At 33.9% G+C, this 115,343-nt stretch carries 104 protein-coding genes and 4 tRNA genes (1 of these 108 running past the window's edge); 81 read left to right on the forward strand and 27 right to left on the reverse strand.

From position 1 onward, the window contains the following. On the forward strand, nucleotides 1-297 hold a 297-nt coding region (locus tag BM289_RS05590; protein WP_244165329.1), incomplete at its 5' end, for a transposase. Nucleotides 298-463: 166 nt separating this feature from the next. Here the strand turns inward: BM289_RS05590 and BM289_RS05595 are convergent. The 3 genes from BM289_RS05595 to BM289_RS05605 all read right to left on the reverse strand — a co-directional run bounded on the left by BM289_RS05595 (nucleotide 464) and on the right by BM289_RS05605 (nucleotide 726). Beyond that, nucleotides 464-537: transfer RNA gene (locus BM289_RS05595), tRNA-Arg, on the reverse strand. A 16-nt stretch (nucleotides 538-553) separates the two neighbouring features. Further along, nucleotides 554-628: transfer RNA gene (locus tag BM289_RS05600), tRNA-Pro, on the reverse strand. Nucleotides 629-642: 14 nt separating this feature from the next. Further along, nucleotides 643-726 (reverse strand) — tRNA-Ser (locus BM289_RS05605). A gap of 238 nt (nucleotides 727-964) precedes the next feature. Here BM289_RS05605 and BM289_RS05610 point away from each other — a divergent pair. Together BM289_RS05610 and BM289_RS05615 are read left to right on the forward strand one after the other, a co-directional pair. Beyond that, complete coding sequence (locus tag BM289_RS05610; protein WP_091491578.1) at nucleotides 965-2,143, forward strand: acetyl-CoA C-acyltransferase; 1,179 nt, start codon at nucleotides 965-967, stop codon at nucleotides 2,141-2,143. A 67-nt stretch (nucleotides 2,144-2,210) separates the two neighbouring features. Next, entirely contained in the window at nucleotides 2,211-2,972 is a 762-nt protein-coding gene (locus tag BM289_RS05615) for a C40 family peptidase (protein WP_091491580.1), read from the forward strand. Between the two features lie 397 nt (nucleotides 2,973-3,369). Here BM289_RS05615 and BM289_RS05620 read toward each other — a convergent pair whose 3' ends face one another. Next, nucleotides 3,370-4,215: an AraC family transcriptional regulator gene (locus tag BM289_RS05620; protein WP_091491581.1), complete on the reverse strand. Its 846-nt coding sequence runs from the start codon at nucleotides 4,213-4,215 to the stop codon at nucleotides 3,370-3,372. A gap of 116 nt (nucleotides 4,216-4,331) precedes the next feature. Here BM289_RS05620 and BM289_RS05625 point away from each other — a divergent pair, with 116 nt between their 5' ends. The 4 genes from BM289_RS05625 (at nucleotide 4,332) to BM289_RS05640 (ending at nucleotide 7,183) form a co-directional block, all read left to right on the forward strand. Further along, on the forward strand, nucleotides 4,332-5,318 hold the full coding sequence (locus tag BM289_RS05625) for an aldo/keto reductase (RefSeq protein ID WP_091491583.1): 987 nt from the start codon (nucleotides 4,332-4,334) through the stop codon (nucleotides 5,316-5,318). A gap of 360 nt (nucleotides 5,319-5,678) precedes the next feature. Next, on the forward strand, nucleotides 5,679-6,284 hold the full coding sequence (locus BM289_RS05630; RefSeq protein ID WP_091491584.1) for an NAD(P)H-dependent oxidoreductase: 606 nt from the start codon (nucleotides 5,679-5,681) through the stop codon (nucleotides 6,282-6,284). 2 nt (nucleotides 6,285-6,286) lie between these two features. Continuing rightward, entirely contained in the window at nucleotides 6,287-6,565 is a 279-nt protein-coding gene (locus BM289_RS05635) for a putative quinol monooxygenase (RefSeq protein WP_008468761.1), read from the forward strand. A gap of 156 nt (nucleotides 6,566-6,721) precedes the next feature. Beyond that, on the forward strand, nucleotides 6,722-7,183 hold the full coding sequence (locus BM289_RS05640; protein ID WP_091491586.1) for a DUF3291 domain-containing protein: 462 nt from the start codon (nucleotides 6,722-6,724) through the stop codon (nucleotides 7,181-7,183). A 100-nt stretch (nucleotides 7,184-7,283) separates the two neighbouring features. On the opposite strand, the gene BM289_RS05645 is transcribed toward BM289_RS05640, so the two are convergent. Continuing rightward, nucleotides 7,284-7,991, reverse strand: coding sequence for a class I SAM-dependent methyltransferase (locus BM289_RS05645; RefSeq protein WP_091491587.1), 708 nt, complete (start codon nucleotides 7,989-7,991; stop codon nucleotides 7,284-7,286). A 439-nt stretch (nucleotides 7,992-8,430) separates the two neighbouring features. On the opposite strand from BM289_RS05645, the gene BM289_RS05655 reads away from it, so the two are divergent. Both BM289_RS05655 and BM289_RS05660 read left to right on the forward strand, forming a co-directional pair. Further along, nucleotides 8,431-9,312, forward strand: a complete 882-nt coding sequence (locus tag BM289_RS05655; RefSeq protein WP_091491590.1) for a LysR family transcriptional regulator — start codon at nucleotides 8,431-8,433, stop codon at nucleotides 9,310-9,312. A gap of 258 nt (nucleotides 9,313-9,570) precedes the next feature. Beyond that, nucleotides 9,571-10,857 (forward strand): DUF2130 domain-containing protein, encoded by a 1,287-nt coding sequence (locus tag BM289_RS05660; RefSeq protein ID WP_091491592.1) that lies wholly within the window; start codon nucleotides 9,571-9,573, stop codon nucleotides 10,855-10,857. Between the two features lie 140 nt (nucleotides 10,858-10,997). On the opposite strand, the gene BM289_RS05665 is transcribed toward BM289_RS05660, so the two are convergent. Then, nucleotides 10,998-11,771 (reverse strand): META domain-containing protein, encoded by a 774-nt coding sequence (locus BM289_RS05665; protein WP_091491593.1) that lies wholly within the window; start codon nucleotides 11,769-11,771, stop codon nucleotides 10,998-11,000. 180 nt (nucleotides 11,772-11,951) lie between these two features. Here BM289_RS05665 and BM289_RS05670 point away from each other — a divergent pair, with 180 nt between their 5' ends. From BM289_RS05670 to BM289_RS25295, 7 genes are all read left to right on the forward strand, one after another. Next, on the forward strand, nucleotides 11,952-12,536 hold the full coding sequence (locus BM289_RS05670) for a DUF4202 domain-containing protein (protein WP_091491595.1): 585 nt from the start codon (nucleotides 11,952-11,954) through the stop codon (nucleotides 12,534-12,536). A 200-nt stretch (nucleotides 12,537-12,736) separates the two neighbouring features. Next, complete coding sequence (locus BM289_RS05675; protein ID WP_091491597.1) at nucleotides 12,737-13,396, forward strand: response regulator; 660 nt, start codon at nucleotides 12,737-12,739, stop codon at nucleotides 13,394-13,396. A gap of 256 nt (nucleotides 13,397-13,652) precedes the next feature. Beyond that, nucleotides 13,653-14,912: an alginate export family protein gene (locus tag BM289_RS05680; protein ID WP_091491599.1), complete on the forward strand. Its 1,260-nt coding sequence runs from the start codon at nucleotides 13,653-13,655 to the stop codon at nucleotides 14,910-14,912. 137 nt (nucleotides 14,913-15,049) lie between these two features. Continuing rightward, complete coding sequence (locus BM289_RS05685) at nucleotides 15,050-15,412, forward strand: hypothetical protein (RefSeq protein ID WP_091491601.1); 363 nt, start codon at nucleotides 15,050-15,052, stop codon at nucleotides 15,410-15,412. A 144-nt stretch (nucleotides 15,413-15,556) separates the two neighbouring features. Next, complete coding sequence (locus BM289_RS05690; RefSeq protein ID WP_091491602.1) at nucleotides 15,557-16,180, forward strand: class I SAM-dependent methyltransferase; 624 nt, start codon at nucleotides 15,557-15,559, stop codon at nucleotides 16,178-16,180. A 161-nt stretch (nucleotides 16,181-16,341) separates the two neighbouring features. After that, nucleotides 16,342-16,566, forward strand: coding sequence for a hypothetical protein (locus tag BM289_RS05695; RefSeq protein ID WP_244165330.1), 225 nt, complete (start codon nucleotides 16,342-16,344; stop codon nucleotides 16,564-16,566). Between the two features lie 214 nt (nucleotides 16,567-16,780). Continuing rightward, nucleotides 16,781-17,437, forward strand: coding sequence for a hypothetical protein (locus BM289_RS25295; protein WP_143102048.1), 657 nt, complete (start codon nucleotides 16,781-16,783; stop codon nucleotides 17,435-17,437). Nucleotides 17,438-17,659: 222 nt separating this feature from the next. On the opposite strand, the gene moaA is transcribed toward BM289_RS25295, so the two are convergent. The 8 genes from moaA to BM289_RS05740 form a co-directional block, all read right to left on the reverse strand. Beyond that, nucleotides 17,660-18,667, reverse strand: coding sequence for a GTP 3',8-cyclase MoaA (gene moaA / locus BM289_RS05705; RefSeq protein ID WP_091491605.1), 1,008 nt, complete (start codon nucleotides 18,665-18,667; stop codon nucleotides 17,660-17,662). After that, nucleotides 18,654-19,568: a bifunctional molybdenum cofactor biosynthesis protein MoaC/MoaB gene (moaCB, locus tag BM289_RS05710; RefSeq protein WP_091491606.1), complete on the reverse strand. Its 915-nt coding sequence runs from the start codon at nucleotides 19,566-19,568 to the stop codon at nucleotides 18,654-18,656. The genes moaA and moaCB overlap by 14 nt, the downstream gene beginning before the upstream one ends. Further along, nucleotides 19,568-19,999 (reverse strand): molybdenum cofactor biosynthesis protein MoaE, encoded by a 432-nt coding sequence (locus BM289_RS05715; protein ID WP_091491608.1) that lies wholly within the window; start codon nucleotides 19,997-19,999, stop codon nucleotides 19,568-19,570. The genes moaCB and BM289_RS05715 overlap by 1 nt, the downstream gene beginning before the upstream one ends. A 136-nt stretch (nucleotides 20,000-20,135) precedes the next feature. Next, a complete protein-coding gene (gene moeB, locus BM289_RS05720) occupies nucleotides 20,136-21,206 on the reverse strand; it encodes a HesA/MoeB/ThiF family protein (protein WP_091491609.1) in 1,071 nt (356 codons plus the stop codon). 3 nt (nucleotides 21,207-21,209) lie between these two features. Beyond that, nucleotides 21,210-21,449 carry a MoaD/ThiS family protein gene (locus tag BM289_RS05725; RefSeq protein WP_091491611.1) on the reverse strand — a complete coding sequence of 80 codons (240 nt, stop codon included), beginning with the start codon at nucleotides 21,447-21,449 and terminating at the stop codon, nucleotides 21,210-21,212. Between the two features lie 2 nt (nucleotides 21,450-21,451). Next, nucleotides 21,452-22,240 (reverse strand): uroporphyrinogen-III C-methyltransferase, encoded by a 789-nt coding sequence (cobA, locus tag BM289_RS05730; protein WP_091491612.1) that lies wholly within the window; start codon nucleotides 22,238-22,240, stop codon nucleotides 21,452-21,454. A gap of 6 nt (nucleotides 22,241-22,246) precedes the next feature. Beyond that, nucleotides 22,247-22,819 (reverse strand): molybdenum cofactor guanylyltransferase, encoded by a 573-nt coding sequence (locus tag BM289_RS05735; protein ID WP_091491614.1) that lies wholly within the window; start codon nucleotides 22,817-22,819, stop codon nucleotides 22,247-22,249. 296 nt (nucleotides 22,820-23,115) lie between these two features. Continuing rightward, nucleotides 23,116-24,288 carry a molybdopterin molybdotransferase MoeA gene (locus tag BM289_RS05740; RefSeq protein WP_091491616.1) on the reverse strand — a complete coding sequence of 391 codons (1,173 nt, stop codon included), beginning with the start codon at nucleotides 24,286-24,288 and terminating at the stop codon, nucleotides 23,116-23,118. A 925-nt stretch (nucleotides 24,289-25,213) separates the two neighbouring features. Between BM289_RS05740 and BM289_RS05745 the strand changes: the two genes are divergently transcribed. The 7 genes from BM289_RS05745 (at nucleotide 25,214) to BM289_RS05785 (ending at nucleotide 37,818) form a co-directional block, all read left to right on the forward strand. Continuing rightward, complete coding sequence (locus tag BM289_RS05745; RefSeq protein WP_091491617.1) at nucleotides 25,214-28,339, forward strand: SusC/RagA family TonB-linked outer membrane protein; 3,126 nt, start codon at nucleotides 25,214-25,216, stop codon at nucleotides 28,337-28,339. Between the two features lie 16 nt (nucleotides 28,340-28,355). Beyond that, a complete protein-coding gene (locus BM289_RS05750; RefSeq protein WP_091491619.1) occupies nucleotides 28,356-29,828 on the forward strand; it encodes a RagB/SusD family nutrient uptake outer membrane protein in 1,473 nt (490 codons plus the stop codon). A 191-nt stretch (nucleotides 29,829-30,019) separates the two neighbouring features. Further along, on the forward strand, nucleotides 30,020-31,936 hold the full coding sequence (locus tag BM289_RS05755; protein WP_091491620.1) for an arylsulfatase: 1,917 nt from the start codon (nucleotides 30,020-30,022) through the stop codon (nucleotides 31,934-31,936). Nucleotides 31,937-32,171: 235 nt separating this feature from the next. Continuing rightward, a complete protein-coding gene (locus BM289_RS05760; protein ID WP_091491621.1) occupies nucleotides 32,172-33,227 on the forward strand; it encodes a sterol desaturase family protein in 1,056 nt (351 codons plus the stop codon). 11 nt (nucleotides 33,228-33,238) lie between these two features. Then, nucleotides 33,239-33,955 (forward strand): thioredoxin domain-containing protein, encoded by a 717-nt coding sequence (locus tag BM289_RS05765; RefSeq protein ID WP_091491623.1) that lies wholly within the window; start codon nucleotides 33,239-33,241, stop codon nucleotides 33,953-33,955. A gap of 291 nt (nucleotides 33,956-34,246) precedes the next feature. Beyond that, nucleotides 34,247-35,866 carry a sulfatase-like hydrolase/transferase gene (locus tag BM289_RS05770; protein ID WP_091491624.1) on the forward strand — a complete coding sequence of 540 codons (1,620 nt, stop codon included), beginning with the start codon at nucleotides 34,247-34,249 and terminating at the stop codon, nucleotides 35,864-35,866. Nucleotides 35,867-36,057: 191 nt separating this feature from the next. After that, nucleotides 36,058-37,818, forward strand: coding sequence for a putative sulfate exporter family transporter (locus BM289_RS05785; protein ID WP_244165331.1), 1,761 nt, complete (start codon nucleotides 36,058-36,060; stop codon nucleotides 37,816-37,818). Nucleotides 37,819-37,984: 166 nt separating this feature from the next. Here the strand turns inward: BM289_RS05785 and rocD are convergent, their stop codons facing one another. Then, nucleotides 37,985-39,235, reverse strand: a complete 1,251-nt coding sequence (gene rocD, locus BM289_RS05790; RefSeq protein ID WP_091491628.1) for an ornithine--oxo-acid transaminase — start codon at nucleotides 39,233-39,235, stop codon at nucleotides 37,985-37,987. A gap of 223 nt (nucleotides 39,236-39,458) precedes the next feature. Here rocD and BM289_RS05795 point away from each other — a divergent pair, with 223 nt between their 5' ends. From BM289_RS05795 to BM289_RS05810, 4 genes are all read left to right on the forward strand, one after another. Beyond that, complete coding sequence (locus tag BM289_RS05795; RefSeq protein WP_091491630.1) at nucleotides 39,459-39,911, forward strand: Lrp/AsnC family transcriptional regulator; 453 nt, start codon at nucleotides 39,459-39,461, stop codon at nucleotides 39,909-39,911. A gap of 107 nt (nucleotides 39,912-40,018) precedes the next feature. Beyond that, nucleotides 40,019-40,792 carry a dienelactone hydrolase family protein gene (locus tag BM289_RS05800; RefSeq protein ID WP_091491632.1) on the forward strand — a complete coding sequence of 258 codons (774 nt, stop codon included), beginning with the start codon at nucleotides 40,019-40,021 and terminating at the stop codon, nucleotides 40,790-40,792. 42 nt (nucleotides 40,793-40,834) lie between these two features. After that, on the forward strand, nucleotides 40,835-41,806 hold the full coding sequence (locus BM289_RS05805) for a DUF3667 domain-containing protein (protein WP_091491633.1): 972 nt from the start codon (nucleotides 40,835-40,837) through the stop codon (nucleotides 41,804-41,806). 9 nt (nucleotides 41,807-41,815) lie between these two features. Then, the gene (locus BM289_RS05810) at nucleotides 41,816-42,832 is read left to right on the forward strand and encodes a M28 family peptidase (RefSeq protein WP_091491635.1); all 1,017 of its coding nucleotides are present in this window, start codon (nucleotides 41,816-41,818) and stop codon (nucleotides 42,830-42,832) included. A gap of 153 nt (nucleotides 42,833-42,985) precedes the next feature. On the opposite strand, the gene rho is transcribed toward BM289_RS05810, so the two are convergent. Continuing rightward, entirely contained in the window at nucleotides 42,986-44,806 is a 1,821-nt protein-coding gene (gene rho, locus BM289_RS05815) for a transcription termination factor Rho (protein ID WP_091491636.1), read from the reverse strand. A gap of 189 nt (nucleotides 44,807-44,995) precedes the next feature. Here rho and BM289_RS05820 point away from each other — a divergent pair, with 189 nt between their 5' ends. The 3 genes from BM289_RS05820 (at nucleotide 44,996) to BM289_RS05830 (ending at nucleotide 47,122) form a co-directional block, all read left to right on the forward strand. Continuing rightward, nucleotides 44,996-45,406, forward strand: coding sequence for a DUF4293 domain-containing protein (locus tag BM289_RS05820; RefSeq protein WP_091491637.1), 411 nt, complete (start codon nucleotides 44,996-44,998; stop codon nucleotides 45,404-45,406). A 124-nt stretch (nucleotides 45,407-45,530) separates the two neighbouring features. Continuing rightward, complete coding sequence (locus BM289_RS05825) at nucleotides 45,531-46,190, forward strand: response regulator transcription factor (RefSeq protein WP_091491639.1); 660 nt, start codon at nucleotides 45,531-45,533, stop codon at nucleotides 46,188-46,190. A gap of 11 nt (nucleotides 46,191-46,201) precedes the next feature. Next, a complete protein-coding gene (locus BM289_RS05830) occupies nucleotides 46,202-47,122 on the forward strand; it encodes a sensor histidine kinase (RefSeq protein ID WP_244165332.1) in 921 nt (306 codons plus the stop codon). Nucleotide 47,123: 1 nt separating this feature from the next. On the opposite strand, the gene BM289_RS05835 is transcribed toward BM289_RS05830, so the two are convergent. After that, a complete protein-coding gene (locus tag BM289_RS05835; protein WP_091491642.1) occupies nucleotides 47,124-47,618 on the reverse strand; it encodes a metallophosphoesterase family protein in 495 nt (164 codons plus the stop codon). A gap of 624 nt (nucleotides 47,619-48,242) precedes the next feature. On the opposite strand from BM289_RS05835, the gene truA reads away from it, so the two are divergent. The 41 genes from truA to BM289_RS06045 all read left to right on the forward strand — a co-directional run bounded on the left by truA (nucleotide 48,243) and on the right by BM289_RS06045 (nucleotide 85,602). Continuing rightward, nucleotides 48,243-48,977, forward strand: a complete 735-nt coding sequence (truA, locus tag BM289_RS05840; RefSeq protein ID WP_091491644.1) for a tRNA pseudouridine(38-40) synthase TruA — start codon at nucleotides 48,243-48,245, stop codon at nucleotides 48,975-48,977. Between the two features lie 151 nt (nucleotides 48,978-49,128). After that, complete coding sequence (locus BM289_RS05845; RefSeq protein WP_091491645.1) at nucleotides 49,129-50,883, forward strand: ABC transporter ATP-binding protein; 1,755 nt, start codon at nucleotides 49,129-49,131, stop codon at nucleotides 50,881-50,883. 16 nt (nucleotides 50,884-50,899) lie between these two features. After that, nucleotides 50,900-52,477, forward strand: a complete 1,578-nt coding sequence (locus tag BM289_RS05850; RefSeq protein ID WP_091491647.1) for a histidine kinase — start codon at nucleotides 50,900-50,902, stop codon at nucleotides 52,475-52,477. Between the two features lie 85 nt (nucleotides 52,478-52,562). Beyond that, entirely contained in the window at nucleotides 52,563-55,160 is a 2,598-nt protein-coding gene (locus BM289_RS05855) for a zinc-dependent metalloprotease (protein ID WP_091491648.1), read from the forward strand. 15 nt (nucleotides 55,161-55,175) lie between these two features. Beyond that, nucleotides 55,176-58,514 carry a SusC/RagA family TonB-linked outer membrane protein gene (locus tag BM289_RS05860; RefSeq protein ID WP_091491650.1) on the forward strand — a complete coding sequence of 1,113 codons (3,339 nt, stop codon included), beginning with the start codon at nucleotides 55,176-55,178 and terminating at the stop codon, nucleotides 58,512-58,514. Between the two features lie 11 nt (nucleotides 58,515-58,525). Continuing rightward, nucleotides 58,526-59,845, forward strand: coding sequence for a RagB/SusD family nutrient uptake outer membrane protein (locus BM289_RS05865; protein WP_091491651.1), 1,320 nt, complete (start codon nucleotides 58,526-58,528; stop codon nucleotides 59,843-59,845). A 113-nt stretch (nucleotides 59,846-59,958) separates the two neighbouring features. Then, entirely contained in the window at nucleotides 59,959-60,723 is a 765-nt protein-coding gene (locus BM289_RS05870) for a LytR/AlgR family response regulator transcription factor (RefSeq protein ID WP_091491653.1), read from the forward strand. 224 nt (nucleotides 60,724-60,947) lie between these two features. Further along, on the forward strand, nucleotides 60,948-61,532 hold the full coding sequence (locus BM289_RS05875) for an NUMOD4 domain-containing protein (RefSeq protein WP_091491654.1): 585 nt from the start codon (nucleotides 60,948-60,950) through the stop codon (nucleotides 61,530-61,532). A 592-nt stretch (nucleotides 61,533-62,124) separates the two neighbouring features. Then, nucleotides 62,125-63,513, forward strand: a complete 1,389-nt coding sequence (gene lpdA / locus BM289_RS05880) for a dihydrolipoyl dehydrogenase (RefSeq protein WP_091491656.1) — start codon at nucleotides 62,125-62,127, stop codon at nucleotides 63,511-63,513. Nucleotides 63,514-63,844: 331 nt separating this feature from the next. Further along, complete coding sequence (locus tag BM289_RS05885) at nucleotides 63,845-64,798, forward strand: SPFH domain-containing protein (RefSeq protein WP_091491657.1); 954 nt, start codon at nucleotides 63,845-63,847, stop codon at nucleotides 64,796-64,798. After that, nucleotides 64,798-65,040, forward strand: a complete 243-nt coding sequence (locus BM289_RS05890) for a hypothetical protein (protein WP_091491659.1) — start codon at nucleotides 64,798-64,800, stop codon at nucleotides 65,038-65,040. Before BM289_RS05885 ends, BM289_RS05890 begins: the two co-directional genes overlap by 1 nt. Nucleotides 65,041-65,051: 11 nt before the next feature. Beyond that, nucleotides 65,052-65,999, forward strand: a complete 948-nt coding sequence (locus BM289_RS05895; RefSeq protein WP_091491660.1) for a hypothetical protein — start codon at nucleotides 65,052-65,054, stop codon at nucleotides 65,997-65,999. Nucleotides 66,000-66,025: 26 nt separating this feature from the next. Continuing rightward, complete coding sequence (locus BM289_RS05900; RefSeq protein ID WP_091491662.1) at nucleotides 66,026-66,982, forward strand: DUF6620 family protein; 957 nt, start codon at nucleotides 66,026-66,028, stop codon at nucleotides 66,980-66,982. 286 nt (nucleotides 66,983-67,268) lie between these two features. Then, the gene (locus tag BM289_RS05905) at nucleotides 67,269-68,018 is read left to right on the forward strand and encodes a DUF2314 domain-containing protein (protein ID WP_091491663.1); all 750 of its coding nucleotides are present in this window, start codon (nucleotides 67,269-67,271) and stop codon (nucleotides 68,016-68,018) included. 298 nt (nucleotides 68,019-68,316) lie between these two features. Then, nucleotides 68,317-68,640 (forward strand): hypothetical protein, encoded by a 324-nt coding sequence (locus BM289_RS25300; protein WP_143102049.1) that lies wholly within the window; start codon nucleotides 68,317-68,319, stop codon nucleotides 68,638-68,640. A gap of 119 nt (nucleotides 68,641-68,759) precedes the next feature. Beyond that, on the forward strand, nucleotides 68,760-69,251 hold the full coding sequence (locus BM289_RS05915; RefSeq protein ID WP_091491666.1) for a TPM domain-containing protein: 492 nt from the start codon (nucleotides 68,760-68,762) through the stop codon (nucleotides 69,249-69,251). A 110-nt stretch (nucleotides 69,252-69,361) separates the two neighbouring features. Further along, on the forward strand, nucleotides 69,362-70,006 hold the full coding sequence (locus tag BM289_RS05920; RefSeq protein WP_091491667.1) for a suppressor of fused domain protein: 645 nt from the start codon (nucleotides 69,362-69,364) through the stop codon (nucleotides 70,004-70,006). After that, entirely contained in the window at nucleotides 70,006-70,416 is a 411-nt protein-coding gene (locus BM289_RS05925; RefSeq protein ID WP_091491669.1) for a hypothetical protein, read from the forward strand. Before BM289_RS05920 ends, BM289_RS05925 begins: the two co-directional genes overlap by 1 nt. A 57-nt stretch (nucleotides 70,417-70,473) precedes the next feature. Continuing rightward, the gene (locus BM289_RS05930) at nucleotides 70,474-70,812 is read left to right on the forward strand and encodes an avidin-fold protein (protein WP_091491670.1); all 339 of its coding nucleotides are present in this window, start codon (nucleotides 70,474-70,476) and stop codon (nucleotides 70,810-70,812) included. Nucleotides 70,813-70,828: 16 nt separating this feature from the next. Beyond that, the gene (locus BM289_RS05935) at nucleotides 70,829-71,275 is read left to right on the forward strand and encodes a hypothetical protein (protein ID WP_091491672.1); all 447 of its coding nucleotides are present in this window, start codon (nucleotides 70,829-70,831) and stop codon (nucleotides 71,273-71,275) included. A gap of 86 nt (nucleotides 71,276-71,361) precedes the next feature. Next, on the forward strand, nucleotides 71,362-71,763 hold the full coding sequence (locus BM289_RS05940) for a DUF1801 domain-containing protein (RefSeq protein WP_091491674.1): 402 nt from the start codon (nucleotides 71,362-71,364) through the stop codon (nucleotides 71,761-71,763). 30 nt (nucleotides 71,764-71,793) lie between these two features. Further along, a complete protein-coding gene (locus BM289_RS05945) occupies nucleotides 71,794-72,528 on the forward strand; it encodes a DUF2625 domain-containing protein (protein WP_208610235.1) in 735 nt (244 codons plus the stop codon). A gap of 198 nt (nucleotides 72,529-72,726) precedes the next feature. After that, nucleotides 72,727-73,407: a DUF4919 domain-containing protein gene (locus BM289_RS05955; RefSeq protein WP_091491677.1), complete on the forward strand. Its 681-nt coding sequence runs from the start codon at nucleotides 72,727-72,729 to the stop codon at nucleotides 73,405-73,407. Between the two features lie 149 nt (nucleotides 73,408-73,556). Beyond that, nucleotides 73,557-74,099, forward strand: a complete 543-nt coding sequence (locus BM289_RS05960) for a DUF2975 domain-containing protein (RefSeq protein WP_091491678.1) — start codon at nucleotides 73,557-73,559, stop codon at nucleotides 74,097-74,099. Between the two features lie 11 nt (nucleotides 74,100-74,110). After that, nucleotides 74,111-74,317: a helix-turn-helix domain-containing protein gene (locus BM289_RS05965; RefSeq protein WP_091491680.1), complete on the forward strand. Its 207-nt coding sequence runs from the start codon at nucleotides 74,111-74,113 to the stop codon at nucleotides 74,315-74,317. A 69-nt stretch (nucleotides 74,318-74,386) separates the two neighbouring features. Next, nucleotides 74,387-74,830, forward strand: coding sequence for a hypothetical protein (locus tag BM289_RS05970; RefSeq protein ID WP_091491681.1), 444 nt, complete (start codon nucleotides 74,387-74,389; stop codon nucleotides 74,828-74,830). A 27-nt stretch (nucleotides 74,831-74,857) separates the two neighbouring features. Beyond that, nucleotides 74,858-75,316, forward strand: a complete 459-nt coding sequence (locus tag BM289_RS05975; protein ID WP_091491683.1) for a hypothetical protein — start codon at nucleotides 74,858-74,860, stop codon at nucleotides 75,314-75,316. Nucleotides 75,317-75,490: 174 nt separating this feature from the next. Beyond that, a complete protein-coding gene (locus BM289_RS05980; protein WP_091491685.1) occupies nucleotides 75,491-75,979 on the forward strand; it encodes an SRPBCC family protein in 489 nt (162 codons plus the stop codon). Between the two features lie 37 nt (nucleotides 75,980-76,016). Beyond that, nucleotides 76,017-76,430, forward strand: a complete 414-nt coding sequence (locus tag BM289_RS05985; RefSeq protein WP_091491687.1) for a hypothetical protein — start codon at nucleotides 76,017-76,019, stop codon at nucleotides 76,428-76,430. Between the two features lie 2 nt (nucleotides 76,431-76,432). Further along, a complete protein-coding gene (locus BM289_RS05990; RefSeq protein WP_091491689.1) occupies nucleotides 76,433-76,645 on the forward strand; it encodes an ArsR family transcriptional regulator in 213 nt (70 codons plus the stop codon). An 80-nt stretch (nucleotides 76,646-76,725) separates the two neighbouring features. Beyond that, the gene (locus tag BM289_RS05995) at nucleotides 76,726-77,094 is read left to right on the forward strand and encodes a nuclear transport factor 2 family protein (protein ID WP_091491690.1); all 369 of its coding nucleotides are present in this window, start codon (nucleotides 76,726-76,728) and stop codon (nucleotides 77,092-77,094) included. A 91-nt stretch (nucleotides 77,095-77,185) separates the two neighbouring features. Continuing rightward, on the forward strand, nucleotides 77,186-78,229 hold the full coding sequence (locus BM289_RS06000; protein WP_091491692.1) for a serine hydrolase domain-containing protein: 1,044 nt from the start codon (nucleotides 77,186-77,188) through the stop codon (nucleotides 78,227-78,229). A gap of 7 nt (nucleotides 78,230-78,236) precedes the next feature. After that, nucleotides 78,237-78,659, forward strand: coding sequence for a DUF1801 domain-containing protein (locus tag BM289_RS06005; protein WP_091491693.1), 423 nt, complete (start codon nucleotides 78,237-78,239; stop codon nucleotides 78,657-78,659). Then, nucleotides 78,660-79,763, forward strand: a complete 1,104-nt coding sequence (locus BM289_RS06010; RefSeq protein WP_091491695.1) for an MBL fold metallo-hydrolase — start codon at nucleotides 78,660-78,662, stop codon at nucleotides 79,761-79,763. It begins immediately after the preceding gene. A 126-nt stretch (nucleotides 79,764-79,889) separates the two neighbouring features. Continuing rightward, nucleotides 79,890-81,014, forward strand: coding sequence for a lactonase family protein (locus BM289_RS06015; protein WP_091491696.1), 1,125 nt, complete (start codon nucleotides 79,890-79,892; stop codon nucleotides 81,012-81,014). Between the two features lie 51 nt (nucleotides 81,015-81,065). Continuing rightward, nucleotides 81,066-81,590 (forward strand): GNAT family N-acetyltransferase, encoded by a 525-nt coding sequence (locus tag BM289_RS06020; protein WP_091491698.1) that lies wholly within the window; start codon nucleotides 81,066-81,068, stop codon nucleotides 81,588-81,590. 89 nt (nucleotides 81,591-81,679) lie between these two features. Beyond that, nucleotides 81,680-82,261, forward strand: coding sequence for an LOG family protein (locus tag BM289_RS06025; protein ID WP_091491699.1), 582 nt, complete (start codon nucleotides 81,680-81,682; stop codon nucleotides 82,259-82,261). A gap of 90 nt (nucleotides 82,262-82,351) precedes the next feature. Continuing rightward, nucleotides 82,352-83,539 carry a porin family protein gene (locus tag BM289_RS06030; RefSeq protein WP_091491701.1) on the forward strand — a complete coding sequence of 396 codons (1,188 nt, stop codon included), beginning with the start codon at nucleotides 82,352-82,354 and terminating at the stop codon, nucleotides 83,537-83,539. A gap of 137 nt (nucleotides 83,540-83,676) precedes the next feature. After that, complete coding sequence (locus tag BM289_RS06035) at nucleotides 83,677-84,144, forward strand: SRPBCC family protein (protein WP_091491702.1); 468 nt, start codon at nucleotides 83,677-83,679, stop codon at nucleotides 84,142-84,144. A gap of 398 nt (nucleotides 84,145-84,542) precedes the next feature. After that, nucleotides 84,543-84,911, forward strand: a complete 369-nt coding sequence (locus BM289_RS06040; protein ID WP_091491704.1) for an iron chaperone — start codon at nucleotides 84,543-84,545, stop codon at nucleotides 84,909-84,911. Between the two features lie 7 nt (nucleotides 84,912-84,918). Beyond that, nucleotides 84,919-85,602 (forward strand): 2'-5' RNA ligase family protein, encoded by a 684-nt coding sequence (locus tag BM289_RS06045; RefSeq protein ID WP_091491706.1) that lies wholly within the window; start codon nucleotides 84,919-84,921, stop codon nucleotides 85,600-85,602. Between the two features lie 110 nt (nucleotides 85,603-85,712). Here the strand turns inward: BM289_RS06045 and BM289_RS06050 are convergent, their stop codons facing one another. The 3 genes from BM289_RS06050 to BM289_RS06060 are packed head-to-tail and all read right to left on the reverse strand — an operon-like array spanning nucleotide 85,713 to nucleotide 88,685. Beyond that, the gene (locus BM289_RS06050; RefSeq protein WP_091491715.1) at nucleotides 85,713-86,075 is read right to left on the reverse strand and encodes a VOC family protein; all 363 of its coding nucleotides are present in this window, start codon (nucleotides 86,073-86,075) and stop codon (nucleotides 85,713-85,715) included. Between the two features lie 15 nt (nucleotides 86,076-86,090). Further along, entirely contained in the window at nucleotides 86,091-86,519 is a 429-nt protein-coding gene (locus BM289_RS06055) for an SMI1/KNR4 family protein (RefSeq protein ID WP_091491717.1), read from the reverse strand. A gap of 18 nt (nucleotides 86,520-86,537) precedes the next feature. Continuing rightward, complete coding sequence (locus BM289_RS06060) at nucleotides 86,538-88,685, reverse strand: cation:proton antiporter (protein ID WP_091491719.1); 2,148 nt, start codon at nucleotides 88,683-88,685, stop codon at nucleotides 86,538-86,540. Between the two features lie 297 nt (nucleotides 88,686-88,982). Here BM289_RS06060 and BM289_RS06065 point away from each other — a divergent pair, with 297 nt between their 5' ends. The 8 genes from BM289_RS06065 (at nucleotide 88,983) to ypfJ (ending at nucleotide 101,049) form a co-directional block, all read left to right on the forward strand. Continuing rightward, the gene (locus BM289_RS06065) at nucleotides 88,983-90,410 is read left to right on the forward strand and encodes an L-serine ammonia-lyase (protein WP_091491720.1); all 1,428 of its coding nucleotides are present in this window, start codon (nucleotides 88,983-88,985) and stop codon (nucleotides 90,408-90,410) included. Nucleotides 90,411-90,588: 178 nt separating this feature from the next. Continuing rightward, entirely contained in the window at nucleotides 90,589-91,779 is a 1,191-nt protein-coding gene (locus BM289_RS06070; RefSeq protein ID WP_091491722.1) for an SH3 domain-containing protein, read from the forward strand. A gap of 51 nt (nucleotides 91,780-91,830) precedes the next feature. Further along, nucleotides 91,831-92,649: a 3-methyl-2-oxobutanoate hydroxymethyltransferase gene (gene panB, locus BM289_RS06075; protein ID WP_091491724.1), complete on the forward strand. Its 819-nt coding sequence runs from the start codon at nucleotides 91,831-91,833 to the stop codon at nucleotides 92,647-92,649. A 177-nt stretch (nucleotides 92,650-92,826) separates the two neighbouring features. Further along, the gene (locus tag BM289_RS06080) at nucleotides 92,827-93,516 is read left to right on the forward strand and encodes an RluA family pseudouridine synthase (RefSeq protein ID WP_091491726.1); all 690 of its coding nucleotides are present in this window, start codon (nucleotides 92,827-92,829) and stop codon (nucleotides 93,514-93,516) included. A 76-nt stretch (nucleotides 93,517-93,592) separates the two neighbouring features. Then, nucleotides 93,593-94,921, forward strand: coding sequence for an aldehyde dehydrogenase (locus tag BM289_RS06085; protein ID WP_091491728.1), 1,329 nt, complete (start codon nucleotides 93,593-93,595; stop codon nucleotides 94,919-94,921). Nucleotides 94,922-95,042: 121 nt separating this feature from the next. Beyond that, entirely contained in the window at nucleotides 95,043-95,837 is a 795-nt protein-coding gene (locus BM289_RS06090) for a hypothetical protein (RefSeq protein WP_091491729.1), read from the forward strand. A 92-nt stretch (nucleotides 95,838-95,929) separates the two neighbouring features. Then, nucleotides 95,930-99,982, forward strand: a complete 4,053-nt coding sequence (locus BM289_RS06095) for a PAS domain S-box protein (protein WP_091491731.1) — start codon at nucleotides 95,930-95,932, stop codon at nucleotides 99,980-99,982. A gap of 215 nt (nucleotides 99,983-100,197) precedes the next feature. Further along, nucleotides 100,198-101,049, forward strand: coding sequence for a KPN_02809 family neutral zinc metallopeptidase (gene ypfJ, locus BM289_RS06100; RefSeq protein WP_091491733.1), 852 nt, complete (start codon nucleotides 100,198-100,200; stop codon nucleotides 101,047-101,049). 270 nt (nucleotides 101,050-101,319) lie between these two features. Here ypfJ and BM289_RS06105 read toward each other — a convergent pair whose 3' ends face one another. From BM289_RS06105 to BM289_RS06130, 6 genes are all read right to left on the reverse strand, one after another. Then, nucleotides 101,320-102,678, reverse strand: coding sequence for a RagB/SusD family nutrient uptake outer membrane protein (locus BM289_RS06105; protein ID WP_091491734.1), 1,359 nt, complete (start codon nucleotides 102,676-102,678; stop codon nucleotides 101,320-101,322). An 11-nt stretch (nucleotides 102,679-102,689) separates the two neighbouring features. Next, a complete protein-coding gene (locus BM289_RS06110; protein ID WP_091491736.1) occupies nucleotides 102,690-105,710 on the reverse strand; it encodes a SusC/RagA family TonB-linked outer membrane protein in 3,021 nt (1,006 codons plus the stop codon). A gap of 596 nt (nucleotides 105,711-106,306) precedes the next feature. Further along, a tRNA-His gene (locus BM289_RS06115) sits at nucleotides 106,307-106,380 on the reverse strand. A 77-nt stretch (nucleotides 106,381-106,457) separates the two neighbouring features. Continuing rightward, nucleotides 106,458-107,174 (reverse strand): bacillithiol biosynthesis deacetylase BshB1, encoded by a 717-nt coding sequence (bshB1, locus tag BM289_RS06120; protein ID WP_091491738.1) that lies wholly within the window; start codon nucleotides 107,172-107,174, stop codon nucleotides 106,458-106,460. An 84-nt stretch (nucleotides 107,175-107,258) separates the two neighbouring features. After that, on the reverse strand, nucleotides 107,259-108,326 hold the full coding sequence (locus BM289_RS06125) for a chorismate-binding protein (RefSeq protein ID WP_091491740.1): 1,068 nt from the start codon (nucleotides 108,324-108,326) through the stop codon (nucleotides 107,259-107,261). Nucleotides 108,327-108,329: 3 nt separating this feature from the next. Beyond that, the gene (locus BM289_RS06130; RefSeq protein WP_012026684.1) at nucleotides 108,330-108,761 is read right to left on the reverse strand and encodes a PaaI family thioesterase; all 432 of its coding nucleotides are present in this window, start codon (nucleotides 108,759-108,761) and stop codon (nucleotides 108,330-108,332) included. A gap of 302 nt (nucleotides 108,762-109,063) precedes the next feature. Here BM289_RS06130 and BM289_RS06135 point away from each other — a divergent pair, with 302 nt between their 5' ends. Then, entirely contained in the window at nucleotides 109,064-110,575 is a 1,512-nt protein-coding gene (locus tag BM289_RS06135) for a hypothetical protein (protein WP_091492312.1), read from the forward strand. A gap of 526 nt (nucleotides 110,576-111,101) precedes the next feature. Next, nucleotides 111,102-114,755, forward strand: coding sequence for a phosphoribosylformylglycinamidine synthase (purL, locus tag BM289_RS06140; protein WP_091491742.1), 3,654 nt, complete (start codon nucleotides 111,102-111,104; stop codon nucleotides 114,753-114,755). A 226-nt stretch (nucleotides 114,756-114,981) separates the two neighbouring features. Here purL and hypE read toward each other — a convergent pair whose 3' ends face one another. Further along, nucleotides 114,982-115,343, reverse strand: partial view of a hydrogenase expression/formation protein HypE gene (gene hypE, locus BM289_RS06145; protein WP_091491744.1) — the end only. 649 nt of this gene lie beyond the right edge of the window; only the last 362 of its 1,011 coding nucleotides appear in the window; its start codon lies off the right edge, out of view — the gene reads right to left on this strand; the stop codon is at nucleotides 114,982-114,984.

Here is a 115,343-nt window from a genome sequence, read left to right on the forward strand (position 1 = left end):
TATAATCTAAATCAGCAGCTTCGAGGGATTTACAATAACAACAATGACAAGCGCATTGCCATGACCAAACTGGCTCATTGGTATAGAAATGTAGAGGAATCAGGTTTTAAAAATTTTAATATCCTGCTCAATACCATAACCATTAATTACAAATCAATCTTGAACTATTTTGATAACAGAAGCACAAATGCTTCGGCTGAATCTTTTAATGCTAAAATAAAAGCTTTTAGAGCGCAGTTCAGAGGGGTTAGAAATATAGATTTTTTCTTATTCAGATTATCCAATCTTTTTGCTTAATCCCCAACTTTTGAACCTGATCCGATTTTTTCTTATTCAGATTATCCAATCTTTTTGCTTAATCCCCAACTTTTGAACCTGATCCCTGATCCAAGATAATGCACAACATTTTATGCTTTCGAAAGGATATAAAACAAAAAAGCCACTCAAATTGAGTGGCTTATTGTGAACGCAGAAGGATTCGAACCTTCGACCGCCTGCTTAGAAGGCAGGTGCTCTATCCAGCTGAGCTATGCGTCCATTATTTCAATTGTAGTCGGGGTGGCAGGATTCGAACCTGCGGCCTCCTGCTCCCAAAGCAGGCGCGATAACCGGGCTACGCTACACCCCGAGGCAAAATTTAAGCGGAGAGACAGGGACTCGAACCCTGGCGACGGTTACCCGTCGACAGATTAGCAATCTGCTCCATTACCGCTCTGGCACCTCTCCTTGCTAGTGGAATTGCTTCCGTTTTGCGAGTGCAAATGTATAACAACATTCCTTTTCTCACAAGCTTTTTTTTGAGTTTTTTTAGTTTTTTTTCATCTTTTTTCAAAACCACTTCACAATCAAACAAATAGAATTAACAAAAATTTCACCTTAAATTTAAAATTCACCTATTCAATACAAAATTTGAATTTATTCAAATAAACAGTAAATTTGCTTACTAACTATTATTAAACAGAAAATGAACAAAAGAGTTGTTATCGTTTCTGCCGTTAGAACACCTATCGGAAGTTTCATGGGCGGGTTATCTACTGTACCTGCACCAAAATTAGGCGCTGCTGCTATAAAAGGAGCCCTTTCAAAAATTAACCTTGACCCAAAATTAGTCGATGAAGTTTTCATGGGAAATGTAATTCAGGCAGGTGTTGGACAAGCTCCGGCACGCCAAGCAGCACTTTTTGCTGGTCTGTCTGAAGAAGTTGTGGCTACCACAGTAAACAAAGTTTGCGCTTCTGGAATGAAAGCTGTAATGTTTGCTGCGCAGTCAATCGCATGCGGTGACGCTGAAATTGTGGTAGCGGGCGGAATGGAAAGCATGAGTTTGATTCCACATTATGTGCAAATGCGTGCTGGAAACAAATTTGGTCCTGCAACTATGCTTGACGGAATGCAGAAAGATGGTTTAACAGATGCTTACGACAACAACGCAATGGGAGTTTGCGCTGATTTATGTGCATCTGAATACAAAATCAGCCGTGAAGAGCAAGACGCTTTCGCAATTCAATCTTATGAAAGAAGCGCTAAAGCTTGGGATGCTGGAAAATTCGACAACGAAGTTGTTCCTGTAGAAGTTCCTCAAAGACGAGGTGAACCAATTATATTTTCAAAAGACGAAGAATACACTAATGTTAAATTAGATAAAATTCCATCTTTAAGTCCAGTTTTCACAAAAGACGGAACTGTAACCGCTGCAAATGCCTCGACAATCAACGATGGAGCAGCTGCTTTAGTTTTAATGTCCGAAGAAAAAGCAAATGCTTTAGGATTAAAGCCTCTTGCTTACATAAAAGGTTATGCAGATGCAGCTCAAGAACCAAAATGGTTTACGACAAGTCCGGCAAAAGCTTTACCAAAAGCTTTGGATAAAGCAGGAATTTCAATTTCAGATGTTGATTTCTTCGAATTTAACGAAGCTTTCTCTGTTGTTGGATTAGCTAATGCTAAAATATTAAACCTTGATAACGACAAAGTAAACGTAAACGGTGGCGCTGTTTCTTTAGGACATCCTCTTGGAGCTTCTGGAGCACGTATTATTGTAACTTTACTAAATGTTTTAGAACAAAATAATGCAAAAATTGGAGCTGCTGCAATTTGCAACGGCGGTGGTGGCGCATCAGCAATTGTTATCGAAAGAGCGTAAAACAATATCTTAAAAAATCAGGAGTTATGTTTATAACTCCTGATTTTCAACTAATAAATTTCCTTAAATGTTTGGAATTTGCAATTTAGCCATAGTACCTGTTCGAGCTGAGGCCAGCGACAGAAGTGAAATTGTTACACAGCTCTTGTTTGGCGAGCATATCGAAATTTTAGAACGCCATAATCAATGGGCTCGAATCAGAATTCAATATGATGATTACGAAGGTTGGGTAGATTCTAAGCAATATCAGGAAATTACCAAAGAGCAATTTGATCTTTTGAGTAAAGAATCAATTATTTTAAATGCTGATTTAATTGATTATATCACTGCTCCAAACAATCTACTGCTTCCAATTCCGCTTGGAGCATCATTGTCTTTTTTAAACAACAGCGAAATCAATACTTCAAATTTTGATTTTGAAGGAACTAAAACCAGTGGCATAAAACCCAAAAGCGCATTAATCAAAACTGCTTTTATGTATTTAAATGCTCCGTATTTATGGGGCGGAAAAACACCTTTCGGAATTGACTGTTCTGGATTTACTCAAATGGTTTACAAATTAAACGGTTATAAAATCCACCGTGATGCCTCTCAACAAGCACTAGAAGGAGATCCTTTAAGTTTTATTGAAGAATGCGAACCAGGCGATTTAGCCTTTTTTGATAATGATGAAGGAAACATTACCCATGTCGGCATCATAATGGAAAATAATTACATCATTCACGCAAGCGGAAAAGTTCGAATTGACCGTTTAGACCACACGGGAATTTACAATCCTGAATTAAACAAACACACTCACAAACTTCGTGTTATCAAGAAAATTATCTGATTAAAGTACACGGATAAAACAGATTCCCTTTGCGAAAACGCGGATTTGTACAGATTTCTTTTTATCTCTCGCAGATTGAGCTGATTATGCCTATTTATTTAAAAAAAATCTTTTCAAATCTGCCTAAATCATTAAAAATCTGCGTGAAATAAAAAATCCTTTCTGATCTTTTTATCCCGAAGCTATCGGGAGTGGCATAAAAAGTTAAGCACGCGGATAAAACAGATTCGCTTTGCGAAAACGCGGATTCTACAGATTATTTTTTTCTCTCGCAGATTGAGCAAATTAGGCTGGCGATTCCTTGAAAAAAATCTTTAAAGTCTGGGTGAAATAAAATAATCCTTTTAATCCTTAAATCTGTGGCGAAATAATTTGTGTTAATTAGTGTAATCCGTGTTTAAGCACTCAATCGAATCGACTTTCTAAATTCAGACGGACTATACCCTTTTTGTTTTCTAAAAAACTTATTAAAGTGGCTTTCATCCGTAAAACCAAATTCATACGCAATTTCATTGATTCGTTTATCACTGAATTGCAAACGATGCTCAATCAGTTTTGTTTTATAATTACTGATATACTGTTGCATCGTTTCGCTAGCATGTTTCTTAAAATAACGGCCTAAATACGTATTCGAAATTCCGAAATAATCACTGATTGATTCTGCTTTGATTTTTTCCGGATAATAAATATTGTTCTGAATATATTGTAAAATATCCATTGCTTTGGCTTCTGTTCCAATATTAACCTGCTCCGGAAGATATTTTGCAATATTTCTCGCCACAATAATAATCAGCGTATTGACCAATTGCTGAATCAACTCCTGATTATAAACATCTTTATCCTGATGTTCACGGCAAATGGCTTCAATCATTACTTTCACCAGACATTTATCAGGATCATTTTTTAGAATACAACCGGGCTGATGATTCGCATTTTGAAGAATGTATTCCAATCGCTGAATATTCTCATTCTGCAAACTCGAATTTTTCAAATAAATATCATTAAACCTCAAAAAGAAAAATTTCGTTTGAGTTTCAATGGTAAAATTATGACAATCCTCAGGCGTTAATAAAAACAAATGCCCTGGATCATATTCAAAAATATTCTTATTAATACATTGTCTTCCCGTACCTTCTAAAATATAAACCAGTTCGAAAAAATTATGACGATCTCCCACATCTGGATATTCAGTCAGCGTCTCAAAAGAAACCGTAAAAGGTTCGTATAAGTTTTCTTTTTTCATAATCGCATTTATTTGAAGATGCAAATATACCTAAAAAAGACAAATATATACCAAATAAGAATCATAAAAACAGTATAATTTTGCTTCGTCAAATTAATCAAAATAAAATTACAATCATGGAATATAGAAAATTAGGCAACTCAGAACTTGAATTATCAGCTATAACATACGGTGCATTTGCCATTGGCGGAACCATGTGGGGCGGAACAGAAAAAAAAGATTCGATAGAATCTGTTCAGGCTTCTATTGATCACGGCGTTACTACAATTGACACTGCTCCTTTTTACGGATTTGGTTTAAGCGAAGAAATGATCGGAGAAGCTATAAAACCTTACGATCGCTCTAAAATTCAATTACTTACTAAATTCGGTTTGGTTTGGGACGGAAGCAATAACGGAAAAGGCGATTACTTTTTCGACGCTGACGACAATAGTAAAAAAGTTCCGGTTTACAAATATTCATCAAAAGCAAACGTAATAAAAGAAGTTGAAGAAAGTTTAAAACGTCTTCAAACTGATTATATTGATTTACTTCAAATTCACTGGCCAGACTCAACAACACCAATTTCTGAAACAATGGAAGCTGCTGAAAGCTTAATTCAGCAAGGAAAAATCAGAGCTTTCGGAGTAAGTAATTACAATGTCGCACAAATTCAGGAAGCACAAAAAACAATTCAAGTGGCTTCAAATCAAGTGGCATACAGCATGCTAAATCGCAAAATTGAAGAAGAACTAATTCCTTTCACAGTTGCAGAAAATATCGGAATCATTGCTTACAGTCCTATGGAAAGAGGTTTATTGACTGGGAAATATTTCACTGACAGCAAATTAAAAGAAAACGACCACAGAAACGGATATTTCAATCAATTTGATCTTCAAAAAGTAAAAACTTTGGTTGAAGAATTAACTTCTTTAGCACACGCAAAAGAAGCAAGCTTATCACAATTGGTTTTACGCTGGACAAGTTTACAAAAAGGAATTTCAATTGTGTTAGCTGGAGCAAGAAACGCAGAACAAGCTATTTCAAACGCCAAAACAATGGATTTTGACTTATCTGATTCAGAATTAGAATTCATCAACCAGGCAATTGCTAAAATAAAATAATTCTTTTTTTTTAACACATAGAAACATAGTCCTTAGTTATTGTCAAAGGCGTTTCACTCACATTAACAAAGATGGTCAGCACAATCTTGTCATTTCGACTGAAAGGAGAAATCACACTAGAAACTCCGCAAACTAAGTCGCCAATCTTTGGCGAGTAACGTGTGTGATTTCTCGTTCCTCGAAATGACAAGCTTTGAGAGCTATGTGTTTAAAAAAAATCTCAAAAAAATAAATAATTAGAATTTGGGCGTGTCCCAAGGGCCGGGCTATCCGCTAAATCTTTTTCTTTTTAAAGAAAAAAGAAAAAGGATATCGCTCCTATCCCTCACGCGTCCATTTTCATAAGAAACAACAATTAAAATGAAAAAGATATTTATAATTAACGGCGGACAAAAATTCGCACATTCAGGAGGACAATTCAACAAAACCGTTCAAGATTGGACAGTTGAATTTCTTTCTAAAAACAACGATTACGAAATAAAAACAACGCACATCGAAGATCAAATCGATTTACAAGAAGAAGTAGAAAAATTCGTTTGGGCAGATTTAATTATCTATCACACACCAGTTTGGTGGTTTCAATTGCCAAACCTTTTCAAAAAATACATCGACGATGTTTTTACACAAGGACACAACAACGGAATATACAAAAGCGACGGAAGAAGCCGTGTAAATCCAGACATCAATTACGGAACTGGCGGATTGCTACACGGACGCAAATACATGCTTACCACAAGCTGGAATGCACCTGCAACGGCTTTTACACTTCCTGGTGAATTCTTCGATCAAACTTCTGTTGATGATGGCGTAATGTTTGGTTTCCACAAAATGAACAAATTCACAGGAATGGAACGCATCGACGGGTTTCATTTTCATGATGTTGAAAAAGGCGCTACACCAGAAAATATCGTTATCTTTAAAGAGAATTACACGAAACATTTAGAGCAAACTTTTAAAAACTTATAATTATGATTTCGATTACCGCAATTTTAAAAAGTAAACCAGAGCATTTAATTGAAGTTAAAAACCTGCTGACACATCTAGTAACCGAAACTAGAAAAGAAGCTGCATGTATTCGTTACGATTTGCACACTTCCGAAAATGTTTTTATTCTTTGGGAAGAATGGAAAGATCAACCGGGATTAGACTTGCATAACAATCAATCTTATTTGCAAGAATTCATCAAAAAAACTGAAAATCTGGTTTCGAGCCCAATTCAGGTTTACAAAACCGCGCAGATTTTATAAGTTTAGTTTGCCACGAATTACACAAATTTTCACGAATTGTTTTTTAATTGAGAATATGGAGATTAGTGTAATTCGTGTAATTCGTGGCGAAAAAAAATCCTACACAATATTCAGAAAAAAGCTAAATTGCCTAAAATTTAGAAAACTAATTTTTTTATGAGCAATTATCACCTTGCCGAAATTAATATTGCCAAAATGAAAGGAGTCGATATTAACGACCCAATCATGAAAGAATTTGTAGACAATTTAGATGCTGTAAACACTTTAGCTGAAGAAAGCGAAGGTTTTGTTTGGCGTTTAAAAGATGAAACTGACAATGCTACAAGTCTTAATCCGTACAATGATGAACAAATTATTATCAATGTTTCCGTTTGGGAAAATATAGAAACATTGGAACATTATATGTACAAAACTTTTCACAGTGACTTTTTAAGACGCAGAAAAGAATGGTTTCAAAAATTCGGAAAAGCACACACCGCTATGTGGTGGATTCCAAAAGGACATATTCCTACTCTAGAAGAAGCGGTTGAAAAATTAGATTACCTTCAAAAAAACGGGCCATCAGAACTTGTTTTCGATTTAAGAACTAAATTCCCAGCTCCTAAGCAAATCGCTTAATTATTTGTTTGCCACGAATTACACAAATTTCCACAAATTTTTATTCGCTGATAAAAAATTAATTCGTGTAAATTAGTGTAATTAGTGGCTATAAAAAAACTTATTTAATTCCTCCAAAAGCGCCAAAACACATATTTTTATGCAAAATTTCTACTTTTGAAAAACCTACTTTTCTCATCAAATCCAATTGGTAATTCATCGATCTAGGCGAATCTTCTTTTTCAATATAATCCAAAACTTTCTGGCGATACTCTGCCCCTCCTATTCCTTCCAAATATATGCCATAACGTTGCCACGTATAATCATTCAACAAATCAGTATCCTGTGTAATCAAATCAGAAATCATCAAACAACCTCCTGGTTTTAATAATTTAAACAATTTCGCAAAAGTTGTTCCCCAATCGTTATCATCACGTAAATGATGCAAAACTGCACCAGCCAAGATAATATCAAAACTATTCTCTTCTAAATCTACTTCACGAATATCGCCTTGTTTTATTTCTACTTTTCCGTTCGTTTCTGCCGAAACTCTTTCAAAAGCACGATTCAACATTGGCAAACTCAAATCGACTAACGTACAATTCAAATTTGGCAGTTTAGATAACATTTTTAACGTATAATTTCCAGCTCCACAGCCTACATCCAACACATTTTTAGCATTTGGAACAATTCGTTTTGAAGCTTCCGTTATTAATTCCAAAGAAATAGTAGCATCAATTGTAGCGACTTGCCCCGTTTCTAAATTTGAAAATCGTTCGACATCATTGTCAAATCGTTCTTTGATTTCTGTAATAGTTGATTTTTTCATGGCCTTTTGTTTTTTTTAATTTTTCACGCAGATTTAAAAGAGATTAAAGCAGATTTAAAAATGATTTTCTTTTTATTCTTTATTCAAACAAAAAAATTTGCTTCGATCAGTTTAAATCTGCTAAATCTGCGAGAAACTTTTTTTTCTTTTTCTTTAATCTCTCGCAGATCAAGCAGATTGAGCTAATCTTTTTGCTATTATATGATTGGGATATTATTATGATTAAGATGATTTATCTAAAAATTAATAATCTGCTTTATCTGCTCAATCTGCGAGAGAATTATTTCTTACTCTTAAAGTTAAGGGTTATTCTTTAGGAGCTCTGAACTATACCTTGCACGCTTATCTTCTAACTCATAACTTCTAAAACCAAAATTATCTCTTTCATAAATACTTTAAAAATACTATTTTTATCAATTAACAATACTTTAAAAGTATCATGGAATTACGTCATCTAAAATACTTCTTGGCTGTAGCCGAAGAACTGAACTTTACCAAAGCTTCAGAAAAACTCTTTATTTCTCAACCTCCATTAAGCAGACAAATTGCTGAATTGGAAGAAGAACTTCAGGCAAAGCTTTTTATCAGAAACAATAAAAAAGTAGAATTGACCGAAGCTGGAAAATATTTTAAAGAAGAAATTATGGCAATTTTTCAAAATCTGGAACGTATTTCTGTGACAACAAAAAAAATCGCAGAGAATGTTTCGGGCGAATTTAGGATTGCTTATATCAGTTCGATTTATTCTGCTGTTATTTCAGATTTGATAAAACATCTGAAAGCACAATTTCCATACGTAAACTTCAAACTTTTCGAAATTTCAACAACCAAACAAATCGATGCTTTAGAACAAGGAAAAATTGAAATGGGAATTATTCGATCGCCAATTCATTCGCCTAAAATAAAATCGCATTTATGGTTTAAAGACGGATTTTCATTGGTTTACAATAAAAAATCAGTTCAGATAAAATCAGAAAATGAGATTTTAGAATTAAAAGACGAAACTTTTGTTTTCTTCAATAAAGATTACGCACCGCATTATCATGAAGTTTTATTGGAACTTTGTGCTTTTTATGGCTTTACGCCGAAAATCATCCACGAAGCAAACAACATTAATTCCATCGTACAATTAGTCAAAAACGGATTGGGAATTTCGATTGTTCCTTCAAATATTGCTAAAAACAATCACGATCCTGAGATTGGTTTTATTGAATTGAAAAAAGTGAATCTTTATACTAATGTATCATTAATAACTTCAAAAGATGATCATTCTGACATTACGCAATCTGCTGTTGCCTTTTTGCTGCCACAAAGGCGCTAAGTCGCAAAGCTTTATTTATTAAAAGTAAAAAAAGTTTCACGCAGATTCCGCAGATTTTAGCAGATTTATTCTTTAAAATTATCTGCAAAATCTGCCTAAATCTTATAAAATCTGCGTGAAATAAAAACTTTGCGTCTTAGCGCCTTCGTGGCCATAACAAAAATTCGTTACAATTTAGTACAGAAATCCACATCAGAAAAAGAGAACTTTTAAATATCTTAGCAAATTCAAATTCTACAATAAAAATTTCAATATAAAATGGCCGAGCAATCTTCAATTCAGTGTCCAAACTGCGGAACTCCTATCGACGTAAATGATGTTTTGAAACATCAATTGGAAGACAGCATCCGTAAAGAATTCCAGCAGAAAGCGAATATTCAAAACCGTGAATTAGAGCTTAAAAACGAACAATTCGAAAAAGCCAAAGCCGAATTTGAAGCGAAAAAAAAACAGGAAAATGAACTTTTTGCTGAACGTTTGGAACGCGAGAAAAAAACAGCCGAAAAAGAAATTTCTGAAAAACTAAAAGCCAAACTCGCAGAAGAGAACAAAGATCGTTTGCTTTTAATGGAAAAAGAACTCTCTGAAAAATCAGAAAAAATCAGGCAACTAAATAAAATGGAAGGTGAAATCGCAAAATTACAGCGCGAAAAACTGGAAATGAAAGAAGCGATTCAGGCCGAAGCCGAAAAGCAATTGAACGCGCAATTGGCTTTGGAACGTGAAAAAATCAGAAAACAAGAAGACGATAAAAACGAACTAAAATTCAAAGAACTTCAGAAACAGCTGGAAGAACAAAAAAAGCTGACCGAAGAAATGAAACGCAAGCAGGAACAAGGTTCGATGCAACTGCAAGGCGAAGTAATGGAATTAGCAATTGAAGAATGGCTTGCAAACAATTTCCCTCTCGACAGTATTGATGAAGTCAAAAAAGGCGCAAACGGAGCTGATTGTCTTCAAATTGTCAACACTCGCGAACACCAAAATTGCGGTTCTATTTATTATGAAAGCAAGAGAACAAAAGCCTTTCAGCCATCTTGGATCGAGAAATTCAAAAACGATATTAGAACCAAAAGAGCCAATATCGGAGTTTTAGTAACCGAAGTGATGCCCAACGGAATGGACCGAATGGGAATGCGCGACGGAATCTGGATTTGCACGTATGAAGAGTTTAAAGGTTTAAGTGCGGTTTTGCGTCAATCTTTAATTCAAATCAATCAAGCGGTTCAAGCGCAGGAAAACAAAGGCGATAAAATGTCAATGTTGTATGATTTCCTTACCAGTAACGAATTCCGTTTACAGATTGAAGGTATTGTAGAAGGTTTTACGCAAATGCAAAACGATCTGGAATCGGAAAAAAGAGCGATGCAGCGAATCTGGAAACAACGCGAGAAACAAATCGAAAAAGTGGTTCATAATACATTAGGCATGTATGGTTCGATTCGTGGTATTGCCGGAAATGCGGTTCAAAGCGTGAAAGCTCTGGAATTGGATTTTATTGAAGGTGATGATGAAGATGAAGAACCAAAGGAATTGTTTGAATAAATCTTTTATTCAAGATTTAAGCGTTAAGTTTGTCATTCCGAGGAACGAGGAATCACACAAGTGATTCCTCATGCTATATCGTCAATCTTTGCGGAGTTTCGTGTGTGATTCCTCGTTCCTCGGAATGACAAAACAGTGCGTTAATCGACTTTCTTAAAAACAGCCAATTTCCCCGAAGGATTTGACAGAATCAGTTGATTATTTCCAATAGAATAAGTAGTTGTACTCTGCAAAGCTTTTGTAAATTCTCCTTCTTTATTTCCTTGAGGACAAGCCATAAGCGTTGAAATTACTTTTGTAAAACGCAACAAATCTTTTTCATAAAAAATAGAACCGCTGATGGCGTTACAGCCTCCATAACCAGAAAATCTATTTTCTGCCGAATTAATTTCAATTCGAGGCATTTCTTTCTGAAAATCTGTTGCAAAAACTTTGTATCCATTCAATTCTTCCAAAACCCAAATATCATGAAGTCGATAATCGGTTAAATATTTTCCGCATCCGCTTAATTTCTTTGTTTCTAATTCCGAATTATTTTTGATTTCGACCTTTACACTATAAGGAGAAATTGAGCCAGACATTGAATCTTGACAATCCAATTGTTGAATTGTTATGGTTGCAGAAGTCGTTTCATTATTTACTTTATACATCTTTACATTAGCATCCATAGCTTTTATAGCTTCCACAGCAGGAAAAGTGATTTTCTCTTTTCCTGGTATTAAGGACGTAAAGACGATTTCCTCATTTCCTATTTTGATTCCCCAAAATGGTTCGTTTCCTGTTCCTTTAAAATAATATTTTAAATCTTCTTCTGTAGAACTTGGTGAAGTTGTTCCGCCCGACTCTTTGTTTGCAGTTGTTTTACAGCTTATAATAAAAATTGATAATAACAATATTGAAAGTATTTTTTTCATGAGATTTTAGTTTAAAAACATTCTTTTTCTATAAAACACTCTTAAAATTCTTATGAATTTACGACATTTTTTTGAAACACTTACATCTTGCTTCTCACTTTTCACATTTGACTTTAGGGCTCCATCTTTCAACTTTCACACTAATTTACTTATCTTTGAAATCTATTATCAAGCCAAAAAATGACTACACCTTTTCAAAAAGCAAGCGAATGGATTGATGCCGAAAACGCGCAAGATCCAAATACCGAAATCGATCAAAACAAAGAATATCCAAAAGAATTATTGTATTCCAGCAGGATGTATAAAAAATTGATGGAATTTGAACCCAAGGCATCCGAAGAGATTCAGATTGCTTCAAAAGCGCAGCATATTTGCCGATGGAAAGTCGCTCGCGAATCATACCCAATGGATCGTGTTGGTTATTTGAAATGGAGAGAAGAATTAAAAAAATTTCACTCTAAAACTACTGCCGAAATTCTGGTAAAAGCAGGTTATGATCAAACTTTTATCGATCGTGTTTCGTTCTTAATTGAGAAAAAACTACTTAAAAAAGACGCCGAAACCCAATTATTGGAAGATGTTATCTGTCTGGTGTTTTTAGAATATTACTTAGAACCTTTCGTTCACAAACATGACGAAGAAAAACTTAAAAACATCATCAAAAAAACCTGGGACAAAATGTCTGAAAAAGGACATCAAGAAGCTTTAAAAATCAATTATACTGAAGAAAATCGTAATCTTATAAAAGCCTCATTAGGGCTTTAGAAAAAAAACAAAACTACCTCATTTCTCCTTACCCATTTCTGCTATTGGCGGTCAAACTATTGCATTAAAATAAGACTGTTTTTTTAATGTTATTTTAATTTTTAGTTTCTGCATTAAAGTCTATTTTAAAGAATTACGTATATTAGCGTCTTCTTCATAGATGAAAATACGTAAAAGCCAGAATAAAAATTAAGTAAGTTATGAGTAAAAACATTCGTGTAGTATTGGTAGATGACCATGTTTTTGTAAGAGATGGGATCAAATCATTACTGGAAAATGAAATCGGAATAGAGGTTGCAGGAGAGGCTACTGATGGTCTTGATGCTCTGGAAGTAATTGAAGACTGTAATCCCGACTTACTTATAACAGACATTCGCATGCCTAATTTAAATGGTATCGAACTGGTTGAAAAACTTAAAAGTGAAAACAGCACTTTAAAAATCATAATGCTTTCAATGTATGAAACTGAAGAGTATGTTTTAAAATCTGTAAAAGCAGGTGCCGATGGCTATTTACTTAAAGGTTCAAGCAAAGATGAATTTTTAAAAGCACTTCACACGGTTGTTGCCGGCGGAAAATATTTCAGTGGGGATGTTTCTGGCATTTTAATCAACCAGATAACAAATTCATCAGGTTCATCAGAATCAAGACAGAATTTAGGAGATAAAATGATGATTACAAAAAGAGAAAAAGAAATTCTCACTCTTTTATTATCTGGAAAAGGGAATAAAGAAATCGCTGAAAATCTAAAGATTAGCAAAAGAACTGCCGAGGTACATCGATTTAATTTAATGAAAAAATTAAAAGTGAAAAACTTGATGGAGCTTTCCAACAAAGCTGCTGAATTTTCTTTGGTCTAAAACTTACGTACTTATACGTAATTTAGTTCAGCATCTTCAATTTTTAATATTCTTTTAATCTCTAAAAATTAATATGCCATAAAGATAATTATTCCGATAATACTGAAAGTATTCTGGAATGATGCATTTTAGCTAAGTATACCATTTCTCCAATCAAATAAAAACCTTAATAAATCAGATTAAAAAATAATAAGCTCTTACAAATAAGAGAGCTTGTTTTTCTTATAAATTTACTACAGAAAAAAATTTCAAACCAATGAAAGAAATCAGATTTATAATCCTATTAATCCTAGGATCCTTAACTTCTTCACAGGCACAGGAACTAGATGTTAACTTACAACTTCGACCGCGTTTTGAATATAGAAATGGATACAAAACACTTCTTCCTGAAGGCCAAAAGGGAACTTCTCAAATTTCTCAACGTTCGCGTTTAAACATTAATTTCAAACAAGATGATTTAATTGTAAAATTAACTTTCCAAAATACCAGAACATGGGGAGATGTACCAACCACAGCCATAGCAGATAAAAATGGAGTTGCTGTTTTTGAAGCTTGGGCACAATATAATTTTACAGAAAAATGGAGCGCTAGAATGGGACGTCAAGTTCTTTCTTATGACAATCAGCGTATTTTGGGTGAAATGGACTGGGCACAGCAAGCTCAAAGCCATGATGCGCTTACTATTACCTATCAGACAGAAAAGCAAAAATTAGATTTTGGAGGTGCCTATAATTCAACCGCTGAAAATACAGTGCAAACTCCATACACAGTTGCCAATTATAAAGCAATGCAATATGCTTGGTATCACAACCAATTTAGCAGTGATTTGGGTTTAAGTTTCTTATTACTTAACACTGGTTACGAATATGCAAATGCAGATGCAAAACTTTTAGTTGATTATAAGCAGACTTTTGGACCTTATCTAACTTACAAAACAAGCAAAATAGACAGCAACTTTTGGGTATATGGCCAAACTGGAAAAAGCACCGATCTGCAAGTAAGTGCTTGGAATGCCGCTGCAAATTTTAATTACAACATTACAGAATCATTCAAAGCTGGTTTGGGATATGAAATTTTATCTGGAAAAGCTTCAAATGACGGAAGTACGGTAATTAAATCTTTCAATCCGATTTTTGGAACCAACCACGGATTTAACGGTTACATGGATTATTTTTATGTTGGAAATCACATAAACAATGTTGGTTTGCAAGACGCTTTCTTAAAATTAAATTACAATATCAACAAATGGCAGTTTGCTTTGATGCCACATGTATTTTTAGCAGCAGCTGATGTTGTTACGCCCGCAAATGAAAAATTAGATTCCTATTTAGGAACTGAAATTGATGCGAGTTTTGGCTATAATTTCAAAAAAGATATCACTGTAACAGGTGGTTATTCTCAAATGTTTGGCTCTAAAACCATGGAATTTATTAAAAATGGAGATGCCAGTCATACCAACAATTGGGCTTGGCTAATGATTTCTGTTAATCCAAGAATTTTTAGCTGGAAAAAATAATTTATCTTCAAAATTATCTTATAAATTTTACCCTTTTCTTATTTCGAGAAAAGGGTGTTTTTTTTATATATAAAAAAGCGATTATATCATATAATTAATTATATTTGAAGCGATTACGAACCCCCAATTCTATCCTAATGAAACCATTTCTAAAACTTTCAATGCTGACATTTATTGTTACGCAGACAGGCATTGCCCAGAAATACAATGATGCCTTAATCTCTAAAAACTCAGAAATTAATTTTGCAAAAACGCAAAAAAGAGGAATTAAAAAAAACAACATTGTTTATTATGTCGAAAACGACATGCAAACCATATCAGCTTACAAAAAAAGTAAATTGAAATGGCAGACTAATGTAATTTCAGTTTGTGGAAAACCAAAAAAAGGAGAACCTGAAATTAGATATGTAGGTTATAACTCAGATAAGCTGCTTATCGTTATGGGAAAACATAATTTTGCTGAAATTGATGTTAATAGCGGTGTTACTACACTTGTTTAAATAAAATAAAGAGATTTTTAGAAATCTGAAATTTATATAGAATGCCCTTTTTTGTTTTTGAGAAAGGGTATTTTTTTTGTTTGAAATTCAAACTAAACCTTTCTTTATTAAGTAAATTTGATTTTGATTTCTAAAAATTTAATAATGAACAACACTTGGACCAAAAGATGGGACGACCGTTACAGCAATGAAGAATTTGCCTACGGCGAAGAACCCAACAATTACTTAAAAGAACAACTAGAAAAACTAAATCCAAACTCTATACTTTTTCCTGCCGAAGGTGAAGGACGAAATGCCGTTTTTGCTTCAAAATTAGGATGGAAAACTTCGGCATTTGATATTAGTGAAGAAGGCAGAAACAAAGCCTTAAAACTTGCTGAAGCCAATAATGTTACAATTGATTATCAGGTTGGCGAATTGGAATCTTTAGATTTTCAGGAAAACCAGTTTGATGTTATCGCATTAATTTATGCTCATTTTCCAGCAGAAATTAAATCGGATATTCATCTTCAGCTTAATGCTTTATTAAAAAAAGGCGGAATTATAATTTTTGAAGCGTTCAGCAAAAAGCACCTAGAATATCTTGCAATAAACGAAAAAGTTGGAGGACCAAAAGACATTGAATCTCTTTTTTCAATCAAAGAAATCAAAGCTGATTTTCCAAACTACGAAATCATCAAATTAGAAGAAAAAGAAATCGAACTCAGCGAAGGTTTATTCCATAACGGAACAGGTTCTGTAATTCGATTTGTTGGAAAGAAAAAATAATCAAATTCGACGTAAAGACACACTGCAGTGCGTCTCTACAAAAATTATCTTAAAAAAAATTCCCTTGAAAGATTGTAAAAGATGATCTTTGGGTTGGTGCCATTTTAACTTATAATGTTTTATTTGCTAAAAATTTCAATCCCAATACACGCGAATATACTGTGCATTCTCAGAATATCGACAAACTCGAACTGCCGACTATTTTAATTGAATTAAGTCGGAAATATTTTGAAGAATTAGGAAACTCAACAGCAGAAACAACCCAAAATCCACAGAAAAAAGAAAAAATTCAGCAAGAGATTTACCAATGTCAGGAATGCTTAACCTTGGGTAAATCAGAATTTGGAGATGAAAGCCAAGGAATTCTAAAAGGTTTAGTGATTTAGGCAATGATTATTGCTGTTCGTTATGCGAATCACCAAAAACAACTTTAAAATTTTGGAAACTATTGATAACTAACATTTTCTATAGAAAGCTTAACATTTTCATATTTAAAAATTGCGTACATTTAGCTTAACTAAGAATTATACATTATAAAAGGTTACTTCAAAAGCCATAAAATTCTTGGTTATATCTATTTATTCAATAAAAAATATTGTTATGATAAAAAGAAACTCAAGAACTGCTACTGAAAAAAATAGCGATATTCCAGCTGAAACTGCTGTAGAAAGTACAACAGAAGTTACACCTGAAGCAAAAACTACTGTTAGAAGAACCACTAAAACAGCCGTTAAAACACCTGCTTCAAAATCAACGGCCACAAGAACAACAACTTCAAAGGCGCCTGCAGCAACTGTAAAACCTTCCACCAAAACGCCTGTAAGAGCCGCTACAAAAGGAACACCGAGCGCAACTGTTAAAAAAGAAGCCACCGTTACACCAGAAAAAACAGAACCGATTGTTTCCGAAATTATAGAAATACAAACTCAAGATCTTCCAGCACCAACTGAACCAAATGAGCCAATTTTAGAAATCGACGGAACAATTCTTGAAATTGTAAAAGACAAAAAAAAAGATATAAAATCACAGCTAAAAGCAAAACTTAAAGCAAAAAAAGAAAAAGAGAAAAAAAGAGAAAAGGCTATAAAAGCCGTAATCAAAAAACTTGAAAAAGCGAAGAAAGCAAAACTTAAAGCAGCCGAAAAGAAAAAAGAAAAAGCTAAAAAGGCAAAGGAAAAAGCAAAAGCTAAAAAACTTGCTGAAAAGAAAGCGAAAGCATTGAAAAAGGCTAAAGCAAAGGCTAAAAAGAAAAAATAATATTTAGAAAGGTTTGACTTTGAAAAAGGTTAAGCCTTTTTTTATTTCATCGCATGGTTTGTCATTTCGACCGAAGGGAGAAATCACACAAGTAATTCCACATGCAAAATCGTCAATCTTTGTAGAGTTTCGTGTGTCATTTCTCCCTTCGGTCGAAATGACAAAACTGTATGGTGAGCTTTGTCAAAGTTTAAAACTTTGACAAAGTTTCTCTCGAAACCATTACCCTCCAATCGCAATCATACTACGATTATCAAAATGCAACGCAGGATCATCAATTTGTTTCATTGTAGACATTCCCGCTCTAACTTCCTTTTTACTTGAAATAGCGTCGGAAATTAAACTTGTAATTGATTCTCCATTTCTAAAAGCCGTCAGCAAATCAGTTTCAGAATTTGAGAAAAGGCAGTTTTTAATTTTTCCGTCAGCCGTCAAGCGGATTCGGTTGCAACTGTCGCAAAACGGATTTGTAATGGAACTGATGATCCCAAAATCACCTTGAAAACCGTTTATTTTATAATTTCTGGAAGTGAAGTTTTTTTCGTCTTCCAGTTTTTGAATTTCATCTGAAGAAAAAGCATTCTCAACTAAAGATAAAATCTCTTGCTGCGAAACCATTTTACTCCTGTCCCACTCGTTTCCTGCAAATGGCATAAACTCAATAAAACGAACAGAAATAGGCAGAAACTGAGTCAATTTTACAAAATCGCCAATTTCGTTATCATTAAAACCTTTTATCAAAACGACATTTATTTTTACCTGAAAATCGTTATTCAAAAGCAAATGCAAATTGTCTACTACTTTCTCAAACTGATTTCTAAGCGTTATAGAAGCAAATTTAGACGAAACCAAAGTATCTAAACTCAAATTGATTTTTTTGACATTAAACTGTTTTAAAACATCAATATGTCGGTCAATTAAAATGCCGTTTGTAGTTAAAGAAAGCGAAATATTTAAAACGGATAATTTAGAAACAATTTCAGGGAAATCTTTTCTTAGTAGAGGTTCTCCACCTGTTAATCTGATTTTATCAACACCATTTTGCGCGAAAGTCTGAGCGATGGCAAAAATCTCGTAGGCCGTCATTAAACTGACTTTTGGAGAAAGCGCGATTCCGTCCGCCGGCATGCAATAAGTACAACGCAGATTGCATTTTTCCAACAGTGAAATACGCAAATAGTTGTGTTTGCGCCCAAAACCGTCCGTCAAAATAGTGTTAGAGGCTGTCATGATTTTTTCCTTTTAAAATATGAAAAACGTGCATTATGTGCGGAAATACAGCATCCATAGATTCTCTTACTCCGTTCGTTGAGCCTGGCAAAGCCAAAACTAAACTTTTACCTAAAGTCCCCGCTACGCTTCTTGAAAGCATTGCATACGGCATTCTTTGTTGTCCGTAATTGCGAATCGCTTCTTCAATTCCCGGAATTCTGCTTTCTAAAATTGGCAATAAAGCTTCTGGCGTCACATCTCTTGGCGACAAACCAGTTCCGCCTGTAAAAATCACCAGCTGATTTTCTTTTGCGAAAGCTTTAGTTTTTTCCTGAATAATCTCCAATTCGTCTGGAATGATTTCGTAGTGCGCTGTTTCAACTCCGTATGAATCCAGTTTTTCTATTATTGTTTTTCCGGAACGATCTTCTTTGTCGCCCGCAAAAATTGAATCGGAACAAACGAAAACCGCCGCTTTTATCGCATTCGGGAATTTATTTTTGAAAGAAGATTTTCCGCCTTCTTTATTGATTAATTTAATGGTTGATATTTCGATTTCTTTATCAATCGGTTTCAGCATATCGTACATCGTCAATGCCACTATTGATGCGCCATGCATGGCTTCAACCTCAACTCCGGTTTTATAAATTGTTTTTACATTGAAGATAATGTGAATATCTAAACCCTCAATATTATATTCTACAGAAGTAAATTCAATCGGAATTGGGTGACAATCCGGAATAGATAAATGCGTGTTTTTTACCGCAAATAATCCTGCCGTTTTTGCCATTTCGAATACGTTTCCTTTTGGCACTAAATTGTTGACCACAGCATCAATTGTTTCTTGCCTGCTGACTTTTACAATTGCGGTTGCGGTTGCGACTCTTAACGTGCTTATTTTATGCGTAATATCTACCATTAACTATTTTGTTTCCATGTGAATGTATCGTTCTCAAACATTTCTTTTCCAAAAATTGGAACATCGGTTTTTATCCAGTTTACAATGGCTTCTGTTGCTTCATAAACTTGTTTGCGCCTTGTTGCCGAAACGAAAACGAATAAACAAATTTCTCCTGCCTTTACCACGCCTAAACTGTGATAAATGTGCATGCAGGTCAAATCGAATTTAGCGAAAGCTTTTTCGCGAATGGTGTACAAAGCTTCGTTCGCCATATCCGTATAAGCCGAATAATCAATTGCCACGACTGTATTATCGTGAATCACATCGGCACGAACTTGTCCTAAAAAGATGTTGTGCGCCCCTATAGTATGTTTCGATTGATGTTTGGCAATCGACTCGGCAATAAATTCAGGTGAGATTGGACCTTCTACGAATACATTTTTACTCATTACTTTTTATTTTTTTTCACAGGTTAAAAGGATTTTTTCTATTATTTTTTGTCAGGCTGAGCGGAGTCGAAGCCCAAGTCCAATTGGAACGCCCTTCGACTCCGCTCAGGGTGACAATCTAACTAATAATCTGTGGCTATAAATTTATTTCTTCTTTCAATATATTTTTCATTGCTAAAGCTCCGCCTGCAATACTTTTTATATTTTTAAATTGATGTTTTTGAAGCAATTCAACTGCAATTTTGCTTCTGATTCCAGATTGGCAGAAAACATAGATCTTTTTATTTTTATCTAATTTTTCAATTTCTATTTCCAAGTTCATTAACGGAATCTGAATCTGATTTTCCAAACTAATTTTCGGCGATTCATCAATATTTCGAACATCCAAAAACAAAACCTCATCATTGTTTATTTCATCTAAAACCGAATCAAAACTCACTTCTTCAATCACACATTTATTATATTTTTCTTCAAATACCTCTCTGTCAACTGATTTGAATTCACTCTTTTCGAAATCATATTTTTGCTGTTCGTTATTCAGCGTATTATAAACCAATATTTTTCCGCTGAGAACTTCTCCGATTCCCAAGATCATTTTTAAAACTTCATTGGCCTGAAACATTCCTATAATTCCAACCGAAACACCAAGCACTCCCGCTTCTTCACAATTCAATACATCCAAATTTTCATCTGGATACAAACATCTGTATGTCGGTCCTTTTTGATAATTGAAAACCGAAACTTGTCCCTGAAACCTGAAAATAGAACCATAGACCATTGGTTTACATGTTACTAAACAGGCATCATTAATTAAATATTTAATCGCAATATTGTCGGTTGCATCAACAATAATATCATATTTCTCAAATAACGAAAGGGCATTTTTTCCTGATAATTTTTCTGAAATCGCTTTTACTTTAACCAAAGGATTTAAGTCTGAAATCATTGCTTTGGCTTCTTTCGCTTTTGATTTTCCGATAGCATCCGTTTTATAAATCACCTGTCTCTGAAGGTTTGAAATCTCAATAACATCATGATCTACAATTCCGATTTCGCCAACACCCGCGCCTGCCAAATAAGGCATAATCGCAACGCCCAAACCTCCAGCACCAATTACCAAAACTTTTGATTCTGCTAATTTTTGCTGTCCCTTCTCTCCTATTTCTGGGAGAATTATTTGTCTGTTATATCGGTTATCTACATTCATAATTTATCCTCCGGCAAATGGTGGCAATAAAGCTACGATATCACTTGTCTGTAAAGTATAATCGGATGTTTTTGAAACTATTTTTTGATTGACCGCAACCCTAAAAGTCAGTGATTCGAACTCATATTTTTCGTCTAAATCCTGCAAGAGTTTTTGCAATGATAATTCTTTAGAAAAAGATAATTTTTCGAATTCGCATTTCGTCTTTTCGGCGACAGCTCCAAAATATTTAACCTCAATCATTTTTATAAATTTAAATTCTGAAAAATGAATTCATCTTCAAAATGTTCTTGAAAATAAGAAATCCAGCTTGATGTATTTCGCACCACTTCACCAATTACGATAATGGCTGGTGATGAAATGTTTTTTTCAGCTACCAATTTAGTAATTGTGCTAATAGTTCCGATCACTTTTTGTTCAGAATTTTTAGTTCCGTTTTGAATAATAGAAACTGGCAAATCGTCATTTCTGTTTTCTTGATAAATCGAAATAATTTCATTCAATTTATGCATTCCCATTAAAATCACGACAGTTGCAGCCGACTTTGAAGCCAGATGTACATCTTTTGATAATTCATGAGCCGAAGTTGTTCCAGTAATTACCCAAAAACTCTCAGCAACTTTTCGTTGCGTCAAACTAATTCCAACTGAAGCAGGGACTCCCAAAGCCGATGAAATTCCGGGAACAATGGCAGTTTCAATTCCGAAATCTTCTGCAAATTCGATTTCTTCACTTCCTCTTCCAAAAACAAACGGATCTCCGCCTTTTAAACGAACGACATGTCCGTGTGTTTTTGCCATAGAGACAATCAAATCGTTGATTTGGTCTTGTGTATAAGCGTGACAGCCAAGACGTTTTCCAACAAAAACAATTTCTGCTTGCGATGCATATTCTAACAATTCTTCGTTTACCAAAGCATCATACAACACTACATCGGCACTTTTCAAAGCTTTTATGGCTTTTATCGTAATCAGTTCAACATCGCCTGGGCCTGCGCCTACGATTGTTAACTTTGGTGTTTTTAAAGTTTCCATGCTGCTTTAAATTGAGTTGATATTTAAATCATCTAATTCATCTGGTGAATTAACATTGGTCAAATGATAATTTTCACTTTCTCCTATATTAATAATCTGATGTGGTACTTTTGCCAACAGATCCATCATTCTCAATTCGTTAGAATCGATAGCACTTTTGATAATTGGAACAATTTCTTTAGAATAAATTCCGATTAAAGGATGTGTTTTACTTTCTGAAGCAAAAACCGTAATTCCGGCTTCGCTGGTATGTTTTGAAATTAATTCCTCCAGAAGTTCAGTTGAAATTAACGGAATATCACAGCTTAAAATCAGATTGAATTCAGTTTCAGAATGTGATAATGCAGTGTAGATTCCGCCCAACGGTCCTTTTTCTTCAATTAAATCAGGAATTTTTTCATAATCCAAATAGTCGTATTCTTTAGATGCCGTAATTAATTTTATATGATTCGTAATCGGCAAAATCGCCTGAATGATATGCTCGATGAATGGCTTTTCCTGAAACAAAACCAATCCTTTTTCTGACTGTATTCTGGAGCTTTTTCCTCCGCAAAGAATAAATACTGTTAGTGTTTTCATGATGTTTTTGTTTCAAGTTGGGATGAGTTTTTTTTACCGCAAAGTGCGCTAAGTTTTTTCTCATTGCTACCTTATAAAATTAAGTTCGCAAAGCTAGATCTACACAAAACTTTCCGTGCTTTGCGATTGAACTTTACCGCAAAGTACACTAAGTTTTTTTTTTCATTGCTACCTTTAAAATTAAGTTCGCAAAGCAGGATCTACATAAAACTTTGTACTTTTTTCTTTTCTAATCCTAATAAATCTTTCGTCTTTATTCTATTTTCTACCCTCTTTATTCTATTTTCTCAAAAAAATTAATCAATCGGCAAAATCGTAACTAATTCTCCTGCCTGCATTTTTTCGCAGTTGTGTTCTACAATAACTAAACCATTGGCGATAGCAAAAGAATTTAGCATTGACGACGCCTGACCGTCTAAAATGGCAACACTTGTTTCATCATACAATGCTTTTAGAAACAATGTTTTACCTGTTGTATTCTTTATGTCATCGTTCAATTTTCTAACAATTTTCGGAAGATGCGTATTTGAAAAACCCATCAGGTTTTTTACTGCCGGATAAACATAAATATAGAAATTCGTTAATGATGAAGCTGGATTTCCTGGAAGTGCAAATACTAATGTATTTTTTTTAGAACCAAAGAACATGGGCTTTCCGGGTTTTTGATTTATTTTATAAAAGAGTTCTTGTACTCCATTTTCCAATAAAGCTTCTTTCACAAAATCATAATCACCAACTGATATTCCACCAGAAATCAATACAATGTCATTCTTTTTTAAGAGGTCTTTTAAGGCATTTTTAGTTTCTTTTAAACTGTCTTTTACTCTAAAAACTTTAGCATTTTTAATTCCTATAGTTTGTAAAGTGGCTTGAAGCATTATGGAATTACTCTCGTAGATTTTTCCTTTCTTTAATTTTTTCCCTGGCTCTACTAATTCGTTTCCTGTTACTAAAATGGCCACTTTAGGCTTTTTATAAACTTGTATTTCTGTAATTCCTAAACAGGCTAAAAAACCAATTGCCGCTGGTGTAATTACTGTATTGGCATCAAAAACAACATCTTCTTCATTAATTTGTTCACCTTTATTTCTAACATTTGAAAAAGGTTCCGGCATTTTGGCAATCAAAATCGAATTTTCATTAGCCATTACATCTTCCTGCATTACTACAGTATCTGCATTTTTAGGAACGTGAGCACCAGTAAAAATACGTACAGCTTCATTTTCTTTCAGTTTTACCTTTACATGATCTCCTGCCTGAGAAATTCCAACGATATCAAATTGATGCCTTCCAGAATGAATAAACGCATATCCATCCATAGCAGATTGACGAAACGGTGGCATAGCGATGGGCGAATAAATGGTTTCTGCCAGAACATAGCCAAGTGCTTTACGTACTTGTATTTTTTGTTTCGGCATATTTGAGCTATTCGCTGCAACAATTTCTAAGGCTTCTTTGACTTCAATCATTTTTATCTAGATATAAAACTAAGTAAAAATACTTATTTATAAGTATAAGTATTTCTGCTTACGATGAACATTTTTTTTGGTTTTATTTTAATTTCTATAAAATTACTCTAATTTATTCAAAATCAACTTTAAAATTTTTATCTGATTTTTATAAAATAAAAAGCAAAATGGCTTTTTAAGACGTTTTACACCCCTTTATCAAATAAAATAAACTATTTAAAATAGATTTAAAAAATGAAAAGCAAGTATAAAATACTACAATTTCTTTACTGCTTAAAAATTATTTTAACATTTGTCTGAATTCCACAAACCTTTTCATCCCTTTTAAAACAAGGCTTTCGCATACGAAACCTCATCTACAGCAAGTACATAGCGCTTTATTTTTCAAAAAAAAGCAAACAAACTTTTGGTTTTTATTATATAAAATTTAACTTTGTCTATAGGATTAGTAGAGTTTAAAATAATATTTCAAACTAAAAAATTATTATTGTGAAAACAACAGAAAGCATATTGCATTACATTCTTCCTAAAAAATACACTTATAACACTTCTTGTTGTATGTGTTTCTGTTGTTAATAATCTACTTTTGTTTTGTTTGCTAATCATCACATAAAAGCAAATTTCTTAAAAACACACCACCAAAAACATTTATTGCATTTACCCAAAAATCTTTCTGAAGCATTTTACTGCTTTGGACAGATTCTTGAAACCATACCTTTTATTCAGAAATTAAATAACTAACAACTAAAGAAAACTACAATGAAAACAATGCAAAGCTGTTGCTGTAAATAAAAAAAGCCATTTCTGCGGCAACAGAAATGGCAAGGCTTAAAGAACATTTATCACTAAATCAAGAACACTTTTAGAGTGCTGTATAAACAGTGCTCAGGGCGTCTTGTTAATTACTTAAAACCATTACAAAGAAATGAAAAAAAAATTAAACATATACATACCGCTGTTTCTACTCTTGATAACGGCGGGAATACACGCCCAAAATACCACGCCGCTTATTCAATCAAAACTCGACGGAACTGTAGTCGATGCTATTACAAATCAACCCATTATAGGTGCATCAGTTACCATTAAAGGAACAACTCACGGCGTTGTAACTGATGCCGAAGGAAAATTTTATTTTCAGACAGGACAAAAATTCCCTTATACTTTGATCGTAAGTTACATTGGATATAAAAAGTTAGAAATAATTGTAGAGAAAAACCCAGTAATTATTAATCTTAAAGAAGAACGTCAGGAACTAGATGAATTAGTAGTTGTAGGTTACGGAACTCAAAAAAGAAAAGACATTACAGGTTCTGTAGCATCGGTTCCAAAAGCCAATTTGTCTCAGGTAACTTCTTCAGCGGATAATCTTTTAAGAGGAGCAATTTCTGGAGTTGTAGTCACACAAAGTTCAGGACGACCAGGAGCCTCTTCAAGTGTGCGTATTCGTGGAGGAAACTCTATTACAGCAGGTAACGAACCGCTTTATGTTGTGGATGGAATTTTGATTTATAATGACAACTCAAACAGTTCGGCTGGAGTTGCTTATGCGGGTGCAAGTGTCAACGTATTGTCTACTATAAATCCTGCTGATATTGAATCTATAGAAGTTTTAAAAGATGCTTCGGCAACTGCTATTTATGGTTCTCGAGGTGCTAATGGCGTTGTCATTATTACTACCAAAAAAGGAACTAAAGGACAAGATAATATTTCGTACCAAGGTTATTTCGGATTCCAGAACATCTCCAAAAAACTAAGAATAATGAACGCCAGCGAATGGGCTAGTTTAAGAAATGATGTTCAGGCAAGTATTGGTCAAGCTCCATCTTTTACAGCTGCTCAGATTGAAGCGTTTAAAACTTCTGGAAGTTATGATTGGCAAGATGCCGCATTTGTGACTGCTGCGCCAATACAAAGTCATAACCTATCTTTCTCTGGCGGAGATGAAAGATCCAGATATTCAATCTCGGCTGGTTATTTTGATCAAGATGGAATAGTTTTAGGTAGTGATTTTAAACGTATTTCTCTTCGTGCTAACTATGAAAGAAATTATTCTCAGAATTTCAAATTTGGCGTAAATGCGAATTATACGAATTCTATTTCGAATGGAGTTGGATCCAGCAGCAGTGGTGGCAGAAATCCAAATCCGTTAGTTGGTGTTTTATTAACTGCTCCCGTAGTTCCTATTAAAAATGCAGACGGAAGTTACAACGTAACCAACAACCCTTATACAACTTCTGTAAATGGTTATGTTTCCAATCCGATTAATGATTTGGAAAATACTACTAATGAAACCAAAATCAATAGAATCTTGACGAGTTTATTTGGTGAATACAAAATCACTAAAAAACTAACTGCTAAAGTCGCCGTAAGCGGGGATGTTATTAATACAAAACAAAATTATTACGCCCCTGCAAATACATCAAATGGTGCAGGAACAAAAGGTTTAGCTTCTGTTGGAGATAGAGTCGTAAGCTCTGTTTTAAATGAAAACACCTTAAATTACAATACTAATTTTGGAGAAAGTCATAAGTTTTCTGCTTTAGGCGGTTACACGCTTCAATACACGAAAGGCGAGGTTGTAAATGCAGGAGCACAGACCTTTGTAAATGATGCCAATACATACAATGCTTTGCAAGATGGTGTTGCTGTAAAACCGTACAGCGATGCTTATGAAAGTGTATTAAAATCTTGGCTGGCAAGAATAAATTATTCTTATAAAGGAAAATATAATTTCACTTTATCTGGACGTGCAGATGGTTCTTCGAGATTTGGTGCTGAATCACTTTGGGGATACTTTCCTTCTGCTGGATTTTCTTGGAATATTACTGATGAAGAATTTGCGAACAACATCAAAGGCGTAACCGAAGCCAAATTGAGAATCACCGCAGGAACAACAGGAAACCAAGAAATTGGAAATTACCTTTCTTTACCAGCAATGGGTTCTGTAAACTACTCTTTTGGAGGAACATTATATACTGGTTTAGCTCCTACCCGATTGGCCAATCCCGATTTAAAATGGGAGAAAACAACTCAATATAACGTTGGATTGGATTTGTCCTTATTAGACCGAAAAATCAATTTTGTCTTTGATGTATATTACAAAAAAACAAACGATTTATTGATCAGTGTTCCTGTTCCATTGAGTTCTGGTTATGCAACAATACTTCAGAATATTGGTGGTGTTGAAAACAAAGGTTTGGAAATTGGTTTAACTACTGAAAATATTAAAACCGAAAAATTCGCATGGAATTCCAACATTGTATTTTCTGCCAACAAAAATAAAGTTACTGAAATTGGAAATGGTGTAAACGAGTTTTTCCCTGTAGTTCCAAATGGTTCATTACTACAACAGCAACCCGTTATTGTAAAGGTTGGATTGCCTTTAGGAACATTCTGGGGTTATAAAACCAACGGAATTTTCCAGACTCAGGAAGAAGTCAACACACAACCAAAAATCAACAGTTTGGCCAATACCACAGTGGGAGACAGAAAATATGTTGATGCAAATGGAGATGGCGTAATTAATGCCCTAGACAAAGGAAATTTAGGAACTTCTCAGCCAAAATTTGTCGGCAGTTTCAGCAATACTGTTTCATACAATGATTTTGATTTAAATTTCTCTTTCCAAGGATCTTATGGAGGAAAAATCTTTAATGCTTTAAATCAGCAATTAGAAATTTCTACTCTTGGAACTAATGCTGCAACCACTTTAAATGATCGTTGGACACCAACAAATCCAAGCAATGAAATTCCGAGAGCAACAAGCTCTCCGTTGGGAATTGTTTCCGAAAGATATGTTGAAGATGCTTCTTTCTTACGATTGAAATTAATCACGCTAGGTTATACTTTACCTAAAAGTGTTTCTAAAAAACTGGGGACTAAAAGTGTGAAATTCTATGTATCAGCAGAAAATTTAATTACATGGACAAAATACACTGGTTATGATCCAGAGGTAAGCTCTTACGAACAAAACAACTTATATCCGGGAATTGATTTTGGTTCTTATCCAAACTCTAAAACATTCATCTCGGGCTTGAACGTAACTTTCTAAGTAAAAAATATATAAAATGAAAAAGATCATTATAACATTCCTTTTAAGTGCCGGTTTATTGATATCATGCACAGAATTGGAGGTAACACCAACCTCTTTTGTAACCGAAGACAATTATTTTATCACTCAGGATGATGCTGTTGCTAGTGTTACCGCAGTTTACGCTTCCTTAAGCCTTGATCCGGGTGAGCAGAGTTTATTTGGTAGAAATCTTTATTTCCTAACCGATATGGGTTCAGATTATGCTGCCGCTGGAGTTTCTGCTACCAATCCGCAGGTAAGAGCCATGAGCGCTTTAACTCACGATGCCACAACCGACCGTGTTCAGGTAGCTTGGAGACAAATTTATGCAGGAATCAACAGAGCCAATGTTTCTATTGATAATATTCCGAAAGTAACAGGAAATGAAGTTATCAAAACACGATTAATTAATGAAGCTAAATTTATTAGAGCATTACTTTATTTTCAAGCGGTTCGTCTTTGGGGAGGTGTGCCAATTGTTTTACACGAAGCAACTTCTATCCAATTGGGCAGTCTTAAAACAAACAGAGCAACTGTAGAAGAAGTTTATACGCAAATTATAAAAGATTTAACTGATGCTGAAGCTTTACCGGCAACTTACACTGCTGCAGATGCCGGACGTGCCACGTCTGGAGCTGCAAAAGCTATTTTAGCAAAAGTGTACCTAACGAGAAAAGACTGGCCAAATGCAATTGCAAAATCGAGAGAAGTAATTAATGGAGGTTATGGATATGCTTTGTTCGAAGATTTTCAGGACATTTTTACCAAAACCAAAAAGAATGGAAAAGAACATATTTTCTCTGTTCAGTTTGAGCCAAATCAGGCTGGAAATGGTTCTAGCGGAAGTACTTTTCAGGCAACCTCATTTACCGGATTTACAGCAACAGAACCTGCTGATATTATCTCAGATGTTGCCTTGTTTTATGATATTTATGCACCTGGAGATAAAAGAAGAGATGTTAGCTACGCCAAACAATTGCTTAATCCGACAACGGGAACGCTTTATACTTTTCCAAAACCAATCTTCAAAAAATATCTGGATTTAACGAATCTGGCAACACCTGCAAACGTTTCAATTAACTTTCCAGTAATTCGTTATGCCGACATCCTTTTGTCTTTAGCAGAAGCGATAAACGAACAAAGCGGCCCAACAGCAGAAACTTACGAATTAATCAATCAAATCCGCAGAAGAGCTTTCGGAAAAGCCATTACAACTCCAGATGCAACTGTAGATTTAGTAGGATTAAATCAGGCAACATTTAGAGCCGCCATTCAGGAAGAACGCAAAAAAGAATTTGTTCAGGAAGGACAGCGTTGGTACGATTTGGTACGATGGGGAACTTTGGTTACAGAAGTAAAAAAAGTAACTGCTAAAAACTCTGTTTCAGAACGAAATAATCTTTACCCGATTCCGCAGAGTGAAAGAAATATCAATCCGGATGGCTTACCTCAAAATCCTGGATATTAAATTTTAAACACATAGAGACATAGATTTTAATTATTAATAAAGAAAGTAAAAGAGAAACTCGTTTCTCCAGACATAGTTGTTATGTGAATTGAAATAAGTGAAACGCCTTTTTATCACAGAGAAATTCTATGATTCTATGTGTTTTAAAAAATAATAATTAGAAAACCTAATAACTAAAAAACTATAAAATCATGAAAAAATTAAAAAATAACCTTTCAGTCAAAAGTCCCAAAAAGGGACTTTTGATTACTGCAATACTAGTTGCACAATTAGGATTTGCACAAGACACACAAGAATTTAAAGGCACAATCGGCAAGACTTTGGCAGATTCAAAAGAATATTGGCCAGAGCCTCTAACCGCTCCAAAAGGCGCTCCAAATGTGGTTTGGATTTTATTGGATGACGTTGGATTTGGTGCTTCAAGTGCTTTTGGGGGTTTAATCAACACTCCTACTTTTGATAATTTGGCCAATAACGGATTGCGTTATACGAACTTCCATACAACAGCGATTTGTGCACCAACCCGTGCCGCTTTATTGACGGGAAGAAATTCAGGAAGAGTTCATGTAAGCGGCTTTTCTCATACCATTTTATCAGCAGGTTTTCCAGGATGGGACGGAAGAATTCCTTCGGATAAAGGAACCATTGCAGAGATTCTTCGTGCAAACGGTTACAATACTTTTGCCGTTGGAAAATATGGCGTTACACCAGATGAAGATGCATCAGATGCAGGTCCGTTTGACCGTTGGCCGACAGGAAAAGGTTTCGATCATTTCTACGGATTCTTAGGTTCGCAGACCGATCAATACAATCCTGATTTAGTAGAAGACCAAGTTCATATAAAACCTGACGGACGTCATTTAAATGAATTAATTACAGATAAAGCCATCAGCTATATTCAGAAACAGCAGAAAGCGGCGCCGGGAAAACCGTTTTTCTTGTACTATGCTCCGGGAGCTGTTCATGCACCTCATCAGGTTGCCGAAAAATGGGTTGAACCATACAAAGGTAAATTTGATGAAGGCTGGGATGTTTACCGCGAAAAAGTATTGGCTAACCAGAAGAAATTAGGAATCTTTCCTCAAAATGCAGGACTGCCAGATCGTAACGCTTTAATTACGGAATGGAAAAAATTAACTCCAGACCAAAAGAAAGTATATGCCAGATTTATGGAAGTATATGCCGGATTCCTGACTTATACTGATTATGAAATTGGAAGAGTCGTAAATTACTTAAAAGAAAGCGGTCAATTGGACAACACTTTGATTTTTGTTGCAATTGGTGATAACGGAGCCAGTAAAGAAGGAACGCTGCAAGGAACAATTAATCAGAGCTTATTTTCTCAAGGAAAAACAGATGAAGAAAACTTCCAGAGTAATTTGAATAACATCGGCGAAATCGGAACAGCGAAAGGTCTAAATACGAATTATCCTTTAGGATGGGCACAGGCAACGAATGCTCCATTTAAGAACTGGAAACAAGATGCACATTCTGAAGGCGGAACACGTAACCCGTTAATCGTATTTTATCCAAACGGAATTAAAGATAAAGGCGGTATCAGAAATCAATACAGTCATGTAACCGATTTACTTCCAACAACTTTAGCGATTACTGGAATAAAAGCTCCGGAATATATCAAAGGAATTAAGCAGGACATTATCCAAGGTTCTTCATTCCAAGCTTCTTTAGACAATCCAAAAGCAGAATCATTGCATAAAGTGCAGTACTACTACATTTTTGGAAACAGAGCCATTTACAAAGACGGATGGAAAGCTTCTGCAGCACATTTACCTGATTCATTTGCTGTAAAAAAATCTTTAGGAAGCAATGAAAAACCGGCACCAAGCAACTTCGATACCGATGTTTGGGAATTATATAATCTAAATGAAGACTTCAACGAACGTAATAATCTAGCGAAAAAATATCCAGAAAAACTGGCTGAACTTCAAAAATTATTTGATGAACAAGCCAAAGAAAACAATGTTTACCCATTGATTGACTGGCAGGATGTGTACAACAGAAGAATTCACAACACTGGAGCTGATAAAGGAAAAACAATTTCAGATTTAATCAAACAGGCAACGAAACCTGGAGGCAGTTCTAATTAAAGATTTCACACAACCTGCAAGGTTTTCAAAACCTTGTAGATTTAAATTATTAAAACTAAAAAATAATACCTACAAGGTTTTGAAAACCTTGCAGGACAAACTGAATAATATGAAACGAGTAGATTATGAAATTATCGGAAAAAAGATTGTCGTGGGGATAATCTTGTTTTTAGTGCCGTTGGCCATTCTGGCTGGCGGATTAACCTTAATTAATCAATTTTTAAAATAAGAAATCATGGCAATAGTTCAAAAAGAAAAATTAGTAAGAGACTTAACGATAAGTTTTTTCATTTATTCACTGCCTGTTGTGGCAATTTACCTTTATTTTAAACTAACTGGCGGTGCTGTAAGCGAATCACACTTAACACTACCTCCATTCTTAGAATTTGCACAACCTGTTTTTGCCAACATCAGAACTTGGGGATTAACAGTATTTATGATCGTTTTAGGAATTATAGAATTCGCCGCAGGTTTATACGATGACGAATGGACTGGCGAAGAACGTAAAATTGACATTGTTTGTTTCTTGGCACCAAAATTACTTTTACCACCCGTAATTGCTTTTTTCAGCTTAACTGCTTTGCCGTATTTATTACCAAACGCTGCAAATGCATTATCTTGGGTTCCGTTTTGGGGAGGATTTTTCCTAATTGCAATTGCCGATGATTTAACGCAGTATTGGTATCACAGACTCCATCATCAAGTTCCGTTTTTGTGGCGTTTTCATAGAACACACCATTCGGCTCCGTATATGGGAATGGCAATGGCTTCTAGACAAAACTTTATTTATACGGTTTTCTTTTCTCAAATTTATTTGACTGCGACTTTAACTTATCTAGGTTTAGGGCTTCCGGCTTTATTTGTTTTAGTAATTAAAAGTTTCATTACTTTAGGCGCACACTCAAGCATTCCTTGGGATAAACCCTTTTATAAATACAAAGTATTACATCCAATTGCTTGGGTTTTAGAAAGACTGATTTCTACTCCTGCAACGCATCATGCACACCACGCAGATACGAGCGGAGATGGTGTTGGACATTTTAAAGGAAACTTCGGGAACATGTTTTTTATCTGGGATATCATTTTTGGAACGGGATTGATTACGCGTCAATATCCAAAATCATTTGGAACAAAATCATACAAACAAGAAGAATGGTACGCACAGTTTCTTTGGCCGATTTTTAAATCTAAAAAAGAAGGAAGTTCTCTTGCCGAAGGGGTATTATCACTTCCATCAAAACCAAAAGTAGTTGCTGAAGAAACTCCTGCACCAGTTTTAGAACAAGTATAATATTTCCGGATATGAAAAATCAAATCTTAAAAACCAGTTTAACAGCAATTGCCTTTTTATGGGCGATTGCTGTCTTTTCGCAAAATGAAAGTCATAATTCATTATCTTTAGATTCCTTTTATTCTAAAATAAAAAGCCAAAAGAATCCACAGATTGTTGATGCGAGAACTCCTGAAGAATTTGCCCTAAATCATATTGAAGGCGCTGTCAATTTTAATCTTCAATCTGAAAATTACGATCAGCATATCGCTAAACTAGATAAGTCTAAGCCTGTTTTTATTTATTCCATCGGTGCCGGCAGAAGTGTTGCTCTAGAAAAAGAATTACTAAAAAACGGATTTGCTGAAGCTTATAGCTTAGAAGGTGGCATTGCAAATTGGATTGGAAATGGAAAACCTTTTTATTCTAATCTGAAAAGTAAATTGTCTTTAGCAGAATTCAATAAAATTATTGCTTCGAACAAAAATGTTTTGGTTGATATTGGTTCGAAATATTGTGGGCCATGTAAAAAAGTAAAACCTATTCTGGAAACGATTCGAACAGAATACGGTTCGAATTTAAAAATCGTAGAAATTGAACTCGAAGATAGTCCGCAGGTTATTGCCGATTTAAAAACGGTAAAAGTTTTTCCAACTTTAATTCTATATGAAAACGGAAAAATTATTTTTAAGAAGGAAGGGATTAGTGATTTGAAAAATGAGGTTGATATTGCATTGGCTTCGAAGTAACATTTTTAAACCACATTGTTTGTCAGGCTGAGCGAAGTCGAAGCCCCACAATGAACTCCGCAAAGAAAATCGCTAACAGTTTGTCATTTCGAGGAACGAGAAATCACACTAGTAATTCGACAAAGATTGGCGACATTCTGTGCGGAGCTTCTTGTGTGATTTACTTCGCCTGTTCGCTATCGCTCGGGTCTCCTTCGTCAAAATGACAAATAATACGTACACAAAATGAGAAAGACGCACTGCTATGCCTCTCTACAATAAAACCTTTGTCTAAAAACAACTTACCAAACTATGGCAAACTATAAAAAAATAACCAAAATTGTTACCCCTATTTTAATAGTGCTTTTCATTCTGGCAGCTTTTCTTTTCTGGCCAATTAATACCGATGGTACTTTAGTCAAAGAAAATCAGAAATTGGCAGAAGGTAAAAAAGAATTTTTAGCATCAAAACCAAAATCTGATTCACTAGGAAAAAAGACCAATATCATTATTTTACTTGCAGATGATTTAGGTAAATATGATATTTCTCTTTACGGCGGAAAATCGACAGCAACACCACAGATTGATTCTTTGGCCGCCTCGGGAGTTACTTTTACTGATGGTTACGCCTCTGCAGCTATCTGTTCTCCATCTCGCGCTGGATTAATCACGGGAAGATATCAGGAGCGTTTTGGACATGAATATCAGCCCGGAGATCGTTATCCGAAAAATAATCTGGAATATTATGCTTTTAAATATTTACTGAATACCAATGATTGGAGATTAAACGACAAAATCGAATATCCAAACGAGGCTTCTATCAAAACACAAGGGCTTCCGAAATCTGAAATTACTTTTGCTGATTTAGCCAAAAGACAAGGTTACGCAACAGGAATTATTGGTAAATGGCATTTAGGTCACAACAAAGGATTTTTTCCTCTAGACCGTGGTTTCGATTATCATTACGGATTTTATCAGGCGTTCTCCTTGTATGTTCCAGAAGATGACAATCCGGATATTATCAATCATCATCATAAAGATTTTACAGATAAAATGATTTGGGGAAAAGGACGTGTTGGAATCGGACAAATTCGTCGTGACACTACTATTATTGACGAAAAAGCGTATTTAACCGAAAAATTTGCCGAAGAAGCTGAAGCTTTCATCGATAAGAATAAAAACAAACCCTTCTTGCTTTATATTCCGTTCAACGCACCACATACGCCATTTCAGGTTCGTAAAAAATATTACGATCGTTTTCCGAATGTAAAAGACGAAAACAAACGCGTTTATTTTGCCATGATCAGCGCTTTGGATGATGCGATTGGAAGAATTAGAGAAAAAGTAAAAAAAGAAGGTCTTGAAGACAATACCTTAATCATTTTTGCCAGCGATAATGGCGGTGCCGATTATACTTTTGCTACCACAAATGCTCCGTTAAAAGGCGGTAAATTTTCACATTTTGAAGGCGGAATCAATGTTCCGTTTGCACTTTCGTGGAAAGGAAAAATCAAACCTCATACGGTTTACAAACAACCTGTAAGCACTTTAGATTTTTTTACCACCATCGCAGCAGCGATTGGTTCAGATTTACCAAAAGACAGAGTTTATGATGGAGTTGATTTAGTCAAAACTGTCAACGAAAATAAGGTCGCGCACAAAGATTTATACTGGCGTTCCGGCGATGCAAAAGCTATTCGAAGCGGTGACTGGAAATTGGTCATTAGCGGAAAAACACATGAAAAATGGCTTTATAATCTTGCTTCAGATAAATTTGAAAAAACAGACCTCTCACAAAAAAATCCTGAAAAGGTAAAAGAATTACAAACTGCGCTTCAAATTTGGGAAAAAGGATTAATCAAACCGCTTTGGCCAAACTTGACCTATTATGAATTCAACTTTGGAAAACAGAAGTACTTTGTTGATTTGTAATCTACAGAAGAAACCTGTCAGGTTTAATTTCAAAAACCAATTGCCTCCAGCTTTAGCTGGAGGTATAAAATTTCAACACACCGAAGGCTTTAGCCAAATTTATTATTCGGCTAAAGCCTTTTCTATATTCACAAAACTTCACCTCCAGCTAAAGCTGGAGGCAATTGAAAATAAAACTCTTTAAATAAAAAATGTCAACCTCAACAAAATTTACCATTCACGAAGACTGGACTGTCGTTATTCTCGGTTTTCTTATTATTGGAATCTCTCTTTTTATTTTTCTGCCAGAAGTTCCTGTTTTCAAATGGACAAATGGAAACGATTTAATTTTCAATGTATTCGAAATCAAAAACCTTCAACATATTGGTTTCCAATTTATTTATTTTCTTCTAATTGGAAGTATCGGAACTATTTTAGTTGGAAAATCAGTCAAAAACTTCATCCTTGGATTTCCAATAATTTATCTCTTAACTATAATCGCTTTAATTCTTGCTGGAAATACAGAAGTTAAAGCACTAAATCTAGAAGCTGTAATTTTCAGTTTAGTAATCGGATTATTAATTGGCAACTTTTTCAAACTTCCAAAATGGTTTCGCTCTGCTCTATCAACTGAACTTTTTGTCAAAATCGGATTGGTTTTGCTGGGAACAAGCGTTATTTTTTCCGATATTTTAAAGGCAGGTTCATTGGGCTTAATTCAGGCATTGGTGGTTGTTTTATCTCAGGCACAATGGCCGAACCAGAGAGGTTTTGATAAATTTTATGGAATCTTAAAAGGTGCTGCTAATTACTTTGATACGAAACCGCTTCCTTTCGGAAAAACGCCTTATCCTGTAAAAATGATCCGCAATAATGAAGAACTGCATCCGAAAGACGATTCGTACTATTTTACAGATGAAATTGGAAACAATGCGGTTACTTTCTTAGACGAACAAAATAAAGAAAACAAACCTTTCTTTTTGTACTTAGCTTTTACTGCTCCGCACTGGCCATTGCAGGCAAAACCAGTTGATATTGCAAAATACAGAGGGAAATTTGACGAAGGCTGGGATGCTTTAAGAGAAAAAAGAATCAAAAAGTTAAGAGAAAACGGAATCTTACTGCCAAATCAGACAATTGCTCCAAGAGATCCTGAAGTACCGGAATGGGATAAACCAACGTATGACGAAAAACAATTCTGGAAAGCCAAAATGGAAGTTTATGCCGCAATGGTAGATAACATGGACCAAAACGTTGGGAAAGTTTTAGACAAACTAAAAGCTTTAAAGAAAGACAAAAACACTTTAATCATTTTTATTGCTGATAATGGTGCTCAAGGTGGATTCAATACGTACAATCCGTTAAGAAGAGGTTTAGTTCGTAACGATGGTCCTGTAGGCTCTTCTGGTTCTTTTGACTATCAGGAACAAAACTGGGCTTATTTGTCTAATACGCCATTACAGGACTATAAAAACAATATGCACGAAGGCGGTTTCAGTTCTCCGTTTATTGCCTGGTATCCATCCAAAATAAAAGCAGGAAGAATCGATAAAGGAACTGGACATATTATTGACCTTGCTCCTACTTTTTATGAATTGGCCGGAATTGAATATCCTAAAAACTTAAATGGCGTAAATTCTAATCCGCTTCCGGGTAAAAGTTTATTGCCTGTTTTATTTGACAATGCATCAGAAGTAAACCGTGGTGCGCCATTATTCTGGGAAAGAGCGGGAAACAGAGCAGTAAGAGAAGGAAAATGGAAATTGGTTTCTATTTATCCATCATACCAATGGGAACTTTACGATCTTGAAGCAGACCGTGGAGAAACAACCAACGTTGCGGCTCAAAACCCAGGAATTGTAAATGATCTTTCGGCAAAATATTTTGACTGGGCAGATAAAACAGGAGTGGTGGAATACAGCAAATTCAAACAAAAAAATGAATTGATTCCAGGTGCTGCTCCAAAAAAATAATTACTTTTTTTGATATTTTTAGTAATTATGACGAAAAGCGATTGTTATTTAGAACAATCGCTTTTTAAAACAAAAAAATGGTCTACAAGCCAAATGTTCTTATGAACAAAAAGGGCTGTCTCAAAAGTTTGGACAGCCCTTTTCTATTTTAAATCTCTAAAGAAAATTATCTAAAATCATTCAAAGATTTCTCGATAATTTCAAGGCATTCATTAATTTGTTCCTCCGTCATAACCAACGGTGGTGCTAATCTTATTTTATTTCCATGTGTTGGTTTTGCCAATAATCCGTTGTCTCTAAATTTCAAGCAGATTTCCCAAGCTAGATCTGATTCTTCGTTTGTATTGATTACAATTGCATTTAAAAGACCTTTTCCGCGAACCAGCGTAATCAAATCATTTTTGGCAGCAATTTTATTTAATCCTTCTCTTAAGATAACACCAAGACGTTCTGCATTTTCAGCCAGTTTTTCGTCCTTAATTACTTCAAGAGCTGCAATTGCAACCGCAGCCGCAACAGGATTTCCTCCAAAAGTAGATCCGTGCTGGCCTGGTTTAATTACATTCATTATTTCGTCATTGCATAGAACCGCAGAAACTGGATATACTCCACCAGAAATTGCTTTTCCTAAAATCAAGACATCAGGCTGAACGTTTTCGTGATGAACAGCCAATAATTTTCCTGTACGGGCAATTCCTGTCTGAACTTCATCAGCAATAAACAATACATTATGCTTTTCGCAAAGTGCTTTCGCTTTTGCTAAATACCCTTCAGACGGAACATAAACTCCTGCTTCTCCCTGAATTGGTTCTACTAAAAATCCAGCAATATTTTTTGACGAATTTAAAGCGTTTTCAAGTGCTTCCAGATTATCGTATTCAATTTTAATGAAACCGTCTGTAAAAGGTCCGAAGTTTTTACGTGCCGTTTCATCGTTTGAAAATGAAATAATAGTAGTGGTTCTTCCGTGAAAGTTATTTTCGCAAACAATAATCTGCGCTTGGTTTTCTGGAATTCCTTTTACTTCATACGCCCATTTTCTAGAAATTTTTAATGCTGTTTCAACTGCTTCAGCACCTGTATTCATTGGAAGAACTTTATCAAAACCGAAATAGTTCGTTACATATTCTTCGTAGTTTCCTAATTTATCATTGTAAAAAGCACGGGAAGTCAAAGTCAGTTTTTGTGCTTGCTCTACCATTGCATTTACAATTTTTGGATGACAATGACCTTGATTTACCGCAGAATAAGCCGATAAAAAGTCATAGTATTTTTTGCCGTCCACATCCCAAACGTATACTCCTTCTCCACGTTCTAAAACTACTGGAAGTGGATGGTAATTGTGAGCTCCGTATTTATTCTCTTTTTCAATCAAAACTTCTGATTTTGACGAAAGTGCTTTTTCTGTTCTAATCATAATCTGCTTTTTATTTTTACAAAAATATTAAAATTTAAATTACAAACAGCTTGAAAATTAAGTTTTGACTTAAAAATAACAATATTTGAGTCAAAATTTATATTTTAAAACAAATAAAAAGAAAATATTTATTTAGACAGAAACAGTAATTTGTGATTAATAATTAAAAAAAATGGTTACTTTTATACATCATCAACAACTGAAATTTAAAGATTTTTATTGAATGGATTTATTAGACGAATTTGATATCAGTATTATTAAAGAATTAGAAAAAGATGGCAGAATGGCTTTTTCTGCTATTGCTACTAATTTGAAAATATCAAATACAATGGTGCATCAGCGCATCAACCGAATGATCGAACAAGGCGTAATCGGTGGCATAAAACCGATTATTCAAGAAAAGAAAATTGGGTACGACTGGGCTTCTTTTACGGGGCTTACATTAAACAAAGATTCTGATTCTGAAAGAATTATTGAAGCACTTAAAGAAATTCCTGAAATTACAGAATGTTATTATGTAACGGGTTCGTTTACTTTATACATTAAAATCATTGCCAAAAATCACGAACATATGCGTCGTATTCTTTATGAAAAAATTGATGGAATTCCCGGTATTGACAAAACCGATTCGATAGTAGAATTAGGTTGCGCTTTTAAAAGAAATATATCTTTATAAAACTACATTCTCCGCACGAGAATAATCGTTATAAACCTCACAAGAATTTACTTGTGAGGTTTTTTTGTAACATATTATTTCTGATATTTGTTAAAAATTGTAGAAAAATGAAAAACACAGTACTACTTTTATTCAGTGCAATCTTATTTTCCAATCTTATGAATGCGCAATTAAAACCAGTAAAATATTCAGAAGGAAGCCAACAATTGAATGGTTTGTTTATAAAATCGGCTAAAAAAAGTGCCAATAATCCAGGAATCTTACTTTTACCTGCATGGCTTGGAATAGATAATGCTTCTAAAGGAATTGCAGAAGAATTATCCAAACTAGGATATCATGTTTTTATCGCAGATATTTATGGAGAAGGAAATTATCCAAAAAATACGGGAGAAGCTGGAAAACAAGCTGGTTTCTATAAAACAAACTATGAAGCTTATCAAAAAAGAATCAATACTGCACTACAGGAATTAGTAAAATTGGGTGCCAATGCTGATAATATTGTAGCTATTGGTTACTGCTTTGGAGGAACCGGAGTTTTGGAAGCGGCAAGAGGACATTTAAATGTAAAGGGAGTCGCTTCATTTCATGGTGGTTTAGGCAAAGATGCCAGCCGAAAAACAGAAGTTATCAATACAAAAGTCTTAGTTTGTCATGGCGCAGACGACCCGTTTGTTCCAAAAGAAGAAATTGCTTCTTTCCAGCAGGAAATGCGTGATTCTAAAGCAGATTGGGAAATGATTTATTACGCCAATTCTGTTCACTCCTTTACCAATCCAGAAGCCGGAAGTGATAATTCGAAAGGTGCGGCTTATAATGCTTTAGCGGCCAAACGTTCTTTTGATCATTTACAGCTTTTCCTAAATGAAGTTTTAAAGAAATAATACCACTTAACTCTACCAAAAACAAATCAACCAGATAAACCAATGTCACATAATAAAATCAGAGAAGATAAAACCTGTTTGAATTGCAGACATGTTGTAGAATTAAAATTCTGCCCAAACTGCGGTCAGGAAAACAGCGACAGCCGAAAAACTTTTCACCATTTATTTGTTCATTTTTTTGAAGATCTAACGCATTATGAAAACGCGTTTTGGAAGACCATTAAAAACCTTCTTTTTAAGCCTTCAACTCTTACAAAAGAATATCTTTCAGGAAAACGTCTTTCTTATTTAGCACCTGTTCGATTATATATTTTCATCAGTTTTATTACCTTTTTATTGATTGCTATGTTTCCGAGCAAAATCAATGGAGATATTGATAAAAGTGAAAAAGAATTAAATAAGGAAATCGCTAAAGCTACTAAAGACCTCAATATTAAAAAGGAAGACAAGAAATATTTTACTTTTTTGAACATGAAAAAAATTGATTCTGTTCAGAAATATGGAAAAGAAGAAGAGAAACTGAATGCCAGCAGCTATTGGTTTGTTGAGAAAGCAAATCACGTCACTGAAAAATACACCAAAAAAGAGATTTATGTAAAATTTGCAGAAGCGTTCTTTCATAATCTTCCTAAAATTCTCTTTATTATCATGCCGTTTTTTGCTTTTTTCTTATGGCTTTTTCACAACAAAAAGAAATGGTATTATTTTGATCACGGGATTTTCACACTTCATTATTTCTCTTTCCTGTTGCTTATTTTTCTCATCATGTTTATCATAGATCGATTAATTGGTCTTTTTGGAGAAGACAGTCCATTATCTTATATCTCTGGACTCACAACTTTCGTTGGGTCAATTTGGATGTGTTATTACTTTTATCCTGCACATCATCGTTTTTATGGTGAGTCAAGGATAGTATCTTTTGTAAAAAGTTTCTTATTATTTATAATAAATTCACTTTTTATTCTATTTTTACTCACTTTATACGTTTTATACACATTTATTAATTTACACTAACTATAAGAAATGAAAAAATTACTCATTTTATTCTTAATTGTCTCTGCGTATTCATGCAAAACCGCACAGTCAACTGTATCTAAAGACAATTCGGATCCAACCAAATACGTAAAAGCAATCAGCGAGAAAGACTTAAAGAAAATGCTGTACACGATTGCTTCTGATGAAATGGAAGGTCGTGAAACAGGTTCTGCCGGACAGAAAAAAGCGGGTCTTTACATGATTCAACAATATAAAAACAGCGGTATCTCTTTTCCTAAAGGAGCTTCAGATTACTATCAGCATATCCCTGCTGCCTATTTAAATGCAAGACGCAATCAAAATTTACCAGATTCTGAGAACATCTGGGCTTTTATCGAAGGTTCTGAAAAGCCAGATGAAATTTTAGTTATTTCGGCGCATTACGATCACATTGGAATTAAAAACGGTGAAGTTTATAATGGCGCTGATGACGATGGTTCTGGAACTGTAGCCCTTATAGAAATGGCCAAAACATTTGCTAAAGCTAAAAAACAAGGACACGGACCAAAACGTTCTATTTTATTCCTTCATGTAACCGGTGAAGAACATGGTTTACATGGATCTCGCTATTATTCTGAAAATCCATTATTCCCAATTGCTAATACTATTGCCGATATCAATATTGACATGATTGGTCGCCGTGATGTTGAACACGCCAACACAAACAATTATGTATATGTTATTGGTGCAGACAGACTTTCATCTGATTTGCACAATGCAGTGGTAGCTCAAAATGAAAAATACATCAAAATGGACTTGGATTTTAAATTTAATGATCCTGCAGACCCAAACCATTTTTATGAGCGTTCTGATCACTATAATTTCGCAAAACATGGTATTCCAGCGGTTTTCTTCTTTAATGGAGTTCATGAAGATTACCACAAACAAGGAGATGAACCACAAAAAATAGAATATGACGCTCTTACCAAAAGAACACAACTAGCTTTTGTTGTCGCATGGGAATTGGCTAATAGAGAAAATAGACCGGTAGTGGATAAGAAATAAGTTATTTGTAGTTGCAAAGCGACAAAGTAACAGAGGTTTGCAAACTTCAACAATAAAAAAGGGATAAGCCTAGCTTATCCCTTTTTTATTTAGGCAGAATTCATGAGATAAAAAAACTTTGTCTCTTTGAATCTTTGTTACTTTGTCACTTAACTAGTCATTCATCGAAATCAAAAACTCTTCGTTGTTTTTTGTTTTCTTGAAGCGATCGTTTACGAAATCCATTGATTCTACTGGATTCATATCTGATAAGTATTTACGCATAATCCACATTCTCTGAAGTGTTTTTTCGTCCAATAATAAATCGTCGCGACGAGTACTTGAAGAAGTAAGATCGATTGCTGGGAAAATACGTTTATTGGCTATCTTACGGTCTAATTGAAGTTCCATGTTACCAGTTCCTTTAAATTCTTCGAAGATTACTTCGTCCATTTTAGAACCTGTTTCTGTTAATGCAGTTGCTATAATACTTAATGAACCGCCATTTTCTACATTTCTAGCCGCTCCAAAGAAACGTTTTGGTTTTTGTAATGCATTCGCATCAACACCTCCACTTAATACTTTTCCAGATGCCGGTTGCACTGTGTTGTAAGCTCTTGCTAAACGTGTGATAGAGTCTAATAAAATTACAACATCATGACCACATTCCACTAAACGTTTTGCTTTTTCCAACACGATATTAGCAATTTTCACGTGTTCTTGAGGCTCTCTGTCAAAAGTTGAAGCAATAACCTCACCTCTTACACTTCTCTGCATATCGGTAACCTCTTCTGGACGTTCGTCAATAAGAAGGACAATTAAATAAACTTCTGGATGGTTGGCTGCAATTGCGTTTGCAATATCTTTAAGAAGCATTGTTTTACCCGTTTTAGGCTGTGCAACGATCATACCACGCTGCCCTTTACCTATTGGTGAAAACAAATCTATAATTCGGGTTGAAATAGAACTTCCTTTTTCGGCAATTTTGAATTTTTCTGAAGGGAAAACTGGTGTTAAATGTTCGAAAGAAACTCTGTCTCGAACTACTTGAGGATCGTGTCCATTGATTTTTAACACACGAACCAAAGGAAAAAACTTCTCTCCTTCTTTTGGAGGGCGAACCACTCCTTTTACTGTATCTCCGGTTTTTAAACCAAATAATCTGATTTGTGAAGTTGATAAATAAATATCGTCTGGAGAAGCTAAATAATTATAATCAGAAGAACGTAAAAATCCATAACCATCCGGCATCATCTCAAGAACGCCTTCACTTTCTATAATTCCGTCAAATTCAAAATCTGAATCTCTGAAATTATTGTTATTCTTTTTATTTTTATGATTAGGATTTTGGTTGTTGTGATTTCCGTTTCCATTGCCATTCCCGTTTTGATTTTGGTTCTGATTCGGGTTTTGGTTATGGTTCTGGTTCTGGTTCGGATTTTTATTCTGATTCGGATTAACCTTTTTAGCTACTGGAGTATTAGCAGGTTTTTCAGTTGTAGTTTCTGTAGCTGTTTCTGCTTCTACGACAGCTGTTTCTTCTGCAACAACTTCTTTTTCTTTTTTCAGCGCTACTTTTTTCTCGTATGCTGACTTATTGAATTTGACCGCTTTCTGATCTTTTTTTACCGCTGGAGCTTTATCTGTTACTACTTCTGCTGTTGTTTCTACAACTGGTTCTACTGTTTCGGCAGTATCATTTTTTTGAACAGTTTCCTCTACTTGATCAAATTCTAGAACGGGAGTGTTTTTAGTATTTGCTGCTTTTGTTTTAGCAGGAGCAATTCTAGCACGCTTTGGTTTCTCCTCTTTTGTTTCCGCTGTTGCCTCTGTTTTTGGAGCTTCTGTCTGAGCAAGAGATGCTTCTTGATGTGCTAAAATCTGACTAATCAAAGTCTCTTTTTTGACACCAGTAATCTTTATTGTTTTAGCTAACTTAGCTATTTCTTGAAGCTCAGCAAGCTTCATTTCTTTTAATGCAGAAATATCAAACATGAATGTTCTATGAATTTAATTATTTTAAAAGGAAATACTGTAAAAAGAATAGGTAGATAATTAATTTGAATTGAATTGACCGCAGTATGAAGTGCTTACGGTATTATGATGCAATAATACGAATAAAATTTTATCATACAATAGTATTTTAAAAAAAGAAAATATATTTTTGTAAAACATTTTTAGATTATGATACAAAGAATTCAAACTGTATATTTATTTCTGGCTTTTGTTGCGACAGGCGTTTTAATGCTTTTCTTGCCGCTTTGGACAACAAGTGCAGGAAAGCCGTTTTATTTTATGCAGGATCAATTTTATACTATTTTATTAGGCTTGACAACAATGCTTACTGTAATCAGTATAATTTCATTTAAAAAGAGACAAAATCAGTTTGTGTTAAACAGACTAAACATCATATTAAATTTAATTTTATTAGGATTATTTGTTTACCGATCACTAAATTTATCTGGAGAAGCGGAAGTTTCTGAGAAAGGTATTGGGATGTTTCTTCCTATTGTTGCTATCGTGTTATTAGTTTTAGCTAATAAGGCCATCAAAAAGGACGAAGATCTTGTAAAATCTGTAGATCGTTTGAGATAAACCTATAAACTTAGTTTATTGCGCGAAGAAGAACCCGAATTTTACATTCGGGTTTTTTTTGGTCTAAAACGAAATAACTGTAAGATAATTTTCATTATTTTTACCGTTCAATCAGTTTTTAAAAATGGATTCTTCAATAAAAATTCATCTTGCAGATGATCATCAGGTTTTAATTGATGGTCTCTCCAACCTATTAAGAACAGTTTCTAACTTTGATGTAGTTGGAAGCTCGCTTGACGGCACGACCGTTTATGATGATGTGCTATCTGACGAAGCCGATGTTTTGATTCTGGATATCAGCATGCCTAAAAAAGACGGCATTGAAACCCTTAAAGAATTCAAAGAAAAACAATCTCCCTGCAAAGTCATTATTTTATCAAGTTATGATGATTTGAAAATCATAAAAGAAGTGATGAAACTAGGCGCAAAAGGATATCTGACTAAAAACTGTGCTGGCGAGAATATCATTGAAGCTGTTGAAGCTGTTTATCAAGGACAGGAATATTTTAGTGATGCGATTAGAGAAAAGATTTTCAATACTTTTAAAGATAATCCGAAACTGAATCAAAATGCGGTTATTGAAAACCCTATTTTAAGTCCGCGTGAAATTGAAATCATTATACTTATCGCTTTAGAATACAGTGGCAAAGAAATAAGCGAAAAGCTTTTTATCAGCTCTCATACAGTAGAAACGCATCGCAAAAACCTGATGAAGAAACTGAATATAAAAAGTACAATCGGTTTGGTAAAATATGCCCTAAAAAACAATTTGATTAATCCGTAGAAACAAACTTTATGATGGGGTTCCATTTTCTTATATCATTGTTTTTCTGTATCGCTGTTAAGGGAACTTTTCTGCCTCTAAACACAATAAAAACAAACATTAGTCTTGCAACTTCCGAAACCCAAATCAAAAGCAAAACAACTCCTGATCAAATCAAAAAATCGGAACAATTAAGAAACAAAAAGATTGTCAGTTTATCGATTCTGCTTATCATTATTATTTTTCTTTTGTTTTATTTCCTATATCAAAACAACAAATTAAAACAAAAAATAAAACGAAAAGATACGAAGCAGAAAATCCTTCTTAACATTATTAATTCCGGTATTGACACACAGGAAATCGAACGCAAAAAAATAGCTTCTTTTCTTCATGACAATATCAATTCGCTTTTGTCATCGGCAGGTTTACATTTGAATACTTTTACGGCGCAGCATGATATAAAATCTGATGAAATACAAAAGGCTAAAACCATTTTATCTGAGGCTCACGAGCTTTTAAGAGATATGTCACACGATCTCGTACCTTCGCTTTTAGTTCGTTTTGGATTAATCTATGCATTAGAAGATTTATGCGAAAAACATTCTAATTCTGCTATCCATTTTGAATTTTCTAGCTCTATTCCGATCAGTAAAAGATATGTCGAGAAATTTGAAATGAAGATTTATTTTATTGTCAGCGAATTGTTCAATAATATTATTAAACATAGTCAAGCTCAAAAAGCCACTATTTACTTAGCCGAAAACAACAATGAATTTGTTTTGACAATTCACGATGACGGAATTGGTTTTAAAACTCAAAAATTAAAAGATGCGGAAGGTTTTGGTTTAAACCGAATCAGAGCGCGCATCAAGAAATACAAAGGCCGCCTGACTATTACCTCAAAAGCGAATAAAGGAACCAAAATTACTATTCAAATTCCGCTGCCTCATTAAACTATTTTTCTCCGATTTCGATAATTTCCAAATCTTTAATTTTATCATTGTCAATTACGAAACGAAGCATGGTTCTTACTTTATGAAAACCACTTTTTCCTGCAGCACCTGGATTCATATGCAAAAGATTGTTCTTTTTATCAAACATCACTTTCAAAATATGTGAATGTCCACAGATAAAAATCTTTGGCGGATTCTGAGCCATTTCCTCCTTAACATTCGGATTGTATTTTCCTGGATAACCTCCAATATGTGTAATCCAGACCGAAACATTCTCACAAGAAAAACGATTATTTAACGGAAATTCCATTCTTGCTTTCGCATCGTCAATGTTGCCGTAAACTGCTCTTAATGGTTTTAGCTTTTTAATCGTATCCGTTACAATCAAATCTCCAATATCACCCGCATGCCAGACTTCATCAGCCTGATTTACGTATTTTAAAATTGTATCGTCTATGTGACTGTGAGTATCTGAGAGCAGGAGGATTTTTTTCATTTTTTACAAAAAGTTACAAAGATTCAGAGAAACAAAGTTACAAAGGTTTTTTATTTAGATGCAAAGGTTCAGAGATACAAAGTGACAAAGGTTTCTTTTTAGAGACGCACCTCAGTGCGTCTTTCATATTGTTTTAAAATTAATAATTTTTATATAGCTTTAGACGCACGGTGGTGTCTCTACAGATATGTATGATGAAAAAATCTTGAAATCTTCGTTTTTCTAAAACACTCCAATCTTACGCAAGACGCACTGCGGTGCGTCTCTACAGATATACATGATGAGAAAACCCTTGTCTCTTTGTCCCTTTGTCTCTTTGTCCCTTTGTCTCTTTGCTCTGAGATGCTAAGGTTCTAAGTTTTTTCTGTAGAGACGCACCGCAGTGCGTCTTTCGTGTGTGTTTTAAAATTAATCATTTTTCGATTGGCGTTAGACGTATTGCAGTGCGTCTTCATTTGGTTTTTAAATTAATTATTTCCCATCTAACGTTAGACGCACTGCGGTGCGTCTCTACAGATATGCGTGATGGAAACCTTTGTCTCTTTGTTTCTCTGAACCTTTGTTCCTAAAAAGAAAGAAACTTTTTTTCGTACCTTTGCAACTCTGAACCTTTGAACCTCTAAAGTGAGATATTTTATTCAATTTGCTTATAACGGAACACATTATCATGGCTGGCAGATACAGCCCAACGCATCCTCTGTTCAGGAAACTTTAAATAAAGCTTTTTCGGTTTTACTAAATGAACCTATCAGCATTATGGGGGCAGGAAGAACGGATACTGGTGTACATGCAACTGAAATGTTTGGGCATTTTGATACTGAAAAAACTTTGGATGTTCCAGTTTTGGTTCATAAACTGAACTCTTTTTTGCCAAAAGATATTGCCATTTTTGACATTATCCTGCTTCATGACAATGCGCATTGCCGATTTGATGCCACAAAACGAACGTATGAATATCATATCAATACCATTAAGAACCCGTTTTTGCAGGAACTGAGCTGGTATGTGAGCCAAAAATTGGATGTGAGTTTAATGAACGAAGCAGCTCAATTGTTATTGAAACATACCGATTTTCAGTGTTTTTCTAAAACGAATACGGATGTCAATACATTTGACTGCACGATTTTTGAGGCATTTTGGAAACAGGAAGAAGGAAAACTGATTTTTACCATTTCGGCAAATCGGTTTTTGAGGAATATGGTTCGCGCCATTGTGGGAACTTTAATTAATATAGGGTTACACAAAATTACGCTGGAAGATTTTGAAAATATCATTGCCAGTAAAAACAGAGAAAAAGCGGGATTTTCGGTTCCGGCACATGGTTTATATTTAACCAAAATTGATTACGATTACATTTAATAGCCCTGATTGAAGTGAAAAGCTTTTTTGAAAAAAATATCGTTTTTGTAATTTTTATGGAGCGACCAACGGAAGCTTTATAAAAATAATACAAAAACCTATTTTTGAGAAAAACTTGTAACGGAAAGCAGGAAACAGCTCCTAAAAATAAATGAAAGCAAAAGCATTCGACACAGGATTATTTAAACGAATTTTAAAATATACAAGGCCTTATAAATGGCGTTACTACGGCGTAATTATTTTTGCCGTTTCGCTTTCTATTTTTGCCGCACTTCGTCCTTATTTATTAAAAGAAACGGTTGATGGTTACATTAAAACCCACGACAAAATGGGATTATTAATGTACATTATTTTAATGGGCGTGGTTTTGTTGATGGAGGTTTTCTCTCAATTTTATTTTGTGTACTGGGCCAACTGGCTCGGGCAGGATATTGTAAAAGATATCAGGACAAAACTTTTTAAACACATTTTGAGTTTTAGAATGAAATATTTCGATTTGGTTCCGGTTGGGCAGTTGGTTACGCGTGCCGTTTCGGATATTGAATCGATTGCCCGTATTTTCAGTCAGGGATTGTTTATGATTATAAGCGATTTGATGAAAATGGTGGTGGTATTGATTTTTATGTTTTATATGAACTGGAAGCTGACTTGGATCGTGGTTGTTGCGATGCCAATTTTGGTTTACGTTACGAGAATTTTCCAGCGTAAAATGCAGGTAGCTTTTGAGGAAGTTCGTACTCAAATTGCGAACATGAACTCTTTTGTGCAGGAACGTGTGACTGGAATGAAAATCGTTCAGCTTTTTAACCGTGAAAAAATCGAAGCCGAAAACTTTAAAGAAATCAACAACAAACACAGAGTGGCCTGGATTAAGACGATTTTGTATAACTCGATTTTCTTTCCAATTGCCGATATTATTTCGTCTATTACTTTAGGATTGGTTGTCGTTTATGGTGGTTTCAGAATTTTGAACGGAGACCATTTTACCACTTTTGGAGATTTATTTTCGTATACGATGTTCATTGGAATGTTATTTAATCCTTTGAGACAAATTGCCGATAAATTCAATGAGATGCAGTTGGGAATGATTGCTGCCAATCGTGTTTTTGATATTATTGATACGCAGGATCATATTCAGGATACGGGTAAAATTGAAGCGCCCGTTTTTAATGGAAGCATCGAATTTAAGCAAGTTCGTTTTAGTTACATTCCAGAAGAAGAAGTTATCAAAGGAATTGATTTATCGGTTTCGGCTGGGCAGACTGTTGCAATTGTAGGTTCTACAGGTGCTGGAAAATCTACGATTATTAATTTATTAAATCGTTTTTACGAAATCAACAGCGGAACGATTTGTATTGACGGCGAGAATATAGAAAACTATACTTTGGCTTCTTTGAGAAAACAAATCGCTGTGGTTTTACAAGATGTGTTTTTGTTTGCTGATACGATTTACAATAATATTACTTTGCACAATCCTGAAATTACAAGAGAAATGGTAATTGATGCGGCAAAGAAAATTGGTGTTCATGATTTTATTATGAACCTGCCGAATAATTATGATTTTGATGTAAAAGAGCGTGGTGTTATGTTATCATCTGGACAACGCCAACTGATTGCATTTTTACGTTCGTATGTTAGTAATCCGAGTATTTTGATTCTGGATGAGGCTACTTCTTCTATTGATACATATTCAGAAGAAATGATTCAGCGTGCGACAGAAACGATTACAAAAGGAAGAACTTCTATTATTATTGCGCATAGATTAGCAACAATTGTAAATGCAGATAAAATTGTGGTGATGGATAAGGGATTGATTGTTGAACAGGGAACGCATCAGGAATTGTTAACTAAAACTGATGGTTACTATAAAAATTTATATGACTCGCAATTCGCTGTGGCGAACTAAGTCATAATGGTATTCGTTGAAATTTAGATTAAAAAATAGCACTTCAAGACGTGCTTTCGCAATTTACGTTATTGTCTCGATTCTGGTTACGGTTACATCGGTTTACATACTAAGTAATCTGATTACGGATTTGACCGAAAAATCGAATGATGATATAGCGATGCGTAACTTCCTTAAAAAACAGGAATTCATGTCTGAGGAGCTTACCAAGTTCTGGGAGCAGGAAAAAAGAATTGAGCATGTTTTAAAAATAAGCAGTTCTGCCAACCTTGACAATAATTTACAGCTTTTGTCTTCGCTTCAGGCGAATAATAAACTGGTGGTCAATAATTGGTTTCAGATTAATAGTAATCCTATTCATTATGGAAACAATGCTATTTCGGACGAAATTAGGAATGATGTAAAAACATTTATTCTTCAAAACAAAAATGCGGAACATCTCAGTGTAATTCTTTCGCAGGGTGGCGAATGGGTTTGGCGTATTTATTTCAAATTAATTTCAGACAACAAAACCACTGTAAAATATGGTTATGATATTAATTTAAGATTACTTCATAGTTATATTTCTAAAATAGACAAAACCAAAACGGCTACTAACTACGCTTTTGTTTTTGATAAAAACGGAACCTGCATTTATCATCCTGAAATTGCTTTTTTGGGAAAGAATATTTTTAAGATTTCGTCTTTCAGTCCGTCGGATACTATTTACAGTAAAAAACAGGATTTTTCTAAGAAGACAGCCCTATCTGAATTTTTGCAATTAGAGGTCATTCGTTTTACAAAAAAACTGGACATCAAAAACTCAAACTGGTTTGTTTGTGTTAGTGCGCCAAAAATGGTTTCGGATGAAAATGTAGCTTTAGTAAAAAAATATTCAACTTGGATTTATTCGATTACCACAGTTATGCTCCTTTTGATTTTTTATCTTTTCTCTTATGCCAACAGACGTGCTTACAGAGAAAAAGGAATTGTGATTAAAGAGAAAAACAAACTTCTGGTAGAGAATGAAAAAATCATAAAAGAAAAAGCCTTAATTCAGCTGCAACAATTAAAAGAACAGATTAATCCGCATTTCCTGTTCAATTCGCTCAATTCACTTTATATGTTGATTGGAAGCGATATTAAAACAGCGCAGAAATTTACACTGAACTTATCCCGTATTTATCGTTACTTAATTGATCCGCCAGAAAAGAATATCGTTCCGGTAAAGGATGAATTATTATTTATTGAAAAATATATCTTTTTACAGCAAACCCGTTTTAAAGACGAATTATTCTTTTCGATAGAAATCGAAGACAATATTGCGTTAGAGAAACATATCCCCTATCTTGCTTTTCAGGTTGTGGTTGAAAATGCTATTAAGCACAACACCGCTACCCAGGAAAGTCCGCTTACTACAAAAATCCTGATTAAAACTGATCAGGTCATCATCAGCAACAATCTTCAGAAGAAACTGAATGCTGAACCGAGCACCAAATTTGGATTAAATTATCTCCAAAGCATTTACAATTATTATTCAAAAAACGAATTTGAGACATCAGAAAAAGATGGCTATTTTGTTTGTACACTCCCTTTACTATCCACTCACTCCTAAAAAAAATCCATTCACTCCCTTTTTTTTTTTTGCTGAACCAAAATAAAATAGTTTCGGCTAAAAATTAACCTAAACTTAACATCTGATGAAGGAAAAGGCATTCCTGCATAATTTGATAACAATTTGCATACTCCTATTATTGTTAGCTCCGCTTACTGTTCAATCTCAAAAAAAGAAGAAAGACAAAAAAGGCGAAACTACTGAAATCAAAAAAGATTCTACCGATTCTAAAAAAGGTAAAAAATACAGCGACCTTGTTAAAAAAGGAACCGTTAAAAAAGGACTGTTCAATGTTATTCAAGTAAAAACAGATGTTTATTTCGAAATTCAGGACAGCTTATTCCAAAGAGAGTTTTTGGTTGTAAACAAATTATCTCAGGTTCCTTTTCAGGTAAACGAAGCAGGTTTAAATAAAGGAATGAATTATGAAAACAAGATTATCAGTTTTTATAAAGATACAATCGCAAAGAAAGTCTGGGTAAAATCATATGTTCCTAAAGTTTCTTCACCAAAAGAAGATGCGATTACCCAATCGGTTCAGAACAATTTTGCCGAATCTATTATCGAAGTTTTTGATATTGAAACGAAAAACAATGATTCGACTGCTGTTGTAATAAAAGTAAATAAGGTTTTTGATGGAAAACAGAAAAGCTTCAACGATGTTTTGAGCAACATTGGTTTTGGCGGTTCTGTAAAATCTGACCTTTCTTATATTGAGGGTTTAAAGTCTTTTCCTAAAAATATTGTTGTCAAATCTCAACTGACCACTTCTGTAAGCGAAGGCGGTCCGGCATTGTCTGTGACTCTTGGCGTGACAAGTAATATTGTTTTGTTGGATAAAACGCCAATGAAACCCCGTTTTTCTGATAAAAGAATTGGATTTTTTACTGAAAAACACTGGTATTTTGCCGACGCGCAACAGGCAATGCTTGAAAAAGAATTAATAACACGCTGGCGTCTTGAACCAAAAAAGGAAGACGAAGAGCGTTATTTAAAGGGTGAATTAGTAGAGCCGAAAAAACCAATCGTTTATTACATCGATCCGTCGACTCCAAAACAATGGAGAAAATATATTATTGATGGAGTTCACGATTGGCAGGCAGCTTTTGAAAAAGCAGGATTTAAAAATGCTGTTATCGCAAAAGAACCTACTGAGCAAGATTTAGATTTTGATATTGATGATGTTCGTTATTCTGTAATTACGTATGCGGCTTCTCCAAAATCAAATGCAATGGGACCATCTGTGGTGGATCCAAGAAGCGGTGAAATTATCGAAGCCGATATTATCTGGTGGCATAATGTAATGACTTCGCTTCAAAGCTGGATGCGTATTCAGACCGGACCGATTGATCCAAAAGCACGTGGCAATACATTCAGCGATGAACATATGGGAGAAGCAATCCGTTTTGTTTCTTCTCACGAAGTCGGACATACTTTTGGTTTAAAACACAATATGGGTTCTTCTTTTGCTTATGATGTTGAATCTTTAAGATCTAAAGAATTCACAGCAAAAATGGGTGGTACTGCTCCTTCTATCATGGATTATGCTCGTTATAATTATGTAGCACAACCTGAAGATAATGTTACTGTAATTACTCCCAAAATTGGAGAATACGATAAATATGCTATCGAATGGGGTTACAGATGGTATGGTCCAAATGAAAATGAAACTTTAAAACTAAACACATTAATCACCAAACACCAAAACGATCCGATTTACTTCTACGGAGAACAACAGGAAAACATAATCGATCCGCGTTCGCAGTCTGAAGATTTAGGAAACGACGCAGTTAAAGCAAGCGAATATGGTTTGAAAAACTTAAAACGTGTTGTCGATAATATCTTAAGCTGGACCTACGATAAAGATCAGTCGTATTATGAAACTGGAAAATTATACATTGGAACAATCGGACAATGGCAAATGTACAATCGTCATGTGCTGAATAATATTGGTGGTGTTTATTTGAACGAAACGGTTCATGGCGACAACAAACAAAGTTATGTTCCTGTTCCAGCTGCAATGCAAAAAAGAGCAACAGATTATTTAGCTAAAAATGTAATAACGATTCCGCAATGGTTGTTTTTTAATGACATTTTAGACAAAACCAATCCGTTGAAAGATTCACCTCTTGGCCCTTACGAATATACTCCGTACACACTTTCAAGAGAATTACAATACGGCGTTATGTATGATTTATTCAGCGACGATCGTTTGCTTCGAATGACTGAAAACGAATTGTATCAGCGTAATAAAACCAAAGATCCTGTTTTTACCGTAAATGACTTGTTTAAAAAAATGCATCAAAGTGTTTTCGCAGGAACAATTCAGAATAAATCTTTGAGCATTTTGGAGAGAATGACACAAAAGAATTACGTAGATGTTTTAATCGTTTCGACAAACAAATTATTCGAAAAAACAGATGCTAAAAAATTACTGGATATTCAGCAGACTTTAAACATGCCTCATTTATGCGGTTATTTAGACGATGCTCATATGGCAAGAAATATTAATCAGTCTTCTTTAAAAAGAGTTACAGAAGTAACTTCTGATAAAAAAGGAGAACTAAATAAAATCCTTCAATTATTAAAAACTAAAAAAAGTACAGGAGATATATCTACCCAAAATCATTACCGCGATTTGATACAACGAATCGATAAAGCCCTAAATAATACAACCTTTTAATACACAACCCAAAACATGACAAAAATTTTACAAGCCTTACTGCTATTCCTCACCATTGCAGGATACTCGCAGGAAACCCGAACTATTACGGGAATCATTCAAGACGCGACAGATTTTGGACCAATTCCTGGTGCCTCAATCTTCGTTGAGAACAATTCTATTTCGAACAAAACTGCTATGGCAGGTATTATTCATAGTGAAGCAATCGGAACTACTTCGGATTTCGATGGTAAATTCACTTTGAAAGTGGCAAAAAATGTTACTTCTTTAAGAGTAACTTTCATGGGATACAAATCGTATACTTTGGAATTAGACGGTCAAAAAAATTACACCGTTAACTTAACATCTGAAACAGCAAAACTTCAAGAAGTTGTAGTTACAGGTTACCAGAAAATTGAGAAAAGAAAAGTTACTGGAGCAATTACTAAAATAGACATGGCTGCCATTCAGCAGACTGGGGTTTCTAGTATCGACCAACTTTTAGTAGGTCAGATTGCGGGAGTTGCTGTAAGTACACCAACTGGAGCACCAGGAGCACCAGCAAAAATTAGAATTAGAGGTACAGCTTCTCTTTCTGGTTCTCAAGATCCTCTCTGGGTTTTGGACGGATTACCTTTGGAAGGAAATGACGTTCCTAAAAACTACGACAAAGACAATATCGACCAATTGAACAACTTTTCTATCGCAGGTTTAAACCCAGACGATATAAAAGATATCACGATTCTTAAAGATGCCGCTGCAACTGCTATTTACGGTGCTCGTGCTGCAAATGGTGTAATTGTGGTTACAACTAAAAAAGGTAAAAGTGGTAAAATGGTAGTAACCTTAAATACGAACACTTTTATTACGCAAAGACCAGATTTCGCTAAATTAAACTTAATGAATGCAAGTCAAAAAGTTGATTTAGAACTTGATATGGCAAGCCGTTCTGATTTAACGTATAGAGACGATGTTGGAGAAATTTCTCGTATCCTTAACGGATCAAATGAATTAGGTACATTTAGAACTGGTGGATTCTCTGCTTTAAGCCCAGCAACACAACAGTCAATTAATGCTTTAAGAAACAACAATACAAACTGGGGTAACTTAATCTACCAAACTGCAATCAATACGCAGCACGGTTTAAGTTTATCTGGTGGTGGAGAAAAATCAGATTACTATTTCTCTTTAGGATACTATGATGAAAAAGGAACAACTATTGGAACTGGTTTCAAACGTTACAATTTAACGTTGAAAAACAATTTTGAAATCACAGATAAATTCAAAGTTGGAGTTGGAATCTTTGGTTCTGAAAACAAAACTTCATCGTACTTATCAGATACTGATGTTTATACCAATCCAGGGAATTACTCACGAAATGTAAATCCATATTTGACTCCATACAATGCAGATGGAAGTTACAAATATGATCAAGATATTGCTGGTTACTCAGATCGTTATGTGCCTTTCAACATTTTAGAGGAAAGAGCAAACACCTCTTACGATTTAAAAACAAGAGCTATAAAAGCTTTATTGGATGCTGAATACAAAATTACTAGAGATTTAAAAGTAACTTCTCAGTTAGGTTTACAATTGGACAATACATCTAGCGAAAAATTTGCCGATATAGACACTTATTATACTAGAAAAGAAAAAGAAAGATCTCGTTACTTCACAAACGGGGCCTACAACTATTTCTTACCAGAAGGAGGTATTATTCAAAACTCAAATACTGACTTTTTCCAGTACAATCTAAAAACAATGGTGAATTACTCTAAAACTTTTGGAGAAAAACACGAAGTTGAAGCGATGGTTGGTAATGAGTTAAGAAGAAATTACACAACTACTGTTTCTACAAAAGGTTTTGGATTTGACAAAAACACTTTGACTACTAAGCCAATTATGTTCCCAAATGTCACTTATGCTAGTGATGCGATATACAGACAATATCAGAAACAAGAAAATGAAAATGCTTTTGCTTCATTTTTTGCTACAGCTTCTTATACTTACGATAGAAAATACAGCGTATTTGGAAGTGTAAGATATGATGGTTCAGATTTATTTGGTGTAGATCCAAAATACAAATACCTGCCACTTTGGTCAACTTCTGCATCATGGACTGTTTCTGAAGAGGATTTCTTAAAAGATAACTTAACACTATCTAACTTAAGATTCCGTGCTTCTTATGGTTTACAAGGTAATATTGACAAAAATACTTCACCATTTGTAGTAGGAACCTATAAAAACATAAGTATTTTACCTGGACAAACAGAACAGATAATTTCTGTTGAAAGTCCACCAAATGATAAATTACGTTGGGAAAAAACAACCAATACCAACTTAGGTATCGATCTTGGATTATTCAACAACCGAATCAGCATTGTATCTGATTTTTACGGAAGAAAAAGTTCTGACTTAATTGGCTTCAGAGCACTTCCTTTAGAAAATGGTTTTGATTATAGCAATCTAAACTGGGCACAAGTAACCAACAAAGGTTTTGAAATTACGTTGTCTACAAGAAATATCGATCGTCCAAATTTCAAATGGAACACAAGTATCAACTTTGCACATAACAAAAGTAACGTAGATCGTATTGCAGTACGTGATACTGATTTTCTTCCAAGTAGAGAAGGTCTTCCTGTAAACGCTGTGTTTGGATTAAGAACAAATGGAATTGACGAAAACGGTTACCCATTATTTGTAAACAAAAAAGGCGAAACAGTAAACGCACAGACTTTCTTTAAATTGTATGATCCTTATGCTGATTTCTTCCCTGGAGAACTTACAGATTCTTCTTTAACTCCAGCAGAATACAGAGATTTATTTGTGTACTTAGGTGATAGAGATCCTAAATTCACTGGAGGTCTTACAAATACTTTCAAAGTAAGTAATTTTGATTTTACAGTTGCAGCAGCATTTAATTTAAAACAAACTGTTGTAAGAACACCTCCTTACAGCGGAACTCAAGTAGACAGAGGACAAAATTATTCTATTGATATTTTAAATGCATGGTCGCCAACAAATACTTCTTCGAATTTACCCGCTATTAATGGTAAAGATTCTGGTACAGGAGATTCTTGGATGGCATACCAATGGTTCGCGAATAACACTCCATTAAACTGGAATAGTTATTTAGATACATGGGTTAGCGAAATGAGCTATATGAGATTAAGCAGTATGCGTTTAGGTTACACATTCCCTAAAACATTTACAGATCATATCAATATTCAAAGCATTAGACTTAGCGTTGAAGCAAGAAACTTATTTGTAATCAGTTCTGACTTTAAAGGATATTTTGATCCTGAAACTTACGGAAACATTTATGCACAGCCAGTTCCTAAATCATTCACTATTGGATGTAATGTAACTTTCTAATACAATTAAAGATGAAAAAAATCTCAAAATACATATTACTTTTTGCTGCTGCAATTGCAGTAACAAGCTGCGATGACTATCTGGATATTACTCCTGTTGGACGCGTTATTCCTGAAACACAAGAACAATTTCGTGCGGTATTAACATCAGGATATTCAAAATATCCGGAACACAAAGCATTAACAACACTTCGTACAGATGAATTGAAGCTGGATGAGTTTAACGAGGATATCAATCTTTATAAAGACATTTTTATCTGGAAAGATGCCAATCCGGATCGTATTACAAGAGAATTCCCATATCAGGATTTATATAATGTAATTTTCTACACGAATGTGGTAATCAACGAAGCCTCAAAAAAAATAGCTGCTTCTGAAGAAAGAAATCAATTAATTGGAGAAGCTTATGCTTTAAGAGCAATGGCTTATTTTGATTTGGTTAACCTTTTCGGAAAACCTTACAATCCTGCAACTGCCGCTTCAGACAAAGGAGTTCCATTGGCTTTAGAAATTGACTTAGAGCAAGTTTTTGTTCCTCAAAGTGTTGAAGTAATTTACAATCAAATTATTGCTGATACGCAGGAAGCTGAAAAACTAATCAATTTAAATTCACAAACAAAAGGCATAAATTATCGTTTTTCAAAAGCTGCATTATATAGCTTAGAAAGCCGTGTTTACTTACATCAACAGCAATGGCAGAAATCTTTAGATGCTGCAAATAAAGCGTTGGCAATAAACAATAATTTAGTTGATTTAAAAGCTACTTCTGTTTTTGCAACAAAATACGATTCAAAAGAATCTATTTTAGCTTTAGAAGATGGATACATTAACAGACTAAAAGGAGCTACATACGCTTCATCTGAGTTAATTGCTGCCTACGACAGAACAGCAGATTTACGTTTTCCTCTTTACTTCTTAGCAAGCGGAAGTCGTTTCAGAATTCAAAAAGGTGGTAACGATGACCAAAAATGTACGTTTAGGACTTCTGAATTGTATTTAACAAAAGCGGAAACATCATTAAAATTGAACAATGTTGATGATGCTAAATCTACCGTTTTAACCTTTGTTAAAAATAGATATAGTACTGCTGGATACACACAACTCGAAAGTAATATCAATGCAATGAATGCAACAGATTTAGCCAACTTCATTTTAGCAGAAAGACAGCGTGAATTTGCTGTTGAAGGGCACCGTTGGTTTGATTTAAGAAGAACAACACAAAAACAAATCGTTCATACTTTTAATGATGACGATTATACATTGATACAAAACGATCCGCGTTACACGATTATTTATCCTGCAAACGCGAGATTGAACAATCCCAATCTATAATACCTATTTGTTTTTTTAAGAAGGTCCAGTTTTAAGCTGGGCCTTTTTTTATTGCAAAAACTAATTACTGAATTATCTTTGCAAATAATTAGAGAAAACCAAATGTCTAAAAAATGAAAGTTGCAATCGTCGAAGACGAATATCTAGCTTCTAGTTATCTAAAATCTATTTTAGAGCAACAGGATATTTTACCAATTACAGAAATCAGTGTTCTAAAATCGGTAAAAGAAGCTGTTATTTTCTTTAGTGAAAACAAAGTCGATTTAGCTTTTATGGACATTCATCTTGGTGATGGAAAAAGTCTTGAGATTTTTGAAAAAACCATTATCGCCTGCCCTGTCATTTTTATTACCGCTTACGACTCTTATGCGATTTCGGTTTTCAAGCATTTTACAATCGACTATCTTTTAAAACCTTTTGAAGAATCAGAATTAATAGAAGCACTTCATAAATTCAAAAAAATAAAAGACAGTTTTAACAGCGATTCTACACTTCAATCTCTTGTTGCCATAGAAAATCCCGAAAGCAATAAAATACAGCGCCATTTCTTAGTAAATCATGGTTATAAACTGATTTCTATAAACGAAAGCGAAATCACTTATTTTGCTGCAACAGGAAAACATTTGTTTATTTATTTAAAATCAGGAAACAGTTATTTATATAACAGCACAATCACAGATATTATAAACAGTCTTGATCCATTTCATTTTTTCAAAATAAACCGAAAATATATTGTTCATCGAAACTGCATCAAAGAAGTCGTAAAACATTCTCATCAAAAAGTCGAACTCATTTTGACTGTTCCTTCAGTAGAAAATGATCCGATTTTTATCAGTAAAAAGGAAATCCACAACTTTAAAAACTGGCTGGACCAATAAATTAATCATTATTTAGCCATAAATTGACGTTAATTTCAAAATTAGAAAACTGCTAATTTGATAAATTGTGATTTAAAATCCGACTAAAAACTGTCAAAAACACTTTAAAACGTTAAATTAGCGTTATAGAAATCATAAAATTGCCATTTCACAATCAATGAGATAGCGAAAATTTTTCGTTTATTCTTTATCTTTGAGAGTATAGAAATCAAATGTAAAAGAATATGCCACACAATCGATTTTATCCAGATGAACAATTTAAAGAAATAGAAATAAACGCCTCATTACAACTTAAATATGCAATTTCAAACAGAGGAAGATTAATTAGCTTTACTGACGAAATTGAAAACGGCCGAATCTTAAAAGGCGGTTTAAGCGACGGATACCCAACTTTCCGTTTTAAGGTTAAAAAAGATGATAAAATCGTCAACAAATATCTTTTCTTGTACAAGTTAGTTGCTCAATATTTTATTCCGAAGGAGTCTGAAGATCAAACTTACGTATTGCATTTAGATTACAATAGAAGCAATGATGATGTGAGAAATCTTCGCTGGGCTACCAAGCAAGAAATGATGGCACACAGTCGTAAAAGTCCACGTGTAATTCAAGCCAAAAAGAATCTGATCGAACACAACTTAAAATCAGACGGACGAAAATTAACTACCACTAAAGTCATGTTAATCAAAAAAATATTAGCAAGACCGGAACAAAAAACCCGTCTTAAAATGATTGCCAAACAATTCGGCGTAAGCGAAATGCAAATCAGAAGAATTGCCAGCGGAGAAAACTGGGGACACGTTAAGGTTTAAAATGTTTATAGTTTATAGTTTTTGGTTTATAGTTAAATACACTTGACCTTTAACCTATAACGCTTAACTTATATCTAGCCACAGATTATTGGGATTAAAAAGATTTTTAAAATCTGTGTTAATCTTTATAATCTGTGGCTATTTTTTTAGTTTTAGTAAAATTGATATTGATTACAAATTGTCAGGCTGAGCGGAGTCGAAGCCCCTTTTTATAAGAAACTTTCATTCTTCAATAAAATATAAAAGCCGCAGATTATTTGGATTAAAAGGATTTTCAATCTGCGTTAATCTTTATAATCCGTGGCTTGTTTTAAAAAAAAACAAAAGCACTTCTCTCAATCCACTAAGGACTAATTACTAAGAACTAATCACTAAATCACAAAAATCTATTCATAATTCACAATTTACAATTCACAATTACTTCAGTTTCTGTGAAAAGGTCAAAATCTCTGACTTTAAAAACAAATTTTCGGGCGTTCATTTAAAATAAATCCTTAAATTCGCAAGCACAAATAACAAAAGAATAAATCGAAAGATGAGTTTCGGAATTGTAGACTTCATTTTTCGATAGTTAATACTAAAAGCAAAAAAAATGAAATACGACGTTATTGTTTTAGGAAGTGGTCCTGGCGGATATGTAACAGCAATTAGAGCTTCACAATTGGGCTTTAAAACTGCTGTAGTAGAAAAAGAAAACCTTGGTGGTGTATGTTTAAACTGGGGATGTATCCCAACAAAAGCACTTTTAAAATCTGCTCAGGTTTTTGATTATTTAAAACACGCTTCTGACTACGGATTAAAAGTTTCTGAATTCGATAAAGATTTCCCTGCTGTTATTCAACGCAGCCGTGGTGTTGCTGAAGGAATGAGCAAAGGTGTTCAATTCTTGATGAAAAAAAACAAAATTGACGTTATCGAAGGTTTTGGAAAACTAAAACCAGGAAAAAAACTTGACGTTACTGATAAAGACAATAAAGTTACAGAATATAGCGCTGATCACATTATCATCGCAACTGGTGCTCGTTCTCGTGAGTTACCAAACTTACCTCAAGATGGTGTAAAAGTAATTGGATACCGTCAGGCAATGACATTGCCAACTCAACCAAAATCTATGATTATTGTTGGTTCTGGAGCAATCGGAGTTGAGTTCGCTCACTTCTACAACTCAATGGGAACAGATGTTACTATCGTAGAATTTATGCCAAACGTTGTTCCTGTTGAAGACGAAGATATCTCTAAACAATTTGAGCGTTCTTTGAAAAAATCTGGAATTAAAGTAATGACGAACTCTTCTGTTGAGCGTATTGACACAACTGGAGCTGGAGTTAAAGCTTTCGTTAAAACAGCAAAAGGAGAAGAAGTTTTAGAAGCTGACATCGTACTTTCTGCAGTGGGAATCAAAACAAACATTGAAAACATCGGATTAGAAGAAGTTGGAATCGCTGTTGACAGAGATAAAATCTTAGTAAACGCTTACAACGCAACTAATATTCCAGGATACTACGCAATTGGAGACGTTACTCCAGGTCAGGCTTTAGCTCACGTAGCTTCTGCTGAAGGAATCAACTGTGTAGAAAAAATTAAAGGTTTACACGTAGACCCAATCGATTACGGAAACGTTCCGGGTTGTACTTATGCAACTCCAGAAATCGCTTCTGTAGGTTTAACAGAAAAACAAGCAAAAGAAAAAGGTTACGAATTAAAAATTGGTAAATTCCCATTCTCAGCTTCTGGAAAAGCAAAAGCTGCTGGAAATGCGGACGGATTCGTAAAAGTAATCTTCGATGCTAAATATGGAGAATGGTTAGGATGCCACATGATTGGTGCTGGTGTTACAGATATGATTGCTGAAGCAGTTGTAGCTCGTAAACTGGAAACAACTGGTCACGAAATCCTTAAATCTATCCACCCTCACCCAACAATGAGCGAGGCTGTTATGGAAGCTGTAGCTGATGCTTACGGCGAAGTAATTCACTTATAAAAATATACCGTTTTACGGTTATATATAATTTTTCAATTTATAAAATCCGATTTGTGAAAACAGATCGGATTTTTTTTGTTTTCATGTTTTTTTGTCATTTCGCCCAAAGGGAGAAATCTCCACAAGTAGCTCTACAAAGATTGGTATCTCATTTTAGTGAAAATCTGATTTTTATCCAAAACAGTCTTTTATATGTAAATCCATTCACAAACCATTCTTCACAATCCATAGTGAAAACATAACCAAACAAAAATTTGTTTAAAACTTTACGTAAGAAAATTTTGTCATCATTTCTAATTCCTTATTTTTATTCTCTATAAATAAGAAAGTAATGAAACTACCTTTTATAGAAATAATCGAATCCACGACAAGCAACCCTAATTTATTAATGTGGAAGTACTTCGACGAAGACAAAGAAATAAAAAACGGTGCAAAATTAACGGTACGAGAAAGCCAGCAGGCCATGCTCTTAAACGAAGGACAACTTGCCGATGTATTCTCTCCAGGACTTCATACCTTATCTACAGAAAATATTCCCATTTTAAGTAAACTAAAAGGCTGGAAATACGGTTTCGAAAGTCCGTTTAAGGCTGATGTTTATTTTTTCAACACACATCAATTCATTAATAACAAATGGGGAACTCCTGCTCCTATCTTGATGAATGATCCGCAATTCGGCCAAATTAGAATTCGAGCTTTTGGAAGTTTTGATCTTAAAATAGCCGATGCTGCCAAATTCTTTCGCCAATACGCTGGAACTTACAAACAGCTGACCATTTTTGAACTCCAAAGTCAATTAAGAGATTTTGTTGCTCCAAAATTCGGAGAAGTTTTAGCCAATGAAAACATAACCGTTACCGATGTCGCGGGAAACATTACACAGTTAGGCAAGAAAATCGAGCCTTACCTAAAACCTTATTTCGAGCAATTAGGAATCGAACTGACTCAGTTTGTCATTACAAGCGTAACCTTACCAGAAGAAGTTACCGCACATTACGATAAAATCACCAATATGAATATGGTAACCGACATGGATAAATTTACCAAATTCAATACTGCAACTGCGATTGGTGATAAAGAAAACGGACTTCACGATGCGACTCAAAATGCAGTAAGCATGGGAATTCTTTTCAATCAACTACAACAAAATAAAGAAACGCCAAAACAGGAAACGGGAGACGACATTACTTCTAAACTTCAAAAACTGAAATCATTATTTGATGCAGGTTTAATAGATGAAGATGAATTTAAAACCAAAAAAGCGGCACTTTTAAGTCAATTATAATGGAAGAAAAAAAAGTAAATTCATTTTTGAGCAGACTTAAAGAAAATGCTCAAAAACAGACTAATTACGGAGGCGAGTTTGAAACAACCGAAGCCAAAATGAGCGCCAAAGACTGTCCAAACTGCGGTGCAGGAAGAGCTAAAGAAGATGGCGTAACACATTGCGCCTACTGTGGATTTGAGTTTTTAAACGTAAAACTTACTGACGGATTATATATTAAAAAAGAAGACAATTCAATTTAAAACAACATAAGGTGTTCGGATTATTTAATAAATCAAAAGACAAAAACGAAGGAAGCAAACAGTCATATCCGGAATGGTATGCCGAACTTCAAGAATCACAGCAAAGATGGTTTTCTTTTTTAGAAAAATTAGAAGCTAAAATGGAAGAATTGGCAACAGCTTCAATTCCGGAATTAAAACAGCTTTTACAAGAAGACGAAGATTTATATAAAAGAACTTTTCATAGAGTTTATTCTGGAGTAAACGGTCAACTAAATAATATCCGTGAAAAAGCCAGAGATATTTACGAAGAAAAGGTAAATGATCTTTATTACAATATCAATTCACAGATTTCTGTTTTGGATAAACATCACGATTTACTTTCTGATTTTAGAAGTGCATGTTCCAATCGTTACAACGAATTTGATGACAAATATGATTATTGGAGAAAACAAATTGAAAAAACACAGGAACGTGATCTTGAAATCGAATATCAGAAAATATTAAATGAATTTGAAACCATCAAAGATAAGTTCAGCTGTAAACAATGTGGTGGAAATATTCTGATTGAAAAAATCTTTTTAATCGAAACTTACATTTCCTGTCCTTATTGCCACACACAAAACACATTTGCGCCAAGCACATTGGGAAGAAACCTTCAGAATATTGCCAGAGAATTGGCAGAACAGAGAACCGCTCATTTACATGAAGCTTACGAAAACGAAAAAGACAAAGAGCGTGACTTGTACCATCAGCGCCATGAATTAAGTTTGAGCATTATTCATGAATCAAATAAAAAAGTAGTAAGCGAAGTTCAGTCCAAAATGGATGATTTGGAAGAACAAAGACAATTTGCGATTCAAAATGCTCCAAAATTACGTGAGGTCTATTTGAGAGCAATGTATGACGAGTGGAATAAAATTACACCAGATTTAAAAGAACACAACGAAAAAATGTATCAGAATCAATTGAAATATTAAATTTTATTAACCCTAAAAATCGACAAATGTTTAAAAAACTTTTTGGAGCTCTAACAGGAGACAAACAGGAAAACCAAAATTATGAAGCACAGACTTCAAATGACAATTATGAAAATGATTATGAGGATAATTATAAAGAAGTAGAATACGATCCGGAAACTTTACACGGAACACATTATACAGTAGAAGATTTTGATAACGAAGTGGAAGCAAGAGCAGAAGCCTGGATTGCAGATGAACGTGCAAGTGGTGAGAACTTAGACGAAAAAGACATTCAAAACATTTATTTCAACTACAGAAGAACAGTTTACACAGAATGGAACAACTGTGATTCTGATCAAATGATTCGGTTTGAACACGCAAATTCTTTAAAATACAGTGGCATCCAGACTTCAGGATTTGTAAAAGTGGATGACAATAACCCGTTTTTAGAACCTGTTCATGGTGTAGATTTGAGAACTTATACGGCAATGTGTCTTAAAATCAGTGCTGGAATTGATTATCTAGAAGTTTGTAAAGCAATGGGATTTGAACCAATTGTTTGGGAAGAACTAAATACAATCTGGCCACAGCGTATGGGTGAAGATACATCATTTACAGTTACCACGCTTTTCGGTCAATATTATGCTGAAAATGTAACGGTTCCGCAATTGGAAAACTTAAAAGCGGAGATTTCTGAAGAAGGTGCTGCAAACTTAGAAAGAATGAAAACCGATCGTTATTTCTACGAAGAATTAGCTGGAGCAAGACAAGCGGCTTACGAATACGGAATTGATGGCGCACAATGGATTCTAGAAAACTTCGGAATCAATCTGGCCGATTTCCAATCTGTAGCCATGCAATGGATGACGGAGCAAAACCAAAACTGGAATTCTCAAGACATTATCGAGTTTTCTAATTATCAACAGGAAAAACAAAAAGAATACGCTGCAAAATTCGCCACGGAACAAGGCGGAAATATCGCAGACGACGTAAATTTCTAAATTTATTTTATGAATATTCGCTACTTACATTAATTTTAAAAAACAGCACACAGATGATATTGATTCGCTAACGCAAAGACACGGATTAAGACGGATTTTTTTATTAATCTGTATAAAATCCATTTTATCCGCGTCATCAATATTTTTTAGTAAATTACTAATCTATTTAGCGGATAGTCATATTTATTTTTGATGATAAAAAAAACCGATTTGCAAAAAAAAACAAATCGGTTTTTTATTCGTTCAAAACAACTTATAATTTGAATTAAATTAAACATTACATACCATGGAAGAAACAAAAATATTCTACGCCGACGGAGAAAATCCAAAAATGATTGAAGCTTACAAAAGAGCACAGGAAACCTTTAAATATTTCTGGAGAGAATTATCTTGGGAATACCGCCGAATAGTTCCAGGTCTTGACGTAGCCTGTGTAAAACTAGCTTTTACTCAAGAAATTGACAACGAAACTGTCGTAGAACATATGTGGATAAATGATGTAAATTTTGACGGCGAAAACATATACGGCATTTTGGTAAATGATCCAAATGAGTTGACAAATGTGGCTAACGGAGACGAAATTGCAATTCCGCTAAATCAAATCAGTGATTGGTTGTTTGCCATTAACGGACAAACTTACGGTGCTTTTACCATTCAAGCGATGCGTTCTGAAATGAGTGAAGACGAAAGAGATGCTCATGACGATGCTTGGGGATTAGATTTTGGTGATTTTAATGACATTTTGGTTGTAAACGAACAAAAAGAAAAACCAGAAAACCTGATCGAGCATCCAATGAGCAAAAACATGAAAGAAAGTCTTATTGAATTTGTAGCCAATAATCCTGAAGAAGTAACACATCAAGATGAATTAGGCTATACTTTTTTACATCGTGAAACCATTGCCGGAAATCAGACTTCAGTTGAAGTTTTATTAAAATCAGGCGCCGATAAAAATGCTAAAACCGAAAGCGGTAAAACCGCTTTGGATTTTGCCAAAGAACTAAAATGGGATCATTTACTACCATTACTTCAATAAAACCTCACAAATCCGATTTATCAAGATAAATCGGATTTTTCTTATTTTTATATAAATTAAATTTTAATTTTGTGAACTATTTCATAAAGTTTACAAAATGATTCTCCAGTCTTCAATACTTTGCAAAAAAATCTTAACAAAACTATTTGTTACTCTTTTGTTTATATCTTTTATTCTCTTATTTAATTCCTGCTATTCATATAAAGTTTATCCAAAGGAATATCGAAAAATTCAAACTAAGCAAAACAAAGAAACAGTATATATCCTAAACGATTCCTTAAAAAAAGAAGTTAAAATTTTGAAGAAATCAAACCTCTTTACTTTTACCACCGACAGTACGCAGGCAGATTTGAAAATCCAACTTTATCCAATAAAGCAATATCCATCGTGTGGGAATCCGCTTGTTGCCCAATTCATTACACTAGGACAATTACCTGTCTATTTACCAAACAATTATGAATATCAATTTGATAGAGTAAAAAAGGGAGAAATTACATCACAGACATTTAATTTACAAATTACTCAAAGATATTGGTTTTGGGATCTTTTTACATTTAATAAAAATTTTGTTAAAAAGGCAGGACAAGTATTATCAGCAAAATATCAGGAAGGGAAAAATTAATAAAGTGGCTTTAAATATAAAAAGGTGTTTTTTCATTTAAAAACAAAAAACTAATCTTTTTTTCATCTGTTTCAGATAAAGATATACTACTTTTGCGCCACCCAAATCAGATATCTGCCATGAAAAAAATATTGTTTTTATTTGCAATAGTTCTTTTTTTACCAAATCATTTCTATGCACAAACAGCAGCAGATGCTTCTGCAATGTTTGCTAAATCGTACGATTATATGAATGACTTCGAAAAAATTCTTACTTCAAGTCAGGTAAAAACTTTAAATGATTTTTTAAAATCGAGCGAGACTAAGACCACTAGCAAAATTCTTATTGTCACGACCTCTTCTATAGCTCCTTATACTGATTTAAGTGATTATTCTTTGGCTTTAGATAAATATATGCTTTCACAGCTAAAAATTGATACTTCTATTTTAATTGTAATCAGCAAACAATTAAGACAAATTCAGGTTCAAGGTGTCGAAAAAGTACGTTCAAAAATGAGCGATCAAGAACTAAAAGACATCATAACGACTTATGTAGTTCCAGAATTAAAAAAAGGAGATTACTATAAAGGTTTAGAACTGGGCGTAAAACAGCTTTTAAAAAAAATAGAATAAAAAACAAAATCCGATCTGTTGTTATAGGTCGGATTTTTTTTTATCAGAAATTCTCTATTCTGTAATAAAAGCAATATCTTGTATATTCTATAAACTAAAAAACCATTCGTATGAATTTAGAAGATTATAAAAAAGAGTTTTCAGAAGATGATGCTGTAGGCTGGTTAGAAATCGATAAGGAATTTGACCGTTTGTATCCTGATCAGGAACCTAAACACTTTGCTCCTCCGCTTCCGTATATGCTTGGTGGTGATAGTCCGCTGGATGGAGTAAGTTATTACGAAAGTGAAAAACAGGAAGATCATTATCATTTTATTACCTATGGATTTTCGGAGTTATATTATAACGAAGAAAAAGTAAATGGAGAATTCAGCAAGTGGGGATTTGAACTGACTTTTAGACTAAAACCTTATGAAGCCGATAATGGAAACCCAAGCTGGGCTGTAGCTTTATTGCAAAATATTGCCAAATATGTTTTTAGTAGCGGTAAATGGTTTGAAGAATTTCATTATATGCCGGCAAACGGGCCAATTCGTTTAGGAACCGATACCGAAATTACTGCACTAGTATTTATAAATGATCCCGAAATAGCTAAAAAACAAACGCCACATGGCGAAGTATCTTTTCTTCAAATTGTTGGAATTACAACTGCAGAATATGATCAGATAAAAAATAACGAAACAACAGTTGAAGAGTTGATCAATAAATTAAAAGAAGACAATCCGTTACTTATAACTAACTTAAACAGAAAATAATGGCTAATAGTTTTTATTCTTATGCCGCTTATATATTACCCTCTTCAAATGCAAATATTACGGCCTTAAAAGAGTATTTAGAAGAATTTTATCAGAATTCAGACGCTGGAGATCAGCCAGAAATTACTCTTAGCGATAATCAGATTACCATACTTTTTAATGATGAATATCGTTTTTATGTTTATCTATCAGAGGAAAAACATGTAAATGAAGAAGCTTTGGAAATTGCCGAAGATTTAGAAGAAGATTGGAATGAAGAGCCTTTTGATAAAGAAAAATTAAAAACGGCTCAAAAACGATTTGAAATGTGGGGAGACCAGGATTATGATATGGATTATTTTAATGATAGTTTGTTTATAATAGATCAGATAGAAAAATTTTCAGACATTATTATTTTTCAAAATAGTTAAAAACAGCTTTAAAGAGCCTCAATTTGATTCAAGGAGCATAAAATTTCATATCACAAAATGATTAATTACAACAACAAGACTTTTAAACCAGTAAGCAATACTGAAAACGGAGAAACTTCCAATGAAACAACATTTCTCTACAAACAGGAAAACAATATTTTAACTTCTGAATATTCGGGAGGAAAAATTATTTCAGGTCATTTAATAGGTTTGGTTGATGAAAATGGAAACATCGAAATACGTTACCATCAAATAAATGAAAAAGGGGAATTAATGACAGGAATCTGTAATTCTAAACCCGAAATTTTAGAAAATGGAAAAATAAGACTTCACGAAACTTGGCAGTGGACATCGGGAGATTATTCCAAAGGAAATTCAATAATCGAAGAACAATAACATCAAATTTTATAAAATGAAAAAAATTCTTGTACTCTTTCTTTTTCTGGCGAATATTACCTATTCTCAAACTAAAAAAGAAACACTTGTAGGAAACTGGAGCGCAACAGATAACAAAGGCATAAAAAACAAAATGGTTTTTAGTAATGACGATTTCGTTTCTATGACTATCAACGGTGAATTTATTGATGGAAAAAATTTCGTTGTGAAAGGTGGCAAAAATAACGGACAGAAAGGTACTTTAAAATATGAAATAGACGAGTCTACTGTACCAATGAAAATGGATATTATCGCTTCTGCCATTGAGAAAGGAAAAGCTGTTGAAAAAGGAAGGCTTTTGGCTATTTTAGATTTTATAAATAATGATGAAATTAAAATCAATATCAGCCTTAACCAAAACAGAGCTTCTGAATTTAACGAGGCCAATGAAGACAGTACCATTTTACTTCAAAGAGAAAAATAATTCTCTGGAACTTCAATAAAACAACTCTTAAAGAATCCTAAAACATTGATTTAGAAAAGACATGATATAACTAAATAACGGCAATCATGAATCAGGACATTCAAAATTACAATGACTCTCAAACAGAATCGGACAAAGCAATTTGCGATATTCTTTGTAAAATTATAACCGAAAACTTAGCTGGCGCCGAAAACAAAATCTGGCATGCACATCCCGTCTGGTTTTTAGACGGAAATCCGATTGTTGGTTACAGCAAATTAAAAGGTTCCGTGAGATTGCTTTTTTGGAGCGGACAATCTTTTGATGAAGAACAGCTGCAAAACGAAGGCTCTTTTAAAGCAGCCGAAATGCGCTATACAAATTCCGATCAAATCAATGAAGAAGATTTAAAACGATGGCTCAAAAAAGGTATTGAAATTCAGTGGGATTATAAAAATATTGTAAAACGCAAAGGAGTTCTAATCCGTTTAATGACCAAACCCTATTAACCCGAAACCAAATTAAACCAAAAAACCAAAATGAAATTTTTTCCTTTAACTGCCTTATTACTTTTAACCTCAATAACTTTTTCACAAACTAAAATGCGACCAGTAAACGAACTTATAGATCAAAACGATTCTGGATGGAAACTCGTAAAAGAATGGATTGATACAGCCAAAAACAAAGTAGAAATTCTTCCCGCCGATCCGCAAAAAGCCAAAGATGCTTTGTATCAAACACAAGTAACTACGAGTTCACCAATGGGAGCCGTAATCTACAAAACGGGCGGCATTCTAATTGATAACGGCTGGATCAGGATTTTAGGTTCGGGAAGTTCCAAATTGAACCGAAGCCTGCCAGATTGGAACAAAGGGAAATCTTTTACAAATGTCGGCGAAAGTCCGTCTTTTCTTCTTATTGCCGATGATGCATTGGGTGGTTTTTATCTGTTAAACGGTGGTGCTTTCGGAAAAGATATTGGCAAAGTATACTATTTCTCTCCCGATAATTTAGAATATGAAGCCCTTGATATTACGTATTCAGAATTCTTAGGATTCTGTTTTTCTAATGACTTGGATAAATTTTATGCAGGAAGCAGATGGAATGACTGGAAAAAAGAAGTTTCTGAATTACCTGGTGATCAAGTCTTTAATTTTTATCCGTTTTTATGGAGCAAAGAAGGAAGTGACATTAATAAAGTCAGCAGAAAACCAATTCCTGTAGAAGAGCAATACAGTCTTAATCTCGATTTAAGAAAACAATTAGGACATTAAGATTTATAATTTGGGCGTTCTGCACCGGACTTTCCACTAAATTCCCGATTAATAAAAGCTATGATTAAAAAGTCTTGTTTTGTTAATCGGGAGATACCACTTTCATCTCTAATGCATCCCATTTTCAAAAGAATATTTTGTGTTAAAATAATTAGTATTTTAGTAAGACCAGAACTACAATCTAAAACCCTGTAAATCATGCTAAAACAAATTATTTTCCTCCTTATTTTTTGTTTCGGGATTCAAATGAATTCCCAAGAAACTGGTTTTACAACTCCTGATTATAAAGCCATCGAAAAAGAAATAAACGATAAAAATTCGAAGTTTTTCTACCCCAAGTTAATGGAAAGGCTCACAAAAAATGATACACTTTTAACGCATGAAGAATACCGCCATTTGTACCTAGGTTATGTTTTCCAGCCTAAATATGATGCTTTTTGGAAATCTCCAGATGAAGAAAAACTAAACGCACTTTACAATAAAGAAAAATTGGAAACTTCGGATTACGATGAAATCATTAAATTATCAAATCATTCCTTAAGTGACTTCCCTTTTGATTTAAGACAGCTGAATTATCTTTCTTATATCTATCATTTAAAAGGAGACGAAGCGGCTTCAAAAATTGCTTCTTTCAAATTTCATAGCATTATGAATGTCATTCTATCGTCAGGTGACGGAAAAAAATGTGAAACAGGTTTTCATGTTTTACTGGTCGAACATGAATATGTACTTCTAAATCTTTTCGAATTGGAATCAAAAGGACAGTCTTTAGTCAAAAATTGTGACTATCTCAGTTTTGAAAAAGGCGCGTACAATGTCGAGGGAATTTATTTCAATATTGAAAAAATGCTAGAGAACGAAAGGAAAATGCTTCGCTAAATAAAACTCGAAATAACTATTATTAAAAATATTTCTGAAACTTCAACAATAATCTTGTTGGAGTTTTTTTTTTGATTAAAATTATATTTTTATTGTTTATCAATAAATTTTTATTAATTTAGCATCATAAACTTTTAATCTAGCTACAAATGGAAATTAAAATAGGAACGCCACAGATTCTGAAAATTTTGAATATTTTATCGTGGATCATTTTTATCGGGTTATGTGTAGAAGCCGGAATGTATCTCTTCAACGGAATTTATACCCTGACTATAAATTCGTACAATGCCCGTTTTTTGAATTTACTTGATATTTATAATTACAATGTTTCTTTTTACATTCAGGAAATATGTTTTATTAGTATTGTTGCCATCTTAAAAGCAATTATGTTTTATTTAATTGTGAAGCTACTGCACGAGAAAAAACTAAATATAAAGCAACCATTTACAGCAGAAACCGGACGTTTTATATCTTATCTTTCTTATCTGGCTTTCGGAATTGGTTTGTTCTCTCTTTGGGCTGAAAAATTCAATAGCTGGCTAATTACAAATAATGTAAAAGTTCCGACATTGGAGAGTTTAAATCTGGAAGGGGGCGGTGTATGGATATTTATGGCAATTGTATTATTTGTTATTGGACAGATTTTTAAGAGAGGAATCGAAATACAATCTGAAATTGAACTAACCGTTTAAACGAAAAAATTATGCCTATAATAGTAAATTTAGACGTCATGATGGCTAAAAGAAAAATGTCATTAAATGAACTTTCAGAAAAAGTAGATTTAACTTTGTCGAATCTTTCGATTTTAAAAACAGGAAAAGCAAAAGCCATTCGTTTCAGTACTTTGGAAGCTATTTGCAAGGTTTTAAACTGCCAGCCCGGAGATATTTTAGAATTTTCTGAAAAATAACCTATTTATACATTTTATATATTTAATTTGTGTTTTCTTACAAAAAATTAAATCTCAAATCTATAAATAATGTCAACAGAAGAAAATATAGAAAAATCGGTTTTTGAAGAAATCCCAACCGAAAAAATTTACTCAGAAAAAGCTATTCGCATTGCAACATTTTTGGCTGGTCCGCTTGTAGCAGGTTATTGCATTGCAGAAAATTTCAGAGTTTTCAATGATAAAGAAAAAGCTCAAAAAACCTGGATAATTACTGGTATAGCTTCCTTTTTTATAATTTGTTTGGTTTTTCTTTTACCTGAAAATTTCCCTTCCATAATTTTCCCGATAGTTTACTCTTTTATTGCTTCTTATTTCCTAAAAACATATCAGGAAAAAAACATTCAAAATCATATGAGTAATGGTGGCGAAACTTATAGCGGCTGGAGAATGACTCTAATTGGACTGATTAGTCTTTTAACTTTTTTAGCCATAATTATGAGTCTTCTTTTTATAGTTGGCGATAATTTCTAAATGCAACTGAGAAAAAAAGTTTAGAAAATGAATCTTCGAAAAATAAAAGTTTATCATTTATTTTGGTTTATTGCTATCTTAATTTTAGCTATTGGAATTACGCAAAACAATAATCCTTTGGCAACGATGGATATAAATATCCATGATACTTACTTTGTTGTTAGAAATATAGAAAGCACCATATTTCTTTTTCTTTGTTATTTTTTAATGGGATTAGGATATTGGTTGATTCAAAAAGTTTTCGATAAACAACTTGTACAATTTCTAACGGCAATTCATTCTGTTTTATTAATTGGAAGTTTTATTTTTTATTGGATTATTTTCTTTTGTAACCCACAATATCAGGTAAACAGTAATTTCCCTTTATATGATGATTATGTGTCTGTTAATACAGTTTTACTTATTGAATTTTTGCTAATAATTTTTGCAGCAACACCAATTTACATTATCAATTTACTAATTGGTGTTTTTAGAAAAAACAAATAAAAAGGATTATATACAGATTTCGATAAAAAAACCCGACAGGCTTTAAAAACCTGTTGGGTTTGCTATTCAAGATAAATATTGTCCGAAACACACCTTAATTTTGTCTTTTAACCACCTTAACTATTTGATTTACATATTATAAATTTACTTTTCAAATTTCTAAATCAATTTAAGATGAGTGTACATGATTTTACCACAACATTACTAGTCGATCAATCTCCGGAAGAAGTTTTCAAAGCTGTGCAAAACGTTCGAGGCTGGTGGTCAGAAGAAATTGAAGGAAAAACAGCCAATTTGAATGATGAATTTGATTATCATTACGAAGATGTTCACCGCTGTAAAATAAAACTGATTGAAGTAATTCTGAACCAAAAAATCGTATGGTTTATTGTACAGAACTATTTCAAATTCACAGAGGACAAAACCGAATGGACAGGAACAAAACCTACTTTTGAAATCAAACCAAAAGAAGGAAAAACAGAACTCACTTTCACTCATTTCGGATTAGTTCCAGAATACGAATGTTTCGACATCTGTCGTGATGCTTGGACAAACTATATCCAGAACAGTTTGAAAAAACTTATTGAAACTGGAAAAGGCGAACCCAACGCTACAGGAAAACCACAAACAGAAAATGAGAAGAAGTTATCAGCAAGAGATTAATTTTTCATAAATTCGTTGTACTAAAACACGAAAAATTATGAACCCCCTTTTTAGAAACACTTTGGCAGTTCTTGCCGGTCTTGTTGTTGGAAGCATTGTCAACATGAGTATTATATCAATAAGTGGTTCTATAATTCCGCCTCCAAACGGCGCCGATGTTACAACTCCAGAAGGTTTAAAGGCCACCATGCATTTATTTGAAGCCAAACATTTTCTGTTTCCTTTCTTAGCACATGCCATAGGAACTTTTGCTGGTGCATTGACAACTGCATTGATCGCCGCTTCAAACAAAACAAAACTGGCGTTTTTTATCGGGGCTTTCTTTTTGTTTGGAGGAATTGTAATGGTTTATACTTTGCCATCGCCAGTTTGGTTTAGCATTATTGATTTAGTTTTTGCTTATATCCCAACGGCTTATCTCGCATCTAAAATTACTGTAAAAAAGAAATAATCATGAGTACCGAATCTTCTATAAAACCTGCCAAAAAATGCTATGAGCATTTAGGTGGCAAACTAGGTGAATTGCTTTTGGAAAACTTTACCGACAAAAAATGGATTGCCAAAAAATCTGCTTCAGATAAACATTTTTATATTACCGAATTGGGAGAAAAAGAACTCACTAAACTCGGTATAGACCTTTCAAAAATCAAATCGGAAGCCATTTAATTTTATAAAATTCAATTCCTTTTCTGCAATAATTATAGCGCTGAATTTCATACCTTAGTTAGCTTTAAAATCATTGAATTATGACTAAGAAAGAAATCGCTAGAAACTTCCTGAATCTTGCCGCAAAAGGGCATTCTCACGAAGGTTTTCGATTATATATCGGAAAGAATTTCAAACATCATAACGCTCATTTCAAAGGCGACGCACAAACTTTAATGCTCGCCATGGAAGAATCAGCACGAACAAATCCGAACAAGATTTTTAAAATTCATCATATACTCGAAGACGAAAATTTGGTTGCGGTACATTCGCACTTAAAACAAAGTCCCACAGACATTGGTTTTGCTGTAGTTCACATCCTAAAATTCAAAGAGGATAAAATCGTAGAACTTTGGGATTTAGGACAGCCAATTCCGAAAGAAACTATTAACGAAAATGGAATGTTTTAGTTTGCAGTCTCAGTTTGCAGTTATAAACCGCAAACTGCAACTGAGACTGAGACTGTGACTGTAAACTGCGACTATAAACTAAAAAAACAAAATGAACTTTATTCCTAAAATCTCCTTATTATTACTTTTTATTCTTTCCAGCTTTCATTCATCGGCACAAAAAAAAGACGATTACAAAAAAAGCATTGACAGCTTAATTCAAAATACCACCAATCCAGTTTTTAACGGCGTTGTACTTATTTCGCAAAATGGCAAAATAGTATATTCGAAAACTAAAGGATATTCGAATTTTGAGACTAAAAAATCTTTGACATTAGACAGTCAATTTGAAATCATGTCACTTACCAGACAAATTACGGCTGCTTTGATTTTGAAAGAAGTTGAAAAAGGTAAAATTGATCTTCATACTCCAATAAAAAAATACCTTCCCAATTTAAAACAAACATGGGCAGATACTATAACAATTCATCAGTTATTAAATCATTCGCATGGGATCACTGATTTACAAAAACCTTTGCTTTTTAAACCTGGAAGTGATTTTAAATATGGTAATGAAGGTTATCCAATACTCGGTCAGATTCTGGAATCTGTGTCAAAGAAAAGTTATTCAGAACTGGCTAGTAATTTGTTCAAAAAGCTTAAAATGAACAATACCTTTTGTTATTCAAATGATAAAGACAGGAATTTAGTTACTGGATATATGAATAATAGTGGTACTTTAGAAAAAGAGGAGAATAATTTAATATCACCTTACAAAGTGCCTTCGAGCGGTCTTATTTCTACTGTTAATGATCTTTTAATCTGGAATAATAACCTTCATAAAGGAAAAATTCTAAAACCCGAATCATACAAATTGATGACATCATATACGATTAAAAATCAGCATAATTTCTTTGGCAAAGAGAAAGAAGGCTATGGTTATGGTTTAAGAATTATCGAAAAAGAACCCATAAAATATTTTGGGCATACTGGTCTTGGTAACGGATTTTCTGCTGTAAATTTGTATTTCCCCGAAAGTGATGTCAGTTTGATTGTTTTAGAAAATCAGATGCCTGAAGATTCTAATTTGTTTTATGCATCAGAATTTAAAATCAAAAACATTCTTTTTAAAAGTGATTTATTAAATAAAAAATAAACTCAAAATGGCTGTCAATAAAACCACCGAAACCACAAACAGCGTTACCGATTTTATTAATACTGTTGAAAATGAAGCCAAAAGAAACGACGCTTTTGAACTTCTTAAAATTATACAGGAAATAACTGGTTTTGAACCCAAAATGTGGGGACCAAGCATCATTGGTTTCGGAAGTTATCATTACAAATATGATAGCGGACATGAAGGCGATGCACCTTTAGCTGGGTTTTCGCCAAGAAAAACAGCCATGACAGTTTATTTTTATCTTCCTGAAAAAGAAAGAGAAGAACTTTTACCAAAACTAGGAAAACATACTTCCTCTAAAGCTTGCATTTACATCAAAAAATTAGCTGATATCGACATGGAAATCTTAAAAAAGATAATTTTACTGTCGAAAGAATTTACTCAAAAATTATATCCCTCCAAATAAATGATTACATTTTTAATTCTATTAGCACTAATAGCATTTGCTCTTTACCGATTTTTAGAACACCCAAAATTCGGAAAAGCACCTTCTGGGGAAAGACTGACTTTAATTCAGAATTCGCCTCAATATAAAAACGGGAAATTCGAAAATCAGAGCTTTACCCCCGATCTTGCCGAAGGAGCAAGCATGACTGGAGTTTTGTTTGAATTTTTCTTTAAAAAAGTAGATCGAAAAACCCCAACCGATTTAATTCCGTCCGTAAAAACCAATTTACATGAATTACCAATTGATCTGGATGTCCTGGTTTGGTTCGGGCATTCATCATATTTTATTCAGCTTGAAGGAAAACGTTTTTTAATTGATCCTGTTTTCAGTGGCAATGCCTCTCCTATTCCAGGTACTACAAAATCATTCAAAGGAAGTGATGTTTATACGGTTGATGATCTTCCTGAAATTGATTATTTATTGATTACCCACGATCATTATGACCATTTGGATTATGAGACGATTTTAAAATTAAAACCGAAAACAAAAAAAATAATCACAGCTCTTGGAGTTGGTTCTCATTTTGAATTCTGGGGATTTCCAGCTGAAAATATTATTGAAAAAGACTGGTTTTCTACAATAGAACTGGATGAAAATTTAACGCTTCATACCGCACCTTCCAGACATTTCTCTGGAAGAAGTTTTAAAAGATGCAACACGCTTTGGACTTCTTTTATTTTAGAAACTAAAGATTTCAAAATGTATCTGGGTGGAGACAGCGGTTATGATAAACATTTTGCAGAAATAGGCGAAAAATACGGTCCGTTTGATATTGCTTTACTGGATAATGGCCAATACAACGAAAAATGGAAATACATTCACAATATGCCCGAAGACGTTATAAAAGCCATAAAAGACTTGAAAGCAAAAAGAGTATTTCCAGTTCATTCGTCTAAATTTGCTCTTTCACTACATTCTTGGGATGCACCTTTAATCAAAGTAACCGAACTAAATAGTTTAAGCGAAAATCCTGTTCCATTAATAACCCCAATGATTGGCGAAAAAGTGGAACTGAAAAACGAAAAACAGGAATTTAAGCAATGGTGGCGTAATATTCGTTAATTGCAATGTCACCCTGAGCGGAGTCGAAGGGCATTCCAATTGGAACGGGGCTTCGACTTCGCTCAGCCTGACAATTCGGTCAAACTTGAAACCTGAAACCTGAAACCTGAAACAAAAAAACTAAAAATGAACCTAAAAAACCTCATAATAACCATAACCTTTCTCCTTAGTTGTAATCTGTTTTCACAGAACACTTATGTCTTTCTAGGATCATACAATCGTGATAAATCGGCAGAAGCGATTCAGGTGTATCAATTGGATACTATAAATGGGAAATTGACAAAATTCACTTCGGTTAAAAATATCATCAATCCTTCTTATTTAACGGTTTCACCAAACGGAAAATACGTTTATGCCTGTACCGATACCAAAACACCAAATGCAGGAAGTATCAGCAGTTTTGAATTTAATCCTTCAAATAAAACTCTGACTTTTCTAAACAGTCAGCGAAGCGGTGGCGAAAACCCTGTTTATGTTTCGGTTCATAAAAGCGGAAAATGGATTGCAAATGCTAATTATACAGAAGGAAGTGTTTCTGTTTTTCCGATTTTAGAAAATGGTAAAATTGATTCGATTGCACAGAATTTCCAATATATGGAGGGAAGTGCACATAAAGAAAGACAAACCAGATCGCACGTTCATTCGGCTGTATTTTCGCCTGAATGCGATTATTTGTTTTTACCCGATTTAGGAGCTGATAAAATTCGTTGTTATGCTTTTGATAAAAACCAGAAAAAACCTTTAGTGGAAACGAAAAATCCATTCACCAAAACCGATTTAGAAGCTGGCCCGAGACATTTTACTTTTCATCCTAATCAAAAATTTGGATATTGTATTGAAGAAATGGCAGGACAAATAAGTGTTTATAATTATGAAAATGGAGTTTTAAATAAAATCCAGCGTATTGCCACGCATCCTGAGAAAATTAAAGATGGTTTTGAAAGTTCAGACGTTCACATTTCGCCAGACGGAAAATTTCTTTACGCTACAAACAGAGGAAAAGAAAACAACATTGCAATTTTCTCAATAGACGAAAAAGGATTGTTGAAAAACATTGGGTATCAATCTACTTTAGGAAAACATCCGAGAGTTTTTGCCATTGATGAAAGCGGAAAATTTTTAGTTGCATCGAATGTTCAAACAGGAAATGTAATTGTTTTTAAGAGAGACCCAAAAACAGGATTATTGAAAAAAGCTGGAAAAGAAGTAAAAATGGAAAACGTTTCCTGTGTTCAGATCAAAAGGATTTAATTTTTTCATTCTGACAAACTAACCAAAAAAGAAACCACAAAAACTATAAAAATGACAACATCAAATTTCAATTTACAGCCTGATATCTTAGAAAACGAAATCACAAAATTGATTCCGTTAGAAGAAAAACATTTTGAAGAATTGTTCAAAGTTGCCTCAGACCCTTTAATTTGGGAACAACATCCTTCAAAAGACAGGTATCATAGAGAAGGTTTTACTGCTTTTTTTGAAATGGCTATAAATTCAAAAGGTTCATTTTTAATTCTTGATAAACAAACAAACGAAATAATAGGCACAACTCGTTTTTATGAGTACAATCCCGAAAAATCTAGTGTTGCAATTGGATATACTTTTCTAGCTCGTAAATTTTGGGGTGGTCCTTACAATAAATCAAATAAAAAACTTCTGATTGATTATGCCTTTCAGTATGTTGATTCAATATTTTTCCATGTCGGAGCCGAAAACTTCCGATCTCAAAAAGCCGTTCTAAAACTTGGAGCTGAAAAGGTAAGAGACATGATTCTAACAGCAAATGGAATTGATATGCCTTATTTTGAATATGAATTAAAAAAGTAATACGTTAAAGGTTATGAGTTATGAGTTACGAGTTTGAACCATTAACGCATAACTCATAACTCATAACTCATAACATTTAATAATAAAAAATGAAAAGAATTACAGTATTCTGTGCCTCTAGTTTTGGTACAGAAAAAATATATGAAGAGCAAGCAACCGCATTAGGAAAAACACTTGCAGAACAAAATATCGAATTAGTTTACGGAGGCGCAAACGTAGGTTTAATGGGCGCTGTTGCAGACGGTGCTTTAAGTGCTGGCGGAAAAGTAATTGGCGTTCTCCCAAACTTTTTGAGATCAAAAGAAATTGCACATTTGGGTTTAACCGAATTAATTTTGGTTGAAAGTATGCATGAAAGAAAAACCAAAATGAACGATTTATGCGACGGCGTAATTGCTCTGCCAGGCGGTTTTGGAACTCTCGAAGAACTTTTCGAAATGCTGACTTGGGCACAATTAGGACTTCATAAAAAACCTATTGCCGTTTTGAATGTTAATGGTTTTTATGACTCTCTTATGGAATTACTTAAAACCATGACTTCCAAAGGGTTGCTTAAAGAAGTAAATAGAGAAATGCTTTTAGTGAGTGATAGTATTGATGATTTGCTACATCAAATGAGAAATTATACGCCACCAATAGTTGGAAAATGGATTGAGAAAGATAAAACTTAAAAAGTTTTTTTTTGAGATTATTTAAATGAAAATTCTTATATATTTGCCCGCGAATAACATTTAAATTCAAAAATTTCAAACTAACCCAAAATGATTAAAAAACTAACTTTATTAATTTTACTTTCTTTCTTAAGCTTTCATTCCTACTCTCAAATTGTTTTCGAAAAAGCCTACTACATTGATAACAACAACACAAAAGTCAACTGTTTAATTAGAAATCAGGATTGGATAAAAACACCAAAGGAATTTCAATATAAACTTACAGAGACTGAACAACCGCAAACTTTAACTATTCAGCAAGTCAAAGAATTTGGTTTTGAAAACGACACAAAATATCAGAGATATACTGTAAAAATTGATAGATCCAGTGAAATTATGCGTAATATGAGTTATGTTAAAAATCCTGAATTCAATGAAGAAACATTATTTTTAAAGGTCTTAGTTGAAGGAAAAGCAAGTTTGTACCAATATGATGAAAACGACCTAAAAAGATTTTTCTTTAAAACCGATGATGTAGCAATAACCCAATTAGTTTATAAAAGCTATAAGATTAACGAATCAGAAATTGGTCATAACAACCATTACAAACAACAGCTCGCAAATGCTTTGCAAGACAATTCTATTTCTGACAAAAACATTAAGAATCTAACATATAGTAAAGATAAGTTAGTTGCGTTTTTTTCGAAATATAATCATTCAATCGATCCAAAAATTGAAACAACAGAAGTCAAAGAGAAAAAAGATTTATTCAACTTAAATGTTCGCGGGGGAATAAGCAACAGTAAAGCATCAATAAAAAGACAAAACACATCTGTATACGATGTAGATTTTGACAATAAAACGCAAGTAAGATTAGGCGTAGAGGCTGAATTTATTTTTGGCTTTAATAGAAACAAATGGGCTTTTATTGTAGAACCTACTTATCAATCTTACAGTGATGAAAAAACAGTAAGAAATGCAAATGTATCTATTGACTACAAATCTATTGAATTACCTTTGGGAATTAGATATTATTCCTTCTTAAACAACAATTCTAAACTCTTTGTGAATTTTCAATATATAGTAGAATTTCAGTTAAATTCAGAAGTTAAATTTCCTCCTTTTGGTAATTTAGATGTTAGAAGTACTAAGTCTATAGCAATGGGGCTTGGTTATAAATACAAAAACAAATATAGTTTAGAATTAAGATACTCTACAAAAGATATTCTCAACGAAGGGGTTTATTTTTCATCAAAACTCGCATCGACCTCTATCATTTTTGGATATACAATATTCTAAAGGTTTAATTTAAATAGCATTAATCCAGATGAGAAAAATCTTGTCTGGATTTTTTTTATCCTAATTTTAAAATTTTCTTTCTTAAATTAGAAGTCCAAAAAATAACTTACTATTACCTCACATATTTTACACTAATCATGAAAACAGAAAATAACAAATTTGCAAAGGCCGAAATGCTAATTCGGAAACCTGTTTCAGAAGTTTTTAAAGCTTTTATTGACCCACAGATTACGAGTAAATTTTGGTTTACAAAAGGATCCGGAAAATTAGAAGAAAACCAAAAAACCGAATGGACATGGGAAATGTATGGTTTTTCGCTTTCGGTTAAAACTTTGGTTTTACAAGAAAATAAAAAAATTGTTATTGAATGGGGAAATCCCGATGAACTTACTTTAGTTGAATGGATTTTTAATCCGTTGAACGAAAATGAAACTTTTGTAAGTGTTACCAATTCGGGCTTTCAAGGAGACTCAGACAAAATAATAGATCAGGTTCGTAATTCTACTGAAGGATTTACATTGGTTTTAGCTGGAGCTAAAGCATTTTTAGAACATAATTTACAATTGAATTTAGTATTAGATAGATTCCCGAAAGGATTAGCTTAAAATAAATTTAACCGCAAAATCTGTGTGTTTTTTTTACCGCAAAGAGCGCAAAGATTTACGCAAAGTACGCGAAGTTTTTTTTGAGAATCATTAAATGAAAAAGTTCGCAAAGCATTATCTATACAAAGCTTTGCGAACTTAATATATAGATAATGCTTAGTCTAGCAATTAAAAATAACTTAGCGTACTTTGCGGTAAAAAACACAAACTGATTTAACCGCAAAGAACGCAAGAGATTTACGCAAAGCACGCGAAGTTTTTATACTGTTGCGAATTAGTCTTGCAAAGACGCTAAGGCGCAAAGATTTTTTTATATAATCGTGTAAAAACAACTTTTGCGACTTAGCGACTTTGCGAGATTCTAAACAAAACAAACTTTAAATTAATTTTTAGCCCGAATGGAAACAAAGAAACCCGAAAATATAGACGAATACATTGGCGGATTTCCCAATGATGTTCAGGAAATTTTGGAGAAAGTCCGAATGACAATTCAAAAAGCAGCACCCGAAGCCAAAGAAAAAATCAGTTATTCGATGCCAGCGTTTGAGCAGAACGGAATTGTGGTTTATTTTGCTGCTTTCAAAAACCATATCGGACTTTATGCACTTCCAAGTGGTCATGAAGCTTTTAGAGAAGAGTTGTCAAAATATAAATCAGGAAAAGGTTCTGTACAATTTCCGTTGAAAGAAAAAATGCCTTATGATTTGATTACGAAAATTGTAAAATTTAGAGTGAAAGAAAATCTTGAAAAAGTAAAAAAGAAATAATCGAATAATGAATTTAACCGAACACTACAATCAACTTTATAAAACATCTTCTGAAACTATTGCAACAGGGAAATATGTGATTGATTCAGAAATAAAAAACGAATCTGATTCGCGGTTCGGAATAACTTTATTAATTCGTCCAAACGATGAAATAAAAGCCAATATACAGCATTTTATCAATGAATTGAAAAAAGTAGAACCTGAGCAATATTTTTATCCAGATTCTGACATTCATATCACCGTAATGTCTATCATTTCATGTTCTACCGAGTTCAATTTAAATATGATTTCACCAAATGAATATATTGAATTGATCTGTAGAAGTCTTGTGGATGTCAATAAAATTAAAATTCATTACAAAGGTATAACAGCTTCTCCATCAGCAATAATGATTCAGGGATTTCCAAGTGATGAGACTTTGAATAATTTAAGAAACAGACTTCGTGAAAACTTCAAAAATTCCAATCTGCAACAAAGCATTGACAGCCGATATGAAATTTCTACGGCACATTCGACTATAATGCGTTTTCAGGACAAACTTCATGATCCCAAAAAACTAATTGAAACTGCTGCAAAATTCCGCGATTATGATTTTGGAGAATTTGATGTAAAAAGCATCGAATTAGTTTACAATGATTGGTATCAGCGAAAAAGCACTACTCGTGTTTTGGGTGATTTTGGATTGAGATAGGTCTTTCTTTTTGTTAGCCACGAATTCACGAATTTAAGCGATTCTCTTTTGAAGTCAAATTGCTTCAAATGATTTCCTATTACTCAAATTTTTCGAAACCAAATATTAAATTATTTAAACTTTCCAAAATGCCATAAAACGCCTGACGGATCGTGTAGAAAACATTCACTTCCCCAGTCTAAATATCGAATTGGAGTCAGCTTTGCTCCTTCATATTTTTGAGGAAGGTTTAAAGATAAAAGTTCACTATAATAACGTTCTACATCATCAACTTCTACAAAAATCATGGTATTGTCAATCCAGTCTTTTACGTAAGCATCTTGAAGATAGAAAGCCGTTTCATTTGCTTTAAAAACAGACATTTTTGCATCTAAAACAATTTCTTCAAAACCTAAATCACGGTAGAAACTTCTTGAGATTTCAAAATTTTTAGAACCTATAAAAGGACGGATTGATTTTATGTTGTGATTCATACTTGTTATTTTAGATTATGAAAACCATTCAATTCCATTATCAAGTCTAACAAGGAAATCAGTAAATGAGTTTCCGATTTCGACATGATACTGGGTATTTAAATCCATAAAAGGAGAAAGAATAATTTTTATACCATTATTATCCTCAAATTCAATTCCGATAAATTCACCACTTCCGTTTGTTCCGATAGCTAGTGTCTGTGGTAATTTTTCGAAAATATGATACTCTAAATTAGCATCAATAATTTCCTCTAAACTCCAAAGTTTTATGAATTCAGCTCCAATAAATTGATCAATTCCTAAATAATTTTCGACATAAAAAACATAGTCTTCCGGAAGATCAAATTTTAGATGCATTTGAATATCTTCAATCTCGACCGAAGAATTCTCATCGCGTTTTGGAAAATCATACTTTCTAAAAATCCCTTTTAATTCTTCTGTCATAAAATGATAAATAAGTTTTTACCCTTTCTTCAAAATACTTCCCAAACCACGCCCAATTTGTTCTATGGCTTCTATACCTTTTGCCAAAGGCGATGCGGTAAAATCTTCGTAGGCATCCATGGCACTTTCCTTACGGTCGTCTTGCGGATAAACCAAAATCACATTATTGTCATTGAAAAACTTTTCAATTTTTTGTGGCAATCTATCAAAAATCGATTGATATGAAACAGAACCTTTCCTTGAAAGATTGAAGACAATTAAATCGGTTGGTTTCATTTCATCAGAAATAGACTCAAAATCTTCCCAATCTGAAACATTTTTAAATCCTAATTTGGCATTTAACTTCAAATTATTAGCAATTTGCTGAATAGTTTCGTAAGTTTTATATTCGGCATGAATTACGATTGAAATACTTAATTCCTGAGATAAACGACAGATTTTCTGCAATAATACCAAGAAGCCAGCTCCTCTTTCTGAGAATGGCGGACAAACAAAAACCAATCTTTTTTCTTCTATAAAATTCTTTTGAAATCGGCAGATGAACAAACTCTTATCAACATTATTAATAATCGAATCTACATTTTCTCCAAAAATTTTATCGATAAAACCTGTTTTTCTAGGCCAGCCAACAATCACAATATCCGACATAATTTCCTTAGAAGTTCTTGCAATTCCGCTTGCAGGATTATGATCGATTCTGGCAATTGTATTAATTTTCACTTCTGAAGCAGAACCTTGAATGACAAATTTATCAGCGGCTTTTCTGTATTTTAGAATGTTCTTTTCTGCCTGATTATTGTTAGGAACAATAGTCAATAGTGTCACTGGATTAGAAGATTTTTTATCCTTAATTAAAAGTGCAAAATCTAATAAACTTGCTGCAGCAGAGGTTTTCGCCAATGGAATCAAAATATGTTCATCCAAAATTTGGTCTCTTCCTGGATCTTCCGGTGAAATTTCTTCTTCGCAGATGGCAATTTTCTTAGCTGCTTTTTCAGTAGCAAAAGAAGCTACAATACACGTAATCAGAATTAGGATAATCGTTCCGTTTAAGATGTTTTCATCCAGGATTTTGGCTTTAAAACCAACTAGAATTACGGCCAAAGTTGCTGCAGCGTGCGCACTGCTCAATCCAAAAATAAGCTGTCTTTCGGTTCTCGTATATTTAAAAACAATCTGCGTAAAAAAAGCTGCAATCCATTTTCCGAAAATAGCCACAATGCTCAACGTTCCCGCTACAATCAAAGCTGTTGGTCCGCTTAAAATCACGCTTACATCTACCAGCATTCCTACCGAAATTAAGAAAAACGGAATAAACAACGAGTTTCCAATAAATTCAATTCGATTCATCAAAGCTGACGAATGCGGAATTAAAGGATTCAATGCCAAACCTGCAACGAATGCTCCAATAATAGGCTCTACTCCTGCTACTTCGGCTAAAAAGGCTGCAAAGAAAACTACAGAAAGTACAAAAATATAATGGGCATGTTTTTCACTTTCCAGTTTTTTAAAAAACCATTTAGCAATTCTTGGAATAACCAAAAACATAATGGCCGAAAAAATCGCCAATGAAATGGTCAATTTAATCCAGAAAGCTTGATTTAGACTTCCCTGTGCACTTCCCATAATTACAGCAAGAATAATCAAAACCGCAGTATCGGTCAAAATTGTTCCTCCAACCGTAATGGCAACGGCCTGATTTTTGGCAATTCCTAATTTACTTACAATCGGATAGGCTACTAATGTATGTGTTGCAAACATACTTGCCGTTAAAAAACTGGCATTAAAATCATATTGCAACAAATAAAAACAAACTGGAAATCCTATCGAAAGCGGTAAAATGAAAGTAAAAAATCCAAATAGTAAACTCTTATTTCGATTGGCTTTAAACTCATTCATATCCAATTCTAGACCGGCAATAAACATAATATACAAAAGCCCGATGGTCGAAAATAAATCGACTGCTGAGTTTTTTGCTAAAATATTTAATCCGTGTGGACCAATAATAACTCCCGAAATAATTAGACCTATAATTCCTGGAATATTTATTTTTTTAAGTAAAATTGGAGAAAGCAGAATTATAAAAAGTATTAACGAAAAAATCAATACGGGATTGCTAAGTGGTAATTCGAATTCTTGTAATAGATGTTTGAAAAATTCTATCATATTGTAACTTTATCTTCTTGTGGTATTATAATTTGTAAAAAGACATTTTCTGAATTAGAACAAAATCCCTGAAGTATTAATATTAATGAATCGAGTCGTTTTTTTAAGATCGTTTCTTTACAAAAATACCGAAAAAACGCGAACTTTCTACGAAAACTGCATATTAAGGATTTAAATTTATTTCATTGCTGAATTATTAAAATTTAATATTTTTTTTAACAAATATTCAAGATTAACAATCAAAAATAACTATCCATTGCGTTATTCAATTATCTTTGTCTTAACAAAAAACGAACAATGGAAGAATGTATCTCAGTTTTTGATATGCTTAAAATTGGCGTTGGCCCTTCAAGCTCACATACTTTGGGACCTTGGAGAGCTGCCGAACGCTTTCTGGAAGAGCTTAAAGAGGAAGCAATTTTAGAAAATATTACGAGAGTAAAAGTCGATTTATACGGCTCTTTATCTTTAACAGGAAAAGGCCATGCAACAGATCTTGCCGTTATGCTGGGTTTGAGCGGTCAAGATCCTGAATATATTCCGGTTGAAGATATTGCAGGAATTATTAAAAAAATTGAAACGAACAACGAAATCAATTTAGGAAACCAGAAACTGATTCCGTTTTATTTTCTTCAAGACATTGTTTTCAATAAAGATTTCCTTCCTTTTCATGCCAATGGATTGAAATTTACGGCTTACAAATCGGATGATTCTGAATACGAATCTACTTTTTATTCTATTGGAGGCGGATTTGTGGTAAAAGAAGAACGTACCAATGCTAAACAAAAAGAAGCTATAAAATGTGCCTTTCCTTATCCGGTTCAAAACGCTGCAGAATTATTAGCTTATACCGTTTCTGAAAACAAATCAATTTCTGAAATCGTTTATGAAAACGAAATTTCAATGCGTCCAGAAGCAGAAGTACATTCAGAATTAATGCGTATTTGGAATACCATGCTGGAATGTATGTATATTGGTTGTCATTCTGAAGGCATACTTCCTGGCGGACTTCACGTTCGCAGAAGGGCTTTTGATATGCACCAAAATCTTATCGGATTATCTAATTATACCGATCCTCAGAGCTGGCTGGAAGAAATTAGAAAAACTGAAGTTAAATTTCGCCAGATTTTAAAATGGGTAAGCTGTTTTGCATTGGCCGTGAATGAAGTAAATGCATCTTTAGGACGTGTGGTAACGGCTCCGACTAACGGAAGTTCTGGTGTTATTCCTGCTGTTTTAATGTATTATATGGTAATTGAAAATCACAATGCAGGCGAAAAAGAAATCAAACAATTCCTAATGGTTGCCGGAGAAATTGGAAGTATTTTCAAAAAAGGCTCTACCATTTCTGCTGCTATGGGTGGCTGTCAGGCAGAAATTGGCGTTTCGTCATCGATGGCTGCTGCTGCACTTTGCGAATTAATGGGTGGTACTCCTGCTCAGGTTTTGATGGCAGCCGAAATTGCTATGGAACATCATTTAGGTTTAACCTGTGATCCAATTGGTGGTTTAGTACAGATTCCTTGCATTGAAAGAAATACAATGGGAGCCATAAAAGCTATAAACGCAGCTGAACTGGCATTAGAAACGGATTCTAAAAATGCTAAAGTTCCATTAGACAAAGTAATCAATACCATGTGGGAAACAGCAAAAGACATGAATTCCAAATACAAAGAAACCTCAGAAGGAGGCCTTGCAGTCGCAGTAAATATGGCTGATTGTTAAAAATTTAAGTTGGCCACAGATTAAAAGGATTAAAAATGATTTTTCACGCAGATTTTGCAAATTTCAGCAGATTTAAAATAAAAAATCTGCATATATCTGCCTAAATCTTTTTAAATCTGCGTGAAATAAAAATCTGTGTAAATCCTTTAATCTGTGGCTAAAACCATAAATCAACTTCATGAAAAAACTTTACTTTTTACTTTTTTTCTGTTCTGTTTTACTTCATTCGCAAGAACGTTATTTTCTAAATTCAAACACAAGATTGTATATTTCTCCTAACTCGACTTCTTTTAGAGGTTATTTTAAGTATGGAGCAGAAGTTCGTTTATTGGGAGAAAGTCAAAATGGCTGGTGCAAAATACAGGCAGATAATTTTAACGAAGGTTTTATTCAAGAGAAATATATTGCCAAAAGCCTTAATGCTAGAGACATAAAAGTTAGAGATACTGAAAATCCAATTTTAGAAGGCGGAGACACCTATTATGGTGGCAATCATCTTTTTGTAATTGTTGCGGGACTTAAAGCAAGAGCTCTACCAGATAAAAATGCAAAAATTAGAGAAATCCTTTTCAATGGAGATCCTGTTCCTGTAAATTACATTCCTGTAAATCCAGACGAATGGGTTAATATCAACGGGAGTTTTAATGAAGAATATGCGAAATTTACACTTCAAAAATTTCTAGGACAAAGACCGAATTTAGAAACGCTTATAAAAGATTTTGACAAACTAGATGTCAATGCAATTCCTGAACGCAAAACACTCAGCGAAAGAATTGTTGAATTGGCTTGGAATAGCAATTACAATGATTTGGTTCCTGCATATCAAAGATATTATGAAGTTGTAAAACAAATTAACGATCCAAAATTAATCTCCGATACGGAATTGAACATGGCTTTAGCCAAAGCATTATCCAAACATAAACTGCCAGAACAAATCAGTTCTTTTATACAGAAATCGGAATATTCATTAAAAGGCGTTAAAACAAAATCATTGTATTTAACACAAATACAATTGGTTAAAAGTTTTGGAAATCCACCGAAAAAGACTCGTATTTCAGATGAATGTGGTTTGTATTCTAGTGACCTATTTTATTATTATCCAGATTTAGAAGCTTCCGTTGATGAGAAACTAAATAAGGCCGAAATTATCAAAGTTTTCATTAACGAAAACAACAAATTTATTATCAATCCAAACGCTGTTTTGGATCATACACTGTCTGAAAAAGCTTTCATTGAAAAATATGGAACTTATGTCGAAGCTTCGTTAAAATCACCACATCAATACTTTATCTTAATGGAAGACAGTCAATTCCGATTAGAATTCAAAGAAGGGAAATTATTTTCCATCGAAATATTCTATTATTGCTGATTCCTCATTTACAATTATTCAATACTTTTACATATTCAAAAAAAACATAAAATGTCAGTAGCAAAGAAAGATTATAAAAGAATCACAACAAAGTCATTAATTGAAATGAAAAGCAATGGAGAAAAAATCTCTATGCTTACGGCTTACGATTATACAATGGCAAAAATTGTTGACACTGCTGGTGTCGATGTAATTTTAGTGGGTGATTCTGCATCAAATGTTATGGCGGGTCACGAAACGACACTGCCAATTACGCTAGATCAAATGATTTATCATGCTTCATCTGTAGTTCGTGCTGTCGAAAGAGCTTTGGTTGTAGTAGATTTACCTTTTGGTAGTTACCAATCAGACCCAAAAGAAGCACTTCGTTCTTCTATCAGAATAATGAAAGAAAGCGGTGGACACGCAGTGAAATTAGAAGGCGGAAAAGAAATTAAAGAATCTATTAAAAAGATATTACATGCTGGAATTCCAGTTATGGGACATTTGGGTTTAACTCCTCAATCCATCTATAAATTCGGTACGTACAGTGTTCGTGCAAAAGAAGAAGAAGAAGCTGAAAAATTAATCGAAGACGCTCAAATGCTTGAAAAAGTAGGATGTTTTGCAGTTGTTTTGGAAAAAATACCAGCAGAACTTGCTAAAAAAGTAGCAGACAGTATTTCGATTCCTGTTATCGGAATTGGAGCTGGTGGAGGTGTTGACGGACAAGTTTTAGTTATTCACGATATGTTAGGTATGAATAATGAGTTTAGTCCGCGTTTCTTGCGTCGTTACTTAAACTTATACGAAGAAATGACAAAAGCTATCGGTCAATATGCTGCTGATGTTAAGTCTCAGGATTTCCCTAACGAAAAAGAACAATATTAATTTTTGAGATACTAAGTTGCTAAGGTTCTAAGATACTAAGTTTTTTTAGTTCCAAAGGTTCAGAGTGACAAAGTTACAAAGGTTTTATAAATTGCCTCCAGCTTTAGCTGGAGGTTCATTTTTAAGCTTACTGGCAGGCTTTAGCCTAACTTTTTGCCGTCTAAATTTCACACCAAAATGAAAACTCTTTCAGATAAAAATAATCTCCAAATTCTTCATGAAGACAACCACTTAATTGTGGTCAATAAACGTGTTGGTGATATTGTTCAAGGTGACAAAACGGGTGACAAACCGCTGTCTGATATTGTGAGAGAATATATCAAAGAAAAATACAACAAACCGGGAGATGTTTTTTTGGGCGTAATTCATCGTTTGGACAGACCGACAACAGGAATTGTGGTTTTTGCCAGAACAAGCAAAGCTTTGTCTCGAATGAATGAACTGTTCAGTAATCGTGAAACTAAAAAGACTTATTGGGCAGTTGTGAAAAACAAACCGAAAGAAGCTAAAGCAAAACTCGTTCATTATTTAAAAAGAAACGAAAAAAATAATACTTCAAAAGCCCATTCAAAAGAAGTTCCGGATAGTAAATTAGCTAGTTTGGATTATACGACAATCAAAGAACTTCAAAATTATACGGCGCTGGAAATCAATTTACATACAGGACGTCATCATCAAATTCGGGCTCAGTTAACTGCAATTGGATCTCCTATAAAAGGCGATTTAAAATATGGCGCAGACAGAAGCAATCCTGACGGTGGTATTCATCTTCATGCCAGAAAACTAACGTTTGTTCATCCTGTTACAAAAGAGAATATTACAATTATTGCCCCTACTCCAGACGATCCAATTTGGAATGCTGTCTGATTTTTATGATTTAATTGTTAATTTTTTAAATTTTATCGACTAACTTGCATAGAGAAAAAACAAGCTGATCGTAAAAATGGATTATAAAAGTGACATCGGATATCGAAAGGAAACACTGAAAAAGTTATTACATAACATTCAGAAAAATGAAGATTTGATTATCAAAGCCTTATACGATGACTTTAAAAAACCAGAATTTGAAGCTGTTGTTACAGAAACAAGTTATGTTATTTCGGACCTTAAAAACACGATCAAAAACATTACAACTTGGTCAAAACCTAAACGCGTTTTTCCTTCTCTTCTTAATTTTCCTTCCAGCGATTATATTTACAAAGAACCTTACGGACATGTTTTAATAATTGCTCCTTGGAATTATCCTTTTCAATTGGCTTTATGTCCACTTATTGCTGCTGTTGCTGCTGGAAATAGAGTTGCTTTAAAACCATCAGAACTTACCCCACACACATCGGCTATAATTGCAAAAATTATCGAAAAAACATTTCACATTAATCATGTCGAAGTTTTTGAGGGCGGTGTAGAAGTTTCTAATAAATTATTAGCACAGCGCTGGGATTATATTTTCTTTACTGGAAGTGTCGCAGTTGGAAAAATTGTAGCCAAAGCTGCTGCCGAAAACCTGACTCCTGTAACCTTAGAATTAGGCGGAAAAAATCCTTGTATAGTTGATGAAACTGCCGATTTAAAACTTGCAGCAAAACGAATTGTCTGGGGAAAATTCATCAACGCAGGACAGACTTGTATCGCACCCGACTATGTTTTGGTTCAAAAAAACATGAAAGTCAATTTTATAACCTATTTAATCGAAGAAATCCTCAAAGCCTACGGAAAAAAAATAGACAAATCACCTGATTTTGCAAGAATTATTAATACCAAAAATTGGTTTCGTTTAACCAATATGATTCAAAACGAAAATGTGTTGTTTGGAGGCGAAAGTGACGCTAACAAGTTATATATCGCTCCTACTTTACTTGAAGAACCCGATTTAAAAAGTCCGGTTATGAAAGAAGAAATCTTTGGCCCTATCTTACCAATTCTCACTTATGAAACCGAAAATGACATCGAAAACGTCGTGAGCCGTTATGAGAAACCTCTTTCATTTTATATTTTCAGTGAAAATAATTCGTTTACCAAAAAATTAATCACCAAATACTCTTTTGGTGGCGGATCTGTAAACGACACCGTGATTCATTTCTCTAATAAAAGACTGCCTTTTGGCGGTGTTGGACATAGCGGCATCGGCGCATACCACGGCCAGCTGAGCTTTGATACTTTTTCTCATCATAAAGCTATTGTCAAAAAAGGTAATTGGCTCGACTTACCTATGCGTTATGCTCCTTACAAAGATAAATTGGCTTCAATCAGACGAATTTTAGACTGGCTGTAAAGGATTTAAAATCATTTTAGAATGTTTTATAGATTTTTATACGGAATTGATTAAAAATATTATATTTACGTCAAGATACCCATATAATATTACAAGTCAATAAAACAATTTTACGTAAAAAATGAAATCTACCCTTGCCCAAATTGAGGACATTAAAAAAAATGGCTATTCCCTTGATTTTGCTACCGTTTTTAATCATGCCTTTGAAAACTATAAAAAAATAGCCCTTTATTCTGGACTTATCATCTTGGTTTTTTCTATTCTTTTTGCAATGGCGTTTGCAGGAGTAATGGTCGCTTATTTTGGAATAGGAAGCATTACCAAGGAATTTTTACTGGATTTAGAAAACCAGAAATTTACCGCAATAGAACTTGTCATACAAACTGTTGTTATTTCGGCAGTTGCTGGAATCACAGCTCCTTTTGGCGCAGGTTTCCTTAAAATGGCAGATTCAGCAGATAAAGATATTGAATTCAATGTTTCTACAATTTTCAGCTACTACAGAGCTCCTTATTTTGGACAAGTTTTTGTTGCTGCTTTTATTCCTGCTCTTGTTGGAACCGCTCTTTCTAATTTTATTGAGAGTTTTGAAGTTTTATATGTTGGCAACGTAATTTCCTTTATGGTATCTTACTTTATGTATTTATCGATTCCGTTAGTTGTATTCGGTAATTTGAATGCAATAGACGCCATCAAATCAAGTATTGTTGTTGTAACTAAAAATCCACTAAACATATTTGCATTCTTTATCATAGGTTTTATCGGCTCATTAATTGGTATTTTTGCGTGCTGCGTGGGAATTATTTTTACTGTCGTTTTTAACAGCTCTATGATTTATGCCACTTATTTTGGAATTTTTGGAATGAATGAAGAAGAAGATTCAATTGATTCAATTGGAAAATATAATGTAGATTAAAATAGAGAAACTGTATTGAAAGAGAAATTAACCAATTCTTTTTAAGGTTTTTCAAAAGACTGTTTACACTAAACCAACATACCCCAAATTCTATGGCAACTGACTATAGTTTTTTCAATTCGGTTATTTCAGGAATTACCAGCCTTGGTAATACCTTAGAATCAATTATGACCGCATGGTATGTATTCGACTCCGACATTATTTTTTATAATAACCCTAAACTTATCGTTTTAGGGTTATCTCTTTTTGCATTTCTTTCATTGCTTGTATATCAGTTTTTTAAGATTAAAGCAAAGATTGGATATTTCATAGAAAAGAAAAAAGAACAAGACACCATCAGCAGAGAATACCAGCTTTATATCTTGTTTTTTGGTATTGCTGTAATCGTAATTGAAATCATCAATGAAATTTTCAAAATTAGACCCAAAAGTCTCTTAGTTGTAAATGTTTCAATTGGTGTTGCTGTACTTTTAATTTATTCGATAACAGATAAAATAAAATGGTTTAGAGAACATATTCAGCAGATTTTTATTTCCAGTTTTTTTATTTACATCTCCTATGTCGCATTCAATATTGTAATGCTTTCCAATGATGTTGTTCCAATTATTGTTTTCTTAATTTCATTTTTCTTTTCCTATAGCATTCTTAAACCAATTAAAATCTATTGTTTTTTTGTTGGACTTACTTTTGTTTTTTTAATTGCAACGATAACATTTCAGCTTATCCCAATAAAGTCTTCTATTTTACTAATTAATTTTTGCATCTTAATTTTTATCATTAACCAAGTAAAATATGCTGTATTACTAAATAATCGTGATAATTTCAGGTTTGCCAGCGAAATTGTTCATAAGGGAAATTCCTTAACGATTGCTTCCAATCAAAAAGGTGAAATTTTATTCTGCAGCGAGACTGTTACAGCTATTTTAGGTTATCAGCCCGAACAATTAATGGGGCTAAAATACTGGGAACTAACGCAGGATCCTGAATTCATAGAAAAAACAAATCCCATCAATAATGAAGAGAACAAACTTTACATCAGAAAACTAAAAACTGAAAATGGAGAGTTTAAATACATTCAATGGAAAGATAAAAAGTTCTCAGAAGATTTAATTATCAGTATTGGTCAAGATGTTACGGAGCAGATTATCGTTCAGGATCAATATAAAAATCTAATTCAGACCGCAACCGATATTATTTTTGAAATTGATGCCGAAGGACATTTTACTTTTATAAATGAATTTGGTTTTTCTATTCTTGGTTATTCTGAAAACGAAATCATTAGAAAGCATTACTCTAATATCATTCATGAACATTATATTAATAGTGCTGTTGATTTTTACGAAAATCTAGTTCTGAATGAAAACAATTATCCGATTATTGAAATTCCGATTCTAAAGAAAAACGGTGAAGAAATATGGATTTCCCAAAAAATTATTGTCCGTAAAAATGATTTAGGACAAACGACTGGTTTTTCTGGAATTGCACGAGATATTACAGAGAAAAAAACTATCGAAAAAGAGAAAAAAAAACGTCTCAAAAAAATTGAAGCTTATAATAATTCTACCAAAAAATTATCTACCACCGATTTCAGTAAATATGACAAACTCAATACTGTTATTGATCTAATTTTAAAAGAAGCAGCAACCATTAGTCGTGTTAATCGTGTTAGTTTTTGGAAATACCATAAAGACCTTATTCAATGCAAAAACCTTTACAGTCTTGACAATCAAAACTTAAGCGATAAGAATATTTTAAACAAAGAATCTTACCCTATATATTTTGAAACTTTAAGCAAAAAAGCCATCATTAATGCACCGGATGTATTCAATAAACTAGAAACATCCGAATTTGAAAAACTATACTTTACTAAAAACAATATCAAATCAATGCTTGATGTTCCTATTTTTTTATCGGGACAATTAGCTGGAGTCGTTTGTTTTGAAAGCACTGAAAAAAAACGCGAATGGGATAATGAAGACATTAATTATGCTAGAACCATTTCAGATGTAATTTCGCTTGCTATTTCTTCTCAGATGCGTTTAGAAGCCGAAAGAAAACTAGAATTCAAAAGTCAGCTTTTATCTGCTCTTTCTTTATGTACCGAAAAATTCCTGCTCAGCAAGACCACACAGCAGATGTTTCAGGAGACGTATGATATAATAGGAAAAGCCGCAAAAGTAGATCATATGTACTATTACGAAAAAGATCCTGTTTACAACACTGTATATCAAAAATACAAATGGTCACGTGAAGGAGTAATACATCAAATTACGCCTTTACGTCATATGACGGAAGATAATTTAAAAGAAATTTACGAAGCGGCACAACAGAAAAAAATCCTCAATACCTTAACTAGAAATCTGGATGAAGGATTTTTCAAAACTCTTTTAATCAACAATGAGATTAAATCAATTTTGATTCTACCTCTTTACATCAATGATATTTTTACTGGTTTTATTGGTTTTGACGATTGCACAAAAGAAAAAAGATGGTCCGAAGAAGAAATATATATTTTTCAGGTATTAGCCAATAATATTTCTTCTGCATTAGAAAGAAATCGAAACGAAACTAAAATCATAGAAAGCGAAGAAAAATTCAAACTGATTGCAAATAATATTCCAGGAACTGTTTATCTATCTAAATTTGATGCATTCTCTACCAAAATCTTCTTAAATGACGAAGTTTTAAATTTGACAGGTTATTCAAAATCAGAATTTATAGAAAACAATTTATCTTTTCTTTCTTTAATCCATCATGATGATAAAGAAGAAGTCATCAACAATCAGATCGACAATTTACAAAAAGGAATGCCTCTTCATAATGTCTACCGGATTAAGCGAAAAACCGGCGAATATATTTGGGTTGAGGAATTTGGAGATGTAATTAAAAGAGATGACGAGATTGAATTTGTTGGTGGTATTTACTTCGATATTACAAACAAAAAAGAAATTGAAGACGCTATAAAAGCCAAACAATTGGCTGAAGCGGCAAATAAATCTAAATCTGATTTCCTAGCCAATATGTCGCATGAAATTAGAACTCCGCTTAACGGAATTATCGGTTTTACTCATTTATTGATGAAAACCAATTTAGAAGAAATTCAGGAAAAGTACATGACAACGATTAATCAATCAGCACATTCACTACTTGAAATTATCAATGATATTCTGGATTTCTCTAAAATTGAAGCTGGAAAATTAGAACTCTTCATTGATCTTTATGACATTAAAAAAGTTCTTGGACAGGTTTTCGACTTGATTGTTTACGAATCCAATCAGAAAAATCTGGAACTGGAATTAAATATTGATCCTGATGTACCTAAATACATTTGGACAGATATTGTCAGAATCAAACAGATTTTGATTAATCTTCTTTCTAACGCAGTAAAATTCACAACAGAAGGTTCTATCAAATTAAACGTAACAGTCTTAGAAAAGAAAAAGAACAACAATCATGTGATTCGTTTTTCGGTAGTGGATACAGGAATAGGAATTTTGGAAAAAAATCAGAAGAAAATATTCAAAGCTTTTTCACAGGAAGATAGTTCTACAACTAGAAAATTTGGAGGAACCGGCTTAGGTTTAACCATTTCTAATCAGCTTCTTGCTTTGATGGAAAGTCGTTTACAACTAGAAAGTGAAATTGGTGTAGGAAGTAATTTTTTCTTTGATTTAAATTTAAAAACCAGCAACCAAAGCATTAACGACAAATACAATGCTGAATTAAAAAGTTTAAACATTGAACTGGATCCTGATAATATGGAACCAAACGAAAATACCATCACTTTTTTAATTGTTGAAGACAACAAAGTAAATATGTTACTGTTAAAGACAATTATAAAAAACCTTTACAACAACGCTTATATTCACGAATGTGAAAACGGATACGAAGCCATTCAGCAGTTTGAGAAAATAAATCCAACTATTGTTTTTATGGACATTCAAATGCCTATTATGAACGGGTACGAAACCACAAGAGCAATCCGAAACACCAAAAAAGGAAGAGATATTCCGATTATCGCAGTTACAGCAGGAGCAGAAAAAGACGAACGAAACAAATGTATTTCTGCCGGAATGGACGATTATATTTCGAAACCCATTATGAAAGGCAGTGTCGAAGAGACGCTGATTAAGTGGCTAGGGTAATTTTTAGTTTTCAGTCTCAGTCACAGTTTTCAGTTTGAAACTGAGACTGAAAACTGGAAACTGAGACTGAAAACTGAGACTGAAAACTGAGACTGAAAACTGAGACTGAAAACTGAGACCGAGACTGAAAACTAAATTCACCTAAATCTAAATTTTTTCACAAAAAATCTATAAATTCGTATACCCCTTTATAATAAGTTTAAAAACAATTCAATATGAAATGGCAAGGCAGAAGACAAAGTGATAATGTAGAAGACCGCAGATCAATTTCTGGTGGTGGCAAAGCCATAATTGGTGGCGGCGTAATTGGTATTATTGTTTTACTTCTGAACCTTTTTGGAGGTGAAACTGGTCAGCAGATAGCCCCAATTTTAGAACAAATGCAAGGTGGAGGTCAACAGACTGAGGCTGCAGCTCCCTTAAGCAAAGAAGATGAAGAAATGGGAAATTTCGTAAGAGTTGTTTTGGCAGATAATGAGGACATTTGGAGTAAGATTTTCGCAGAACACGGCATGACCTATGAAAAGCCAAAACTAGTTCTTTTCAAAGGAGGTGTACAAACAGCATGTGGCGGTGCATCGTCGGCCTCTGGACCGTTTTATTGTCCCGGCGATCGTAAAGTGTATATGGATTTGGGCTTTTTTGAAGAATTGAAAACCAAATTTGGCGCAAAAGGAGGCGATTTCGCTATCGCCTATGTAATTGCACACGAAATTGGTCATCATATACAAACTTTACTGGGAACGTCTGCCAAAATGCGTCAGGAACAACAAGGGAAAAGCGAAGCTGCAGCAAATAAATTATCTGTAGCATTAGAATTACAAGCAGACTTTTATGCTGGAGTTTGGGCGCATTATAATCAAGAAAATTTAGATACCGGAGATATTGAAGAAGCATTAAGTGCTGCAAACGCAGTTGGAGATGATGCCATTCAAAGTAAAATGCAGGGACATGTTGTTCCCGATTCTTTTACACACGGAACCTCCGAACAGAGAATGTATTGGTTTAATAAAGGTTATAAAACTGGAGATATTAAACAAGGTACTACATTTGAAGAAATTAGATAATACATAAAACCAAATATATTAACCACCAGAAAAGCCCGACTTTACAATCGGGCTTTTTTTTAAAAAATGTTCTTTGCCATAACTCACATTTTATCTCTATTTATTGACTAAATTTTCGTGACAATTTGTCCGATGTTTTCTACAAGAATACCAGAAGCAGAATTAAATTGAGAATGTTAGGCAATTTCATAGAACAGAATTTCAGCTGGATTTATCACTATTATTGGGCATAACCATTTCGATTCCTACCTAATAACCTGATTCTTTTTTTTAGTTATACAATGGATTCTGAACTAACATTCCTCCGCTGATATTTATCTCAACTTGTGGAATTGGCAATAATAAATCTTTTGGCCCTTGAAAAGTAGATGAATAGGCAGATAGTACGCTTTGCGCCATATCAAACCTAATTAGATCATACAACCTTTGATTTTCATAGGCAAGTTCAGCTCTTCTTTGATTTAACAAAGCGATTTTTGTTATTGAAGTACTTGTTACCGGAATTGCAAATGCTCTATTGCGTACTTTATCATAGTATTTAATTGCATTGGCATCTGTTGTAGATGTGGCAGTTCCCATAATCGCTTCCGTATACATTAAATACACATCGGCTAAACGTAAAACAAGCCAATCATTTCCGGCCAATCTAGGCGAAGTTGATGTACGTAAATATTTTCCGTTTTGAGTTGGTATCGCAGGATTAATATTTACTGCTATACGCTTATCAAGAGGATCGGCTTTCATAAAAGCAGCAAAATCATCTGTTACAAAGTTTAAACCACTTGCCTGACCTACTGTCATTTCATAAGAAAAACTCTGGCTTTCTGTAGCGCTATCATTAGAATACGGAATAGCAAATAGAATTTCATCGTTTTTCTCGTTATAGAAAATATCTTTATAGTTCGCCTGTAAGCTGTATTGCGTATCTGCAACTAATGTCGTCAATAATGGCAATGCTAAATCGTATTTTTTTTGTGTCAAATATACTTTTGCTAATATTCCTTGAGCAGCCTGTTTTGTAGCTCTTCCAAAAGAAGTAGCCGATTTTACAGGAAGTTCATTAATAGCAGTAATCAAATCACTCTGAATTAAGTCATATACTTCTGTAAGCGATTTCTTTGCAAAATATTTGGTGTCTTTAATTCCAACTACTTTATCAATTACAGGAACTTCCCCAAAAGCACGAACTAAATTAAAATGTGCCAATGCTCTTGCAAATTTCGCTTCTCCATCATAATTCATTTTTTTAGTTGCATCAGAAACCACATTTAAATGTTCCAAAACTGTATTTGCCCTAAAAATAACATTATAATTTACACTCCAATATCCCGCAACCACAGAATTGGTTGGAAGTACTTCAAAAGTTTCTAATTGTTTCCATTCTCCTTCATGCAAAGCTGTCTTCCCATTATCTGATCGCATTTCGGTTAATGCAAATTCATTCATTGGCACAGCTTGTAATCCATCGTAAATTGCAATAACAGCCCCTAAAACATCTGAATCGTTATTAAAATATTTTGTATCTGATATAGCTGATATTGGTGCTAAGTCCAAGTCTTCTTTAGAGCAGGAAACTGAAAAACCTAAAATCATTAATAATCCAAAAAATTTATACTTTGTATTTTTCATTTTCTTAATTTTTAAAATTCAACATTTAAACCAATTGATACTGTTTTGTAAATTGGCGCTGCTCCTTTTTGATAACCATAAGTTATTGGAGATGAAGGAAGCGATCCTGCACCCGTTGCAGGTAAAATTCCTTCTGGGTTATATCCTTCATAATTTTTTGCCATGATATATAATAAATTCTGGGCAGCGGTATATAAACGAAGTCGGCTTATTCCGAAATTTTTAAGATTATCTTTTGAAAAGCTATACCCTAAATTGATATTTCGTAAGGCAATATAAGATGCATCCTGAATATCCAAATTCGTGTAAATTCTTTCTCTTACTAAGCCTGTATCCGGAAAACTTGAGACAGTTCCTGCATTATTACCAAATTCGTTTTTAATATATTGCGAGTCTATGTTTCTAACTTTAGCACCATGAGATCCTTGAAACATAAAACTAAAATCAATATTTTTATATTTTAGGTTGTTGGAAAAACTCCACACTAAATCTGGATAAGGATTTCCTAAAATAGTTCGGTCATCTCCATCAATTTTACCATCTCCATTCAAATCTTTTACATAAACAGACTGTGATTGCGAATTGATTGGATAAAGCGGATTTTTAATATACTGAGGCTGAATTTCTTTTGAAACCACATAACCATAAAACGAAGATATAGGATGACCTTCAAGAGCAATCCATTCAGCTGGACGTTTTGATTCAATTACACTAATCAGACCGTTTGAACCAGCAAAATCAAGTAAGGTATTCTTATTATGAGTAAATAAAGCTGAGGCATTCCAAGAGAAATTTTCATTTTTAAGAATGGTAGAACGCAATTCCAACTCAAAACCGCGGTTTTCAACTTTACCTTTATTTACTAAAGCGCTGTTAAATCCTGTTACTCCAGGAACCGGAAGATCTAATAATAAATCTTTACTCGTTCTGATATAGTAATCAAGTGATATATTTAAAATGCCTCCAAAAATACTGGCATCTAATCCTGGGTTAAATTCTACTAATTTTTCCCATCCTAAATCTGGATTTGAAATATTAGAAACATTATATCCGTTTGAAACACCTGTTAACGAAGTACTAATAGGATTTACCAATCCAAGATGTGCATATTCTCCAATTCCTGAGTTGCTTCCCGTTTGTCCATAACTCACTCGTAATTTAAGATCTTTAACAAAATTACTTTCTTTTAAGAACTGCTCATTTGACACTCTCCATCCCAAAGAAGCTGCAGGGAAGTATCCGAATTTCTTATTCGGTCCAAATTTAGAGCTTCCGTCCGACCTGAAACTTACAGACAGTAGATATCTATCATCGAAAGAATAATTAACTCTTGTTAAATAAGAAACTAATTTTTCTTCTGTTTTAGACATAGAACCGCCACCAACACCAACATTTGCAGAAGGAATAGTTTCTATATAATCATTTACATACCCTGATCCTCTTAAATTCACAAACTCAGAATTCCAGTGTTCAAAAGTAAAACCAGCAACAGCAGCTATAGAGTGTCTCCCAAAATCATTATTATAACTAAAAATACTCTCTCCAGCAACGTGGTTTACAGTAGTAGAGTTATAGGAAGTACTTGCATCACCGGCATAGTTTTTTGTTGCCAAAACTCCAGTACGGTTATCATTTACAATGTTTCTGTAATCGCCCCCAATAGTTTGTTTAAAATTAAAATGATCTGTGAAATTAAATTTAAAATAAGTATTACCAATAAGTTTAGTCTGGCGTGTCTCATAATCTGCTTCTACCAATGAAGCATAAGGATTTCCATCGCCTGTAACACCAATAGAAGTTCCAAGTTTATCTGCTCTTGGTTTCCCTGTAGCCAGATCATAGTTTACAAAGAAACGTTCTTCGGCATAATCCCCCACTTTTACATTAGGAAATTGGTAAGTATTTACAAACTGAATAGAATGCTCATCTAAACGAATAGGAAGCCAAGGCTGCTGGCGAATAGCATTTAAATTTGAATTTGCCAAAGATCTTTGTTGTGTAATCGATGGGTTAAGCATAATGCCAAACTCTAATTTATCTGCTTTGGAATCTAAATTCACACTGGCATTCATTTTTTTATAGTTATCAGTCAACTGCACACCTTCGTCATTTGTATATCCTAATGATGCTCTAAATTTTGTGTTTTTTGTACCACCGCTGACCGATAAATTATGATCTGTAATATAACCTCCATCATATATTTCTTTCTCCCAGTTTGTATAAGTGCCTAATGCCTGAACCATTTTCATTTCATCTGTCAAAACACCATTATTACTGCTTGATACATATTGAGCCCATTTATCTGGAGTAGATAAAATAGTTGTTCTTGGCACAAACTTGTACCCCGTATAAGTATTGTAATTAAACTTGGTTGGTCCTTCTTTACCTTTTTTAGTAGTAATCATTATAACTCCGTTAGCACCTCTGGAACCGTAAATAGAAGATGATGAGGCATCTTTTAAAACTTCAACAGATTCGACCGTATTCATATCAATACTCCCCAAGAAATCTCCATCATTGCCAACTGCAATTCCATCTAATACAATTAACGGATTAGCATTAAAAGAAATAGATCCCTGCCCCCTAACTTTAATAGTTGGAGCTGCCCCAGCCGCTGGGTTTGTCTGCTGGATATTTACACCCGAAACTTGTCCCTGTAAAGCATCATCAACACGTGAAACCGGAATTTGATCTAAGTCTTTATTGGTTACTTTGGATACAGAACCCGTGATATTTTTCTTCTTTTGAGTACCGTAACCAATTACAACCACTTGGTCTAATTGATTTTGAGCTTCTGCCAAAGTCACATTCAAAACGGTTTGATTGGTAATTGTAATAGTTTGTGAAGTATAGCCTATACAGCTAAATTGTACTTTATCTCCAGCTGAAACTGAAATTGAATAAACGCCGTCAAAATCAGTAGTGGTTCCTCCCTTAGAATTTGTTACCACTACATTGGCTCCTGGAATGGGAGTCTTGTCTGAAGCTGAAGTTATTTTTCCTTTTAATGCATATTTGCTTTGAGCAAATATGCATTAAACAGTAAAATAATGAGCAATGAAAATTTAACCTTTAAATTCATAATTTACTTTTTTGGTTTGTTTTTTAGTTAGCAAGCAATATAATTGTACATCCTTCCAGTTTTAAAGTGATGAAAGAAAATCAATTCAAATTATTTTGGTTTTCCAAATTGGTTTTCCAATTTAAAAAACCAAATATAAGCTCTTTTTTCCAATAAAAAAATAAATCGATTTTTTTAACAAAAAGTGTACAGCTAAAGAGTGAAATAAAACTTAGGATAATGAAATGGATATGCTGTTTCCTTAAATCTTCATGAAGAATTTAAGAATAGAAACTAAAACATTAGTAAGTAAAGTGTTTTCTATAATAAATGCATTATGAAAATATTGGAGGTGCATGAAAGTAACTCTTTGGAATAATTACTTCAAGTCAGTACTTTCAAAAACCTTTAAATCAAATTTGATTTAGTTAATATTAAAAAATACAAAACGATAGTATTTTCCTTTTTGGATTCTATGGTTGTTTGAAATTAGGGATTTTGAATATTGAAATTTGTTTTCGGGCGAAAACAAAAAAAGCCTTGAATTTCTTCAAGGCTTTAAATCTGGGTGGCTGACCGGGTTCGAACCGGCGACCCGCGGCACCACAAACCGCTACTCTAACCAGCTGAGCTACAACCACCATTTTTGCTTAGCGAGTGCAAATATAGAACAAAGGTTGAGTTCTACAAAGAAAAAAATGAAAAATTTTCATAAAAATTACATCAAATCTTCTAAGCTATTGACTGCCAAACACCTTTCAACTGTAAAACCTTCGGCAAAATCTTTCCCAACTAACCTTCCTAAGTCCTGCGCACGATAATTTAAGCTTTCAAAGAAGTTTTTGCTCGTAATAGGTGTTGCAGGTTCGTTTGAATTTGGATCATAAAATTGAGTTTTATAAGCCATAATCGCTTCTACTTTCTTTTCTTCAAATCCTGTAATGTCAACTACAAAATCTGGAGTAATATTTTTCCACTGAATATAATGATATACCACTTTTGGCCGCCAAGCTTCTTGTGGCTCGCCATCAATTGAAGTTTCGATTTTCATTAAACCTGAAAGAAAACAAGCATCAGAAACTAATTTGCTTCCTCTTCCGTGATCGATATGACGATCGTCAATTGCATTGCACAATACAATTTCGGGTTTGTACTTACGAATCATTTTAATGACTTCTAATTGATGCTTTTCATCATTCACAAAAAATCCGTCACGCATTGCCAGATTTTCACGAACTAGAACTCCTAAAATCTTTGCTGCATCTTTTGCTTCCTGATCTCTAATTTCTGCCGTACCACGTGTTCCTAATTCGCCACGAGTCAAATCTACAATACCAACTTTTTTCCCAAGCGATACTTCTTTTAAAATTGTTCCAGCACAACCTAATTCTACGTCGTCTGGATGTGCGCCAAAGGCTAATATGTCTAGTTTCATTATCTATATTTAAGTCTCAGTTTACAGTCGCAGTATTCAGTCTCAGCAAAACTGGAAACTGTGACTGCGACTGCAAACTTGTTTTTAAGTTATTTTCAATACTCTTTTCATCGTCATTGATTTATTGACGCTTTCTTCCCATTCTTTTTCGGGAATACTTTCTTTTGTAATGCCGCATCCCATATATAAAATCGCTTTATCTTCCTGAATCTGCATGCATCGTAAATTTACAAATAAATCAGAACTTGCATTATTTCCTGCAAAAGTGCTGTTTAATTCGCCTAAAAAACCAGTATAGAAAGTTCTGTCGTAATTTTCGTTTTCCAGAATAAATGCTTTTGATTTCTTTTTTGGAAGTCCGCAAACGGCGGGCGTTGGATGTAATGTATCAATAACTTCTTCCAAAGTTGAGTTGTCTTTTAAAACACCCGAAATATCAGTCTTAATATGCCAGATTGATCCCGCTTTTAAACTATATGGTTCAGAAACGACAACCGAAGCGGTAAATTCCCGAAGCCTTTTCACAATAAAATCAGTTACAAATTGCTGTTCGTCTTTTTCTTTTTGCTGCCAAACAATTTCTGTTTCCTGAGTATCTTTTTGCGTTCCTGCCAAAGCCATGGTTTCAAATACATTTCCTTTTGCTTTTAGCAGTTTTTCTGGTGTTGCTCCCATCCAAAGCCCATTTTTTGGATGAAAAAAACAATAACAAAAAGTGGCAGGATATAACTGAACCAAGTGCTGAAAAGTTTCAATAAAATCAAATTCGGATAAAAGCACTTCTTCACTTCGCGATAAAACTACTTTTTTGAATTCTTCATTTTTGATGGCATGAATTCCCTGAGCTACTAAATATTCATATTGAAATTTAGCTTCAGGATCAAAATTCAAATCATCAATTTCGATTGGTTCAAATGAAGTTGTCTCTTTTTCGGCAGTAATAATTTCAGATTCGTTTTCTGGAATCAAGATTAATTGTTTTTCATCAAAAGAAGCAAAAACAAATCCTTTCTCGCTATAATCCAAAACCGTGTTTAAATTATTATTTAGCTGTAAAATCCCAACATATTTTTCTGAATTGGGTTTTGAATAGAGCACAAAGGGTAAATTTTGCTCTTTATGATTTTTAATTTTTAAGAAAAATGCATTCATAATTTATTCACTTTTCTTTCTATCCAAAACCATATTCGTCAGTTTGCAAAGCGAAACCAAATTTCCTTCTTCGTCAGTAATTTTAATTTCCCAAAGATGAAGGCTTCTTCCTTTATGAATAATTCTGGCAGTACCAAAAACATAACCTTCACGAATACTTTTTAGATGATTTGCCGAAATTTCGATTCCTCTCACCTCCTGCTCTTTTGGATTGATAAAAAAGAATGAAGCTGCACTCCCGACACTTTCTGCCAAAGCTACAGAAGCTCCGCCGTGCAGTAAACCCATTGGTTGATGAACGCTTGGATTTACAGGCATTTTTGCAGTTAAAAAATCTTCTCCGGCGTCGATATATTCAATTTTCAGCGTTTCCATTAATGTGTTTTTAGAAAACTCATTACAGCGCGCCAAAATCTGTTCTTTTGTATAATTCATTAAAATAAACTTTAAAAACGTAAAATTAAAGAAAGATAAGACACAAATTGAAAAATCGGTTTCTAAAATTAAAAATCAATCATAAACTTGTCAGTTTTTTGCTATTTTTACAAAAACAATCAAAATCAATCTTTGGCTATTTTTTGCCACAGATTACACAGATTAGAAGGATTTACTTTTTTTTGAAATAGCCACGAATTGCACAAATTTTCTCGAATTAAATTGAATAAAAATTTGTGAAAATTTGTGCAATTCGTGGCGAAAAAAAATCATTTTAATCTGTGGCTAAAAAAAACATTCAAATGCGTCAATACTTTGCAATCTTTATTCTGGCTTTAATTTTAGTTTTTAGTTCGTGTAGAACTGACTTTGATACCGTTGCCAGCACTGGAGATTTAAAGTTTTCAAGAGACACTGTTTATTTGGATACTGTTTTTAAAAACATCGGTTCAAGCACCTATCAATTAAAAGTATATAATCGAAGTAAAAACGACATTTCAATTCCGATTATCCAGCTTAAAAAAGGTTTGAGTTCCAAATACCGAATGACGGTTGACGGAATGGCCGGCAACAACGGAAAAATTTTTAAAGATGTTACGCTTTTAGCAAAAGACAGTTTATACATTTTTATTGAAACTACCGCAGATATTACAGACGCTAACCCGACTGATTTTTTATATACTGATGAAATTGAATTTGACAGCGGTGTCAATCTGCAAAAAGTAGCTTTGGTCACTTTGATTCAGGATGCCGTTTTTTTATATCCGAACCAAAATCCAGACGGTACAAAAGAAAAAATAAAAATTGAAGGTAAAGATGTTGACGGATTTTATCTAAATGAAAACGACCCTGAAAATGGAAACGAACTCATTTTTACCAAGCAAAAACCTTATGTAATATACGGCTATGCTGGAGTTTCGGAAAACAAAACCGTAATTTTTGAAGCTGGTGCAAGAGTGCACTTCCATGCCAATTCTGGTTTATATATTGGAGACAAGGCTTCTTTACAAATTAACGGAACAGCTTCTACAACCGAAAAACTTGAAAACGAAGTTATTTTTGAAGGCGATCGTTTAGAATCGCTGTATTCTGACATTCCAGGACAATGGAAGTCGGTTCTATTTGCGAACGGAAGCATGAATCATAATATCAATCATCTGACTTTGAAAAATGCAGTTGTTGGTTTAGATTTCAAAAATCCTTATAACAATATCACCATCCAAAACACTCAGATTTACAATTGTGTTGAGTATGGAATTTTAGCTCAAAACGCTCAGATTACGGGAGAAAACATTGTGATTAATTATGCTGGTTTAGCGAGTTTGTCTTGTGTTTATGGTGGAAACTATAAATTCACGCATTGCACTTTCAACAATAATTGGTCGACTCCTTCGCAATTTTCGGTTAGCTTGAGCAATTCGTTAACTGGAGCTGTTCCAGAATCAAATGCGCTAGCTCAAGCTACTTTTAACAACTGCATTATTTACGGTTCAAGTACAAACGAATTTAATCTGAACAAAAACTCTAATTCTCCTTTTGTTTATCAATTGAATAATTGTCTTTTAAAATTCAGCAGTTCATCTACAAATCCGCTTTATCAGTTTAAAACAGATACAGAACATTATAATAATATTATTCTAAACGAGAATCCGAAGTTTTATAAACCTTCTGAAAATAAATTCAATATTGATAAAACTTCTGCCGCTTTCGCGAAAGGGAATCAGGTGTATCTCATTCCGTTGGATATTTTAGGGATTGCAAGAACTTCTCCACCGGATTTGGGTGCTTATCAGAGTCAGGATTTCCCGAAGTAATTTTTTAGCCACAAAGTCGCTAAGGCACAAATTTTTTATTTCAATCAAAGTATACAAATAGTTTGTCATTTCGACGAAGGAGAAATCACATTAGAAACTCCGCTTGCGAAATCGCCAATCTTTGTCGAATTACTAGTGCGATTTCTCCTTCGTCGAAATGACATAAAATGAGCAAAATCTTTCCGCTTTTGAGAAAAAAAACTTTGCGCCTTTGCGTCTTTGCGAGATTAAATTTCGTCTATTCTGCAAATTTCTCGGATTTACTTTAGAAAAATTTGTAATTAAACTTTAAGAATTCCTCTTCTTCATAAAGTGCTTTTTTTATTCAAATTTGAAAAACAACAACAGTTTATAAGCAAAAATTAAAAGTCAAAAAATGTTAAATTTCAACTGAAACAAACAGCAAAAAAATTGCATTTTTAGGGCAAAAATGACGAAAAACAAATAATTAAAAAGGCATAGATTGTTGCTTTTTTTTTCGGTTTAGATTGACTAAATTTGCAGCTCAATACAACAAACTACACAAATGATCCATTTCTTTGAAAACCAAAGCAAAACTGTTTTTGCCGTACAAACGCAAAACGAAATTTCAGCTCAAGACATTTCAAAATTAAACTGGCTTTTTGCCGACGCGAATAAGATTGAAAAATCTGCATTAACAGGTTTTTTTGTTGGCCCTCGCGCAACTATGATTACACCTTGGAGTACAAATGCTGTAGAAATTACTCAAAACATGGGGATTTCTGGCATTATCAGAATCGAGGAATTTCATCCTGCAACGGAAGATTTTACTGATTTTGACCCAATGCTTTCTCAAAAATTCAACGAATTAGATCAAGAAATCTTCACTATCAATATTCAGCCAGAACCAATTCTAGAAATTGATGATATTGCAGCTTATAACAAAGTTGAAGGTTTAGCTTTAAGCGAAGAAGAAGTTGAGTATTTAAATAATCTTTCGACTAAACTAGAAAGAAAATTAACTGACTCAGAGATTTTTGCTTTCTCACAAGCAAATTCAGAACACTGCCGTCACAAAATTTTCAACGGAACTTTTGTTATTGACGGTGAAGAAAAAGAAACTTCTCTTTTTAAATTAATCAAGAAAACATCTCAGGAAAACCCTAACGATATTGTTTCTGCTTACAAAGACAACGTTGCTTTTGTAAAAGGACCAAAAGTGCAGCAATTTGCACCAAAATCGGCAGATAAACCTGATTTTTATGAAATAAAAGAATTTGATTCGGTAATCTCATTAAAAGCCGAAACACATAATTTCCCAACAACAGTTGAGCCTTTCAACGGAGCTGCAACAGGTTCTGGAGGAGAAATTCGTGACCGTTTAGCTGGAGGCCAAGGTTCTTTACCATTAGCAGGAACTGCAGTTTACATGACTTCATATTCTCGTTTGAACGATGATAGAAAATGGGAAAATGCAGTTGAAGAAAGAAAATGGTTGTACCAAACACCAATGGATATTTTAATCAAAGCTTCAAACGGAGCTTCTGATTTTGGAAATAAATTTGGTCAACCGCTTATTACAGGTTCTGTTTTAACTTTTGAACACGAAGAAGAAAACCGTAAAATTGGTTACGACAAAGTAATCATGCAAGCGGGTGGAATTGGTTACGGAAAATTAGACCAATCTATCAAACACAAACCAAAAGAAGGCGATAAAATCGTAATTCTTGGAGGTGAAAATTATAGAATCGGAATGGGTGGTGCTGCGGTTTCGTCTGCAGATACAGGAGCTTTTGGTTCAGGAATTGAGTTGAATGCGATTCAGCGTTCAAATCCAGAAATGCAAAAACGTGCTGCTAATGCCATTCGTGGTTTGGTTGAAAGTGACAATAACCCAATTGTTTCAATTCACGATCACGGTGCGGGAGGACACTTAAACTGTCTTTCTGAATTAGTTGAAGAAACTGGAGGTTTGATCGATTTAGACAAATTGCCTGTTGGCGACCCTACTCTTTCTGCAAAAGAAATTATCGGTAACGAATCTCAGGAAAGAATGGGATTGGTTATTGGTCAAAAAGATATTGATACATTACAAAGAATTGCTGACAGAGAGCGTTCTCCAATGTATCAGGTTGGAGATGTAACGGGAGATCACCGTTTTACTTTCCAATCAAAAACTAACGGTTCAAAACCGATGGATTATGCTTTAGAAGATTTCTTCGGAAGTTCTCCAAAAACGGTTATGACTGACACTACAGTGGACAGAAAATATGCTGACGTTGCATACAACGCTGCAGATTTCGAATCATACTTAAAAGACGTTTTACGTTTAGAAGCTGTTGCATCTAAAGACTGGTTGACAAACAAAGTGGATCGTTGCGTTGGAGGAAAAGTAGCAAAACAGCAAAATGCTGGTCCGTTACAATTGCCTTTGAATAATGTTGGAGTTATGGCTCTGGATTATTTAGGTAAAGAAGGAATCGCAACCTCTATTGGACACGCTCCTATTGCTGCTTTGATTGATCCGGTTGCTGGATCTAGAAATGCCATTGCAGAATCATTATCAAACATTGTTTGGGCTCCGATTAAAGACCAGTTGAAAGGAATTTCATTATCTGCAAACTGGATGTGGGCTTGTAAAAACGAAGGTGAAGACGCTCGTTTATACGAAGCTGTACAAGGATGTTCAGATTTTGCTATTGAATTAGGAATCAATATTCCGACAGGAAAAGATTCACTTTCAATGAAACAAAAATATCCAAACGACGAAGTAATCGCTCCAGGAACGGTTATTATTTCGGCTGCTGGAAACTGTACCGATATTAGAAAAGTTGTTGAACCAGTTTTACAGAAAAACGGAGATTCAATCTATTATATCAATTTATCTCAAGACGATTTCAAATTAGGAGGTTCATCTTTTGCACAAATCAGAAATACAATTGGAAATGAAACGTCTACAATTAAAGATGCTTCTTTCTTCAAAAATGCCTTTAATACCATTCAGGAATTAATTGGTGAAAACCAAATTTTAGCGGGTCACGATATCGGAAGCGGTGGTTTGATAACAACTTTATTAGAATTGTGTTTTGCTGATGTGAATTTGGGTGCTAAAATTGATTTCAGCGCTTTCGCGGAAAAAGACTTATTGAAAATCCTTTTCGCAGAAAACATCGGAATCGTATTCCAAGCTAAATCTGATGCAACTGTTGAAGCTAAATTGAAAGCTAATAATATCGAATTCTTCAAAATTGGTTCAGTTCAAGAAACTGCAGTTTTAGAAGTTGGAGCTTATAAATTGGATATTCCAACTTACAGAGATGTATGGTTCGAAACTTCTTATTTATTAGATCAAAAACAATCTAAAAACGGAAGAGCTCAGGCACGTTTTGAAAACTATAAAAATCAAGTTTTAAATTATACTTTCCCTGCACACTTTACAGGAAAGAAACCAGAAATTGATAATTCTAAACCAAGACCAAAAGCGGCTATTATTCGTGAAAAAGGAAGTAATTCTGAGCGTGAAATGGCAAATGCTATGTACTTAGCAGGTTTTGATGTAAAAGACGTTCACATGACAGACTTAATTTCTGGTCGTGAAACGCTTGAAGACATTCAGTTTATCGGAGCAGTTGGAGGATTCTCTAATTCTGACGTTTTAGGTTCTGCAAAAGGTTGGGCAGGCGCTTTCTTATATAACGAAAAAGCAAAAACAGCTTTAGATAATTTCTTCAAAAGAGAAGATACACTTTCTGTTGGAATCTGTAACGGATGTCAGTTGTTTATGGAATTGGAAGTAATTAATCCAGAGCACGAAGTTCACGGAAAAATGCTTCATAACGAAAGCCAGAAACACGAAAGTATCTTTACTTCTGTAACAGTTCAGGAAAATAACTCAGTTATGTTGTCTACTTTAGCTGGAAGCACTTTAGGAGTTTGGGTTTCTCACGGTGAAGGTAAATTCAAATTGCCTTATTCTGAAGATCAATACAATATTGTTTCGAAATACGCTTACGAAGGATATCCTGCAAATCCTAACGGTTCTGATTACAATACCGCTATGATGTGTGATAAAACAGGTAGACATTTGGTTATGATGCCTCACATTGAGCGTTCAACTTTCCAATGGAACTGGGCACATTATCCAAAAGACAGAAATGACGAGGTTTCACCTTGGCATGAAGCTTTTGTCAATGCCAGAAAATGGATTGAGAAAAACTAAGAAATATATTTTTATTAAAAGCGCCCGAAATTTATCGGGCGTTTTTTTTTTGATAGCCACGAATTACACGAATTTTCACTAATTTTTTTTAAAACCACTCCCAATAGCTATCGGAATAAAGGATTAAAATGATTTTTACGCAGTAAAAAAAATCTGTGAGAATCTGTGAAATCTGTGGCAAAAAAATAATTCGTGCCAATTCGTGTAATTTGTGGCTAAAAAAAAATCAACAAATTCGTGGCAACTGTTCTCCAACCAAAGGATTCACCACTCTTTTGCCTCCAAAAGCGCTTTCGATAATTATTTTTGATGGATGTTCCGCAGTAACAAAACCAATTTCTGATGCATTTGGATTTATCTTTTGCAGAATCTCTAATACCTCATCTTTGATTTCGGGTGCTGTGACGCAGACGAAAATCCCTTCATTCGCCACATACAGCGGGTCTAAACCTAATAATTCGCAAGCGCTTTTTACCTGATTTTCGACTTTTATATTTTCATCCAAAAGCGAAATTCCTAAATTAATTTCTGTCGTTATTTCGTGTAGAACTGAAGCCAGTCCGCCACGGGTGGCATCTCTTAAAAAAT

The sequence above is a fragment of the Flavobacterium phragmitis genome, from assembly GCF_900112575.1.
In the GTDB taxonomy this organism is placed as follows: Bacteria; Bacteroidota; Bacteroidia; order Flavobacteriales; family Flavobacteriaceae; genus Flavobacterium; species Flavobacterium phragmitis.

Coding starts and splice junctions, on each gene's coding strand:
- BM289_RS05610 (WP_091491578.1), top strand. CDS start 965: ATGAACAAAAGAGTTGTTATCGTTTCTGCCGTTAGAACACCTATCGGA.
- BM289_RS05615 (WP_091491580.1), top strand. CDS start 2,211: ATGTTTGGAATTTGCAATTTAGCCATAGTACCTGTTCGAGCTGAGGCC.
- BM289_RS05620 (WP_091491581.1), bottom strand. CDS start 4,215: ATGAAAAAAGAAAACTTATACGAACCTTTTACGGTTTCTTTTGAGACG.
- BM289_RS05625 (WP_091491583.1), top strand. CDS start 4,332: ATGGAATATAGAAAATTAGGCAACTCAGAACTTGAATTATCAGCTATA.
- BM289_RS05630 (WP_091491584.1), top strand. CDS start 5,679: ATGAAAAAGATATTTATAATTAACGGCGGACAAAAATTCGCACATTCA.
- BM289_RS05635 (WP_008468761.1), top strand. CDS start 6,287: ATGATTTCGATTACCGCAATTTTAAAAAGTAAACCAGAGCATTTAATT.
- BM289_RS05640 (WP_091491586.1), top strand. CDS start 6,722: ATGAGCAATTATCACCTTGCCGAAATTAATATTGCCAAAATGAAAGGA.
- BM289_RS05645 (WP_091491587.1), bottom strand. CDS start 7,991: ATGAAAAAATCAACTATTACAGAAATCAAAGAACGATTTGACAATGAT.
- BM289_RS05655 (WP_091491590.1), top strand. CDS start 8,431: ATGGAATTACGTCATCTAAAATACTTCTTGGCTGTAGCCGAAGAACTG.
- BM289_RS05660 (WP_091491592.1), top strand. CDS start 9,571: ATGGCCGAGCAATCTTCAATTCAGTGTCCAAACTGCGGAACTCCTATC.
- BM289_RS05665 (WP_091491593.1), bottom strand. CDS start 11,771: ATGAAAAAAATACTTTCAATATTGTTATTATCAATTTTTATTATAAGC.
- BM289_RS05670 (WP_091491595.1), top strand. CDS start 11,952: ATGACTACACCTTTTCAAAAAGCAAGCGAATGGATTGATGCCGAAAAC.
- BM289_RS05675 (WP_091491597.1), top strand. CDS start 12,737: ATGAGTAAAAACATTCGTGTAGTATTGGTAGATGACCATGTTTTTGTA.
- BM289_RS05680 (WP_091491599.1), top strand. CDS start 13,653: ATGAAAGAAATCAGATTTATAATCCTATTAATCCTAGGATCCTTAACT.
- BM289_RS05685 (WP_091491601.1), top strand. CDS start 15,050: ATGAAACCATTTCTAAAACTTTCAATGCTGACATTTATTGTTACGCAG.
- BM289_RS05690 (WP_091491602.1), top strand. CDS start 15,557: ATGAACAACACTTGGACCAAAAGATGGGACGACCGTTACAGCAATGAA.
- BM289_RS25295 (WP_143102048.1), top strand. CDS start 16,781: ATGATAAAAAGAAACTCAAGAACTGCTACTGAAAAAAATAGCGATATT.
- moaA (WP_091491605.1), bottom strand. CDS start 18,667: ATGACAGCCTCTAACACTATTTTGACGGACGGTTTTGGGCGCAAACAC.
- moaCB (WP_091491606.1), bottom strand. CDS start 19,568: ATGGTAGATATTACGCATAAAATAAGCACGTTAAGAGTCGCAACCGCA.
- BM289_RS05715 (WP_091491608.1), bottom strand. CDS start 19,999: ATGAGTAAAAATGTATTCGTAGAAGGTCCAATCTCACCTGAATTTATT.
- moeB (WP_091491609.1), bottom strand. CDS start 21,206: ATGAATGTAGATAACCGATATAACAGACAAATAATTCTCCCAGAAATA.
- BM289_RS05725 (WP_091491611.1), bottom strand. CDS start 21,449: ATGATTGAGGTTAAATATTTTGGAGCTGTCGCCGAAAAGACGAAATGC.
- cobA (WP_091491612.1), bottom strand. CDS start 22,240: ATGGAAACTTTAAAAACACCAAAGTTAACAATCGTAGGCGCAGGCCCA.
- BM289_RS05735 (WP_091491614.1), bottom strand. CDS start 22,819: ATGAAAACACTAACAGTATTTATTCTTTGCGGAGGAAAAAGCTCCAGA.
- BM289_RS05740 (WP_091491616.1), bottom strand. CDS start 24,288: ATGATTGAAGTCAAAGAAGCCTTAGAAATTGTTGCAGCGAATAGCTCA.
- BM289_RS05745 (WP_091491617.1), top strand. CDS start 25,214: ATGAAAAAAAAATTAAACATATACATACCGCTGTTTCTACTCTTGATA.
- BM289_RS05750 (WP_091491619.1), top strand. CDS start 28,356: ATGAAAAAGATCATTATAACATTCCTTTTAAGTGCCGGTTTATTGATA.
- BM289_RS05755 (WP_091491620.1), top strand. CDS start 30,020: ATGAAAAAATTAAAAAATAACCTTTCAGTCAAAAGTCCCAAAAAGGGA.
- BM289_RS05760 (WP_091491621.1), top strand. CDS start 32,172: ATGGCAATAGTTCAAAAAGAAAAATTAGTAAGAGACTTAACGATAAGT.
- BM289_RS05765 (WP_091491623.1), top strand. CDS start 33,239: ATGAAAAATCAAATCTTAAAAACCAGTTTAACAGCAATTGCCTTTTTA.
- BM289_RS05770 (WP_091491624.1), top strand. CDS start 34,247: ATGGCAAACTATAAAAAAATAACCAAAATTGTTACCCCTATTTTAATA.
- BM289_RS05785 (WP_244165331.1), top strand. CDS start 36,058: ATGTCAACCTCAACAAAATTTACCATTCACGAAGACTGGACTGTCGTT.
- rocD (WP_091491628.1), bottom strand. CDS start 39,235: ATGATTAGAACAGAAAAAGCACTTTCGTCAAAATCAGAAGTTTTGATT.
- BM289_RS05795 (WP_091491630.1), top strand. CDS start 39,459: ATGGATTTATTAGACGAATTTGATATCAGTATTATTAAAGAATTAGAA.
- BM289_RS05800 (WP_091491632.1), top strand. CDS start 40,019: ATGAAAAACACAGTACTACTTTTATTCAGTGCAATCTTATTTTCCAAT.
- BM289_RS05805 (WP_091491633.1), top strand. CDS start 40,835: ATGTCACATAATAAAATCAGAGAAGATAAAACCTGTTTGAATTGCAGA.
- BM289_RS05810 (WP_091491635.1), top strand. CDS start 41,816: ATGAAAAAATTACTCATTTTATTCTTAATTGTCTCTGCGTATTCATGC.
- rho (WP_091491636.1), bottom strand. CDS start 44,806: ATGTTTGATATTTCTGCATTAAAAGAAATGAAGCTTGCTGAGCTTCAA.
- BM289_RS05820 (WP_091491637.1), top strand. CDS start 44,996: ATGATACAAAGAATTCAAACTGTATATTTATTTCTGGCTTTTGTTGCG.
- BM289_RS05825 (WP_091491639.1), top strand. CDS start 45,531: ATGGATTCTTCAATAAAAATTCATCTTGCAGATGATCATCAGGTTTTA.
- BM289_RS05830 (WP_244165332.1), top strand. CDS start 46,202: ATGATGGGGTTCCATTTTCTTATATCATTGTTTTTCTGTATCGCTGTT.
- BM289_RS05835 (WP_091491642.1), bottom strand. CDS start 47,618: ATGAAAAAAATCCTCCTGCTCTCAGATACTCACAGTCACATAGACGAT.
- BM289_RS05845 (WP_091491645.1), top strand. CDS start 49,129: ATGAAAGCAAAAGCATTCGACACAGGATTATTTAAACGAATTTTAAAA.
- BM289_RS05855 (WP_091491648.1), top strand. CDS start 52,563: ATGAAGGAAAAGGCATTCCTGCATAATTTGATAACAATTTGCATACTC.
- BM289_RS05860 (WP_091491650.1), top strand. CDS start 55,176: ATGACAAAAATTTTACAAGCCTTACTGCTATTCCTCACCATTGCAGGA.
- BM289_RS05865 (WP_091491651.1), top strand. CDS start 58,526: ATGAAAAAAATCTCAAAATACATATTACTTTTTGCTGCTGCAATTGCA.
- BM289_RS05870 (WP_091491653.1), top strand. CDS start 59,959: ATGAAAGTTGCAATCGTCGAAGACGAATATCTAGCTTCTAGTTATCTA.
- BM289_RS05875 (WP_091491654.1), top strand. CDS start 60,948: ATGCCACACAATCGATTTTATCCAGATGAACAATTTAAAGAAATAGAA.
- lpdA (WP_091491656.1), top strand. CDS start 62,125: ATGAAATACGACGTTATTGTTTTAGGAAGTGGTCCTGGCGGATATGTA.
- BM289_RS05885 (WP_091491657.1), top strand. CDS start 63,845: ATGAAACTACCTTTTATAGAAATAATCGAATCCACGACAAGCAACCCT.
- BM289_RS05890 (WP_091491659.1), top strand. CDS start 64,798: ATGGAAGAAAAAAAAGTAAATTCATTTTTGAGCAGACTTAAAGAAAAT.
- BM289_RS05900 (WP_091491662.1), top strand. CDS start 66,026: ATGTTTAAAAAACTTTTTGGAGCTCTAACAGGAGACAAACAGGAAAAC.
- BM289_RS05905 (WP_091491663.1), top strand. CDS start 67,269: ATGGAAGAAACAAAAATATTCTACGCCGACGGAGAAAATCCAAAAATG.
- BM289_RS05915 (WP_091491666.1), top strand. CDS start 68,760: ATGAAAAAAATATTGTTTTTATTTGCAATAGTTCTTTTTTTACCAAAT.
- BM289_RS05920 (WP_091491667.1), top strand. CDS start 69,362: ATGAATTTAGAAGATTATAAAAAAGAGTTTTCAGAAGATGATGCTGTA.
- BM289_RS05925 (WP_091491669.1), top strand. CDS start 70,006: ATGGCTAATAGTTTTTATTCTTATGCCGCTTATATATTACCCTCTTCA.
- BM289_RS05930 (WP_091491670.1), top strand. CDS start 70,474: ATGATTAATTACAACAACAAGACTTTTAAACCAGTAAGCAATACTGAA.
- BM289_RS05935 (WP_091491672.1), top strand. CDS start 70,829: ATGAAAAAAATTCTTGTACTCTTTCTTTTTCTGGCGAATATTACCTAT.
- BM289_RS05940 (WP_091491674.1), top strand. CDS start 71,362: ATGAATCAGGACATTCAAAATTACAATGACTCTCAAACAGAATCGGAC.
- BM289_RS05945 (WP_208610235.1), top strand. CDS start 71,794: ATGAAATTTTTTCCTTTAACTGCCTTATTACTTTTAACCTCAATAACT.
- BM289_RS05955 (WP_091491677.1), top strand. CDS start 72,727: ATGCTAAAACAAATTATTTTCCTCCTTATTTTTTGTTTCGGGATTCAA.
- BM289_RS05960 (WP_091491678.1), top strand. CDS start 73,557: ATGGAAATTAAAATAGGAACGCCACAGATTCTGAAAATTTTGAATATT.
- BM289_RS05965 (WP_091491680.1), top strand. CDS start 74,111: ATGCCTATAATAGTAAATTTAGACGTCATGATGGCTAAAAGAAAAATG.
- BM289_RS05970 (WP_091491681.1), top strand. CDS start 74,387: ATGTCAACAGAAGAAAATATAGAAAAATCGGTTTTTGAAGAAATCCCA.
- BM289_RS05975 (WP_091491683.1), top strand. CDS start 74,858: ATGAATCTTCGAAAAATAAAAGTTTATCATTTATTTTGGTTTATTGCT.
- BM289_RS05980 (WP_091491685.1), top strand. CDS start 75,491: ATGAGTGTACATGATTTTACCACAACATTACTAGTCGATCAATCTCCG.
- BM289_RS05985 (WP_091491687.1), top strand. CDS start 76,017: ATGAACCCCCTTTTTAGAAACACTTTGGCAGTTCTTGCCGGTCTTGTT.
- BM289_RS05990 (WP_091491689.1), top strand. CDS start 76,433: ATGAGTACCGAATCTTCTATAAAACCTGCCAAAAAATGCTATGAGCAT.
- BM289_RS05995 (WP_091491690.1), top strand. CDS start 76,726: ATGACTAAGAAAGAAATCGCTAGAAACTTCCTGAATCTTGCCGCAAAA.
- BM289_RS06000 (WP_091491692.1), top strand. CDS start 77,186: ATGAACTTTATTCCTAAAATCTCCTTATTATTACTTTTTATTCTTTCC.
- BM289_RS06005 (WP_091491693.1), top strand. CDS start 78,237: ATGGCTGTCAATAAAACCACCGAAACCACAAACAGCGTTACCGATTTT.
- BM289_RS06010 (WP_091491695.1), top strand. CDS start 78,660: ATGATTACATTTTTAATTCTATTAGCACTAATAGCATTTGCTCTTTAC.
- BM289_RS06015 (WP_091491696.1), top strand. CDS start 79,890: ATGAACCTAAAAAACCTCATAATAACCATAACCTTTCTCCTTAGTTGT.
- BM289_RS06020 (WP_091491698.1), top strand. CDS start 81,066: ATGACAACATCAAATTTCAATTTACAGCCTGATATCTTAGAAAACGAA.
- BM289_RS06025 (WP_091491699.1), top strand. CDS start 81,680: ATGAAAAGAATTACAGTATTCTGTGCCTCTAGTTTTGGTACAGAAAAA.
- BM289_RS06030 (WP_091491701.1), top strand. CDS start 82,352: ATGATTAAAAAACTAACTTTATTAATTTTACTTTCTTTCTTAAGCTTT.
- BM289_RS06035 (WP_091491702.1), top strand. CDS start 83,677: ATGAAAACAGAAAATAACAAATTTGCAAAGGCCGAAATGCTAATTCGG.
- BM289_RS06040 (WP_091491704.1), top strand. CDS start 84,543: ATGGAAACAAAGAAACCCGAAAATATAGACGAATACATTGGCGGATTT.
- BM289_RS06045 (WP_091491706.1), top strand. CDS start 84,919: ATGAATTTAACCGAACACTACAATCAACTTTATAAAACATCTTCTGAA.
- BM289_RS06050 (WP_091491715.1), bottom strand. CDS start 86,075: ATGAATCACAACATAAAATCAATCCGTCCTTTTATAGGTTCTAAAAAT.
- BM289_RS06055 (WP_091491717.1), bottom strand. CDS start 86,519: ATGACAGAAGAATTAAAAGGGATTTTTAGAAAGTATGATTTTCCAAAA.
- BM289_RS06060 (WP_091491719.1), bottom strand. CDS start 88,685: ATGATAGAATTTTTCAAACATCTATTACAAGAATTCGAATTACCACTT.
- BM289_RS06065 (WP_091491720.1), top strand. CDS start 88,983: ATGGAAGAATGTATCTCAGTTTTTGATATGCTTAAAATTGGCGTTGGC.
- BM289_RS06070 (WP_091491722.1), top strand. CDS start 90,589: ATGAAAAAACTTTACTTTTTACTTTTTTTCTGTTCTGTTTTACTTCAT.
- panB (WP_091491724.1), top strand. CDS start 91,831: ATGTCAGTAGCAAAGAAAGATTATAAAAGAATCACAACAAAGTCATTA.
- BM289_RS06080 (WP_091491726.1), top strand. CDS start 92,827: ATGAAAACTCTTTCAGATAAAAATAATCTCCAAATTCTTCATGAAGAC.
- BM289_RS06085 (WP_091491728.1), top strand. CDS start 93,593: ATGGATTATAAAAGTGACATCGGATATCGAAAGGAAACACTGAAAAAG.
- BM289_RS06090 (WP_091491729.1), top strand. CDS start 95,043: ATGAAATCTACCCTTGCCCAAATTGAGGACATTAAAAAAAATGGCTAT.
- BM289_RS06095 (WP_091491731.1), top strand. CDS start 95,930: ATGGCAACTGACTATAGTTTTTTCAATTCGGTTATTTCAGGAATTACC.
- ypfJ (WP_091491733.1), top strand. CDS start 100,198: ATGAAATGGCAAGGCAGAAGACAAAGTGATAATGTAGAAGACCGCAGA.
- BM289_RS06105 (WP_091491734.1), bottom strand. CDS start 102,678: ATGAAAAATACAAAGTATAAATTTTTTGGATTATTAATGATTTTAGGT.
- bshB1 (WP_091491738.1), bottom strand. CDS start 107,174: ATGAAACTAGACATATTAGCCTTTGGCGCACATCCAGACGACGTAGAA.
- BM289_RS06125 (WP_091491740.1), bottom strand. CDS start 108,326: ATGAATGCATTTTTCTTAAAAATTAAAAATCATAAAGAGCAAAATTTA.
- BM289_RS06130 (WP_012026684.1), bottom strand. CDS start 108,761: ATGAATTATACAAAAGAACAGATTTTGGCGCGCTGTAATGAGTTTTCT.
- BM289_RS06135 (WP_091492312.1), top strand. CDS start 109,064: ATGCGTCAATACTTTGCAATCTTTATTCTGGCTTTAATTTTAGTTTTT.
- purL (WP_091491742.1), top strand. CDS start 111,102: ATGATCCATTTCTTTGAAAACCAAAGCAAAACTGTTTTTGCCGTACAA.